Source organism: Enterobacter sp. FW301-JW81, from assembly GCF_058788735.1.
The window spans coordinates 1-115343 of sequence record NZ_JBYTBA010000001.1 but is presented as its reverse complement, the minus strand read 5'-3'; the positions used below and the strand labels follow the sequence as shown (position 1 = coordinate 115343).

Annotated in this window: 98 protein-coding genes, 3 pseudogenes and 1 riboswitch; of the genes and pseudogenes, 54 read left to right on the top strand and 47 right to left on the bottom strand. The window is 57.1% G+C overall.

What is annotated here, in order from left to right; translation table 11 throughout:
• Positions 1-10 precede the first annotated feature (10 nt).
• The 5 genes and pseudogenes from gsiD to iaaA all read right to left on the bottom strand — a co-directional run bounded on the left by gsiD (position 11) and on the right by iaaA (position 6233).
• Entirely contained in the window at positions 11-922 is a 912-nt protein-coding gene (gene gsiD, locus AC3WOK_RS00505; protein ID WP_492353743.1) for a glutathione ABC transporter permease GsiD, read from the bottom strand.
• 1 nt (position 923) lies between these two features.
• Complete coding sequence (gene gsiC / locus AC3WOK_RS00500) at positions 924-1844, bottom strand: glutathione ABC transporter permease GsiC (protein WP_047346983.1); 921 nt, start codon at positions 1842-1844, stop codon at positions 924-926.
• Between the two features lie 5 nt (positions 1845-1849).
• A complete protein-coding gene (gene gsiB, locus AC3WOK_RS00495) occupies positions 1850-3388 on the bottom strand; it encodes a glutathione ABC transporter substrate-binding protein GsiB (RefSeq protein ID WP_492353742.1) in 1539 nt (512 codons plus the stop codon).
• Between the two features lie 23 nt (positions 3389-3411).
• Positions 3412-5283, bottom strand: a complete 1872-nt coding sequence (gene gsiA / locus AC3WOK_RS00490) for a glutathione ABC transporter ATP-binding protein GsiA (protein WP_063955613.1) — start codon at positions 5281-5283, stop codon at positions 3412-3414.
• Positions 5270-6233, bottom strand: a pseudogene (gene iaaA, locus AC3WOK_RS00485) (beta-aspartyl-peptidase). The gene gsiA and the pseudogene iaaA overlap by 14 nt, the downstream one beginning before the upstream one ends.
• A gap of 187 nt (positions 6234-6420) precedes the next feature.
• Between iaaA and moeA the strand changes: the two are divergent.
• Complete coding sequence (moeA, locus tag AC3WOK_RS00480) at positions 6421-7653, top strand: molybdopterin molybdotransferase MoeA (protein ID WP_492353741.1); 1233 nt, start codon at positions 6421-6423, stop codon at positions 7651-7653.
• A gap of 1 nt (position 7654) precedes the next feature.
• On the top strand, positions 7655-8407 hold the full coding sequence (moeB, locus tag AC3WOK_RS00475; RefSeq protein WP_492353740.1) for a molybdopterin-synthase adenylyltransferase MoeB: 753 nt from the start codon (positions 7655-7657) through the stop codon (positions 8405-8407).
• A gap of 86 nt (positions 8408-8493) precedes the next feature.
• Here the strand turns inward: moeB and fsa are convergent, their stop codons facing one another.
• Positions 8494-9156, bottom strand: a complete 663-nt coding sequence (fsa, locus tag AC3WOK_RS00470) for a fructose-6-phosphate aldolase (RefSeq protein WP_492353739.1) — start codon at positions 9154-9156, stop codon at positions 8494-8496.
• 128 nt (positions 9157-9284) lie between these two features.
• On the opposite strand from fsa, the gene AC3WOK_RS00465 reads away from it, so the two are divergent.
• From AC3WOK_RS00465 to AC3WOK_RS00450, 4 genes are all read left to right on the top strand, one after another.
• Entirely contained in the window at positions 9285-10184 is a 900-nt protein-coding gene (locus AC3WOK_RS00465) for a glycyl-radical enzyme activating protein (protein WP_492353738.1), read from the top strand.
• Positions 10185-10188: 4 nt separating this feature from the next.
• On the top strand, positions 10189-12621 hold the full coding sequence (locus tag AC3WOK_RS00460; protein WP_492353737.1) for a formate C-acetyltransferase/glycerol dehydratase family glycyl radical enzyme: 2433 nt from the start codon (positions 10189-10191) through the stop codon (positions 12619-12621).
• 168 nt (positions 12622-12789) lie between these two features.
• Entirely contained in the window at positions 12790-13605 is an 816-nt protein-coding gene (locus AC3WOK_RS00455) for a Cof-type HAD-IIB family hydrolase (RefSeq protein WP_492353736.1), read from the top strand.
• 149 nt (positions 13606-13754) lie between these two features.
• Entirely contained in the window at positions 13755-15011 is a 1257-nt protein-coding gene (locus tag AC3WOK_RS00450; RefSeq protein ID WP_492353735.1) for a DUF1479 domain-containing protein, read from the top strand.
• Here AC3WOK_RS00450 and AC3WOK_RS00445 read toward each other — a convergent pair.
• Positions 15008-16081: a LacI family DNA-binding transcriptional regulator gene (locus AC3WOK_RS00445; protein WP_059310707.1), complete on the bottom strand. Its 1074-nt coding sequence runs from the start codon at positions 16079-16081 to the stop codon at positions 15008-15010. The genes AC3WOK_RS00450 and AC3WOK_RS00445 overlap by 4 nt on opposite strands.
• Before the next feature lie 288 nt (positions 16082-16369).
• On the opposite strand from AC3WOK_RS00445, the gene AC3WOK_RS00440 reads away from it, so the two are divergent.
• Both AC3WOK_RS00440 and AC3WOK_RS00435 read left to right on the top strand, forming a co-directional pair.
• The gene (locus tag AC3WOK_RS00440) at positions 16370-17671 is read left to right on the top strand and encodes an MFS transporter (RefSeq protein ID WP_063955597.1); all 1302 of its coding nucleotides are present in this window, start codon (positions 16370-16372) and stop codon (positions 17669-17671) included.
• A 17-nt stretch (positions 17672-17688) separates the two neighbouring features.
• A complete protein-coding gene (locus AC3WOK_RS00435; RefSeq protein ID WP_492353734.1) occupies positions 17689-20052 on the top strand; it encodes a glycoside hydrolase family 31 protein in 2364 nt (787 codons plus the stop codon).
• A gap of 91 nt (positions 20053-20143) precedes the next feature.
• On the opposite strand, the gene AC3WOK_RS00430 is transcribed toward AC3WOK_RS00435, so the two are convergent.
• Positions 20144-21739, bottom strand: coding sequence for an ABC-F family ATPase (locus AC3WOK_RS00430; RefSeq protein WP_059310710.1), 1596 nt, complete (start codon positions 21737-21739; stop codon positions 20144-20146).
• Between the two features lie 222 nt (positions 21740-21961).
• On the opposite strand from AC3WOK_RS00430, the gene ldtB reads away from it, so the two are divergent.
• Complete coding sequence (gene ldtB / locus AC3WOK_RS00425; RefSeq protein WP_059310711.1) at positions 21962-22882, top strand: L,D-transpeptidase; 921 nt, start codon at positions 21962-21964, stop codon at positions 22880-22882.
• 242 nt (positions 22883-23124) lie between these two features.
• A complete protein-coding gene (locus AC3WOK_RS00420; protein ID WP_492353733.1) occupies positions 23125-23934 on the top strand; it encodes a glycosyltransferase in 810 nt (269 codons plus the stop codon).
• An 8-nt stretch (positions 23935-23942) separates the two neighbouring features.
• On the opposite strand, the gene AC3WOK_RS00415 is transcribed toward AC3WOK_RS00420, so the two are convergent.
• The 3 genes from AC3WOK_RS00415 to AC3WOK_RS00405 are packed head-to-tail and all read right to left on the bottom strand — an operon-like array spanning position 23943 to position 27425.
• On the bottom strand, positions 23943-24659 hold the full coding sequence (locus AC3WOK_RS00415; RefSeq protein ID WP_492353732.1) for a GntR family transcriptional regulator: 717 nt from the start codon (positions 24657-24659) through the stop codon (positions 23943-23945).
• 15 nt (positions 24660-24674) lie between these two features.
• Positions 24675-25997, bottom strand: coding sequence for a PTS sugar transporter subunit IIC (locus AC3WOK_RS00410; RefSeq protein WP_492353731.1), 1323 nt, complete (start codon positions 25995-25997; stop codon positions 24675-24677).
• Positions 25998-26048: 51 nt separating this feature from the next.
• Positions 26049-27425, bottom strand: coding sequence for a glycoside hydrolase family 1 protein (locus AC3WOK_RS00405; protein ID WP_492353730.1), 1377 nt, complete (start codon positions 27423-27425; stop codon positions 26049-26051).
• 319 nt (positions 27426-27744) lie between these two features.
• Between AC3WOK_RS00405 and AC3WOK_RS00400 the strand changes: the two genes are divergently transcribed.
• The 5 genes and pseudogenes from AC3WOK_RS00400 to AC3WOK_RS00380 all read left to right on the top strand — a co-directional run bounded on the left by AC3WOK_RS00400 (position 27745) and on the right by AC3WOK_RS00380 (position 36926).
• Positions 27745-29829 (top strand): type VI secretion system Vgr family protein, encoded by a 2085-nt coding sequence (locus tag AC3WOK_RS00400; RefSeq protein ID WP_492353729.1) that lies wholly within the window; start codon positions 27745-27747, stop codon positions 29827-29829.
• 50 nt (positions 29830-29879) lie between these two features.
• A pseudogene (locus AC3WOK_RS00395) lies at positions 29880-33545 on the top strand (RHS element core protein); the annotation flags it as partial.
• A 446-nt stretch (positions 33546-33991) separates the two neighbouring features.
• Positions 33992-34702: an ankyrin repeat domain-containing protein gene (locus tag AC3WOK_RS00390; RefSeq protein WP_492353728.1), complete on the top strand. Its 711-nt coding sequence runs from the start codon at positions 33992-33994 to the stop codon at positions 34700-34702.
• 299 nt (positions 34703-35001) lie between these two features.
• Positions 35002-35304: pseudogene (locus AC3WOK_RS00385) on the top strand (type IV secretion protein Rhs); the annotation flags it as partial.
• A 680-nt stretch (positions 35305-35984) separates the two neighbouring features.
• Positions 35985-36926: a tetratricopeptide repeat protein gene (locus AC3WOK_RS00380; RefSeq protein ID WP_492353727.1), complete on the top strand. Its 942-nt coding sequence runs from the start codon at positions 35985-35987 to the stop codon at positions 36924-36926.
• 131 nt (positions 36927-37057) lie between these two features.
• On the opposite strand, the gene AC3WOK_RS00375 is transcribed toward AC3WOK_RS00380, so the two are convergent.
• From AC3WOK_RS00375 to mntR, 6 genes are all read right to left on the bottom strand, one after another.
• Positions 37058-38104, bottom strand: a complete 1047-nt coding sequence (locus tag AC3WOK_RS00375) for an aldo/keto reductase (RefSeq protein WP_492353726.1) — start codon at positions 38102-38104, stop codon at positions 37058-37060.
• A gap of 104 nt (positions 38105-38208) precedes the next feature.
• A complete protein-coding gene (locus AC3WOK_RS00370) occupies positions 38209-39732 on the bottom strand; it encodes an efflux transporter outer membrane subunit (RefSeq protein ID WP_492353725.1) in 1524 nt (507 codons plus the stop codon).
• The gene (locus AC3WOK_RS00365) at positions 39732-41303 is read right to left on the bottom strand and encodes a DHA2 family efflux MFS transporter permease subunit (RefSeq protein ID WP_059310717.1); all 1572 of its coding nucleotides are present in this window, start codon (positions 41301-41303) and stop codon (positions 39732-39734) included. The genes AC3WOK_RS00370 and AC3WOK_RS00365 overlap by 1 nt, the downstream gene beginning before the upstream one ends.
• Complete coding sequence (locus AC3WOK_RS00360; protein WP_032661279.1) at positions 41300-42394, bottom strand: HlyD family secretion protein; 1095 nt, start codon at positions 42392-42394, stop codon at positions 41300-41302. Before AC3WOK_RS00360 ends, AC3WOK_RS00365 begins: the two co-directional genes overlap by 4 nt.
• A 101-nt stretch (positions 42395-42495) precedes the next feature.
• Positions 42496-43605 carry an anion transporter gene (locus tag AC3WOK_RS00355; protein ID WP_063955584.1) on the bottom strand — a complete coding sequence of 370 codons (1110 nt, stop codon included), beginning with the start codon at positions 43603-43605 and terminating at the stop codon, positions 42496-42498.
• Entirely contained in the window at positions 43602-44075 is a 474-nt protein-coding gene (gene mntR, locus AC3WOK_RS00350; RefSeq protein ID WP_023335001.1) for a manganese-binding transcriptional regulator MntR, read from the bottom strand. The genes AC3WOK_RS00355 and mntR overlap by 4 nt, the downstream gene beginning before the upstream one ends.
• Positions 44076-44258: 183 nt before the next feature.
• Between mntR and mntS the strand changes: the two genes are divergently transcribed.
• A complete protein-coding gene (gene mntS, locus AC3WOK_RS00345; RefSeq protein WP_014831181.1) occupies positions 44259-44387 on the top strand; it encodes a manganase accumulation protein MntS in 129 nt (42 codons plus the stop codon).
• A 282-nt stretch (positions 44388-44669) separates the two neighbouring features.
• The gene (locus tag AC3WOK_RS00340) at positions 44670-46253 is read left to right on the top strand and encodes a phosphoethanolamine transferase (RefSeq protein WP_059310719.1); all 1584 of its coding nucleotides are present in this window, start codon (positions 44670-44672) and stop codon (positions 46251-46253) included.
• A gap of 162 nt (positions 46254-46415) precedes the next feature.
• On the opposite strand, the gene ompX is transcribed toward AC3WOK_RS00340, so the two are convergent.
• The gene (gene ompX / locus AC3WOK_RS00335; protein ID WP_008501173.1) at positions 46416-46934 is read right to left on the bottom strand and encodes an outer membrane protein OmpX; all 519 of its coding nucleotides are present in this window, start codon (positions 46932-46934) and stop codon (positions 46416-46418) included.
• Positions 46935-47288: 354 nt separating this feature from the next.
• On the opposite strand from ompX, the gene rhtA reads away from it, so the two are divergent.
• From rhtA to ybiO, 6 genes are all read left to right on the top strand, one after another.
• Positions 47289-48176, top strand: coding sequence for a threonine/homoserine exporter RhtA (rhtA, locus tag AC3WOK_RS00330; RefSeq protein WP_047347008.1), 888 nt, complete (start codon positions 47289-47291; stop codon positions 48174-48176).
• A 299-nt stretch (positions 48177-48475) separates the two neighbouring features.
• Positions 48476-48979, top strand: a complete 504-nt coding sequence (dps, locus tag AC3WOK_RS00325; RefSeq protein WP_010428924.1) for a DNA starvation/stationary phase protection protein Dps — start codon at positions 48476-48478, stop codon at positions 48977-48979.
• Positions 48980-49341: 362 nt separating this feature from the next.
• Positions 49342-50085: a glutamine ABC transporter substrate-binding protein GlnH gene (glnH, locus tag AC3WOK_RS00320; protein WP_023310880.1), complete on the top strand. Its 744-nt coding sequence runs from the start codon at positions 49342-49344 to the stop codon at positions 50083-50085.
• Between the two features lie 84 nt (positions 50086-50169).
• Positions 50170-50829 (top strand): glutamine ABC transporter permease GlnP, encoded by a 660-nt coding sequence (glnP, locus tag AC3WOK_RS00315; RefSeq protein WP_010428919.1) that lies wholly within the window; start codon positions 50170-50172, stop codon positions 50827-50829.
• Positions 50826-51548, top strand: a complete 723-nt coding sequence (gene glnQ, locus AC3WOK_RS00310) for a glutamine ABC transporter ATP-binding protein GlnQ (RefSeq protein ID WP_059310721.1) — start codon at positions 50826-50828, stop codon at positions 51546-51548. The genes glnP and glnQ overlap by 4 nt, the downstream gene beginning before the upstream one ends.
• Before the next feature lie 124 nt (positions 51549-51672).
• Positions 51673-53886, top strand: a complete 2214-nt coding sequence (gene ybiO, locus AC3WOK_RS00305) for a mechanosensitive channel protein (protein WP_492353724.1) — start codon at positions 51673-51675, stop codon at positions 53884-53886.
• Positions 53887-53931: 45 nt separating this feature from the next.
• Here ybiO and rlmF read toward each other — a convergent pair whose 3' ends face one another.
• On the bottom strand, positions 53932-54843 hold the full coding sequence (gene rlmF / locus AC3WOK_RS00300; protein WP_492353723.1) for a 23S rRNA (adenine(1618)-N(6))-methyltransferase RlmF: 912 nt from the start codon (positions 54841-54843) through the stop codon (positions 53932-53934).
• A gap of 243 nt (positions 54844-55086) precedes the next feature.
• Here rlmF and mcbA point away from each other — a divergent pair, with 243 nt between their 5' ends.
• The 3 genes from mcbA to ybiJ all read left to right on the top strand — a co-directional run bounded on the left by mcbA (position 55087) and on the right by ybiJ (position 56288).
• On the top strand, positions 55087-55353 hold the full coding sequence (gene mcbA / locus AC3WOK_RS00295) for a DUF1471 family periplasmic protein McbA (RefSeq protein WP_059310724.1): 267 nt from the start codon (positions 55087-55089) through the stop codon (positions 55351-55353).
• Positions 55354-55475: 122 nt separating this feature from the next.
• Positions 55476-55742 (top strand): DksA/TraR family C4-type zinc finger protein, encoded by a 267-nt coding sequence (locus AC3WOK_RS00290; RefSeq protein ID WP_063432215.1) that lies wholly within the window; start codon positions 55476-55478, stop codon positions 55740-55742.
• Positions 55743-56027: 285 nt separating this feature from the next.
• The gene (gene ybiJ, locus AC3WOK_RS00285; RefSeq protein ID WP_047347013.1) at positions 56028-56288 is read left to right on the top strand and encodes a DUF1471 family protein YbiJ; all 261 of its coding nucleotides are present in this window, start codon (positions 56028-56030) and stop codon (positions 56286-56288) included.
• A 118-nt stretch (positions 56289-56406) separates the two neighbouring features.
• Here the strand turns inward: ybiJ and ybiB are convergent, their stop codons facing one another.
• Positions 56407-57369, bottom strand: a complete 963-nt coding sequence (gene ybiB, locus AC3WOK_RS00280; protein ID WP_492353722.1) for a DNA-binding protein YbiB — start codon at positions 57367-57369, stop codon at positions 56407-56409.
• Between the two features lie 220 nt (positions 57370-57589).
• Between ybiB and AC3WOK_RS00275 the strand changes: the two genes are divergently transcribed.
• The 5 genes from AC3WOK_RS00275 to AC3WOK_RS00255 all read left to right on the top strand — a co-directional run bounded on the left by AC3WOK_RS00275 (position 57590) and on the right by AC3WOK_RS00255 (position 62947).
• The gene (locus AC3WOK_RS00275; RefSeq protein ID WP_059310728.1) at positions 57590-58123 is read left to right on the top strand and encodes a fimbrial protein; all 534 of its coding nucleotides are present in this window, start codon (positions 57590-57592) and stop codon (positions 58121-58123) included.
• 61 nt (positions 58124-58184) lie between these two features.
• On the top strand, positions 58185-58859 hold the full coding sequence (locus tag AC3WOK_RS00270) for a fimbrial biogenesis chaperone (protein ID WP_492353721.1): 675 nt from the start codon (positions 58185-58187) through the stop codon (positions 58857-58859).
• Positions 58860-58933: 74 nt separating this feature from the next.
• Positions 58934-61429, top strand: coding sequence for a fimbria/pilus outer membrane usher protein (locus AC3WOK_RS00265; protein ID WP_492353720.1), 2496 nt, complete (start codon positions 58934-58936; stop codon positions 61427-61429).
• Positions 61426-62436, top strand: a complete 1011-nt coding sequence (locus tag AC3WOK_RS00260) for a fimbrial protein (protein ID WP_492353719.1) — start codon at positions 61426-61428, stop codon at positions 62434-62436. The genes AC3WOK_RS00265 and AC3WOK_RS00260 overlap by 4 nt, the downstream gene beginning before the upstream one ends.
• Positions 62437-62446: 10 nt before the next feature.
• Positions 62447-62947, top strand: a complete 501-nt coding sequence (locus AC3WOK_RS00255) for a fimbrial protein (protein WP_492354218.1) — start codon at positions 62447-62449, stop codon at positions 62945-62947.
• Here the strand turns inward: AC3WOK_RS00255 and dinG are convergent.
• Positions 62934-65111 carry an ATP-dependent DNA helicase DinG gene (dinG, locus tag AC3WOK_RS00250; RefSeq protein ID WP_063430026.1) on the bottom strand — a complete coding sequence of 726 codons (2178 nt, stop codon included), beginning with the start codon at positions 65109-65111 and terminating at the stop codon, positions 62934-62936. The genes AC3WOK_RS00255 and dinG overlap by 14 nt on opposite strands.
• A 96-nt stretch (positions 65112-65207) precedes the next feature.
• On the bottom strand, positions 65208-66587 hold the full coding sequence (gene rhlE / locus AC3WOK_RS00245) for an ATP-dependent RNA helicase RhlE (protein WP_047347019.1): 1380 nt from the start codon (positions 66585-66587) through the stop codon (positions 65208-65210).
• A 205-nt stretch (positions 66588-66792) separates the two neighbouring features.
• On the opposite strand from rhlE, the gene cecR reads away from it, so the two are divergent.
• From cecR to AC3WOK_RS00220, 5 genes are read left to right on the top strand one after another with little or no spacing between them, the layout of a single operon-like run.
• Positions 66793-67470: a transcriptional regulator CecR gene (gene cecR / locus AC3WOK_RS00240; protein WP_492353718.1), complete on the top strand. Its 678-nt coding sequence runs from the start codon at positions 66793-66795 to the stop codon at positions 67468-67470.
• Positions 67467-68462 (top strand): secretion protein HlyD, encoded by a 996-nt coding sequence (gene hlyD, locus AC3WOK_RS00235; protein ID WP_059310734.1) that lies wholly within the window; start codon positions 67467-67469, stop codon positions 68460-68462. Before cecR ends, hlyD begins: the two co-directional genes overlap by 4 nt.
• On the top strand, positions 68455-70194 hold the full coding sequence (locus AC3WOK_RS00230; protein WP_047347022.1) for an ATP-binding cassette domain-containing protein: 1740 nt from the start codon (positions 68455-68457) through the stop codon (positions 70192-70194). The genes hlyD and AC3WOK_RS00230 overlap by 8 nt, the downstream gene beginning before the upstream one ends.
• Complete coding sequence (locus AC3WOK_RS00225; RefSeq protein ID WP_059310735.1) at positions 70184-71317, top strand: ABC transporter permease; 1134 nt, start codon at positions 70184-70186, stop codon at positions 71315-71317. Before AC3WOK_RS00230 ends, AC3WOK_RS00225 begins: the two co-directional genes overlap by 11 nt.
• A 9-nt stretch (positions 71318-71326) precedes the next feature.
• Positions 71327-72433: an ABC transporter permease gene (locus AC3WOK_RS00220; protein WP_492353717.1), complete on the top strand. Its 1107-nt coding sequence runs from the start codon at positions 71327-71329 to the stop codon at positions 72431-72433.
• On the opposite strand, the gene AC3WOK_RS00215 is transcribed toward AC3WOK_RS00220, so the two are convergent.
• The gene (locus tag AC3WOK_RS00215; protein WP_014883088.1) at positions 72395-72805 is read right to left on the bottom strand and encodes a YbhQ family protein; all 411 of its coding nucleotides are present in this window, start codon (positions 72803-72805) and stop codon (positions 72395-72397) included. The genes AC3WOK_RS00220 and AC3WOK_RS00215 overlap by 39 nt on opposite strands.
• A gap of 133 nt (positions 72806-72938) precedes the next feature.
• On the opposite strand from AC3WOK_RS00215, the gene AC3WOK_RS00210 reads away from it, so the two are divergent.
• Genes AC3WOK_RS00210 through AC3WOK_RS00200 form a run of 3 tightly spaced genes read left to right on the top strand, consistent with a single transcriptional unit; the run spans position 72939 to position 75897 of the window.
• Positions 72939-73700: an endonuclease/exonuclease/phosphatase family protein gene (locus tag AC3WOK_RS00210; RefSeq protein ID WP_047347024.1), complete on the top strand. Its 762-nt coding sequence runs from the start codon at positions 72939-72941 to the stop codon at positions 73698-73700.
• A complete protein-coding gene (clsB, locus tag AC3WOK_RS00205) occupies positions 73697-74935 on the top strand; it encodes a cardiolipin synthase ClsB (protein WP_063955568.1) in 1239 nt (412 codons plus the stop codon). Before AC3WOK_RS00210 ends, clsB begins: the two co-directional genes overlap by 4 nt.
• The gene (locus AC3WOK_RS00200; protein WP_063430019.1) at positions 74935-75897 is read left to right on the top strand and encodes a lysylphosphatidylglycerol synthase domain-containing protein; all 963 of its coding nucleotides are present in this window, start codon (positions 74935-74937) and stop codon (positions 75895-75897) included. Before clsB ends, AC3WOK_RS00200 begins: the two co-directional genes overlap by 1 nt.
• A gap of 89 nt (positions 75898-75986) precedes the next feature.
• On the opposite strand, the gene AC3WOK_RS00195 is transcribed toward AC3WOK_RS00200, so the two are convergent.
• From AC3WOK_RS00195 to moaA, 6 genes are all read right to left on the bottom strand, one after another.
• Positions 75987-76694, bottom strand: a complete 708-nt coding sequence (locus AC3WOK_RS00195; protein WP_047347027.1) for a Bax inhibitor-1/YccA family protein — start codon at positions 76692-76694, stop codon at positions 75987-75989.
• Between the two features lie 64 nt (positions 76695-76758).
• Positions 76759-77211, bottom strand: a complete 453-nt coding sequence (gene moaE, locus AC3WOK_RS00190) for a molybdopterin synthase catalytic subunit MoaE (protein ID WP_063955566.1) — start codon at positions 77209-77211, stop codon at positions 76759-76761.
• A 1-nt stretch (position 77212) separates the two neighbouring features.
• Entirely contained in the window at positions 77213-77458 is a 246-nt protein-coding gene (moaD, locus tag AC3WOK_RS00185; RefSeq protein WP_059310740.1) for a molybdopterin synthase sulfur carrier subunit, read from the bottom strand.
• Positions 77451-77936: a cyclic pyranopterin monophosphate synthase MoaC gene (gene moaC / locus AC3WOK_RS00180; protein WP_492353716.1), complete on the bottom strand. Its 486-nt coding sequence runs from the start codon at positions 77934-77936 to the stop codon at positions 77451-77453. The genes moaD and moaC overlap by 8 nt, the downstream gene beginning before the upstream one ends.
• A 3-nt stretch (positions 77937-77939) precedes the next feature.
• Entirely contained in the window at positions 77940-78452 is a 513-nt protein-coding gene (gene moaB, locus AC3WOK_RS00175; RefSeq protein WP_059310741.1) for a molybdenum cofactor biosynthesis protein B, read from the bottom strand.
• A gap of 24 nt (positions 78453-78476) precedes the next feature.
• Complete coding sequence (gene moaA, locus AC3WOK_RS00170) at positions 78477-79466, bottom strand: GTP 3',8-cyclase MoaA (protein WP_492353715.1); 990 nt, start codon at positions 79464-79466, stop codon at positions 78477-78479.
• A riboswitch (molybdenum cofactor riboswitch) is annotated at positions 79454-79588 on the bottom strand. (Overlaps the previous gene by 13 nt.)
• Positions 79589-79814: 226 nt before the next feature.
• On the opposite strand from moaA, the gene yvcK reads away from it, so the two are divergent.
• A complete protein-coding gene (yvcK, locus tag AC3WOK_RS00165; RefSeq protein ID WP_492353714.1) occupies positions 79815-80723 on the top strand; it encodes a uridine diphosphate-N-acetylglucosamine-binding protein YvcK in 909 nt (302 codons plus the stop codon).
• Between the two features lie 86 nt (positions 80724-80809).
• Here the strand turns inward: yvcK and uvrB are convergent, their stop codons facing one another.
• Complete coding sequence (gene uvrB / locus AC3WOK_RS00160; RefSeq protein ID WP_492353713.1) at positions 80810-82825, bottom strand: excinuclease ABC subunit UvrB; 2016 nt, start codon at positions 82823-82825, stop codon at positions 80810-80812.
• A gap of 752 nt (positions 82826-83577) precedes the next feature.
• On the opposite strand from uvrB, the gene AC3WOK_RS00155 reads away from it, so the two are divergent.
• On the top strand, positions 83578-84300 hold the full coding sequence (locus AC3WOK_RS00155; RefSeq protein ID WP_447855293.1) for an ABC transporter ATP-binding protein: 723 nt from the start codon (positions 83578-83580) through the stop codon (positions 84298-84300).
• On the opposite strand, the gene bioD is transcribed toward AC3WOK_RS00155, so the two are convergent.
• From bioD to bioB, 4 genes are read right to left on the bottom strand one after another with little or no spacing between them, the layout of a single operon-like run.
• Complete coding sequence (gene bioD / locus AC3WOK_RS00150) at positions 84263-84964, bottom strand: dethiobiotin synthase (protein ID WP_492353712.1); 702 nt, start codon at positions 84962-84964, stop codon at positions 84263-84265. The genes AC3WOK_RS00155 and bioD overlap by 38 nt on opposite strands.
• Positions 84957-85712: a malonyl-ACP O-methyltransferase BioC gene (bioC, locus tag AC3WOK_RS00145; protein WP_063955558.1), complete on the bottom strand. Its 756-nt coding sequence runs from the start codon at positions 85710-85712 to the stop codon at positions 84957-84959. Before bioC ends, bioD begins: the two co-directional genes overlap by 8 nt.
• Positions 85696-86853, bottom strand: a complete 1158-nt coding sequence (gene bioF / locus AC3WOK_RS00140; protein WP_447855290.1) for an 8-amino-7-oxononanoate synthase — start codon at positions 86851-86853, stop codon at positions 85696-85698. Before bioF ends, bioC begins: the two co-directional genes overlap by 17 nt.
• Positions 86850-87890 (bottom strand): biotin synthase BioB, encoded by a 1041-nt coding sequence (gene bioB / locus AC3WOK_RS00135; protein WP_047347038.1) that lies wholly within the window; start codon positions 87888-87890, stop codon positions 86850-86852. The genes bioF and bioB overlap by 4 nt, the downstream gene beginning before the upstream one ends.
• 86 nt (positions 87891-87976) lie before the next feature.
• Here bioB and bioA point away from each other — a divergent pair, with 86 nt between their 5' ends.
• Positions 87977-89266 (top strand): adenosylmethionine--8-amino-7-oxononanoate transaminase, encoded by a 1290-nt coding sequence (gene bioA / locus AC3WOK_RS00130; RefSeq protein WP_072250609.1) that lies wholly within the window; start codon positions 87977-87979, stop codon positions 89264-89266.
• Between the two features lie 48 nt (positions 89267-89314).
• Entirely contained in the window at positions 89315-89791 is a 477-nt protein-coding gene (locus AC3WOK_RS00125; protein ID WP_059310929.1) for a kinase inhibitor, read from the top strand.
• Positions 89792-89875: 84 nt separating this feature from the next.
• On the opposite strand, the gene hutH is transcribed toward AC3WOK_RS00125, so the two are convergent.
• From hutH to hutI, 5 genes are all read right to left on the bottom strand, one after another.
• A complete protein-coding gene (gene hutH, locus AC3WOK_RS00120) occupies positions 89876-91396 on the bottom strand; it encodes a histidine ammonia-lyase (protein ID WP_059310930.1) in 1521 nt (506 codons plus the stop codon).
• Positions 91396-93081, bottom strand: a complete 1686-nt coding sequence (hutU, locus tag AC3WOK_RS00115; RefSeq protein WP_047347042.1) for a urocanate hydratase — start codon at positions 93079-93081, stop codon at positions 91396-91398. Before hutU ends, hutH begins: the two co-directional genes overlap by 1 nt.
• A gap of 126 nt (positions 93082-93207) precedes the next feature.
• Positions 93208-93942, bottom strand: coding sequence for a histidine utilization repressor (locus AC3WOK_RS00110; protein WP_492354217.1), 735 nt, complete (start codon positions 93940-93942; stop codon positions 93208-93210).
• A 19-nt stretch (positions 93943-93961) separates the two neighbouring features.
• Complete coding sequence (hutG, locus tag AC3WOK_RS00105) at positions 93962-94900, bottom strand: formimidoylglutamase (RefSeq protein WP_492353711.1); 939 nt, start codon at positions 94898-94900, stop codon at positions 93962-93964.
• The gene (gene hutI, locus AC3WOK_RS00100; RefSeq protein WP_492353710.1) at positions 94897-96120 is read right to left on the bottom strand and encodes an imidazolonepropionase; all 1224 of its coding nucleotides are present in this window, start codon (positions 96118-96120) and stop codon (positions 94897-94899) included. Before hutI ends, hutG begins: the two co-directional genes overlap by 4 nt.
• A gap of 226 nt (positions 96121-96346) precedes the next feature.
• Between hutI and AC3WOK_RS00095 the strand changes: the two genes are divergently transcribed.
• On the top strand, positions 96347-97630 hold the full coding sequence (locus tag AC3WOK_RS00095; protein ID WP_492353709.1) for a putative acyl-CoA thioester hydrolase: 1284 nt from the start codon (positions 96347-96349) through the stop codon (positions 97628-97630).
• Positions 97631-97731: 101 nt separating this feature from the next.
• Here the strand turns inward: AC3WOK_RS00095 and pgl are convergent, their stop codons facing one another.
• Positions 97732-98727 (bottom strand): 6-phosphogluconolactonase, encoded by a 996-nt coding sequence (gene pgl / locus AC3WOK_RS00090; protein WP_023617191.1) that lies wholly within the window; start codon positions 98725-98727, stop codon positions 97732-97734.
• Between the two features lie 140 nt (positions 98728-98867).
• Here pgl and AC3WOK_RS00085 point away from each other — a divergent pair, with 140 nt between their 5' ends.
• The gene (locus AC3WOK_RS00085; protein ID WP_059310933.1) at positions 98868-99686 is read left to right on the top strand and encodes a pyridoxal phosphatase; all 819 of its coding nucleotides are present in this window, start codon (positions 98868-98870) and stop codon (positions 99684-99686) included.
• Here the strand turns inward: AC3WOK_RS00085 and modC are convergent, their stop codons facing one another.
• From modC to AC3WOK_RS00065, 4 genes are all read right to left on the bottom strand, one after another.
• Positions 99687-100745: a molybdenum ABC transporter ATP-binding protein ModC gene (gene modC / locus AC3WOK_RS00080; protein ID WP_059310934.1), complete on the bottom strand. Its 1059-nt coding sequence runs from the start codon at positions 100743-100745 to the stop codon at positions 99687-99689.
• Positions 100746-100747: 2 nt separating this feature from the next.
• Positions 100748-101437, bottom strand: coding sequence for a molybdate ABC transporter permease subunit (modB, locus tag AC3WOK_RS00075; RefSeq protein ID WP_059310935.1), 690 nt, complete (start codon positions 101435-101437; stop codon positions 100748-100750).
• Positions 101437-102210: a molybdate ABC transporter substrate-binding protein gene (gene modA, locus AC3WOK_RS00070; protein WP_059310936.1), complete on the bottom strand. Its 774-nt coding sequence runs from the start codon at positions 102208-102210 to the stop codon at positions 101437-101439. Before modA ends, modB begins: the two co-directional genes overlap by 1 nt.
• A 177-nt stretch (positions 102211-102387) precedes the next feature.
• On the bottom strand, positions 102388-102537 hold the full coding sequence (locus AC3WOK_RS00065; protein ID WP_008501118.1) for an AcrZ family multidrug efflux pump-associated protein: 150 nt from the start codon (positions 102535-102537) through the stop codon (positions 102388-102390).
• Between the two features lie 127 nt (positions 102538-102664).
• On the opposite strand from AC3WOK_RS00065, the gene modE reads away from it, so the two are divergent.
• The 7 genes from modE to gpmA all read left to right on the top strand — a co-directional run bounded on the left by modE (position 102665) and on the right by gpmA (position 110411).
• Positions 102665-103453, top strand: coding sequence for a molybdenum-dependent transcriptional regulator (modE, locus tag AC3WOK_RS00060; RefSeq protein ID WP_059310937.1), 789 nt, complete (start codon positions 102665-102667; stop codon positions 103451-103453).
• A gap of 67 nt (positions 103454-103520) precedes the next feature.
• The gene (modF, locus tag AC3WOK_RS00055; RefSeq protein WP_492353708.1) at positions 103521-104993 is read left to right on the top strand and encodes a molybdate ABC transporter ATP-binding protein ModF; all 1473 of its coding nucleotides are present in this window, start codon (positions 103521-103523) and stop codon (positions 104991-104993) included.
• Positions 104994-105194: 201 nt separating this feature from the next.
• Positions 105195-106211: a UDP-glucose 4-epimerase GalE gene (gene galE, locus AC3WOK_RS00050; protein ID WP_024908784.1), complete on the top strand. Its 1017-nt coding sequence runs from the start codon at positions 105195-105197 to the stop codon at positions 106209-106211.
• A 9-nt stretch (positions 106212-106220) separates the two neighbouring features.
• Positions 106221-107267, top strand: a complete 1047-nt coding sequence (gene galT, locus AC3WOK_RS00045) for a galactose-1-phosphate uridylyltransferase (protein WP_059310939.1) — start codon at positions 106221-106223, stop codon at positions 107265-107267.
• 2 nt (positions 107268-107269) lie between these two features.
• Complete coding sequence (galK, locus tag AC3WOK_RS00040) at positions 107270-108418, top strand: galactokinase (RefSeq protein WP_059310940.1); 1149 nt, start codon at positions 107270-107272, stop codon at positions 108416-108418.
• Positions 108412-109452, top strand: coding sequence for a galactose-1-epimerase (gene galM, locus AC3WOK_RS00035; protein ID WP_059310941.1), 1041 nt, complete (start codon positions 108412-108414; stop codon positions 109450-109452). The genes galK and galM overlap by 7 nt, the downstream gene beginning before the upstream one ends.
• Positions 109453-109658: 206 nt before the next feature.
• The gene (gene gpmA / locus AC3WOK_RS00030; RefSeq protein ID WP_023310804.1) at positions 109659-110411 is read left to right on the top strand and encodes a 2,3-diphosphoglycerate-dependent phosphoglycerate mutase; all 753 of its coding nucleotides are present in this window, start codon (positions 109659-109661) and stop codon (positions 110409-110411) included.
• Positions 110412-110471: 60 nt separating this feature from the next.
• Here gpmA and aroG read toward each other — a convergent pair whose 3' ends face one another.
• On the bottom strand, positions 110472-111524 hold the full coding sequence (aroG, locus tag AC3WOK_RS00025; protein WP_059310942.1) for a 3-deoxy-7-phosphoheptulonate synthase AroG: 1053 nt from the start codon (positions 111522-111524) through the stop codon (positions 110472-110474).
• Positions 111525-111827: 303 nt separating this feature from the next.
• On the opposite strand from aroG, the gene AC3WOK_RS00020 reads away from it, so the two are divergent.
• Both AC3WOK_RS00020 and zitB read left to right on the top strand, forming a co-directional pair.
• Positions 111828-112205: a YbgS-like family protein gene (locus tag AC3WOK_RS00020; RefSeq protein ID WP_047347058.1), complete on the top strand. Its 378-nt coding sequence runs from the start codon at positions 111828-111830 to the stop codon at positions 112203-112205.
• 105 nt (positions 112206-112310) lie between these two features.
• Positions 112311-113249 carry a CDF family zinc transporter ZitB gene (zitB, locus tag AC3WOK_RS00015; RefSeq protein WP_059310943.1) on the top strand — a complete coding sequence of 313 codons (939 nt, stop codon included), beginning with the start codon at positions 112311-112313 and terminating at the stop codon, positions 113247-113249.
• Here the strand turns inward: zitB and pnuC are convergent.
• The gene (pnuC, locus tag AC3WOK_RS00010; RefSeq protein ID WP_059310944.1) at positions 113246-113965 is read right to left on the bottom strand and encodes a nicotinamide riboside transporter PnuC; all 720 of its coding nucleotides are present in this window, start codon (positions 113963-113965) and stop codon (positions 113246-113248) included. The genes zitB and pnuC overlap by 4 nt on opposite strands.
• A gap of 22 nt (positions 113966-113987) precedes the next feature.
• Complete coding sequence (gene nadA / locus AC3WOK_RS00005; protein WP_059310945.1) at positions 113988-115031, bottom strand: quinolinate synthase NadA; 1044 nt, start codon at positions 115029-115031, stop codon at positions 113988-113990.
• Positions 115032-115343: the final 312 nt, after the last annotated feature.

Genomic DNA, 115343 nt, shown 5'->3' with positions numbered 1-115343 from the left:
TTCCACTGCCCTACCCCTTAATCCTCGGATCCAGCGCGTCACGCAGCCCGTCACCCAGCAGGTTAAACGCCAGCACGGTCAGGAAAATTGCCAGGCTCGGGAAGATCGCCACGTGCGGCGCAATCACCATATCTGCCCTCGCCTCGTTCAGCATCGCGCCCCACTCCGGCGTGGGAGGCTGTGCCCCCAACCCCAAAAACGACAGGCTGGCCGCAGAGATAATCGACACGCCGATACGCATGGTGAAATAGACCACAATGGACGACACCGTACCCGGCAGAATATGGCTGAACAGGATCGTGGCGTCGCTGGCGCCCATACTGCGGGCAGATTCGATAAAGGTCTGCTGCTTCAGCACCAGCGTATTGCCGCGCACCAGGCGCGCGAACGCCGGAATCGAAAAGACCGCCACCGCGATAATAACGTTCGCCATGCCGCTGCCCATTATCGCCACCACCGCAATCGCCAGCAGAATGCCGGGAAAAGCAAACAGCACGTCGCAGATGCGCATAATGATGCGATCCCACCAGCCTTCGTAATACCCGGCAACCAGACCCAGCACGGTACCGATGGCCGCGCCGATCAGCACCGCGAAAACCCCGGCGGCAAGAGAGATCTGCGCCCCGACCAGCACGCGGCTGAAGATATCGCGCCCGAGGGAGTCCACGCCGAACCAGTGCAGCATTGAGGGTCCGTCGTTCAGACGGTCGTAGTCAAAATAGTTTTCCGCATCAAACGGCGCTACCCACGGCGCAATGATCGCCACCGCAATCAGCAGCAGCACAAACAGCCCCGCCGCCATCGCGACCGGCTGACGGCGAAAACGCCGCCAGAATTCAGATCGCGGCGTGCGGATATGTTCCGGTTTGAGCCCCGGCATAGCGTTTAAAACGGCCTGACGTCGCCAGTTCAACAATCGCATCTTACTTGTACCTGATGGCCGGGTTAATGGCGGCGTAGAGCACGTCCACCACTAAGTTGATAAGGATAAACTCCAGCGAGAAAAGCAGGACCTCCGCCTGAATGACCGGGTAGTCGCGCATCTCAACGGAATCGACCAGCAGGCGTCCCAGCCCCGGCCAGTTGAAGACCTTCTCCACGACGATGGAGCCGCCCAGCAGGAAACCAAACTGCAGCCCCATCATCGTCACCACTGGGATCATCGCATTGCGAAACCCGTGCTTAAGAATGACCCACTTCTCGCTGACCCCTTTCGCCCGCGCGGTGCGGATATAATCCTCGCTCAGCACGTCAACGAACGAGGCGCGGGTGAAGCGGGCCATCACCGCCGACACGGCGGCCCCCAGCGTCATTGAGGGCAGAATGTAATGCTTCCAGGTATCGGCCCCGACGGTCGGCAGCCAGCCCAGCTCGACGGAGAAGATCTGCATCAGCAGCATCCCCAGCGCGAACGCCGGGAAGGAGATACCGGTCACCGCCAGCGCCATGCCGAGCTTGTCCGGCCAGCGGTTGCGCCAGACGGCCGCGACAATCCCGGCGCCAAGCCCAAACACCACCGCCCAGCTCATGCTGGCAATCGTCAACCAGAACGTCGGCATAAAGCGGCTGGCAATCTCTTCCGACACCGGACGCCGCGACACCATCGAGATACCAAAGTCGCCCTGCAGAACGTTGCAAATATAATGGAGGAACTGGATATACAGCGGCTGGTCGAGGCCAAGCTGTTTACGCACCAGGTCAATGACGGTAGCGTCCGCTTCAGGCCCCGCAACCAGACGCGCCGGATCGCCCGGCAGCATATGGACAAACAAAAACACCAGGACCGCCACAATCAGCAGCGTCGGGATAAGCCCCAGCAGGCGTTTACAAACATAGTTCAGCATGAGGTTTATTTTAAATCCGCATCGTCAAAGCTAAAACCGGTGTCCGGCATGATGTAGAACCCGGTCAACGCTTTGTTATGGGCTGATACCAGCTTCTCCACCACCAGCGGCACCCACGGTGACTCTTTCCAGATAATGTCCTGCGCGTCTTTGTAGAGGCGCGCCTTCTCTTCCGGTTTGGTGGTTTTCAGCGCATCGGCAAGGTCTTTGTCCACCTGCGGGTTACTGTAGAACGCGGTATTGAACAGGGTTGGCGGCCAGTTCTGCGAGGCAAACAGCGGCGACAGCGCCCAGTCGGCTTCACCGGTCGAGGCCGACCAGCCGGTGTAGAACATCCGCACCCCGCTCTCTTTCTGCCCTTTGCCCTCCACTTCAGCCGCACGCTGTCCGGCATCCATCGCGGTGACCTGCGCCTTAATGCCGACCTGAGCCAGCTGCTGCTGGGTGAACTGCAACACCTTCTGCGCGGTACTGTGGTTATGCGACGACCACAGCGTAGTGCTAAACCCGTTCGGGAAGCCCGCCTCTTTCAGCAGCTCGCGCGCTTTGGCCGGATCGTACGGCCACGGCTGATAGCTCTGGGCATACGCGATAGCAGGCGGCAGCACGCCGGTGGCCGGGGTGGCATAGCCGGCAAAGGCGACCTTCACCAGCGCCTGGCGGTTAATGGCGTAGTTGATGGCCTCGCGCACCTTCGGGTTATCAAACGGCTTTTGCGTAACGTTCATGCTGATGTAGCGCTGCATGATCGACGGGCTGGCGACCAGCTCCAGCTTGCTGTTTTTCTGCAAAATCGCGGCCTGCTCATACGGGATCGGGAAGGCGAACTGCGCCTCGCCGGTTTGCAGCATCGCCGCGCGGGTGTTGTTGTCCACCACCGGACGCCAGGTGATGGTGTCCAGCTTCGGCAGCCCCTGCTGCCAGTAGCCGCTGAACTTCTTCACCTTCACAAAGTCGGTCTGATTCCAGGTCACCAGTTCATACGGACCGGTCCCCACCGGGTGGAAACCGATCTCTTTACCGTATTTTTTCAGCGCGGCCGGGGAAATCATCGCCGTTGCCGGATGCGCCAGAATATTGATAAACGCCGAGAACGGCTCTTTCAGGGTGATTTTTACCGTCGCCGGGTCGACCACCTCGGTGCTGGCGATGTTTTTATACAGGTTATAGCGCTTGAGGCTGTTTTCCGGATTGCTGGCGCGGTCGAGGTTAATCTTCACCGCCTCCGCGTTGAAATCGGTACCGTCTTGGAACTTCACGCCGGTTCTGAGCCTGATGGTATACGCCAGCCCGTCGTCGGAGACGGTGTATCCCTCCGCCAGCACATTTTTCAGCTTCATCTCTTTATCCAGGCCAAAAAGCCCCTGGTAGAACGATTTCGCTACCGCCTGCGACAGCGTATCGTTGGCGTCGTACGGATCGAGCGTGGTGAAATTAGAGCCGACGGCGACCACCACGTCTTTGGCGGCGAACGCGGGGGCAGTGGCCAGGGCTGCCGTCACGCTCGCGGCTAACAACCATCTACGCGCTACAAATGTAACCATTGTGTTCTCCTGCCTGTTGTAAGTTATAACCGCGAAAAAGCGTTGTCCTGACGCGGAGGCGCCACGAAATGCCCCGGTCCGACCTCGCGCAGCGTGACGCGTTCAACGGCCTCGCCGCGTTTACGAATATTGCTCGGCATTTCATCCTGCAGCAGCACGCGCTGTCCGTGACGATGCGCCGGATCGGCGACCGGAACCGCCGCGATGAGCTTGCGGGTGTACGGATGCTGCGGGTTCTCAAAGACCGCGCGTCGCGGCCCGATCTCCACGATTTGCCCCATGAACATCACCGCCACGCGATGGCTGATGCGCTCGACAACCGCCATATCGTGCGAGATAAACAGAAAAGCGATGCCCATATCCCGCTGTAAATCGAGCAACAGGTTGATGATTTGCGCCCGGATAGAGACATCCAGCGCCGAAACGGACTCATCGGCAATCACCACTTTCGGGTTCAGCGCCAGCGCGCGGGCAATGCAGATTCGCTGCCGCTGTCCGCCGGAAAATTCGTGCGGATAACGCCAGGCGTGTTCCGGCTTCAGGCCAACGCGCTCCAGCAGCCAGGCCACGCGACGCTGCGCCGCCTCGCCGTCGAGCAGGTTATGCACCCGCAGCGGCTCCATGATCGAGTACCCCACCGTGTGGCGCGGGTCGAGGGAGGCATACGGATCCTGAAATATAAACTGAATATCCCGCCGCACCGCCTGCAGCCTGCTGTCCGGCAGGGTATCAATGCGCTCGCCGTTAAAGGTAATGCTGCCTTCCTGTGATTCCACCAGGCGGAGCAACGCGCGTCCGGTGGTGGACTTACCGCAGCCGGACTCCCCCACCAGCGCCAGAGTTTCGCCCGGCCATAAATCAAAACTGACGTTTTCCACCGCATGCACTTCGCGCTTCACGCGGTTCAACACGCCGCTGCGCAGCGGAAAACGGGTGACCAGATCGCGCACTTCCAGAATGGGCTTACCCGGCACCACCGTGTCCTGCTCGCGCTCGTCCTCCTCCTGCCCCGCCGCATCGAGAGAAATCAGCGGGAAGCGGCGCGGCAAATCGCTGCCGTTCATCGCCCCAAGACGCGGAACCGCCGCCAGCAGCGCTTTGGTATAGGGATGGACGGGCGCGTGAAAAATCTGCTCAACCGGGCCGGTTTCCACCGCGTTGCCCTTGTGCATGACCAGCACGCGATCGGCGATATCGGCGACCACGCCCATATCGTGGGTGATGAATATCACCCCCATCTCCATCTCCTGCTGCAGCACTTTGATGAGCTGCAGGATTTGCGCCTGAATCGTCACGTCCAGCGCCGTCGTCGGTTCATCGGCGATCAGCACCGCCGGACGGCAGGAGAGCGCCATGGCTATCATCACCCGCTGGCGCATGCCGCCGGAAAGCTGATGGGGATAGCGCCCAAGAATGGCCTGCGCCTCAGGAATGCGCACCAGCTCCAGCATCCGTCTGGCTTCACGAAGCGCTTCATCGCCGCTCAGCCCCTGATGCAGGCGGATGGACTCGGCAATTTGTTCCCCCACCGGGAAAACCGGATTGAGGGAGGTCATCGGCTCCTGGAAGATCATGGCAATATCCGCCCCGCGCACGCCCTGCATCTGCGAGCCGCTCAGCTCGTTTAGGTCAATGACCTGACGGTTGCGGCGGCGCAGGAGCATTTTTTCGCTGCTGATTTGCCCGCCCGTCTGCTCCAGCAGGCGCATCAGCGCCAGCGCGGTGACCGATTTACCGGAGCCGGACTCGCCAACAATCGCCAGCGTCTCGCCTCGCCTGAGCGAGAACGATAAATTCTGTACTGCGGGGATGAACTGCCGCTCTTCCTGAAACGCAATATTCAGCTGATGGACAGCCAGTACCTCGCGGTTGTCCAGCTCTTCACTGTGCGGCACGCGTTGCCCCCTTATTCACGATAGATCCCCGTGCTCGGCTCATCGCCGGCATATCCCCAGGCGCGATACATCCCTTCGCTGTTGAACGGCAGGGCCACGTTGCCCTCGCGATCCACCGCAATGAGCCCGCCGACGCCGCCCAGGGCAGGCAGTTTTTCCATCACCACCCGCTCGCAGGCCTCACTGAGGCTTAAACCGCCGTAATCCATCAGCGCGGTGATGTCGTAGGCCGCGAGAGTGCGAATAAACACTTCCCCGGTTCCGGTACACGACACCGCCGCCGTCGCGTTGTTGGCATAGCATCCGGCCCCCGGCAGCGGGCTGTCGCCGACGCGCCCGGGCAGCTTGTTGGTCATGCCGCCCGTTGACGTCGCCGCCGCGAGGTTTCCGGCCTTATCGAGCGCCACCGCGCCGACCGTGCCCATTTTGGTGGTTTCATCGAGCGGTGCGGAATGATCCAGCTGCGTCATGCCCGCCGAACGGGCCTCCAGCAGCTGCTGGTAGCGCGCTTCAGTGGAAAAAAGATCGGGCGATACCGACGCCATCCCGTGTTCGAAGGCAAACGCCTCGGCCCCGGCGCCGGTCAGCAGCACGTGCGGACTCTCTTCCATCACCAGACGGGCCGCCAGCACCGGATTACGCAGGCGACTGACGCCCGCCACGCCCCCCGCTTTCAGGGTGATACCGTCCATTACGCAGGCGTCCAGCTCGTGCGTTTCATCCCGGGTAAAGACCGACCCGATCCCCGCATTAAATAGCGGACACTCCTCCAGCAGACGCACCGCCTCGGTGACCACGTCCAGCGCGCTCTCGCCCGCTTCCAGCATTTTCTGGCCCGTTTCGACAATGGCGTACAGCGCGTCAATGTAGCGCTTTTCCTGTTCGGGACTGAGCTGTGCACGGGTGATTGCCCCGGCGCCGCCATGAATTGCGATTACCGCATTAACCATTCGCATCACCCGTTAGCCTGATTCGCGGCTTTTTCTATAAATATCATTATCGTCGATGAAACTTCAGATGATTTTTGAATATAGAAAGACGCAACTGTGATGTAAAGCGTACACCCTCCGGTCATACTGTTAGTGGCACTTTTCTGCCATAATGGACGCTTTCGTTGTTACTGTGCAGGAGCCCACCATGGATTTTACCGCCGGACTGATGCCGCTTGAGACGGCACTCACGCAGATGCTTGACCGCCTTTCCCCGCTGCATGACGTAGAAACGTTACCCCTCGTGCGCTGTTTTGGGCGTATTGCCGCACGCGATATCGTCTCTCCGCTTAACGTACCGGGATTCGATAACTCAGCGATGGACGGTTATGCGGTGCGCCTGGCGGATCTCCAGACGGGCCAGGCGCTGCCCGTGGCGGGTAAGGCCTTTGCCGGCCAGCCGTTTAACGGTGAATGGCCTGCGGGCACCTGCGTGCGCATCATGACCGGCGCGCCGATACCGGCAGGCTGCGACGCCGTGGTGATGCAGGAAGAGACCGAACAGACCGACGATGGCGTGCGTTTTACCGCGAACGTTAAAGCGGGCCAGAACATCCGTCGTACCGGCGAGGACATTACCCTCGGCGCGACGGTCTTTGCCGCCGGACAGAAGCTGACGGTGGGTGAACTGCCGGTGCTGGCGTCGCTCGGCATTGCTGAAATCGACGTTATCCGTAAGGTGCGCGTCGCCGTTTTCTCCACCGGCGACGAGCTGCAGCTTCCGGGCCAGCCGCTGCAGGACGGACAGATTTACGATACCAACCGTCTGGCGGTACACCTGATGCTGGAGCAGCTGGGCTGCGAGGTGATTAACCTCGGGATTATTCCTGACGATCCGGAAAAACTGCGCGCCGCGTTTATTGAAGCGGATCGGTCCGCCGACGTGGTCATTAGCTCGGGCGGCGTCTCGGTTGGCGAAGCGGATTACACCAAAACCATTCTTGAAGAGCTGGGCGAAATCGCCTTCTGGAAGCTGGCCATCAAGCCGGGCAAACCGTTCGCCTTTGGCAAGCTCACGCATAGCTGGTTCTGCGGCCTGCCGGGTAACCCGGTCTCTGCGGCACTCACCTTCTACCAGCTGGTGATACCGCTGCTGGCGAAGCTTTCCGGCAACCGCGCCAGCCCGCTGCCGGAACGCCAGCGCGTGCGTGCCGCCACCCGCCTGAAAAAATCCCCGGGCCGTCTCGATTTCCAGCGCGGCATTCTGGCGCGCAACGCGGACGGTGAGCCTGAAGTGAGCACCACCGGACACCAGGGCTCGCACATTTTCAGCTCCTTCAGCCAGGGCAACTGTTTTATCGTGCTGGAGCGCGAGCGCGGCAACGTGGAAGCGGGCGAATGGGTTGAAGTTGAAAGCTTTAACCACCTGTTCGGAGGCTGACATGACGGTGGAGCTGAGCGACCAGGAGATGATGCGCTACAACCGCCAGATTGTGCTGCGCGGGTTTGACTTCGAGGGTCAGGAAGCGCTCAAGGCGGCCAGCGTGCTGGTCGTCGGTCTGGGCGGTCTGGGCTGCGCCGCCGCGCAGTACCTTGCCGCGGCGGGCGTGGGCAGGATGACGCTGCTGGATTTTGATACCGTGTCGGTGTCAAACCTGCAGCGCCAGACGCTGCACAGCGACGCGACGCTTGGCCAGCCGAAGGTGGCATCGGCCCGCACGGCGCTGGCCCGCATCAACCCCAACGTTCAGTTTACCCTGATTGACGCGATGCTGGACGACGACGCGCTGTTCGCGCAAATTGCTCTGCACGATCTGGTGCTCGACTGCACCGACAACGTCGCTATCCGCAATCAGCTAAACGCGGGCTGTTTTGCGCATAAAACGCCGCTGGTTTCCGGGGCGGCGATTCGCATGGAGGGGCAAATCAGCGTCTTCACCTACGCGGAGGGTGAACCCTGCTACCGCTGCCTGAGCCGCCTGTTTGGCGAGAACGCGCTGACCTGCGTCGAGGCGGGCGTGATGGCGCCGTTAGTCGGCGTGATCGGGTCACTGCAGGCGATGGAAGCGATTAAAGTCCTGGCGCATTACGGTACGCCGGCGGCGGGGAAAATCGTGATGTACGACGCGATGACCTGCCAGTTCCGCGAGATGAAGCTAATGCGTAATCCGGGATGTGAGGTTTGTAGCCAGTAAAAAAGTCGGGTGGCGGCTTCGCCTTACCCGACCTACAACGGCTCGAACGTAGGCCGGGTAAGCGTCAGCGCCACCCGGCAACAGCGTCAAATAGACGTCCGTCCAAACGCCCCCTGCCAGTCCTGCTCAAACTTCATAATCGCCGCATCCACGGCCGGTGAAGTAATAAACTGCTGCGCCACGTCCAGCGGCAGCGTAATAGACTCGCAGCCTGCCAGCAGGCAGTCCAGTGCCTGACGCGGCGTTTTAAAGCTCGCGGCCAGCACTTTTGACTGCGGGGCATGCAGCGTCAGCAGCTGCTGCAGTTCAACCACGGTCTGGATCCCGTCCCCGCCCTGCGCGTCCACGCGGTTAACGTAAGGCGCGACATAGTCTGCTCCCGCCAGCGCGGACAACATTCCCTGCGCGGCGCCGTACACCGCCGTACCCAGCGTCGGTATCCCTTCCGCTTTCAGCATTTTGATTGCCGCCAGCCCTTCTGCGGTCACCGGCACTTTCACCACGAGGTCGTTAATGATGGCGCGCAGCTTACGCGCGTCTTCCACCATGCCTTCCGCGGTAGTCGCCATCACCTGAGCAAACAGTCGGCCTTTGCCGCCCAGCGCGTCGTGCAGGGCCGGCAGCAGCTCGTCGAGCGGCGTTTTACCGGCCGCAACGATGCTTGGGTTGGTGGTCACGCCCGCGAGCGGGAAGATACGCGCCAGCTTTTTGACTGCCGCAACGTCAGATGTGTCGAGATAAAGTTCCATGATGTCACCCTCAAAATTAGCCTGCACTTACCCTATCACGACAAAACCTGCTCAAGAGTTGACCTGCATCAAGATAACTTTCATTCGAAAGTAATTTAATCTTCATATGCAAGATGAGAGGCGAAAACATGATCTTCAATATTCAGCGTTACTCTACCCACGATGGCCCCGGTATTCGTACCGTGGTGTTCCTGAAAGGCTGCTCGCTGGGCTGTCGCTGGTGCCAGAACCCGGAAAGCCGCTCCCGCAGCCGGGACGTGCTGTTTGATGCCCGCCTGTGCCTGGACGGCTGCGACCTGTGCCAGCAGGCGGCGCCGGGCTGTATCGAACGTGCGCTGAACGGATTGCTCATCCATCGTGAGAAGCTTGACGACGAGACGCTCAACGCCCTCACCGACTGCTGCCCAACGCAGGCGCTCACCGTCTGCGGTGAAGAACAGCAGGTAGACGACATTATGGCAACCGTGCTGCGCGACAAGCCTTTCTACGAGCGCAGCGGCGGCGGCATCACCCTCTCCGGCGGCGAGCCGTTTATGAACCCCGATCTGGCACTTGCGCTGTTTAAAGCCAGCCACGAACAGGGTATTCACACCGCCGTCGAAACCTGCCTTCACGTACCGTGGCACTATATCGAGCCCTCTTTACCGTATGTCGATTTGTTCCTCGCCGACCTGAAGCACGTCGACGGTGACGTTTTCAAGCAGTGGACGGACGGTTCGGCTAAGCGAATCCTGGATAACCTGAAACGCCTGGCCGCTGCCGGGAAAAAAATCACCATCCGCGTGCCGCTGATCCAGGGCTTTAACGCCGATGAAGCGTCTGTTACCGCCATTACCAATTTCGCTGCCGACGAGCTCGGCGTCGACGATATTCATTTTCTGCCGTACCACACGCTGGGCATGAACAAATACACCCTGCTCGGCCAACCTTACTCTGCCCCTGACAAACCGCTGGATAGCCCTGCCCTGCTGGACTTTGCGCAGCAGTACGCCTGCCAGAAAGGGTTAACCGCGACCTTACGAGGATAAACTTATGACGACCCTGAATCTCAACACCCTCAGCGAGCGCATTAAAGCGCACAAAATGGCCCTCGTACATATCGTCAAGCCGCCGGTCTGTACCGAGCGCGCGCAGCATTACACCGAAATGTATCAGCAGCACATGGACAAGCCGATCCCGGTGCGTCGCGCCCTGGCGCTGGCGCATCACCTGGCCGAGCGTACCATCTGGATCAAACACGATGAGCTTATCATCGGGAACCAGGCAAGCGAAGTGCGCGCCGCGCCGATCTTCCCGGAATACACCGTCTCCTGGATTGAGAAAGAGATCGACGACCTGGCCGACCGTCCGGGCGCGGGCTTTGCGGTGAGCGAAGAGAACAAGCGCGTCCTGCATGCAATCTGCCCGTGGTGGCGCGGTCAGACGGTGCAGGATCGCTGCTACGGCATGTTCACCGACGAGCAGAAAGGCCTACTGGAAACCGGCATTATCAAAGCCGAAGGCAACATGACCTCCGGCGACGCGCACCTGGCGGTGAACTTCCCCCTGGTGCTGGAGAAAGGTCTCGACGGCCTGCGCGCCAAAGTGGCCGAGCGCCGCACGCGCATCAACCTGACGGTGCTGGAAGACCTGCACGGCGACCAGTTCCTGAAGGCGATTGATATCGTGCTGGAGGCGGTGAGCCTGCACATCAAACGCTTTGCCGACCTGGCGCGTGAAATGGCGTCCACCGAAACCCGCGAAAGCCGCCGCAACGAGCTGCTGGCCATGGCGGAAAACTGCGACGTGATTGCCCACGAGCCGCCAAAAACCTTCTGGCAGGCGCTGCAGCTGTGCTACTTCATCCAGCTGATCCTGCAGATTGAGTCCAACGGCCACTCCGTGTCGTTTGCCCGAATGGACCAGTATCTCTATCCGTTCTACCGCCGCGACGTGGAGCTGAACCAGAGCCTCGACCGCGAACACGCCATCGAGCTGCTGCACAGCTGCTGGCTGAAGCTGCTGGAAGTGAACAAGATCCGTTCCGGCTCGCACTCAAAAGCCTCTGCCGGCAGCCCGCTGTACCAGAACGTCACCATCGGCGGCCAGAAGCTGGTCAACGGTGAGCCAATGGACGCGGTCAACCCGCTCTCCTACGCGATTCTGGAATCCTGCGGTCGCCTGCGCTCCACCCAGCCGAACCTGAGCGTGCGTTACCACGCGGGCATGAGCAACGACTTCCTCGACGCCTGCGTACAGGTGATCCGCTGCGGCTTCGGCATGCCCGCGTTCAATAACGATGAAATCGTGATCCCGGAATTCATCAAGCTCGGCGTTGAACGAGACGACGCCTACGACTACGCGGCCATCGGCTGCATCGAAACCGCGGTCGGGGGTAAATGGGGCTACCGCTGCACCGGCATGAGCTTTATCAACTTTGCCCGCGTGATGCTGGCCGCGCTGGAAGGTGGGCGCGACGCCACCAGCGGCAAGGTGTTCCTGCCGCAGGAAAAAGCGCTCTCTGCCGGTAACTTTGATAACTTTGAGGAGGTGATGGCGGCGTGGGATACACAGATCCGCTACTACACCCGCAAATCCATCGAGATTGAGTACGTGGTGGACACCATGCTGGAAGAGAACGTCCACGATATTCTCTGCTCGGCGCTGGTGGACGACTGCATCGAGCGTGCGAAAAGCATCAAGCAGGGCGGCGCGAAGTATGACTGGGTCTCCGGCCTGCAGGTGGGCATCGCCAACCTCGGCAACAGCCTGGCGGCGGTGAAGAAGCTGGTGTTCGATCAGGGCGTAATCGGTCAGCAGCAGCTGGCGGCCGCGCTGGCGGATGACTTCGACGGCCTGACCCACGAGCAGCTGCGCCAGCGCCTGATTAACGGCGCGCCGAAGTACGGCAACGATGACGACAGCGTGGATATGCTGCTGACGCGCGCCTATCAGACCTACATTGAAGAGCTGAAGCAGTACCACAACCCGCGCTACGGCCGTGGCCCGATCGGTGGTAACTACTACGCAGGTACCTCTTCTATTTCCGCGAACGTGCCGTTTGGCGCGGCGACAATGGCCACCCCGGACGGACGCAAAGCGCACACCCCGCTGGCGGAAGGCGCAAGCCCGGCTTCCGGTACGGACCATCTCGGCCCGACGGCGGTCATCGGCTCGGTGGGCAAACTGCCTACGGAAGCAATTCTGGGCGGGGTGCTGTTAAACCAGAAGCTGAACCCGTCGACGCTGGAAAACGACAGCGACCGACAGAAGCTGATGGTGCTGCTGCGCACCTTCTTCGAGGTGCATAAGGGCTGGCATATTCAGTACAACATTGTTTCTCGCGAAACCCTGCTGGAAGCGAAAAAACACCCTGACCAGTATCGTGACCTGGTGGTGCGCGTGGCGGGCTACTCGGCGTTCTTCACCGCCCTGTCGCCGGATGCGCAGGACGACATTATCGCGCGTACTGAGCATACGCTGTAAAAAAACGCCCGGTGGCGCTTCGCTTACCGGGCCTACATTGTCTCCCCGTAGGCCGGGTAAGGCGAAGCCGCCACCCGGCTTTCTGACTTTCATTCGAAATTAAATTTGTGCTCCCCGTCACCTTGTTATTAGAATGTTTCAAAACGCAGTGACCCAGGAGCGCAATGTATGACCGTAAAAGTTATCGTCACCGATATGGACGGAACTTTCCTTGATGATGCCAAGCAGTACGATCGAGACCGCTTTCAGGCACAGTTTGAGCAGCTTAAAGCCCGCGACATTGAATTCGTTGTTGCCAGCGGCAACCAGTATTACCAGCTCATCTCCTTCTTCCCGGAGCTGAAAGAGCAGATCTCCTTCGTGGCGGAAAACGGCGCGTTGGTGTTCGATCGCGGCGAGCAAATTTTCCACGGTGAGCTGACCCGTCATGAATCGCAAATCGTCATTGGCGAACTGCTGAAAGACAAAGGGCTGAACTTTGTGGCCTGCGGACTGGAGAGCGCCTACGTCAGCGACAAAGCGCCGGACGCGTTCGTGGCGCTAATGTCAAAGCACTATCACCGCTTAAAGCGCATCAGCGATTATCACGACATCGACGACGTGCTGTTTAAGTTCTCCCTGAACCTGCCGGACAGCGATATCCCGACTCTGGTGGATAAACTGCACGTGTCGCTCGACGGTATTATGAAGCCGGTCACCAGCGGCTTTGGCTTTGTCGATTTGATTATTCCTGGCCTGCACAAAGCCAACGGCATCAGCCGGCTGCTGAAGCGCTGGGACGTATCCCCGCAGGCGTGCGTGGGTATCGGCGACAGCGGCAACGACGCGGAGATGCTGAACCTGGTGAAATACTCCTTTGCGATGGGCAACGCGGCAGAAAGCATCAAAGAGATTGCCCGCTACGCCACCGACGACAACAACCATCAGGGCGCGCTGAACGTCATTCAGGCCGTTCTCGACGCCCATTCCCCTTTCGACGCGTAATCCTCTCCTCGCCGGAGCCTTGCTCCGGCTCTTCCCTTCTTTTCCATCCTGTGGTGCACGTCAAGTTTTTAAACTTGCATTAACTTATTTTTAACTTAAAGTATCACTTGTAGACACTTTTACTTTCGAATGAAAGAAGCGAGGCAGTTATGACCTTTACCAGTGAAACCTTGCCGACGGATCACAAAGCGGCAATCCGTCAGTTAAAACGTGAGTTACGCGCGCAGATCGGTGACGTGCAGGCGGTGTTCAATAAGCTCAGCGATAAGATTGCCACCCGCGTGGCGGAAATTAACGCCCTCAAAAATAAAGGCGAACCTGTCTGGCCGGTGATTCCGTTTGCCGAGGTGAAAAACGGCACCATTACCGATGCGCAGCGCGAGGCGGTAAAACGCCGCGGCTGCGCGGTGATTAAAGGTCACTTCCCGCGCGAGCAGGCCCTGGCGTGGGATCAGTCGATGCTCGACTACCTCGATCTCAACAAGTTTGACGAGGCGTATAAAGGTCCGGGCGATAACTTCTTCGGCACCTTAACGGCCTCTCGCCCGGAGATTTACCCGATCTACTGGTCGCAGGCGCAAATGCAGGCGCGCCAGAGCGAAGAGATGGCGCAGGTGCAGTCGTTCCTGAACCGTTTATGGACATTCGAGAGCAACGGCAAACAATGGTTCGACCCGGACGTGAGCGTGATTTATCCGGATCGCATTCGCCGCCGTCCGCCGGGAACCACCTCGAAAGGGCTGGGCGCGCACACCGATTCCGGCGCGCTGGAGCGCTGGCTGCTGCCGGCCTACCAGCAGGTCTTTGCCCGCGTGTTTGACGGCAACGTCGATAAATACGACCCGTGGAACGCCGCGCACCGCACTGAAGTGGAAGAGTACACCGTGGATAACACCACCAAATGCTCGGTGTTCCGCACCTTCCAGGGCTGGACGGCGCTGTCGGATATGATCCCCGGACAGGGCTTGCTGCACGTCGTACCCATCCCGGAAGCGATGGCATACATTCTGCTGCGTCCGCTGCTGGACGACGTGCCGGAAGACGAGCTGTGCGGCGTCGCGCCGGGGCGCGTGCTGCCGGTTTCCGAGAAGTGGCACCCGCTGCTCATCGAAGCGTTAAGCAGCATTCCGGCGCTGGACGCGGGCGATTCGGTGTGGTGGCACTGCGATGTGATCCACTCCGTTGCGCCGGTTGAAAACCAGCAGGGCTGGGGCAACGTGATGTACATTCCTGCCGCGCCGATGTGCGAGAAAAACCTCGCCTATGCGAAGAAGGTCAAGGAAGCGCTGGAAACCGGCGCGTCGCCGGGGGATTTCCCGCGCGAAGATTATGAAAAGAGCTGGCAGGACCGCTTTACCGTGGCCGACCTGAACATCCACGGCAAGCGCGCGCTGGGCATGGCCTAACTGTCATACAGCCCCTCCCTCTCAACGGCGGTGCGTCGTTTCCCCTGACGTATCCGCCGGACCGACTCCCGCACGGTCAGCGTGCCGTTAAGCAGCAACGTCCCCACCGGCGCGTCCGGGCGCATCAGCCGCTGCTGGAGCATATGTACCGCTTCCGTTCCCAGCTCATCGCGCGGGACATGCACTGCCGTTAAGGGCACATCCTGAATCGCCGCCAGATTAAACCCGTCAATGCTCATCACCGAGACGTCCTGCGGCACGCGCAGACCGTGGTTTTGTAGGGCGCTGATGGTGCCCGCCGCCATAAAGTCGCCGCCGACCAGAAACGCGGTCGGCAAATCCTTGCCCTGCATTTCGCTGAGCCAGCCGCTGACCATATGTTCCGTTTCGCGCGCGCTGAAGCTCGGCACCACCAGCAGATCGCGTTTGTCGTTGAACGTCAGGTTGTGGGATTGCCACGCATCGCGGATCCCCGACAGGCGCTGCTCCATGGTGTAGCGCCGCAGGCAGAGCACCGTCATCACCTCGCGGTGACCCATCTCGAACAGGTATTCCGCCGCCCGCTCGCCAATGGCGCGATGATCCGGCGCGACGGCCGGCAGGCGCATATGGCGGTCGCGGCAGTTGATCAGCATGCAGGGTTTACCAACATCCACCGCCAGATCGTGGATATGCGGATCGTCGATACCGAGCAGAATGGCGGCCTGCGTATCCGGCTCGTTCATGCGCGCCAGAAAAAGCTGCGCGTCGCTGTCGTTCTCTTCCAGCGCGCAGTAGCGTAACCGCACTTCGTGGGAAGCCAGCCCTTTCCCCACGCTCTGGATCACGCGGTAGTAAAAGATGTCGGACCGCTCGTCAAAGGCGCGCTGGGGGGCAAAAACCACCAGGCTATTGAGCAGCAACCGCCCCGCCGCCATACCTTCCATCACGCCCAACTCCCGCGCGCACGCCAGCACCTTTGCGCGCGCTTTTTCGCTGGTGTTTGCTTTGCCCGCCAGCACCCGCGATACGGTGCTGATGGAGAGCTGCGTTCGGGCGGCAATTTCGGTGATTTTTAGTCTTTTGTCCATTTTGTGATCTGGCTCCATTTGCGAAATGAAAAAATTTTCATAGCGTATTCGTCAGGCAATAACTGGCATAAAAGCCATCATGCCAGAGGGTTGAGGCCAGTTATGAGAAATTTTGCACAAAATCCACTATTTCCCGCTCATTTTCTCCCTTAAGGTGAACTTGTCACACAACTTCCATACTAGTTGTATAGCAACTTAAGCATTCTAAACGGATAGAAATCAAAGGCATAAAAATCTGTGTGACACCTGAACCTCCGTTCCCTTAGCGTCCGTCTTGTGGAGAGTAAAATGAGTCAGGACATCAATAATACCGTTGCGACAAGCAAGACCCGTCGCGTCATCAAGAACCTGCGCTGGTACGTGCTGGTGCTGTTTTTACTTGGCGTCACCGTTAACTACATAACCCGAAACTCGCTTGGGATCCTCGCCCCGGAACTGAAAGAGAGCCTCGGGATCACCACCGAGCAGTACTCCTGGATCGTCGGCGCGTTCCAGATCGCCTACACCATTTTCCAGCCCCTGTGCGGCTGGCTGATCGACGTGATTGGCCTGAAGATTGGCTTCATGGTCTGCGCCGGGGTCTGGGCGCTGATGTGTATTTTCCACGCGGGTGCCGGAAGCTGGCTGCACCTCGCTATTCTGCGCTTCTTTATGGGCGCGTCCGAAGCCGCCGCTACCCCGGCGAATGCCAAAACGATTGGCGAATGGTTCCCGAAATCAGAACGACCCGTTGCCGCCGGCTGGGCGGGCGTGGGCTTCTCCATCGGCGCGATGCTGGCTCCGCCTATCATCTACTTTGCTCACGCCTCGTTCGGCTGGCAGGGCGCGTTTATGTTTACCGGCGTGCTGGCGCTGCTGTGGGTGATCCTGTGGTGGGCGTTCTACCACAACCCGGAGCAGCACCCGAACCTGAGCAAGGACGAGCTGGCGTTTATCAAGCAGGATAACGAACCGCCTGCGGTGAGACTACCCTTCCTGACCGCGCTGAAGACCGTCTCAAAAAACAAGCGTTTCTACGGTATCGCCATTCCGGCCTTTATGGCGGAACCGGCCTGGGCGGTGCTGAGCTTCTGGGTGCCGCTGTACCTCGCCAAAGAGCACGGTATGGACCTGAAGCAGATTGCGATGTTTGCCTGGCTGCCGTTCCTCGCCGCCGATCTCGGCAGCGTGGCGAGCGGTTACCTCACGCGTCTCTATACCCGCCTGTTCGGCTGCTCCCGCGTGAACTCGGTCGTTGCCAGTTCCGTGACCGGTGCGTTTCTGATGATTTCTTTGGGCATCGTGGCCATTACCCGCGACCCGTATATCACCATCGTGCTGATCTCCATCGGCGGCTTCGGGCACCAGATCATCTCCTGCATGCTGAGCGCCCTGGTCGTGGAGTCGTTCGACAAAGGCCAGATGGCGACGGTCAACGGCATGCGCGGCTCGGCGGCGTGGATCGCCAGCTTCCTGTTCTCGCTGTTAATCGGCGTGACCGCCGACAAAATCGGCTTTAACCCGCTCTTTATTGCCATGGGCTTCTTTGACCTGATTGGCGCTGTCTTCCTGGTAGCATTTATTGCTGAACGTCGCGCCAAGCGCGCTTGATAGTGGATGTATTGCATATGAAAACCCTGAAAAACTGGACCGTAGATAAGCAGTCGGCAAACCATCTGGAACTGCTGGTCGATAACCAGCACCGCCTGTGCCTGTATGTGCTGGAAGAGAACCTGTTCCGCGTGCTGATCAAACGCAAAGGCGAGCTGGCGCTGGACCGCACCTGGAGCATCGCCCCGGAAAAAGACGTGCCGTGGGAAGGTCGCCGCCGTGACGACTTAAGCGGTTTCACCTGCCCGGCCTGGACGCTGGCGCAGCAGGGTGAGACGCTTACCGTGGCAACCGAACGGCTGCGCGTGACCGTGCACCAGCCGCTGTGGCTGGAGTGGCACTACCGCAATGACGCGGGCGAGTGGCAGCCGCTGGTCAATGACCGTCCGACCAGTGCTTACCTGCTAAACGCCCACGGTGACGGCGTGGCGCACTACCTGAGCCGCCGCAAGGATGAGCGTTTTTACGGTCTGGGTGAGAAAGCGGGCGATCTGCAGCGCAACGGCAAACGCTATGAGATGCGCAACCTCGATGCAATGGGCTATAACGCTGCCAGCACCGACCCGCTGTACAAGCATATTCCGTTCACCCTCACCCGCCGCGACGACGTGAGCTACGGCCTGTTCTACGACAACCTGAGCAGTTGCTGGCTGGATCTGGGCAACGAGATAGACAACTACCACACCGCCTACCGCCGCTGGCAGGCGGAAGCGGGCGATATCGATTACTACATCTTTACCGGCAAGCGCGTGCTGGACGTCACAAAGGCCTTCGTGCGCCTGACCGGAAAAACGCTGTTCGGGCCAAAATGGAGCCTGGGCTACAGCGGCTCGACCATGCACTACACCGACGCGCCGGACGCGCAAAACCAGCTGATGAACTTCATCCGACTGTGCGAAGAGCACGCCATTCCGTGCGACTCGTTCCAGCTCTCTTCCGGCTATACCTCGATCAACGGCAAGCGCTACGTCTTTAACTGGAACCATGACAAGGTGCCGCAGCCGAAGGTGATGAGCCAGGCGTTCCACGACGCGGGGCTGAAGCTGGCGGCAAACATCAAGCCGTGCCTGCTGCAGGACCATCCGCGCTATAGCGAAGTGGCGGAGAGCGGCCTGTTCATTCGCGATTCAGAAACCGGTGCACCAGAACGTTCCAGCTTCTGGGATGACGAAGGCTCGCACCTCGACTTTACCAACCCGCAGACGGTGCAGTGGTGGCAGAACGGCGTCACCACGCAGCTGCTGGAGATGGGCATCGACTCTACCTGGAACGACAACAACGAATACGAAGTGTGGGACGGGGAAGCACGCTGCTTTGGCTTCGGCAAGGAGATCGCCATCAAGCATATTCGCCCGGTGATGCCGCTGCTGATGATGCGCGCCTCGCTGGAAGCGCAGCAGCGCTTTGCCCCGGAGAAGCGCCCGTATCTGATCTCCCGCTCCGGCTGCGCCGGGATGCAGCGCTACGTTCAGACCTGGAGCGGTGATAACCGCACCAGCTGGCAGACTCTGCGCTATAACATCCGCATGGGGCTGGGCATGAGCCTGTCCGGGCTGTTCAACGTCGGTCACGACGTGGGCGGTTTCTCCGGCGACAAGCCGGACGCCGAGCTGTTCGTGCGCTGGGTGCAGAACGGCGTGATGCATCCGCGCTTTACCATTCACTCGTGGAATGATGATTGCACGGTGAATGAGCCGTGGATGTATCCGGGCGTCACGCCAGCCATTCGCGGTGCGATTGAGCTGCGCTACCGCCTGCTGCCGTATCTCTACACCCTGCTCTGGCAGGCGCACGCCGACGACGAGCCGATGCTGCGCCCGACCTTCCTCGACCACGAGCACGATGCGCAGACGTTTGAGGAGTGCGATGACTTCCTGCTGGGCCGCGATCTGCTGGTCGCCAGCGTCGTCGAAGCCGGGCAGCGCGAGCGCCGCGTCTGGCTGCCGGATAACGAAACCGGCTGGTACGATTTTTACACCCACGCGTGGTATGCGGGCGGCCAGTCGATTGTTCTCGACGCGCCGCTGGAAAAACTGCCGCTGCTGGTGCGCGCCGGTGCCGGCCTGCCGCTCAGCGAGCGTATCACCCACGTATCCGCAGAAAAAGACGACACCCGCGAGCTGAAGCTGTTCCCGGTGAAGGGCGTCGGGACTACCTCTGGCATGCTGTTTGAAGATGACGGAGAAAGCTGGGGCTACCAGAACGGCAATGCGCTGTGGGTGGACTGGGAAATGGTGTGCGACGGCGCAACCATTAACCTGAAGGTCAACGCGCGCGGGGATTATCGTCCGGCGTGGAAAGTGCTGAAGGTGTCGTTACCGGCGGGGGAAAAACGTAAGCTGCTGGTGAATGGGATTGAAGGGAGCGAGTGGGTGCTGTAGTGCAGCCTGATGCCCTCACCCTAACCCTCTCCCACGGGGAGAGGGAAAAGAACGTAGGCCGGGTAAGGCGAAGCCGCCACCCGGCTTTTTTTTAGTTCTCGATACCTTTGCTGCGCAGGTAATCTTCGTAGTTACCGGTGAAGTCCACCACGCGCTCAGGCGTAATTTCGATCACGCGGGTTGCCAGCGAGCTAACGAACTCACGGTCGTGAGAGACGAAGATCAGGGTGCCCTGGTACATCTCCAGCGCCATGTTCAGCGATTCGATGGATTCCATATCCAGGTGGTTAGTCGGTTCGTCCATCACCAGGATGTTTGGTTTTTCCATCATCAGCTTGCCGAACAGCATGCGGCCTTTTTCACCACCGGAGAGTACTTTAGCTGGCTTTTTGATGTCGTCCTGGCTGAACAGCAGACGGCCCAGGATGCTGCGCACCGCCTGCTCGTCGTCGCCTTCCTGCTTCCACTGGCTCATCCAGTCGAACACCGTCAGATCGTTTTCGAACTCATACTCGTGATCCTGCGCGTAGTAACCGATCTGCGCGTTTTCAGACCACTTCACGGTGCCGTTGTCCGGCTGCAGTTCGCCCACCAGGGTTTTCAGCATGGTGGATTTACCCACGCCGTTGGCGCCCAGAATGGCAATCTTCTCGCCCACTTCCAGCAGCAGGTTGAATTTTTTAAACAGCGGGCCGTTCTCAAAACCTTTTGCCAGGGCTTCCACTTCCAGCGCGTTACGGAACAGTTTCTTGTCCTGCTCGAAGCGGATGAACGGGTTCTGACGGCTGGAGGCTTTAACTTCGTCGAGCTTGATCTTGTCAATCTGACGGGCGCGCGAGGTCGCCTGACGCGATTTAGAGGCGTTGGCGCTGAAGCGGCTGACGAAGGACTGCAGGTCAGCAATCTGTGCTTTCTTCTTGGCGTTGTCGGCCAGCAGACGCTCGCGCGCCTGGGTGGCCGCCGTCATGTATTCGTCGTAGTTGCCCGGGTAAACGCGCAGCTCGCCGTAGTCCAGATCCGCCATGTGCGTACAGACCATGTTCAGGAAGTGACGGTCGTGCGAAATGATGATCATGGTGCTGTCGCGATCGTTCAACGTCTGCTCCAGCCAGCGGATGGTGTCGATGTCCAGGTTGTTCGTCGGTTCATCGAGCAGCAGAATGTCCGGGTTAGAGAACAGCGCCTGCGCCAGCAGGACACGCAGCTTCCAGCCTGGCGCAACTTCGCTCATCGGGCCGTAATGCTGTTCAACGGGAATGCCTACGCCCAGCAGCAGCTCGCCCGCGCGCGCTTCCGCAGAGTAACCGTCCATCTCGCCGTACTGCGTTTCCAGATCGGCCACTTTATAGCCGTCTTCTTCGCTCATTTCAGCCAGGGCGTAAATGCGATCGCGCTCCTGCTTTACTTCCCACAGCTCCGCGTGCCCCATGATCACCGTATCAAGTACGGTGAATTCTTCGAAGGCGAACTGATCCTGACGCAGCTTACCGATGCGCTCGTTAGGATCGAGCGAAACGTTGCCGAGCGTCGGCTCCAGGTCACCGCCGAGGATCTTCATAAAGGTGGATTTACCGCTACCGTTGGCACCAATGAGGCCGTAACGGTTGCCGCCGCCAAATTTGACGGAAATGTTTTCGAACAGCGGCTTACTGCCAAACTGCATAGTGACGTTGCTGGTAACTAACACGGGGAGATTCCTGCGAAAAGTGTGATAAACACGGCATTATGCCACAATTCCGAATTGAGATCCCGTGTTGCGGCAATCCACTAAACTTTAACAAAATCGAAAAAAATGTGATTTCGTACACATCTGAATTCCCTGTTAGCGGGAATGCACATATAATGCGCTCCCATCACAGATTCAGACTTATCAACTCATCGCCTGAATGGCTTAGATACCTCGCACAACATGAACATGAAATTAACAACGCTTTTTGCGGCGGCGTTAGCCGTAGTAGGTTTTTGTAAGACCGCTTCTGCGGTGACGTATCCGCTGCCGACCGACGGTAGCCGTCTGGTGGGACAAAACCAGGTGGTCACCGTTCCGGAAGGTAACTCTCAGCCACTCGAGTATTTCGCTGCGCAGTACCAGCTGGGCCTGTCTAACATGCTGGAAGCGAACCCGGGCGTAGACCCGTATCTGCCGAAAGCGGGTACCGTGCTGAATATTCCTCAGCAGCTGATCCTGCCGGATACCGTTCACGAAGGTATCGTGATTAACAGCGCGGAAATGCGTCTGTATTACTATCCGAAAGGCACCAACACCGTTATCGTGCTGCCAATCGGTATCGGCCAGTTGGGTAAAGACACCCCAATGAACTGGACCACCAAAGTTGAGCGTAAGAAAGCGGGCCCAACCTGGACGCCGACGGCCAAAATGCACGCGGAATACATCGCTGCAGGCGAACCGCTGCCAGCCGTTGTGCCGGCAGGCCCGGATAACCCAATGGGTCTGTACGCGCTCTACATTGGCCGTCTGTACGCCATTCACGGTACCAACGCCAACTTCGGTATCGGCCTGCGCGTGAGCCACGGCTGCGTGCGTCTGCGTAACGAAGACATCAAGTTCCTGTTCGAAAACGTGCCGGTCGGTACGCGTGTGCAGTTCATCAACGAACCGGTGAAAGCGACGTCTGAGCCAGACGGCAGCCGCTACATCGAAGTGCACAACCCGCTGTCTACCAGCGAAGATCAGATCAACAACAACGAAGTCGTACCAGTTACGCTGAACAGCGCGGTGCAGGCTGTAACCTCTCAGCCAGACGTGGAAACGGCGATTGTCGATCAGGCTGTGCAGAACCGCTCCGGTATGCCGGTGCGTTTGAACTGATCATTCTGAAGCATTAAAGTATCTTAAAAGACCCCAAATCATCGGGGTCTTATTACTCGCAATCCCCACCACGCTCATCCTTTCGGAACAGCAATTATTGCCGTAAGTCCCATTCTTGCCATTTTCTGCTAAGTCAGCGGGGTTACATCTGATCCTCTAAGTGCTATGATGCGCCTACTTATAAAATCAGTTTTATCTGTATTTATAGGGTCTTTTTTATTTCCTGGAGCACACTTAGTTCGATGATCAGCATTAACTTAACAACAACAAAATCGCGCCTTTATCTCTGTTCGCAAACAGTATGGTCACTGGCGAACCAGAGTAAGAAGGTCGATCTAATTGTTGTGTGGGTCTCCAGCACACCTTATCTCAGTGACGAAGGCATCACTGAAGAACCTGAATGGGCGCAGAAAATTCGCCAGACGGGTACAACCCTGGTTTTTAAATGGGTTAAAAACACCGGGCCTTATCGTAAACTGTTCCCGGCGCTACAAGAGGCAACCAACGACGATATTCTGATTTATGCCGACGATGACGCTATCTATAACGAAATTTGGGCAGAAACCCTGCTGGATGATTTCTACCGCCACAATCAGGAATATGTGGTTGCTGCGCGCGTGCGTGAAACAGTAAAGAAGAAGAAAGAACTTCTTGATACCTATCGTAATTTTCCGCTTATCACCGTGCCAAAAGTTGTTGAGCAAAACTATATCATCACTGGTCTCGGTGGCGTTGTGCTCAAGAAAAATATGATTCCGGAGTATTTCCATTTTAACGAGGATTTTATTAAGGTCTGTCCTCGCGCGGATGATATTTGGATCAGCAAACTGATTCAGCTCACCAAAACACCAGTTTATGTTTCTGCACAGAGTATTCGTTTTGTTCATGAGATAATCCATGACTATGGATTATCTCGCGACAATACCAGCAAAATAAAACGCTCCTGGCTTCAAAAAATCCGCTTTACATTGAAGCCTGGTCAAATCCAGCATCTGTGTCAGAACGATCTTTACATAAAAGACACGGACAGCTATTTCGAGTCGTGCGCCTGAAAACCTGATTATCCGTTATTCACGATCACGATCCCGCCGTGGTCGTAACGATAGTGACAGTGGGCATACTCCAGCGGTGTGCCATCCTCCAGATAGATCACCTGCTCGACCTCCAGCACCGGGTCGCTCTCTGCACAGACCAGATGCTGCATGTCCAGCGCATTCGGCTTTAACGCCCGCACCACCCGGTACGACCCCATAATTTTCAGCCCCAGCTTCTCCTGGAGATACTGGAACACCGAACCTTCAAGATGGCTTTTCGTCAGGCCGGGCACCAGATTCATCGGCATCACCGTGGAATCCAGCGACATGGGTTCGCCGTTGAGCAGACGCAGACGGATAAAGTCATAGACGGGCGCATCGGCGTTAATCATCAGCGACGCCTGTTCTTTCTCGTTCGGGAAGCGCAGCTCAAAATGGACTACCTGGCTGGTTACCTTGCCCAGGTGTTCCCAGGTTTTAGTCGCGCCAAAGTAGTCGCTGCCGGAGAGATCCCACTGCGAGAGCTGGAGAAAATTTTTGCGGATGAACGTCCCCTGCCCCTGGCGGGTGTAGACCAGGCCTTCGACAATCAGCTGGCGCATGGCCTGCTGAATGGTCATCCGGCTGGCGTTGAACTCCGCCGCCAGCGCAAACTGGTCCGGCAACGGTTCGTTGGCGGCGTACTGCTGGCTGATGATGCGTTTCTTAATTTCCCGCGCTATGGTGATGTACTTCGCCGCCATCGTCCTTCCTTTCTGTTAGTTTTCTATCCCGCTGTTTTTTAACGCCACTCTCTCGGCAATCTTGAGGAAAGGCAGGTAGAAGAATACACCAAAAACAATGATTGCCAACTGCACCACCACCGCCCGCCAGTCCCCCGCCGTGGCCAGCCAGGCGCTCAGAATTGGCGGCGTGGTCCACGGGATCATCACCACGCAGCGCGACATTAACCCCAGCGTGGTGCAGAGCCAGGCGAAGTAAATGCCGATGGCGGGCAGCAGCACGAACGGGATCATCAGCGGCAGGTTAAACACAATCGGCAAACCGAAAATCACCGGCTCGTTGATGTTGAACAGACCCGGCGCCAGCGACAGACGCGCCACCTGCTTCGCCGACTTTTGTCGGGAGAAGATAAAGATGGCGATCAGCAGTGAGATAGTGCTGCCCGTGCCGCCCACCATGCCAAACGTCGGCACGAAGATGTTGTTGATGATGTGCGGGATCGGCTGTCCGTTGGCAAAAGCCAGCATGTTCTCGTTGGTGTTGATCAGCAGGAACGGCTCCAGCACCACGCTGTTCACCACCGACTGATGAATCCCTAGCGTGAACAGGAAGTTACCGAAGCTATAGATGAAGATCGTCCCCGGCAGGCTGGTGTTGATCAGCCGCAGGGGCTGCTGGATAAAGGTCGTAATGAGATGGATCAGATCCGTATGCAGCACGTTTGCCAGTACGGCCGCCAGCATCGCGAACAGGGATAACGTGAGGATGGTCGGGATCAGCGCGGTAAAGGATTTGCTCACCGCCGGCGGCACGTTTTCACCGAGCGAAATGTGCAACCGCTTCAGCCGCGAAATGGCAATAAACACTTCCGTGGAGAGCAGGCCAATCAGCACGCCGGCAAAAATCCCGGTGGAGCCGATATTGGCGAACGTCAGCACCTGGGTGACGTTCACCGCGGTATTGCCGCCGACGGGCGTAATCTGCAGGCGCATCGGCATCATAATAATAAAGCTGCTGACGGCGATAACCACTGCCGAGACCGGATTGTCGAAATCTTTGTTGCGCGCCAGCGACCAGGCAATCATCGGGGCCAGCAGCAGCGCGGCGATGTTCAGCGTGCCGTTGATAATCGCCTCGCCCCACACCTTGAAGTGCGCCAGCGTGTCACCGTGAAAAATCCACGGAAACACCACGTTGTTCACCAGCACCGCCAGACCGGCGAGGATGAAAATGGGCATCACCGTGGCGAAGGCGTCGCGCAGGGAGCGCAGGTGCACCTGGTTTGCCAGGCGCGCCGAGAACTCTACAAATTTGTCGACAAAGGACTGCATATGCGGTGTTATTTTTGCTTCAGACATAGCGGATAGTTCCCATCAATCAGTCACAAAAACGGCCCGGCAGCGTACGGCTTACATCTCGCGTCCGTTGGTATGGATAACCTGTTTTAACCACGCGTAGCTCTTCTTCGGCACGCGCTTCAGGTCTTTCAGGTCGTGGTTTTCACGGTTGACATAGACCACGCCGTAGCGCTTACGCATGTCGCCCTGGGAGCTGAGAATGTCGATCAGGCCCCAGCCGAGGTAGCCGATCACCTCTGCTCCATCTTCGAACATTGCCGCTTTCATCGCCTCGATATGCGCCCGGTGGTAGTCGATGCGGTAGGTATCCTCAATCGGATTTATACCGTCCCAGGATTCAATCACCCCAATGCCGTTTTCAATCGGGAATACCGGCAGGCGCCAGTCGTTGGCGTAGCGGGTAATGATGGTGCGAAAACCGAGCGGATCGATCTGCCAGTTCCACTCGGTGGCCTTCAGGTATGGGTTATTTTTCTCGCCGTGCAGCAGGTAATAGTTCACCGGCGTGCCCTCCGGGATCGCATCGCTGTCCAGCGTTTTACTGGCGTAATAGCTGAAGGCCATATAGTCGTTTTTTGTACGGGCGAACAGCGCCAGGTCCTCAGCGCGGTAGATATCGCCAAAGCCTTCCTGCTCCACCACCGCCATCACCGCCGGGCTGTAGCCCTGGCCTGCGAAGACGCGCAGCAGGTTCTGGTTGAGGAACTCGTCATACTGCTGGGCGCAGAAGATATCGCGCGGTTTGCAGGTGGCCGGGTAAATCAGCTGGTGCGCCAGCATGCCGCCCATCAGCTGGCCCGGCTTAGTCTGGTGCAGATACTCGGTCAGCGCCATGTGCGCCACCATCGTATGGTGCTGCAACTCGTACAGCTCGCGCAGGGTTTTCTCGCCTTTCATGTAGCCGGAAATGCGGAACGCTTCCGGCATATGGAAGATGTTCTGCTCGTTGAAGGTCAGCCAGTACTTCACGCGGTCGCCATAGCAGTCGATCATCTTTTTGCCGTAGCGGATAAAGGCGTCCATTACCCGGCGGTCATTGAAGCCGTTGTACTCCTGCGCCAGCGCCAGCGGCATATCGAAGTGGTAGAGGCAGATCATCGGCTCAATGCCGCGGGCAATCAGATCGTCGATAAAACGGTCATAAAACGCGATGCCCTCGTCGTTGAACGCGCCGTCACCCTGCGGGCAGACGCGGCTCCACGAGATCTGAAAGCGGTAGCAGTTCATGCCCAGATCCTGCATCAGATCGAAATCTTCCCGGTAGCGGTGGTAGGAGTCGGTGGCGACTTTCCAGTCGGAGATATTCTCCCCGGCCTCCCGTATGTCATACACCGACATCCCCTTCCCGCCCTCATTCCAGGCCCCTTCCGTTTGCATGCTGGATACCGAGTTGCCCCATAAAAAGTTGGCCGGCAGCTGATTGTTCATGTTCCCCCTCCATATGACTAGTCATTTAAAGTTTAATGACTAGTCATATAGGCAAAGATGAAAAGACGATCAAAGAGGAGGATCGTTTTTTGTGAGACAGACAGAAAATATTTATGTCATTGTCAACTCGTTAGCATATTGAGGCCTGCTAAGAAAGTGCTGATAGACATACATAACCTCTATGAGTTGATGTGATTAATATTTATTGGTTATTCATACCTTTATAAATTCCTGGTTTTCGCTTTTATCCGGATTATCCCTGTTTCCTGTATGTCATCAGCGCTAAAGTTAGCCCCGTTTAAATGACGGAGATGCCACTATGTCACTGAAGGGGCTGCGCTTTACGCTGGACGTGGAAGGTCAGGAGCCCGGCACGTTTGCCGTGGTCAGTTTCAGCCTGAAGGAGAGCTACTCCTCCCCGTTTGTCCTTGAGGTGGATGTCACCAGCGACTTTTTCCGCCTGGCCGCAGACGAGCTTCTCGAAAAAAAGGCCACCCTTACCGTCTGGCAGGGACAACAGGTACTGCGCTGTGTCAGTGGCGTCGTTGCCACCTTCGGGATGAAAGAAAATAATGGCTGGCAGATGCAGTACCGTTTTGTCATTCATCCTCCCCTCTGGCGCTGCGCCCTGCGCCAGAATTTTCGCATCTTCCAGCAGCAGGATATTAAAGCCATCTCCGACACCCTGCTCAGGGAAAACGGCGTCACCGGATGGAAGCCCTGGTTTTATGAAAACCATCCGGCCCGGGAGTTCTGCGTGCAGTACGGCGAGTCCGACCTCGCGTTCCTCTCCCGGCTGTGGGTTGAAGAGGGTATCTTCTTTTTTGACAAACCGTCCTCCGGGAGTGCGGAAGCAACCCTGACACTGTGTGATGATGTTGCCGGGTTGCACTCACTGCCTGACTCCCTCCCGTTTAATCCGAATACCACCACGGAAGTGACCACGGAATGCATCAGCACATTCCGCTATGCCGCCACCGTCAGCCCCTCTTCCGTACAGAGCCAGGACTACACCTTTAAGGTTCCCGACTGGCCGGGTATTTATGCTCATGAAGCTGACAACCTGAACGGTCAGCTGTCGCAGTACGAGATTTTTGACTATCCGGGACGTTTCAAGGACGAACAGCATGGCCGGGATTTCACCCGCTATAAAATGGAAGCCCTGCGCAGCAGTGCTGAAACCGCCTCCTGCGTCAGTAATTCTGCAAGACTGTGGCCGGGCACCCGCTTTACCCTGACAGGGCACCCGACGCCCGGCCTTAACCGGGAGTGGCAGGTGGTGAGCAGCACGCTGACGGGCCTCCAGCCGCAGGCGCAGCACGGCAGTCAGGGAGAGGGCACCACCCTCACCTGCGGTTTTCACGTCATACCGGCGGAACGCACCTGGCGCAAGCGTCTGATGCAGAAACCCAGAGTGGATGGCCCGCAGAGCGCGGTGGTCACCGGCCCGGCGGGCGAGGAAATCTTCTGTGACGAGCATGGCCGGATACGGGTGAAGTTTTTGTGGGACCGTTATCACGGCGGAACGGAGGACAGTTCCTGCTGGATACGGGTATCCCAGGCATGGGCCGGAACCGGATTCGGCAACCTCGCCATTCCCCGTGTGGGCCAGGAGGTGATTGTCGATTTTCTTAACGGCGATCCGGACCAGCCCATCGTGATGGGCCGTACCTACCACGAAGACAACCGCTCGCCGGGAAAACTGCCGGGAACGAAAACGCAGATGACCATCCGCTCGAAGACCTACAAAGGCGACGGGTTTAATGAGCTGCGGTTTGACGATGCGACGGGTAACGAGCAGGTCTATATCCATGCGCAGAAGAACATGGATACCGAAGTGCTGAACAACCGCACCACCGATGTGAAGGTGAACCACACCGAAACGGTCGGCGCTAACCAGGCGATCACCGTTAAACAGAATCAAATGCAGACGGTGATGCAGAACCAGCAGGAAATCGTCGGACAGAATCAGTCGGTCACCGTCGGGCTGAATCAGGCAGAAACGGTAGGCATTGTACGTGCGCTGTCGGTTGGTGTGGCCTGTCAGACCACCGTGGGCGGGGTGATGAATACCTCCGTGGCGCTGGTGCAGTCCTCACAGGTTGGCATTCAGAAATCCCTGCTGGTCGGTAAAGGGTATGACGTCAGCGTGGGCGAGAGCGTCACCTTCTCGGTGGGCAAAACGCGCAGGGAAAGCGCAGGGAAAGTGGCGGTTTACAGCGCCGGGGAACATCTTGAGCTGGTTTGCGGTCAGGCCAGACTGGTACTGACACGGGACGGCAGTATCTTCCTGAACGGTACGGCGATTAACTTTCAGGGGGCACTGGCCATCAGCGGCGACGGGCCGGTGGTTAACTGGAACTGCGGGGCGGCAAAAAATCCACCGGATACGCCGGAGCAGTGAAATTATTACCGAACCAGAGCATAAAAATCCATTAACAGAAGGAACTGAACATGAGCGGAAAACCGGCGGCCCGGATGGGGGATATGACAAAGTTCGGTGGCCCGATTGTGCAGGGCTCCATGGGGGTGATGATAGGTGCCCCCACCGGCGTGGCCTGCTCGGTGTGTCCCGGCGGCAGAACCTCAGGCAACCCGGTGAACCCGCTGCTGGGGGCCAAGGTCCTGCCCGGCGAGACCGATACCGCCCTGCCGGGACCGCTGCCGTTTATCCTTTCCCGCTCATACAGCAGTTACCGGACCAGAACTCCCGCACCGGTGGGCCTGTTCGGCCCCGGCTGGAAAGCCCCCTTCGACATCCGTTTACAGCTTCGCGATGATGAACTGGTTATTAATGACAGCGGCGGACGCAGCATTCACTTTGAGCCGCTGTTTCCCGGCGAGACGGCCTTCAGCCGCAGCGAGTCCCTCTGGCTGGCCCGGGGCGGCGTGGTCAGGCTGCACGAGAGTAATCCGCTGCACGTGCTGTGGCAGACCCTGCCGGAAGACCTGCGGTTAAGTCAGCACCTTTACCTGGCGACGAACAGCGCGCAGGGGCCGTGGTGGATACTCGGCTGGTCTGAACGTGTCCCTGACGCAGGGGAAGTCCTTCCCGCGCCGCTACCGCCATACCGGGTGCTGACCGGGCTGGCCGACCGCTTCGGGCGCAGGCTTACGCTTCACCGCGACGCGGTCGGGGAACTCGCCGGCAACATCACTGCCGTCACCGACGGCGCAGGCAGGCGTTTCCGGCTGGTGCTGACCACGCAGGCGCAGCGGGCAGAGGCAGCGCGTCAGCAGGCGACCGCTTCCGGCGTCAGGGTGCCGGAGTATCAACAGACGATGCCGGTCTCCGGCTACGGCGCAGACAGCGGCATTCGCCTGGAGGCGGTGTGGCTGACGCACGACCCGGAATACCCGGATAACCTTCCCGCGCTGCCGCTGGCCCGCTATACCTACACTCCGCGTGGCGAGCTGTCAGCGGTATACGACCGCGGTGATACCCGGGTGCGCAGTTTTACTTATGACGATAAGCATCCGGGGCGGATGACGGCGCACCGGCACGCAGGACGCCCGCAGACCACCTACAGCTATGACGCCTCCGGCCGGGTGGTGGCGCAGCATAACCCGGAGGGGCTGAGCTATCGCTACGAGTATGAGAAAAACGCCGTCATTATTACCGACAGCCTGAACCGCCGCGAGGTGCTCCACACCGAAGGCGAAGGTGGATTAAAGCGGGTTGTTCGGGAAGAAAAAGCCGACGGCAGTACGGTGACGCGGGAATTTGACCACGCAGGCCGCCTGGTGGCGATGACCGATGCCGCCGGGCGTAAAACCGAATACCGGCTGAATATCGGTTCCGGGAATGTGACGGAAATTGTCACGCCTGACGGCAGGTCGGTGCGGTTCAGCTACAACGACCAGCGCCAGCTCGTCTCCACCACCGACACTGATGGTCTGCGCAGTCGGCAGGAGTTTGACAGTCAGGGCAGACTAACGCAGGAAATGTCCCGCCGCGGCGATATGACCCGCTATTTTTATGACAGCCCGCTCAGCGAACTGCCTTCTGCCACTGAAGATGCCTCCGGCAGCAAAAAACACATGACCTGGAGCCGCTACGGGCAGCTGCTGGCCCTGACCGACTGCTCCGGCTACCAGACCCGCTATGAATACAACCGGTTCGGGCAGGTAACCGCCCTTCACCGGGAAGAAGGCCTCAGCCAGTACCGCACCTATGATGAACGGGGCAGGCTTATCCGCCTGCGCAATGCGCCGGGTCATGAGACCCGCTATGAATACAGCGTGGCGGGCGACCTCACCGCCGTCATTCATCCGGACGGCAGCAGGCAGACAACAGAGTACGACGTGGCCGGCCATCCGGTCAGTACCACCGAAGGCGGCCTGACCCGGAAGATGGAATACGATGCCGCCGGGCGCGTCACCCGGCTGGTCAATGAGAACGGGGCCTGCACCACCTTTACTTACGACCTGCTGGACAGACTGACGCGGGAGACGGGCTTCGACGGCAGAACACAATGTTACCACTACAGCATCACCGGGCAGCTTGTCCGCAGCGAGGATGAAAGCCTCGTCATCCTGTGGCACTACGATGAATCGGACCGCCTGACGCATCGCACCATAAACGATGAACCGGCAGAGCAGTGGCAGTACAACGAACGCGGATGGCTGACGGAAATCAGCCACCTCAGCGACAGGCACCGCGTCGCCGTGCAGTATGAGTACGATAAACAGGGACGGATGAACTGCGAACGTCAGACGGTACAGCATCCCGAAACGAGGGAACTGCTGTGGCAGCACGTCACCGGACACGATTATCCGAAGGGGCTGGCGACCCGGACCACCCCCGATAATCTGTCGCCGGTGGAGTGGCTCACTTACGGCTCCGGCTATATCGCCGGGGTGAAGCTCGGCGACGCGCCGCTGGTCGATTTCACCCGCGACCGGCTGCACCGGGAGATACTGCGAACCTTTGGCGTCAGTGAACAGAATACGGCCTACAGCCCGGCCGGGCAGCTGCTGAGCCAGACCGTCAGCAACCCGCAGCTGAACCGGGAGTACGGCTATGACGACAGCGGCCAGCTTATCCGCATCCGTGGTACACATCAGGAAATGTACCATTATGACGATGCAGGTCGTCTCATCAGCGCCCGGCATCACGACCAGCGCCGGCGATACGTCACCGACCCGGCAGGTAACCGGCTGGCAGACCGGGAGCAGTACCCGGCGCTTCCCGCGATATGGCGGGATAACCGTATCAGTGAAGACGGCCAGTTCTTTTACCATTATGACGAACACGGCAGGCTGACGGAAAAGGATGAACGCCGCATCCGCGACGGCGGCAGCCACAGTCACCACTATCACTACGATAATCAGCACCGGCTGGTGTACTACCGCCGTGAACAGCAGGGTGTCGCGCTGAAGGAAAGCCGCTACCTGTACGACCCGCTGGGGCGCCGCGTCGGTAAACGGGTATGGGCCGGAGAGAAAGGTCATTCGCCGGAAGTCACGTGGTACGGCTGGGACGGTGACAGGCTGGTCACCACGCAGACGGACACGCAGCGTATTCAGACGATATATATGCCGGGCAGCTTCACGCCGCTTGTCCGGGTGGAAACACCGTGTGCTGAACTGGCGAAAGCCGCACGCCGCACGCTGGCAGAAAAGTTCCAGCAGGAGGCGAACGTGTCCTTCCCGCCGGAACTGGTGGCGATGGTGGATAACCTGGAAGCGGAGCTTCAGCGCGGGAAACTCAGCGATGCAAACCGGGCATGGCTGGCACAGTGCGGGCTGACGCCGGAGCAGATACAAAACCAGATGGAGCCGGAATACACGCCGCGGAGGAAAATCCATCTTTACCACTGCGACCACCGGGGACTGCCGCTGGCGCTGGTCAGCCATGAGGGAGCCACTGAATGGGAAGCAGAATATGACGCGTGGGGTAATATGCTCCGTGAGACAAACCCGCATGATCTGGCGCAGCTCATCCGCCTGCCGGGGCAGCAGTACGATGAAGAAACGGGGCTGTATTATAACCGTCACCGGTATTACGACCCGCAGCAGGGACGGTATATTACGCAGGATCCGATTGGGCTGAAGGGAGGATGGAATCCTTACAGATATCCTTTAGACCCAATCAATAATATAGATCCTTTAGGGTTGGAAGGAATGCGCCCCGACGGGCATCCGTGGGGATATGGTTGTGGTGATGCGAGTACAGACAGTTTTGTTCCTGATTCTTTGGGGGCTGCTGATTTCTTACCTGCTTGTGGAAATCACGATACGTGTTACGGAACATTGGGAAGTAATAAGGCTATTTGTGACGCGAATCTTGGTGCTGATATGAAACTTGCATGCAAAAATGATTTGACAGGACTGCATAAATTGTATCGTCCTGTTTGTAACGGTATGGCAAGTGGATATGAGTTTGCAGTAAGTAGTTTTGGCGATTCAGCATTTACATCAGCACAAAAAGGGGCTTTATATAATTATAGAGAACTGGAAATGTTAGATTTCTTAAAGTTTGAACTGAGAGAGGATATTGATCCTGATTATCATAATAAAGCATATTATAGAGTCGCCAATCCCAGATAATGCAGGAGGGAACAATGTTATTAAAATCAATAGTATTGTTTTTTTTAATTCCGTTACTTTACGGATGTGGTGCGTTTAATGATATTTTTGAAAAAAACCACTCTTTAAGTACGGTGTCTAGTTTCCCAGAAGATATAGATGAGTTAAAAAATATATGGTTTCATTGTGAGAAGTGTTTGAATGAACCATCGTGTAAATATGATGATGTCAAACAATGCAGAAATATTACTCTACCGAGTAGAGATGAAGCTTTAAGCAAAGCTATAGGGCGAGCCAATGCCGAAGCAGTGCATTTTCTTGTTGATGTAGCGAAAACAGACGTTAATGGAGCTACTGGCAGATATCAGAATACACCATTAATAGTTGCAGCTTATTACGGCACTAAAGCACACCAAGATATTGCTGAATTTTTACTATCACGAGGAGCAAATATTAATAAAACATATCCAGCGGTGGGGGGGACTCCTCTGGGTGTTTCTATATGGAAACGAAATGTTAATTTTGCAAAATTTCTACTCGAAAATGGTGCTGACCCTTCTATAACTATTAACGGCAGAGAAGAAGGATTCGCCTGTGAGAAGGCAATGAGTAAAGAATTACCGGAATTATTTCCACTTATTCCTGGGTGCTGTTCTTTGGCTTTACACGATCTTAACTTTGACCCAAACATAGCACCAGAAAATATCCCTCAGTGCAAGGGCATTCAAAAAATATCCGAAAAATGATGTATACCCGTGATTGTTACTGACAAACAAAAAAGGAAACAGGGATTTTAAGGGGCAACTATGAGCGGAAAATCGGCGGCACCATTTATAACCGCATCGCGCACGACACCCGTTACCATTACCGTTATCACCACGATGAACACGGCAACTAATAAAGCAGGAGGTTTATCCCCGCCGGAGGCGACGTGCATGAGCGGTGAATTGATTCGACATTACCGCTATGATAGTCAGCGCCGGCCGAAGGAGGACTGTGGGTTGGCGCCATCAGCATGGAGAATAAGCGGTGGCTTACCGGTGCCAAGAAAGGTGAGATGTTGTCTGATATTTGCTTTTATGCAACAGCATGTGGACATGCAGGAATTGGCGGTGGGTTGAATGCAGCAATTACATATTCTGAAACCAGGTCTTTACCTACATCAGGAGTTAACAATTCAGTAGGTGTAACTGCTGGAGGTGGTGCTGTAGGATATCTTGCATATTCTTATGGAGTTGATGTCGATAATCCAGAATCATCAACTGAATCAGTCGGTATCGATGTCGGTGCTGACGCTTCGGTTATGACCCTGACATGTAAAACGTGGCAAGAACTCTTAGTAAATTGACAAGAGATAATATGAAAAAAATTATTTTTTTAGCTTTATTTTTAATGTGCGGTTGTTCTCCGGTAGACATAGAGCCGGCCAGGTTGCAGGTTGGAGTATTTCGTGATTTATACCAAGCAGAAAAATATAGTGATATATATAAAATTACATCACATAACTTTCAGAAATAAACTTCTGAAAAGAAATTCATCAGCATAATGTTCGAAGCAAGAGAAAGCATCTTGGGGATTATAAGAAATCCACATTAAAAATAGAGAAGGTCACGCATGGTTTATTTTCAAATAATGAAATCGCATTAATATACTTTTCAGAATATTCAAAAAGAATTGTACAGGAGATTTTTGTTTTTGAATTTGAAAGTGAAAAAATCAAGCTAAAAAGTTATAGATATGATTCGATCAATTAGGGGTCTTGTATACCAATATTTATTAGGCCATGGTCATGCCTCTAACCTTTTGATGAGTTTGGTGTAGAAGACCTTATTTGCCAAGATTTCTGATGGGCACGAGCATAGTCCCCTGTCGATTTTGTGGACAAGCACATTGCGTTCGTAAACATCGTACAGATTATCCGCGCTTTCGCTGTCTGGAATGTCGTAAAAGCCTCCTTGTCGATGTTCTTTCTTCCTATAAGCAAAAGCAGTAGCACTAATTATTAACAACCAAGAGAGTGTATATAAAATGAGAAAGAATATACCTGCAATAATCTTTATAGTAACTGTAGTAATTGGTTTTGCATCTTATTATGTAAGTGGGTATTTAAAAGCAAAAAATAAGAATAATGAAATTACAAACCTAACAAAGCTAGCAGAGCTGGGTGATGCGAAAGCGCAAACTGATCTAGGGCTTATTTATGGTAATGGCTCGACTCAGGATTACAAAAAGGCGATCTATTGGTATAATAAGGCAGCACAACAAAACTATGCACCAGCACAATTTAATCTTGGACTTTTCTATGAAAATGGTTGGGCCGGAATTAAAGACCTCAAACTGGCAAGAAATTATTATTCTAAAGCAGCCAAACAAGGCTTTACAAACGCACAGATAAATTTAGGCATTCTATTAATAGAGGCCAAAGGTGGAGAGCTCGATTATGATCAGGCGAGAAAACTATTTATGATTGCGGCAAAATCTAATAATCCAGTTGCTATGTATAATCTAGGATATCTTTATAATTATGGATTGGGTGTTCCGAGAGATGATGTACAGGCTGCAACATGGTACAATAAAGCAGCAACCCTTGGATCAATGAGTGCCAGGAATTCACTTGCTCTATTTTATGCAAAAGGATTGGGTAATCTCCCTGTTGATAAAGAAAAGGCTTTTAAGTTATTGAATATTTCCGTTTGCCAAGGATATTCGGTAGCACAAAATAACTTAGGGATATTATATTCTGATGGGACGGATGAACTATCCAAAAATTATGTCAAAGCCTATGCTTGGTTCTCAGTGGCATTTCACAATGGTTTTAAAGAGGCTGATATTTCACGGGAAAAAATCATGGATAAATTAAAAGGATTGGAAATTGAAAAAGCTAAGAAACTTTCCATTCAATATATAAAAAAACATCCTGCAATTCTTAATGCGGATGGTACAGATAAAGAGTGTGACTCAGGGAAATGATGCCAGTATTATTCAGGTATGCGACAAAACAAAGAATTTTTATCTATTACAAATAAGATAAAAACAATGGTAAAACTAAATCTAAAGATGATAAACCGGAACCACAAAGCAGTTCCGGATATCAAAGCGAATTAAATACTCTGTTGTGTTATTTGATTGCGGCGATATTCCCCTTGCCGCTCCAGCATCCAGCCCGGATATTCGCGCGGCAGCGCGCTGACCGCATCAAGCTGTTTAAGCTCGTCTTCGCTCAAGCGGATCCCGGTCGCGGCGATATTGTCGTCCAGCTGATCGATACGTTTGGCACCGATAATGACGCTGGTCACCGCTTTCTGGTGCAGCAGCCACGCCAGCGCGATTTGCGCCACGGAGACGCCTTTCTGCTCGGCAATGGTGCGCATCACGTCCACGCAGTCGAAGGCGCGCGCTTTATCCACCGGCGGGAAGTCAAACTCCAGACGGCGACTACCGGCTTCACCCTGCCCGTCGCGGCTATATTTTCCGCTCAGCAGACCGCCCGCCAGCGGGCTCCAGACCATCAGCCCGACGCCTTCGCTCTGCATCATCGGCACCAGCTCGCGCTCAAGATCGCGTCCGGCGATGGTGTAATACGCCTGGAGCGATGCGAAACGCGCCAGCCCGAGGCGTTCAGAAATACCAAGCGCTTTGGCAATCTGCCACGCCGCCCAGTTCGAAACGCCGATGTAGCGCACGTGGCCGTGCTGCACCAGGTTATCCAGGGCATAAAGCGTCTCTTCGATCGGCGTGGCGGGGTCAAAACCGTGAAGCTGGTAGAGATCGATATGATCGAGCTGCAGGCGGCGCAGGCTCTCCTTTACGCTGCTGATAATGTGATAGCGCGAGCTGCCGCGCGAGTTCACCCCTGCGGTACCCGTTTCGCCGAACACCTTAGTGGCGACCACCACGTTTTCGCGCGGAACGTTCAGGTTTTTCAGCGCCTGCCCGAGGATCGCCTCCGAACGGCCTTCCGAGTAGACGTCGGCAGTGTCGATAAAGTTGATGCCCGCGTCCAGCGCGCGGCCCACCAGCTGCTCGGCTTCATTTTGCTGGAGCTGGCCAATCTTGCCCCACATGCCGCCTTCACCGCCGAACGTCATGGTGCCGAGGCACAGTTCAGAAACAAACAGTCCGGTATTGCCCAGTTTTTGATAACGCATAACGCTTTCCTCGCATGTCGATTGGGTGTCTGTTAGTTATACCCGCCGCTCAGCCATCGCGAATGTGGCGTTCCTGTCCGTTTCTTGCCCAATCCTCTGAAAATTTATCCGCGCGGGGCCTCGCCAAAGACGCTGTAGTCCGGTAACTGCACCTGCTGATACGGCTCCCAGCCGCCGCCGAGCGCTTTATAGAGCGCGACCAGGTCGAGCGCGCTTTGCACCTGAGCCTGCGCGCGCTGCTGCTCGGCCTGCGCGAGCTGCCGCTGGGCGTCCAGCACGTCGATAAAGCTGGCGATGCCCTGTCGGTAGCTGTCGCTCGCCAGGTCAAAGGCGTTTTGCAGCGCGTCGATGGTCTTCGCGAGGCCCGCTTCACGCTGCTGGTCGGTGCGATAGCTCACCAGCGCGTTTTCGACATCGCCGAGCGCTGTCAGCACCGTCTGGCGATAGTCCAGCACCGCCGCCCCCTGCTGCGCCCGCGCGACCTTCACGCTGGAGACCAGTCGTCCGCCCTGGAAGATGGGAATAGAGACCTGCGGGCCAAAGCTGTAGAAGTGGCTGCTCCAGTCGGTGAGCCAGTTGGTTTCGCTGTTTCGCAGGCCAAACTGCCCGGAAAGGGTAAAACTCGGGAACAGCTCCGCCACCGAAACGCCGATTTGCGCCGTGGCGGCATGCAGATTCGCCTCCGCTTCGCGCACGTCAGGTCGGCGGCGCGCCAGCGTCGACGGAATGCCCGTTTGCACGATATCCGGCAGGGCTGGCATCGGCTGCACGCTTTGCAATTCCGCATCCAGCGCGCCCGGCGGTTTGCCGAGCAGGATCGCCAGGCCGTTCATCGCCTGCCGCTCCTGTGCCTGGTACTGCGGCAGCTGTGCTTCGAGATTGCCCAGCTGCGCCCGGGCATTTTCCACGTCCATCTGCGGAGACAGCCCGCCGCGCTGACGGCTTTCGGTCAGATCCAGCGTCTGCTGGGCGCTTTTTATCTGGGTATTCAGCGTGGCGATAATGCTCTGTGCCCCGCGCAGCTGCAGCCACGCGCGCGCCACTTCCGCTTCCAGCGACACCAGGGCGTCGTTACGCTGCTCTATCGCCGCCTTCTGCTGCGCTTCTGCCGCCTCCACCTGCCGGCGCACCTTGCCCCACAGGTCGATTTCCCACTGGGCGTCGAAGCTGCCCTGGTAAAGGTTAATCGGCTGCGTCAGCGGCCCCAGCGCGCCTTTCAAATTAGGATCGATACTATCCACCTGGTCGTATACGCCGTGGGATTTCAGCTCCCCTTCCAGGCCGAGCTGCTGGCGCGTCGCCTGCAGATTGCCGTTCACCGACGGGTAAAACGCCCCGCCTGCCTGGTTAATCTGTTCACGCGCTCCCGCGATGCGCAGCACCGTTTGCTGCAGCGTCAGGTTTCCGGCAATGGCGCGCTCAACCAGGCTGTCGAGCTGCGGCGAGCCGAAGGTTTTCCACCAGCGCGGGTTGGTCGCGGCGGTGGTGGTTTGTGATTTCACCGCGCTGTCGCCCTTATCGTTCCAGTGCGTAACGGCGGGCGGCGCGGGCTGCTGGTAGTCCGGCCCGACGGCGCATCCCGCCAGCAGCATCATTATCATCAGAGGGTGTAAACGTCTGTGTATCATCAGTGTGCTCCTGCACTCCCCTCGCTCTTAACCGGCGAGAGCAACAAACAAAACGGAATCAATAGCAAGGCCACCGCGCTCAGAATGGTGAAGACGTCGATGTAGGCCAGGAAGCGCGACTGCTCAATCATGGTCTGGTACATACGTCCGGTGGCAATCCCGGTGGGGTCCCCTACCTGGGTGGTGAAGTTCTGGATTGCCTGGGCGCTTTCGCGTATCGCCTGCTGAAACTGCTCGTTAAACGGCGAGGCGTGGTACGCAAGGTGCGCGCTGTGCGCCTGCGAGCGCTCGGTAATCGCCGCCGTCGACAGCGAAATCCCAACCGAACCCGCAACGTTACGGAACATGGTGAACAGCGCTGCGGCATCGGCGTTCAGCCGCCTTGGAATCGAAATAAAGGCAATGGTGGTCAGCGGCACAAACAGGAACCCCAGCCCTATCGACTGGGCGCTGCGGAACAGCACCAGGGTTTCGAAGTCAATATCCGGGGTCAGCGTGCGCGACCAGAAGAACGACACCGCCAGACAGGTAAAGCCAAAGGCAATAATCCAGCGCGTCTGCACCACCGGCATCAGCTTCAATACCAGCGGGATAGTTAAGACGATCAGCACCGCCCCGGGCGACAGCACCAGCCCGGACCAGGTGGCGGTGTAGCCCAAATCCTGCTGCGCCAGCTGCGGGATCACCACCGAGCTGCCGTACAAAATCATCGCCATCCCGGCCATCAGCAGGCTGGAGACGGCGAAGTTGCGGTCCTTCATGCAGTGCAAATCCACCACCGGCTTTTTGGCATACACCAGCCAGTAGATGGCGCCGATAATGCCGACAAGCGTCAACACGGCGAAAGTACGAATAAAGTTCGAGTAGAACCAGTCTTCATCTTCCCCGCGGTCAAGCATCACCTGCAGGCAGCCCAGCCCCAGCGCGATCAGGCCGATCCCCGTCCAGTCGATGGTCAGCTTCTCTTTTGATTTGCTCTCCCACGGCGGATCTTCCAGCAGCTGGTAGATCGCCAGCACCGTCACAATCCCCACCGGGATATTGATAAAGAACACCCAGCGCCAGGAGTAGTTATCCGTAATCCAGCCGCCCAGCGTCGGGCCAAGCACTGGCGCAACGATGATGGCGATGGACGACAGCCCAAAGGCTTTGCCCCTGTCTTCCGGCTTAAAGTAATCGAGTAAGACCGACTGCTGCGTGGGCTGAAGTCCGCCGCCAAAAAAACCCTGCATCACGCGGAACAGAATGATCTGCCACAGCTCGGTGGCGATCCCGCACAGGAACGAGCAGACGGTGAACATGACGATGCAGATCAGGAAGAACTGCTTGCGGCCGAACACCCGGCTCAGAAACGCCGAGATGGGCAGCACGATGCCGTTCGCGACCAGATAGCTGGTTAACACCCAGGTGGATTCGTCATAGCTGGACGAGAGCGAACCCGCCACGTGGGGCAGCGCCACGTTGACGATGGTGGTGTCGAGGATCTCCATAAACACCGCCAGGGTGACGACAATCGCCACCGCCCACGGATTGCTGGCGGGCTTCCAGCTGTCGTGGCTGTGATCCGTCATTCCACCGTCACCTTCGGTGCCACCGACAACCCCAGCGGCAGCGGTTTGTTGGGATCCAGGCCTTTATCAATGACGATTTTGACCGGCACGCGCTGCACAATTTTAACGAAGTTGCCGGTGGCATTTTCTGCCGGGAAGGCGGAGAAGCGCGAACCGCTGCCCTGCTGGATACTGTCTACGTGGCCCTCAAGCTCCATATCCGGCCATGCGTCAACGGACACGGTGACCTTATCACCCGGCTTCATGCGCTCAAGCTGCGACTCTTTAAAGTTCGCCACCACCCACACGTTTGGAGAAACCAGCGAGAACAGCGCCGTTCCCGCCTGCACCAGCGTGCCGGGCTGCACGTTGCGTTTGGTGACGACGCCGTCGAACGGGGCGCGGACTTCGGTATAGGAGAGGTTAAGATTGGCGGTTTCCAGCTGGGCTTTAGCCTGATCGACCTGACGCTCGCGCGCTTCAACGTTGGTTTCCTGCTGGCGGATTTGCAGCTGTACCTGCTCTGCCACTTCCAGCTGCGCCTGGGCGCTGGCCAGCCCCGCCTGTGCGCTACGCAGCTGTGCGTTCGCGGAATCAATACTTTGCTGGGTGGTTGCGCGCGGGTCCACGCCGCGCTGGCGACGGTACTCTGCCTGGGCGTTCGCCAGATCGGCCTGCGCTTTCAGCACCTGCGCTTTGGCTTCGTCACGCTGTGCGGGATACTGGACTTTTGAGAGCGCCAGCTGCGCCTGGGCCTGGTGCAGCTGCGCGATGGCCAGCCCAAGCTGGGCCTGCGCCTGATCGCGCTGTGCGGTAGTATCTCGCGGATCGATGACCACCAGCAGATCGCCCTTTTTCACGCGCTGGTTATCGCGCACGCGCAGCTCGGTGACGTAGCCTGCCGTTTTGGGGGCGATGGTCACCACGTCGCCGTCGGTAAAGGCGTCGTCAGTCGTCTCTTCGTTACGGGTTAAAAACCACCAGACCAGCGCCACGACGACCATTACCACCACGACAATGCCGAGGATAATTAATGGTTTTTTGCCCGGGCGCTTACGCTCATTATTGTTTTTGTCCTGCTCGTCAGCAGGCGGATTTTGATCTTCAGCCATAGGTCAGCAACGGTCCTGTCAGTGAGCGGCATCACACTATGCCGTTCACTAAAGCTAGGACGTTGCTATACGTTTGCCAGGAAAAACTGACAAATTGCGCACTATATGAGAAGGAATATTCCGAAACCGATCGCCGCGGCCCATAACAGCATCGGGATCGACCAGAGATGGAAGCGCCACCAGATGCGACGGTCGTTAGCCATGCGCAGGGCAATGAGGTTTGCCAGCGAACCGGGCAGCAGCCCAAACCCGCCGATGTTAACGGCCCAGGCCAGCAGCGTGTCCGGCGGAACATAGTTGAGCAGCAGAATGGTGGAAGGCACGTTGCTGATAATCTGGGACAGGCCAATCGCCGTCAGCCACAGCCCCGGCTGAGACAGCGTGCTGACGCTGTGCAGCACGTTTTGCAGCACCGGAAGCTGGATAAGAAGATGCACATCAATAAACATCGCCATAAAGACCAGCAGAAGCGTCCAGTCCACGCTCACCAGCACGCGGCGCGCCAGCACGACAAACCCCGCCGCAACGAGCAGGACGCCCGCCAGCTCATACTTCAGCTCCAGCGCGAACAGAAAGACGATGTATAACCCAAGGCAGCTCCAGACCAGGCGAGGTTGCCACTGCGGGCCGGTTGTTCCGCTGTGGTACTGCAGTTTTTTATCCGGAAACGCAAACCAGCAGACCGCCAGCAGCGACAGCATCATCACCAGCGCCAGAGGGGCCATCTGCCAGGTAAAGGCGGCGAACGACAGCCCGGAACGTCCCCAGAGAAGGATATTTTGCGGGTTGCCGATAGGCGTTAACAGCGAGCCGGCGTTGACGGCCAGCGCTTCAAAGATGATCAAGCGGCTGACCGGGATCTCGCAAAGCTTACGCAGTGTGAGCGTGAGGGGCACGATGATAAACAGCGCCACATCGTTGGTCAGAAACGTCGACAGCACCGCGGCGGAGAACACCATAAACAGCGACAGCCTGCGCTCGGTGGCAAAGCGGCGCACCATTTTACGTCCCAGCACGTCAAAATAGCCGCTCAGCTCGACCCCTTTGGTGAGCATCATTAAGCCGCTCAGGGTAATGATGGTGCGCCAGTCAATGGCGGCAGGCCAGGCGCGCGGTGCAAACGGCACAAAGAGGCTTAATGCTGCGCCAATGAGTAATAAGAGATGGAAGAAACGATCGCGGGCCAGAGCCTGCAGTCCAGGGATTTTCATTCAGCGGAGGGACCATACTTAAGCGTAAATTCACGAAACTTCACCAGCGTCTCTTCACTGACGTGGTGCTCCATTCCTTCCGCATCCCGGCGGGCGATCTCCGGGCTGACGCCCAGCACCAGTAAAAAATTCTCGACAAGCTGATGGCGCTCGCGGCTCTCCTGCGCGAGCTTCTCCCCTTCTGGCGTCAGAAAGACACCGCGCCAGGGGATCATTTCAATTAAGCCCACCGAGGCCAGACGTTTTAACATTTTAGCGACAGTCGGTTGCGAAACCCCCAGCCTGGCGGCCATATCGACCTGACGCGCTTCCCCGACCTCACGGATCAGATCGGAAATGAGCTCAACATAATCATCAATCAGTTCACGCCGGTGCGCTTCACGGACCTGGCGAAAACCTTCGACATGTTCTTCAACATTCACCAGTTGCGTCGTTTTCCTCATTGTTGGCTTACCTGCGCGACGGTTCATTGTACTTCCTCAGTGGGGTGACGCTTCCAGCGCCCGGTATCGAGAGCGCACATTGTAAACCATAGCTCTGCAAGCACAAAAAATTAACGAAATAGCCATAGCTATACAATATAGCCTGTGCTATATCTGTATGTAATGCAGTCACCCTTCACGGATCGAAGGGATCAAAAATCAGGAGGTCTTATGAACGAATTCAAGAGGTGTATGACCGTGTTTACCCACTCTCCCTTTAAAGTGCGCTTGATGCTGTTGAACATGCTGTGCGATATGTTTAACAACAAACCGCATCAGGACGACAAACCTTCCCACTAAGCGGCGTTGCGGTACGCCGCGTCATTTTCCCGTCACAATCTCGCTGTAAACTGGCTTCCAGCCGCCTTATTCCCGATCTTTTTTACGGATTTGCAGTCCCCTTCGCAAAACATCTGCTTAGCAACTGTTGATATTATTTACCGCTCGCACTATCTTCTTGCAGCCCTGCACAATTTGCGGCTCGCTGAAGCGGACCCTATTCCCTCTCCACGCACTGTCAGGCAGGTTATGACCCTTGACGCCAGGGTGAGCACATGGCGTTTTCATCCATGATAGTGACCTATGAATTTAACCCTGATAGATACCGTTGTAACCCGCAGTCGGGCCTTAAGCCCGTGGACGGGTTTTTACTTTTTGCAGTCATTGCTGATTAACTTTTCGCTGGGTTACCCCTTTAGTCTGCTCTACGCGGTGGCTTTCACCTGCGTGCTTCATGTGCTCTGGCGAGCCGCACCGCGCGTGCAAAAAGCAGTAATCGGGATCTGTTCGCTGGTTGCTGCGCTCTATTTCCCGTTTGGTCAGGCATACGGCTCGCCAAACTTTAATACCCTGCTGGCGCTGCACTCGACCAATATGGAAGAGTCGACGGAGATCCTGACTATTTTCCCGTGGTACAGCTACGTGGTCGGGCTCTTTATCTTCGCGTTGGGCGTTATCGCCATCCGCCGTCAGTCGGGCGAGAAAAAACCCTGGGGCAAGATCGAAATACTCTGTCTGGTGTTCAGCATTGCCGTGGCGTTTGTCGCCCCCATCCAGAATATTCCCTGGGACGGTAAGTTAAGGCTCATCAATATCGGCTATCCGGTTTTCCGCTTCGTGAAAGACGTCGTTGTAAATAATAAAGAGGTGCTCGACGAACAGGCGCGTATGGCTGAGCTTTCCAATATGAAAGACACCTGGAACGTGCTGGCCGTGAAGCCGAAATACCACACCTATGTGGTGGTGATTGGCGAAAGCGCACGTCGCGATGCGATGGGGGCGTTTGGCGGACACTGGGATAACACCCCGTTTGCCAACACGGTTAAAGGCACCCTGTTTACCGATTATGTCGCGGCCAGCGGCTCGACGCAGAAATCGCTCGGCCTGACGCTTAACCGCGTGGTGGATGGCAAACCGCAGTATCAGGATAATTTTGTGACCCTGGCAAACCGCGCGGGTTATCAGACATGGTGGTTCTCCAATCAGGGGCAGATTGGCGAATACGATACGGCCATCGCCAGCATCGCTAAGCGTGCTGACGAAGTGCAGTTCCTGAAGAGCGGCGACTTTGAAGCGGACAAAAATACCAAAGACGAAGCGCTGCTGAAAATGACGGCACAGGTGTTCGCCACCCCGCGCACCCAGCCTCAGCTGATTGTCCTGCACCTGATGGGGTCACACCCGCAGGCCTGCGACCGAACTGGCGGGAAGTATGCGGAGTTCGTTCAGTCTAAAGAGACCTCGTGCTATCTCTACACCATGACGCAAACAGACGACCTGCTCAGCAAGCTGTACGAACAGTTACGCAACACGGGCGAAAGCTTCTCCATGGTCTATTTCTCGGATCACGGGCTGGCGTTCAAAGAGCGCGGTAAAGAGGTGCAGTATCTGGCGCACGATGACAAGTTCCAGCAGAACTTCCAGGTGCCGTTTATGGTGCTGTCGAGTGACGATAAAACGCATCGCGTTATTAAAGCGCGTCGTTCAGCTAATGATTTCCTGCAGTTCTTCTCGCAGTGGACGGGGATTAAGGCCGAGCAGATAAAAAGTGCTTACCCGTTTGTCTCAAACAAGAAAGCGCCCCCAGTGTACGTTACCAACTTCAAGTTACAGAAAGTTGACTACAACCATCTGGGTACGGATATGTTTGATATTAAGAGTAAGTAAACTCTGCCGACTCGTGCGGCCTGATGCCCTCACCCTGGCCCTCTCCCACGGGGAGAGGGAACAAACACTAAAAACGGCAACCTTGGGTTGCCGTTTTGCTTTTGTCTTCCACAAAAAAAATCCGCCACATTGGGCGGATTTTTTATAGGCTCACCGAAGTGATTAGAAACGGTAACCTACGCCCGCGATCCAGGTGCCAACGTCAACGTTGCGGATACGGCTCTGCTCATAAGAGAAGTCCAGAGCAACGTCCTGGATTGGGTTGAACTGCAGGCCTGCGCCATAGGAGAAGCCATAGTCGCTGTTGCTTGCAGTGCGGTTCAGACCTTCGTTTTCGGTCTGCTGGAATTTACCGTAGCCAACACCTACAACACCGTAGATGCTTGCCCAGTCATTCAGACGGTAAGCTGGACCAGCAGTGATACCGTAGTACTGGCCTTTGTTGTATGCGCCGTTTTCAGAACGATCTTTCTCGGTGTAGGTGAAAGAACCGATCACGCCCAGTGGGTTGTTATCCTGCTCGTAGCGATACTTCAGGTTGAAACCGTTAGCTTTGTTCATCACGCCCTGATAGTCGCTCTGAGCGTAACCACCAGTAACAGTAGAAGTAGCAGCTACAGCGGTACCTGCGGAAACAGCCAGTACAGCGGCCAGTGCTGAAAGACATGCAATTTTTTTCATAACCACCTCAAATGTGCTTCAAGTAAGTCCGTAAGCTTTAAATATATCAAAAAAATTTGCGAAACTCTTTGTGATTCGTGATGTCTAATGAAACCTTTCCTGTAACAGAACGTTTCCAGCGTCAGCTATCTCTTTCAAATCACATGCAATTTTCACTACTAAATGCGCATAGTGCGCGCACGCGCCGTTACATTCATCCAGATTATTCCTAATCTATCAGGCGATAAATCCACCAGCGCTTAACCATTTTACGGATTTCACGAGGCTTTTTTTCAACAGCGCCTCAACCGTTGCCGCTTATTTCCTTTACACTGCAACCTTTACTTCATTTGACATAAGCTGACAGGAGAAAGGATGCCTGGGTTATCCCGCACGTCGTCGGTCTGGTTGCCGGTAGCCGTCATACTCATTGCCATGTTGTCCATTCAAAGCGGTGCTTCGCTGGCAAAATCGCTTTTCCCGCTGGTTGGCGCGCCTGGGGTCACCGCCCTGCGTATCGTGCTGGGCACGGCAATACTGGTGGTCATTTTCAAACCCTGGCGTCTGCGCTTTAAAAAGGAGCAGCGTCTGCCTCTGCTGTTTTATGGGCTCTCCCTTGGGGCGATGAACTATCTGTTCTACCTCTCCATTCAGACAATACCGCTGGGGATTGCCGTCGCGCTGGAGTTTACCGGCCCACTGGCCGTGGCGCTTTTCTCCTCACGACGTCCGGTTGATTTTATCTGGGTCATATTAGCCGTGCTGGGCTTATGGTTCTTACTCCCGCTGGGCCAGAACGTCTCTGAGATCGATCTCACAGGCGCAGCGCTGGCGCTGGGTGCAGGTGCGTGCTGGGCTATCTATATATTAACAGGCCAGCGCGCAGGGGAAGAGCATGGACCGGCGACGGTCGCGTTAGGTTCACTCATCGCCGCTATCGTCTTTGTGCCCATCGGCATGGCGCAGGCGACGGAATCAATCTGGCAGTGGTCCGTTATGCCCGTCGGGCTGGCGGTCGCGATTCTCTCCACCGCACTCCCCTACTCTCTGGAAATGATTGCCCTGACGCGCCTGCCGACCCGCATTTTTGGCACGCTGATGAGCATGGAGCCTGCCCTTGCCGCAATTTCGGGGATGGTGTTTCTCGGCGAAACCCTGACGCTGACCCAGACGCTGGCGCTCTGCTCAATTATCGCCGCATCAATGGGCTCGACGCTCACCATGCGCCCTGAACCTAAAGTTGAGAAGGTAGATATCAGCTAAGGCCATATATTCTGCATGGCTTCCAGGCCATGCAGAATAAAGGCCAGAATGAAAGGCATTATAATTTCTTACACACATTGTCATATTCACGAAATATCCCTCCGCGGTGACTTGCCCATCCAGCAATTAAGATTGATCTGTATCAATTTATAAAATCACCATTAGTTTCAATAGATTATATCCTCAACCTCCTTTTCGCTATTAAACCGATAGGCACAGCCAGACCGCAGAGAAAAAATCCGGTGCTATACTTAGTTCCGTAATTACCTGGGACATAAACATCAAGAGGATATGAGATTATGAGTACCGCTAAACTGGTGAAAACGAAAGCGTCTAATCTGCTTTATACCCGTAACGATGTATCGGATAGCGACAAAAAGGCGACCATTGAGTTGCTGAATCGCCAGGTGATCCAGTTCATCGATCTTTCGCTGATCACCAAACAGGCCCACTGGAATATGCGCGGTGCAAACTTTATTGCCGTTCATGAAATGCTGGATGGCTTCCGCACAGCACTGGTTACCCACCTTGATACGATGGCTGAACGTGCCGTTCAGCTAGGCGGCGTCGCGCTGGGTACCACGCAGGTAATCAACAGCAAAACGCCTCTGAAGAGTTATCCGCTGGATATCCATACCGTTCAGGATCACCTGAAAGAGCTGGCGGACCGCTACGCGATTGTGGCCAATGACGTGCGCAAAGCGATCGGCGAAGCCAAAGACGAAGATACCGCAGACATTTTCACCGCCGCGTCTCGCGACCTGGATCAGTTCCTGTGGTTTATCGAATCTAACATCGAATAATTCATACGAATTTTCTATTAAACCCTCGCCCTCCGGTGAGGGTTTTGCACATCTATAGTGCACGCTTTTTGCCTGAGACAGTGCAAAAGTGAAGAAATTGTAATAATCACCTCACACAACCGTTAACGAAAGATTGTTTTTTCGTCAGAATTTCCGCTAAATGTCTCTCCGTCAGTTGCCCCAAACGAAGCGCACCAAAACAGTGCTCCACTTTGGTGCAATAAAACCTCATTGCCCCATTTATTGTGCAATGCATGACATCATCCCCTTTGCAAAACAATAGCTTGTAAAGTTGGCACGATTTTTTCATTGTGCCACCTGTTCTCGCAGGGGATCGCCCCGTGGATATAAAAGGAAATGCTATGAAGTCTGTATTAAAAGTTTCACTGGCTGCACTTACCCTGGCTTTTGCGGTGTCCTCTCAGGCTGCCGACAAACTGGTTGTGGCGACCGACACGGCGTTCGTTCCGTTTGAATTCAAACAGGGTGATAAATACGTTGGTTTTGATGTGGATCTGTGGGCCGCTGTCGCAAAAGAACTCAAACTGGATTACACCCTGAAGCCAATGGACTTCAGCGGCATCATCCCGGCACTGCAAACCAAAAACGTGGATCTGGCGCTGGCGGGTATCACCATCACTGATGAACGTAAAAAAGCGATCGACTTCTCTGACGGCTACTATAAAAGCGGCCTGCTGGTCATGGTCAAAGCCGATAATAACGACGTAAAAAGCGTGAAAGATCTCGACGGCAAAGTGGTTGCGGTGAAGAGCGGCACCGGTTCCGTTGATTACGCAAAAGCAAATATCAAAACTAAAGACCTGCGCCAGTTCCCGAACATCGACAACGCGTACATGGAACTCGGCACCAACCGTGCTGACGCTGTTCTGCACGACACGCCTAACATCCTGTACTTCATCAAAACGGCGGGCAATGGCAAGTTCAAGGCCGTGGGCGAGTCTCTGGAAGCACAGCAGTACGGTATCGCGTTCCCGAAAGGCAGCGACGATCTGCGCACAAAAGTTAACGGCGCGCTGAAAACGCTGAAAGAGAACGGCACCTATAACGAAATCTACAAAAAATGGTTCGGCACCGAGCCTAAATAATAAGACGTAAAAATGACGTTCACTCGGGGGCGACCTTTCGCCCCTGCTATTTTTGAAACACGGTAACAGTAACAGGAAATTATCATGCAGTTTGACTGGAGCGCCATCTGGCCTGCCATTCCACTCTTGCTTGAAGGCGCTAAAATGACCCTGTGGATTTCGGTCCTGGGTCTGGTTGGTGGGTTGATTATCGGTCTTGTCGCCGGTTTCGCCCGCACCTACGGCGGCTGGATCGCAAACCACATCGCACTGGTTTTCATCGAAGTGATCCGCGGCACTCCTATTGTCGTGCAGGTCATGTTCATCTACTTCGCCCTGCCAATGGCCTTCAATGACCTGCGCATCGACCCGTTCAGCGCAGCCGTCGTCACCATTATGATCAACTCAGGGGCCTACATTGCGGAAATCACCCGTGGTGCGGTCCTGTCGATTCATAAAGGTTTCAGTGAAGCCGGTCTGGCATTGGGTCTTTCTCGTCGCGAAACGATCCGCCACGTTATTCTGCCGCTGGCGCTGCGCCGCATGCTGCCGCCGCTCGGTAACCAGTGGATCATCAGCATTAAAGATACGTCGCTGTTCATCGTTATCGGCGTAGCGGAGCTGACCCGTCAGGGACAGGAGATCATCGCTGGCAACTTCCGCGCGCTGGAAATCTGGAGTGCGGTAGCCGTTGTCTACCTGATCATTACTCTGGTTCTGAGCTTCGTTCTGCGTCGTCTTGAAAGAAGGATGAAAATCCTGTGATTGAATTTAAAAACGTTTCCAAGCACTTTGGCCCAACCCAGGTGCTGCACAATATTGATTTGAACATTAAGCAGGGTGAAGTGGTGGTCATTATCGGGCCGTCCGGCTCCGGTAAGTCGACGCTGCTGCGCTGCATCAACAAGCTGGAAGAAATCACCAGCGGCGATCTGATCGTCGACGGTCTGAAAGTGAACGATCCGAAAGTGGATGAGCGTCTGATTCGTCAGGAAGCGGGCATGGTGTTCCAGCAGTTCTACCTGTTCCCGCACCTGACGGCGCTGGAAAACGTGATGTTTGGCCCGCTGCGCGTGCGCGGTGCCAGCAAAGCGGCGGCGGAAGCGCTGGCAAAAGATCTGCTGGCGAAAGTGGGCCTGGCGGAACGTGCGCACCACTACCCTTCCGAGCTGTCCGGCGGCCAACAGCAGCGTGTGGCTATCGCCCGCGCGCTGGCGGTGAAACCGAAAATGATGCTGTTCGATGAGCCAACCTCAGCCCTTGACCCGGAGCTGCGTCACGAGGTGCTGAAAGTCATGCAGGATCTGGCAGAAGAAGGGATGACGATGGTTATCGTGACCCACGAAATCGGCTTTGCTGAGAAAGTGGCTTCCCGCCTGATCTTTATTGATAAAGGCCGTATCGCCGAAGACGGTAACCCGCAGGAATTGATTGCGAACCCGCCGAGCCAGCGCCTGCAGGAGTTCCTGCAGCACGTCTCCTGATCCATCGCTTCACGCTAAGCCGGGCATGCCCGGCTTTTTTACGCCAGATTGTTCCCAAAAATCCCCCGCCGCGCCCCGACTTCTATACTTATCATTTTGTTCGACATTTTCACCGGAGGACGCCGTGCCGTGGATCCTGTTGCTGTTGATTAGCCTGTTTAGTGCGCCATCGTTCGCCGTCGCGATCCCCGGCGTCACCACCGGAACGGCCGCGACGACGAACAGCACGCCGCCACCCGAGCCCGATGCCGAACAGAAAAAAGCTGCCTACGGCGCCCTTGCCGACGTCCTTGAGAACGACACCTCCCGGCAGGAGCTCATCGGCCAGCTGCGAAAAGTTGCCGCCACGCCGCCGCAGGAGCAGGCGCCCACCCTCACCCCAGTGCAGGCGGAGGAGCAAAAAACGGTGCTGGAAAACGTCACCGACGTGAGCCGCCACTATGGTGAAGCGCTCTCCTCGCGCTTTGCCCAGCTCTATCGCAACCTGATTGGCTCACCGCATAAGCCCTTTAACCCACACACGTTTACCGCCGCTGCCACGCAGTTCCTGATGCTGGCGGGCGCGGTATTTCTTTTTTACTGGCTGGTACGCCTGTGCGCGTGGCCGCTGTACCGTAAAATGGGGCAATGGGGGCGCAGGAAGAATCAGGAGAAAAGCAGCTGGCTCCATCTGCCGTTGATGATCGCCTCAGCGTTTATCATCGATTTACTGCTGCTGGCGTTGACGCTGTTTTTAGGCCAAATGCTGGCCGACAGGCTGAATGCAGGCAATAAAACCATCGCCTTCCAGCAATCGCTTTTCCTGAATGCCTTTGCGCTGATTGAGTTCTTCAAGGCGCTGCTGCGGTTACTCTTTTGTCCGCACGTCCCGGCGCTGCGTCCTTTCTCCATTCGCGATGAGAGCGCGAAATACTGGGCGCTGCGTCTGAGCGTCCTCAGCGGGCTGATTGGCTACGGCCTGCTGGTTGCCGTGCCGATCATCTCCAACCAGGTAAACGTCCAGTTTGGCGCCCTGGCAAACGTGATTATCATGCTCTGCATTACCGTCTGGTCGCTGTACCTTATCTTCCACAATAAAAAGACCATCACTGAGAGCCTCCTGCATCTGGCCGATCGCTCCCTCTCGTTCTTTAGCCTCTTTATTCGCGCGTTCGCCCTGGTGTGGCACTGGCTGGCAAGCGCCTATTTCATCGTGCTGTGCTTCTTCTCTCTGTTCGATCCGGGAAACAGCCTGAAATTTATGATGGGGGCCACTTTCAAAAGCCTGGCGATTATCGGCATCGCGGCGTTTGTATCCGGCCTGCTGTCGCGCTGGATATCGAAGACCATTACCTTGTCACCGCAGGTTCAGCGCAATTACCCTGAGCTGCAAAAACGGGTGAACGGCTGGATGTCGGTATCGCTCAAGGTGGCGCGCATTCTGACCGTCTGCGTGGCGATTATGCTGCTCCTGAATGCGTGGAGCCTGTTTGATTTCTGGAACTGGCTGCATAACGGCGCAGGCGAAAAGACCGTCGATATTTTAATTCGTATCGCCCTGATCCTGTTCTTCTCCGCCGTCGGCTGGACGCTGCTGGCGAGCCTTATCGAGAACCGCCTGGTATCGGATATTCACGGCAGGCCGCTGCCCAGCGCGCGGGCAAGAACGCTGTTAACCTTATTCCGCAACGCGCTGGCGGTGATTATCAGCACCATCACCATCATGATTGTGCTGTCGGAAATCGGGGTGAACATCGCCCCGCTGCTGGCGGGGGCAGGTGCGCTGGGGCTGGCGATCTCCTTCGGCTCGCAAACGCTGGTGAAGGATATTATTACCGGCATCTTTATCCAGTTTGAGAACGGGATGAACACGGGGGATCTGGTCACGATTGGGCCGTTAACCGGCACGGTAGAGCGGATGTCCATACGCTCCGTCGGCGTGCGCCAGGACACCGGCGCGTACCACATCATTCCCTGGTCTTCGATCACCACCTTCGCCAACTTCGTGCGCGGTATTGGTTCCGTGGTGGCGAACTACGATGTGGATCGTCATGAGGATGCAGACAAAGCGAAGCAGGCGCTGCGGGATGCGGTAGAGGAGCTGATGCAGATGGACGATATTCGCGGGCTGGTGATTGGAGAGCCGTCGTTCGCCGGCATTGTCGGGCTGACGAACACGGCATTTACCCTGCGCGTGTCGTTCACCACGCAGCCGCTGAAGCAGTGGACGGTGCGCTTTGCCCTCGACAGCATGGTGAAAAAACACTTCGATCTGGCGAACGTGCGGATGCCGGTGCAGACGTATCAGGTGTTGCCGCCGCCCGCCTCGCAGCTCCCTCCGCAGAAGCCGACGCTGTAACCGAGCCGGGTGGCGCCTTCGCCTTACCCGGCCTACGACGGAGTGCTATTTGCGACGTTTGTTATCGTCCATAAACGACCAGGCGATAAAGCGGCTCTGTTTCTGGCCTTGCGCCATCTCTTTTTTCACCACTTTTACGGCGCCCGCTTCGGTCAGTGCGCGATAGAGCGGCGGCAGGTTATCCCCCCGGGAGACCAGCGTCGTGAACCACTTCACCTGGCGGCCAAACTGCTTGCTTTCCGCTATCATGCGCAGGATAAACGCCACTTCGCCACCTTCACACCATAGCTCCTGCTGCTGTCCGCCGAAGTTCAGCGCGGCGTCCTCGGCCTGGCCCAGGTTGCGGCGCTTGCGCTCGCTTCCCGCGCGGGCCGCTGCTGCCGAATCATGGAACGGCGGATTGCACATCGTCGCGTCATAGCTTTCGTTTTTGTGAATAATGCCGTTGAAAATCGAGGCCGCATCTTTCTGACGGCGCAGGCGAATGACGCGGCTTAAACCGGGGTTCGCGCTGATAATCGCCTGGGCGCTGGCAAAGGCCTCGGCACCGATTTCGCTCCCGGTAAAGCGCCAGTGATATTCATGCGCGCCGATCAGCGGGTAAATCAGGTTCGCCCCGGTACCGATATCCAGAACGGAGGCCTGCTCGGGAACCGCTCCGTCACGATCGTCTGCGAGGAGATCGGCAAGATGATGGACGTAATCAGCGCGGCCCGGCACGGGCGGGCAGAGAAAACCTTCCGGAATATCCCAGTGAGCCACACCGTAAAAATGCGCCAGCAGGGCTTTGTTCAGCATTTTAACCGCCAGCGGATCAGCAAAGTTGACCGACGGTTCACCCGCAGGGGTCTGAACAATGTAGTCCCGCAGCGGAGGGCAGCTCAGGCATAACGCATTCATGTCGTAGCGGCTGCGGTGGCGATTTCGCGGGTGCAATCCCGGCTTTTGGGAAGTCATGGCATTCTCCTTTAAACAGCGGCGTAAGATACCCTTTGCTGGCCCAACGGTAAATCTTTCTCTGTGACGCTTAAAAAACCGACATAAATCAAACACCTTTATGTGTATGATCTGTCAACGAATTGTCAATTAACATCGTTCAAAAAATAAGCAGATCATCATCAAATATTTGCGCTAAGTCACACTCGTCCGGCTTCTAAACTTATAGGGAATCACCTGTTGTTTCCTCATGAGGATGTGATTATGAAAAAGTATCTGACCCTTGCTGTTATCGCCGGCGTCCTGGCTACCGCATCATTCTCCGCCATGGCCGTTCAGTCACTGACCCAGAGTACCGACACCAGCCAGCTGCGACCCGCGGGCACCGTCTCGGTAAGCCGTGCAAGCAATCTTGACGATCTGCAGGATAAACTGGCTGAAAAAGCCCGCCAGGAGGGTGCAAAAGGATTCGTGGTGAACTCCGCTGGCGGAGATAACCATATGTACGGTACAGCGACCATCTATAAATAACCTGCCTTTTCTACCAGACTGCATCTGCCCAACGGATGCAGTTCTCTTCCCCTCTCGCCTTGACTGTTCGTTTTTTGACCCCATAGTGAAATGTATAACTTAAACAGGTGATGGAGGACATCATGGCTTCCGGTTGGGCAAATGACGACGCCGTTAATGAACAGATCAACAGTACGATTGAAGATGCGGTTGCGCGCGCTCGCGGTGAAATTCCGCGCGGAGAAAGCTTATTCGAATGCGAGGAATGTGGGGAACCTATTCCGGAGGCACGCCGTAAAGCCATACCTGGCGTACGGCTTTGCATCGGCTGCCAGCAGGATAAAGATTCAAAAAATTCATCACACTCAGGATATAATCGCAGAGGTTCGAAAGACAGCCAGTTACGTTGACTTTCCTTTACGTAAGCTCACCGCGTAACCGCGTTGCTTTACGCTCACGAATTTTAGCCAGACGCGTGGCAAAACGTGCCGTTCATGTCGCTTCTGTAAAGCGCATCAACAAGAAGTGTAAAGCGCTGCTCTGAATTTATTAATATTCAATAAGTTATTTGTCATTCAATTTTTTTGAGCAACCACGTCAATTCTCTTCGATTTTATCTTCCGCGGAAAACCGTGATACTTATCACATCGACGGAACATCGTCCCCCTAACAGAATAACCTGCGAGAGATTAACTATGAAAACCATCAAATATGCTGTTGCTGCTGTTGCCCTGTCCGCTCTGTCTTTCGGCGCTTTCGCTGCGGAGCCTGTTTCATCTGCTCAGGCGCAAAATATGAATAAAATCGGTGTGGTAAGTGCAGAAGGCGCGACCACGCTGGACGGTCTGGAAGCCAAACTGGCTGAGAAAGCCGCTGCTGCCGGTGCAAGCGGATACAGCATCACCTCCGCGAACACCAATAACAAGCTGAGCGGTACTGCGGTTATCTACAAATAATCGACTGAATGAATGCTGTACCCTCGCCATACCCTCTGGTGAGCTGCTCCAACCCTCATTGACCCTGTTGTTGTTACCCTTGCTTGCCCGTCCGCCACTGGACGGGCTTTTTTTTTATTTAAAAAGCATCATTAACGCGCTTCAGCCCGGCTTCGACCGAGTCAGCTTCGCCTGTGGCGAGCAAACAACAGGCCATCTGGAGCTTGATCGAATGCGGAACAGGCACATTCCCGGCAAGGCACTGCTCAATCCAGTGTGCCGTGGTATGCGGATCTTTTGCCTCAGGCAATATCACACCGCTATTCTCTTCCCCACGCTCAAGAATGGCGCGCGTGCCCGCAGAATCAATCAGCATCACCTGGGGGCAGCGCTGCGGGTTGGCATAAACCTCGCCTTCGGTGCCGTGCATCAACAATGCTCTGCCGCCAATGTCGTCAAAAAATTGCCCCACGCGCGCCACGTATTCCGGGTGCGAAACGCTGGAAAGGCGCAGGGCGTTATCTTCGCCAAACGGCGTTGCCAGCTTCGCCAGGGTATGCGCGCTGTTACGCACGCCCATGCGCCAGCGCATATCGAGCTGCTTTTCCAGCGGCGGGCAAAGTGTTCCCACCGGGATGTAAACCGGTTGATGACCATCCAGCTTCGCCTGCGCCTGGCCGGCATGACGCGTTGGCTCAATGCCTACCATGCCGAAAATCGTTTCGGTCAGCACGCGCGTGGGATCTTCGCTTACGCCGTGCACCACCACCAGAAACCCCAGCTTGTGCAATAAGATAGCCAGCAGCGGGGTCAAATTCGCCTGCTTACGCGCGCCGTTATAGCTGGGAATGACGATCGGCATCGGTTTTGCCACCGGCGGCGTTAAGCGCAGCGTTTGCGCCTGCATGGCTTCATAGAAGCCGCGCATCTCCGCTTCACCTTCACCTTTAATACGTAGCGCAATAAGGATCCCACCCATCTCCAGATCGGGCACATCGCCGTTCAGCATATGGGTGTACAGGGCACGGGCCGTTTCCTGATCCAGGTCACGGGCGTGGTTCTTTCCTCGCCCCACCTCTTTGATAATTTTACGATAATCCACGACATCTCTCCTTGCGGCTCTTTGCAGTTACTATAGCCCTGATAAATGCCTGCCGGGTAATCATTTTCCTCTCCCGGAAGCCTGCGAAGACGCTTTGAGGATAAAAGTGGTCTGAAGATAAATTGAGCGAAAAATAATTCTCAGCGATAGTTCACACCGAATTAATCAGCCACGTGATGATTAATGTCAGAAGTGTCACACTTTCATTCAGAGGATTAAAATGAAAAAATTTATTATTGCGGGCATCGCTGCCGGGATGGCGTGTGCTTCGGTTTCTGCATTTGCATCCAGCGGTGAAGGGCAAATTAATTTCACAGGTGAAATTATTGACTCTGCATGCACGGTCGTAAATAGCTTGAGTAATCCACTTAATGTCTCATTAGGTAAGGTTGCTAAATCTGCATTTACCGGAAGTGGTTCGACGACGTCAACAACCCGCTTTAGTATTCAGCTAAAAGATTGTCCTGATACGGTCACCAGCGCCTCGGTGACCTTCGGTGGAACACCGGATAGCAGCAATAACGATGTCCTTGCTGTGACATCCGGTACGGGTACAGCAACGGGCGTAGGTGTTCAGCTGCTGGATAAAACGGAAAACCCACTGAGTTTATATACGGCTTCCGCAGCGTATACCCTCACCTCAGGGACAACAACGAACGATCTGGAGTTCGGTGCACGCTATATCCAGACCGGAGGCACAATTACTGCCGGGCTGGCGAATGCCGCATCCACCTTCACCATCGTTTACAACTAATAAAACAGATATTAGCTACCCCAGTGGCTAATATCTGTTACTTCTTAATTACGGTATCTCAATGCGTAAATATCTTCTGCTCTCCTCATTTTTATTAATCACCTCTGCCGCTCACGCCGGAATTACCATCGGCGGCACGCGCGTGGTATACCCGGAAAATAAAAAAGAGTCGTCTATTGGGATCGCCAACCCGGACAACCTCGACTACCTGGTGCAGTCGTGGGTAGAAACAGAAGACAACGCGCGTGAGAAAGCGCCGTTCCTGATTACGCCACCTCTGTTCCGCCTTGATGCGAAGCAGGACAACGTTCTGCGCATCATCAGAACCGGGGGGAATTTACCTGCCGATCGTGAATCGCTGTTCTGGTTGAATATTAAATCTATTCCCTCTTCCGCGCGCAATGAAAACACAAACACGCTGCAGATCGCGATTAAAACCCGAATTAAACTCCTCTATCGCCCGGCGAGCATTAACGGGAAACCAGAGGATGTCACTACGCAATTATCATGGCACACGCAGGGTAACCAGCTCATTGTCGAAAACCCCACGCCGTTTTATATGAATTTCCAGGAGATAAAGCTCGACGGTAAAAAAGTCGACAAAGTCACCTATGCCAAACCCAAAGCCGAAACGCACTTTTCCATACCGGGAAATATTACCGCACGCTCTGTGAGCTGGAAAATTATTAATGACTACGGCGGCATCAGCCAGTCACATACCGCGCAAATTAAATAATCATCCAGGGGTTACTGGAAATCATTATGAGCTGGGAATATACGACCAAACCACCTAAACAACACGGACGCTCAATGCTTATTGCATTGGGCTGTACCCTGCTGGGTGTTTGCGTCCAAAAAGTTCTGGCCGAAGATTATTTCAACCCGGCGCTGCTGGATATCGACAACCCCGGTCAGGGGAAAACGGATCTCAGTATTTATGAGATAGGCCCCGGTCAGGCGCCGGGGAAATATCACGTCGACGTCTTCGTTAACAATAATAAAGTGGCAAGCAAAGAGATTGAATTTACGCTGAAAAAAGATGCCAGCGGAAAATCAACCCTGCAGCCGTGCCTGAGCGCGGCCCAGCTAAAAAGCTTTGGTATTAAAATCGATAAATTCGTGCAGGATGACAAGGCCCAGTGCATTGATCTGAGCGTTATCCCTTCCGCCAGCGCCACGTTTCACGTTAATCCGCAGCAGCTGCTGTTAAGCATTCCTCAGACCGCCATCACCCAGGTGCCGCGCGATTACGTCGACCCGCAGGAGTATGACGAAGGGATAAATGCCCTGCTGCTGAATTACAGCTTCACCGCCGGGGACAACCACGGCAAAGGCGAAAACGGTACCGACCAGCGCAGCGAGTTTCTTAACCTGCGTCCGGGGCTAAACCTCGGGGCGTGGCGCTTGCGTAACTACTCCACCTGGAGCAAAACCAGCGGTGACGGTGACGCCGAAAGTGAGTTTTCGTCGGTCTATACCTATGCCCAGCGCGACATTATCGCCCTCGGCAGCAACGTCAAATTCGGGCAAAGCTCTTCACCTTCGGACGTGTTTGACAGCATCTCTTACACCGGAGCGCAGATCGCTTCGGATGACGACATGCTCCCTGACAGCATGAAGGGTTTTGCACCGGTGATCCGCGGAACGGCGCACAGCAACGCCCAGGTCATCGTCCGCCAGAACGGTTACGTCATTTATCAGAACTATGTCGCCCCCGGCGCGTTTGAGATTAACGATCTCTACCCCACCGGCGGCAGCGGCGATTTGAACGTCACCGTTAAAGAGACGGACGGTAGCGAACAGCATTTCGTGGTGCCCTATGCGTCGGTGCCGGTACTGCAGCGTGAAGGCCGCTTTAAATACAGCCTCACCGCAGGTCGCTATCGCAGCTATAACAGCGACGTCGAAAAAACGCCTTTCATGCAGGGTACGGCAATCTACGGGTTGCCTTATGGCTTTACGGCCTACGGCGGCGTGCAGGCCAGCCAGTACTACGATGCGCTGGCGCTGGGGTTCGGTAAGAACATCGGCGATTTTGGGGCGTTTTCGGTGGACCTTACCGACGCGAAATCGGAGATGCAGGACCAGGATCCGACTCACGGCCGCTCCTGGCGCATCCGCTACAGCAAAGATTTTGCCACCACCGGCACCCATTTTTCCATGGCAGGCTATCGCTATAACAGCAAGGGATTTTACACCCTGCAGGACACCCTGGATTCCCATACCCGCAACGACGACTGGCAAACGCCGGACACCCGACGCAGCCGCGAAGAGGCCACCGTTGATCAGTCTCTGGGCGGTTCGTTCGGTTCGCTAACCTTAAGCCTGGTCAAAGAGAACTACTGGAACTCAAGCCAGGGAATGACCTCAATGAACCTGGGTTACAACAACTCGTGGCACGGCATCAGCTACGGCCTGAGCTACGGGCTGGATAAAAACACCCGTGACGGCAGCGACGACGACAACGAAAAAACCAGCGAGCAGACCATCGCCTTCAACGTCTCCGTTCCTCTTGACCACTGGCTCAGCAACACATGGGTGAACTACAACCTGAACAGCACGCAACACGATACCACCCAAAGCGTGGGCCTTAACGGCACCGCGCTGGCTGGCAATAACCTCAGCTGGGGCGTTCAGCAGGGCCACAGCCAGAGCAGCGGCGACAGCACCAGCCTGAATGCCGATTACAAAGGTACCTACGGTGAAGTGAACGCGGGCTATTCACAGGATAACCAGCAGCAGCAGCTTAACGTCGGCCTTCAGGGGAGCATGATCGCCCATGCGCACGGCGTCACGCTGGGTCAGCCGATGGGCGAGACGGCCGCGCTGGTCGAAGCGCCGGGTGCGGACGGCACGAACATCAGCAATCAGACCGGCGTGAATACCGACTTCCGCGGCTATGCCATTGTGCCGTACGTGTCGCCGTACCGTCATAACACCCTTGCGCTCAACACGGAAACGCTGCCGGGAAATGCAGACGTCGATCGGGCAGCCAAAACCGTGACGCCAACGCGCGGCGCCATCGTGCGCGCCCACTATGAAACGCATGTCGGTAGCCGGGTATTAATGACGCTGAAACGCGCTGACGGACGCGCGATCCCGTTCGGCGCGACGGCATCTCAGGCCCATCAGGACGGCGAGTTTATCGTGGGTGACGGTGGGCAGGTTTATCTGACCGGCATGCATGAAAAAGGGACGGTTGACGTCAACTGGGGGAAAACCGCCGACAGCCACTGCACCGCAGCCTACCACCTGCCGGCAAAAGACGATGGTGCAGTGCTTAACATCACGGCGCAGTGCGTATGACCCTTTCCGAGGAAAAAATGAACATGTTTAAATATGCCTTTGCGCTGGTTGTCTTTCTCACAAGCGCGTGCCTGATACCGCATGCTCAGGCCGCGACAACCTGTGATAGCACCAATGTGCCCTATACCCTTAATGCCGGTACGCTTTCCGTACCCACGACCCTCGATATCGGCAGCGTCATCCCAGGCTCGGCAAAGACACATACCATCAACGGCAGCTGTTCCGGAACGATTTCTAGTCATACCATAATTTCCTGCTACTACGGAACGGGAACGGAAGTTTCAGGCATGCCGGGCGTTTACTCCACTGATGTGGACGGCGTAGGGATTCAACTCCTGAACAGTAGTGGGCAGATCGTTCGCGGAAAAGGTTATTCATGCGACACCACCGCGACGCCCATGGGGACAGTCAGCAGCGACGGCGGACAGACGTTTTCTTTCAGCTATACCGAACGGTTAATCAAAACGGCAACACACATCGGGAGCGGAACGATTTCAAGTGCGCAAGATCCCTTTGGATTTGGTGTTTTTCAGTCTGTCGGTATTTCTGGCGCACGCAATACCAGCCACTATTCCGCCACGGTTGCGGAAAGAACAGCCACCTGCTCCATTGATCCGCTGAATCTGACGGTCTCACTCGGCGATTTCCCGGTTTCGCAATTTACCCACGTGGGCAGCTACACGGCATGGAAGTACTTCCAGATCACCGCCACCTGTACTGAAGAGGTCAATCTCACGGCCTCAGTAACCAGCGCTAACGGCGTTAACAGCCAGTATGATGATGTCCTGAACCTAACACCGGGCAGCGACAGCGCCACGGGCGTCGGCGTAGGCATGCTGCTTGACGGCGTCGATCTAAAATACAACTACCCTATCCCAATCGGCGGAACAACCAAACCTGGCGTTCCTGACGCGGTTAATTTTGCCGTACGGTATTACCAGACGGATGCCACCGTCACTGCCGGAAAAGCCAACACGATTGCCACCATCGATATGGAATATCAGTAACGGAGCGATGATGAACAGATTACCTTTTTTACTCGCTCTGATGAGCCTCTCTGCGGGCGCGACCGACGTTACGCTCAATATCGAAGGGAATATTTACGACACCACCTGCCAGGTAGACAGCGCCAGCCAGAATATGGTGGTGGATCTGGGACAGGCCACGTCCAGTGATTTCAAGACCATCGGCGATACCGGCCCGTGGAAAAATTTCGATTTAAAGCTCACGAACTGCCCGCCCACGCTGACGGTAGCCACCATCTCCGTTGATGGCCCGCGTGATACGGACCACCCCTTTAAATTTGCCAATAGCGGCACCGCTAAAGGGGTGGCACTGGAGATGGCCGATCGTCTGGATTACATCGTGCTTGCCCCTGAAGCCCGATTCAGCGTGGTGATTGACGCCGGTACCCACACCGCTGATTTTCCGATGGCTGCACGCTATTACGCTACCACCATGCCCGTGACTGCCGGCACGTTCGAGAGCGTTGTTCAGGCCACCTTTACTTACCAGTAGGACCGCGCCCCTTAGCACGGATGCTTTTTTTACGCCCGGCGGCCGGTTTTGCCGGGCGTTTTTTCACTTCAGGCACTTCGGGCTGTTCAATCGGGAACACCGGTAACGCGTTCAGCAGCCGCTGGCCGTAGTTTTTCGTCAGCAGACGCTTGTCGTAAATCACAATCTCGCCCCAGCAGCCGTGGCTACGAATCAGACGCCCGACCTGCTGGATCAGGTTAAACGACGCCGCAGGCAGGCTTTGCACCTCAAACGGATAGCGGTTGAGGCTTTTCAGCCACTCCCCTTCGGTGATCACCACCGGGCTGTCGATAGGCGGGAAGGCGATTTTATGAATATGCACCTGCGTCAGATAATCACCTTTCAGATCCAGACCTTCGGCAAACGACTGCAACCCCACCAGCACGCTGCGCTCGCCGTTATCAATGCGCTTGCGGTGCGTTTCCACCAGCCGGTAGCGCGGCTGATCGCCCTGCACCAGCAGAAGCAGACGCAGATCGGTGACGTGCTCCAGGAAGCGCTGCATGGCGCGTCCGCTGGCAAACAGCACCAGCATGCCGGGGTATTTTTTGCTCTCGACCTGTTCGCGGAAGTAGGCCGCCATCTCCGCAATGTGCTGCTCTTCGTTGTCGATCAGCGGCTCAAACGTCATGCGGGGAATCACCAGCTTGCCCTGCTCGCAGTGGTTAAACGGCGAGTCCAGCGCCACAAAGCGGTCGCCCGCTTTCTCTCTCAGGCCGCTCATCTCCTGCAGCCGCGAGAAGCTGTTAAGGGAACGCAGGGTCGCAGAGGTGACCACCACGTGCGGCACGCTGCGCCAGATCAGCTTTTCCAGCTGGTCGGCCACGCGGATGCCCACGCAGTGGAAAAACAGATGGACCTGCCCGTCGCGCACGTCGCGGGTGACCCATTTGGTGACCGGCGCGCCGGAGGCCTGCGCCATCGAGGCCAGCCGCCAGAGCTTGCTCTGCGCTTCAAACATGCCCAGCGCGCGGTTCATCTGCAGCAAAATGCGGTGCAGGCGCACGATATCGTGAGAGCCCGTTTTCTCGCTGAGATCGTTTAAGAACATCTCCGCCAGGCCGCGGAGCTTTTCCAGATGCTTTGCCAGCTGCTGGCAGATCTCCATCACCTCTTCCGGCAGTTCGCCCATCGCGAAGCGGTGTTCCGCCTCCTGGGCCGCCGGAAGATAGAGATTCAGGATGTTGTTTAGCGACGAGATAAGGCCGTAGACCTCTTCGCAATGGTCGCTCAGCCGCTCGGGCACCGCCAGCGGCGGGGTCGTTTTTGGCCGGAACTGCTCCATGCAGGTCGCCACCAGCTTGCAGAAGAGATCGAGCTGCAGGCGGAACCACGGGGCGGTAATTTCGGCGCTCATCTCCAGCGCGTCGCGCGCCACGTCCGGCAAATGGTGGCCTTCGTCGAGCACCAGCAGCAGGTTTTTGGGCTCCGGCAATACGGCTTCGCTCTCCAGGGCGGCCATCACCAGCGCATGGTTGGCGACCACCACTTCCGCCTCCTGAATCTCGCGCCGGGCGACAAAGAACGGGCACTCCCGGTAGTAGTGGCAATTGCGGTTCAGACAGCTCGCCTTATCGGTGCTAAGCCTGCGCCAAAGGTCGTCGCTAATGGCCTGACTGGTGTGATCGCGCAGGCCGTCCCACTTATAGCCGTCGAGCTCGGCTTTAAGCTTTGCACACTGCTCCTGCTCGACCTTGTTGTTCGGCGTCAGTTCGTCGTCGAGAAACGCCAGCAAATCTTGCTGATTGGGCTCACTGCTGGCGAGCGCCGCCAGGTTACGCGGGCACACGTAGCGCCCACGCCCAAACGCGGCGGTGAAACGCAGGTCGGGGATGATTTTGCGCAGCAGCGGCAGATCCTTGCTGAAGATCTGATCCTGTAGCGCCACGTTGGCGGTGCTGACCACCAGCGTTTTTTGCTCTTCCCGCGCGATGGCAATGCCCGGGATAAGATACGAGAGGGTTTTCCCGACGCCCGTCGGGGCTTCAATCGCCAGATGTCGCCCGTCGTCCCCGGCGAGCGTTTTTGCCACGTCAGCAATCATCTGCCGCTGTGGCGCTCGGGGGATAAAATCGGGGATCTGTTGCTGTAGCGCCTTGTACCATGCGCCAATTTGCGCTTTGAGCGCCGCGGTTAACGCCATCTTAAACCTGGAATACTGTATAAACAGCCACTATTGTGGCACTTTCTGTTGGCTGCCGCAAAAAGAAAAGCCCGGCTTTACGACCGGGCTTCCAGATTACTGCGGGTTAGCAGGTTTACGCGGGCGGCGTCGGCGCTGCCCTTCCCCTGCCGGTTTCCCTTCGCCGCTGCGCCACGGGTTTTCGCCGGCGGGTTTGGCATCGCTGTTGCGACGCGGAGGTTTGCCCGATGACTTCGGCGCACCGCCTTCGGCACGACGCGGCTGCTGACCGCGACCGCCGCCGCCCTGACCGCGGCCACCCTGACGGCCATTCTGAATCGGCTCCGCCTTAATGGACGGATCCACTTCATAGCCCGGGGTTTCGATGCGTGGGATCTCTTTCTTCAGCAGGCGTTCGATATCGCGCAGCAGCTTGTGCTCATCCACGCACACCAGAGAAAGCGCCTCGCCGGTTGCCGCCGCGCGGCCGGTACGGCCAATACGGTGCACGTAGTCTTCCGGGACGTTTGGCAGCTCGTAGTTCACCACGTGCGGCAGCTCTTCAATATCGAGGCCACGGGCGGCGATGTCGGTCGCCACCAGCACGCGGATGTCGCCAGACTTGAAGTCCGCCAGCGCACGGGTACGCGCGCCCTGGCTCTTGTTACCGTGAATCGCCGCGCTGCGGATGCCGTCTTTGTTCAGCTGCTCCGCCAGGTGGTTAGCGCCGTGCTTGGTGCGGGTAAAGACCAGCACCTGCTGCCAGTTGCCCTGACCGATCATCTGGGAGAGCAGTTCCCGCTTGCGCTTTTTATCCACAAAGTGAACGTGCTGCGTCACCTGCTCGGAGGCGGTGTTGCGACGCGCGACTTCCACTTCCAGCGGGTTATGCAGCAGCTTTTCCGCCAGTGCCTTGATCTCGTCGGAGAAGGTCGCGGAGAAGAGCAGGTTCTGACGACGCGACGGCAGTTTAGCCAGCACGCGGCGAATGTCGTGAATAAAGCCCATGTCGAGCATGCGGTCGGCTTCGTCCAGCACCAGAATTTCAACCTGGTCCAGCTTAACCGCGTTCTGATGCTCCAGATCCAGCAGGCGACCTGGGGTAGCAACCAAAACGTCGACGCCGCTGCGCAGCTTCATCATCTGCGGGTTAATGCTGACCCCGCCGAAGACCACCAGCGAGCGAATGTTGAGATAGCGGCTATACTCACGCACGTTCTCACCAATCTGGGCTGCCAGCTCGCGGGTTGGGGTAAGGATAAGGGCACGAACCGGGCGACGGCCTTTGGCGTGGGGCTGGTTTTTTACCAGCAGTTCCAGCAGCGGCAGGGTAAAACCGGCGGTTTTGCCGGTACCGGTCTGGGCGCTCGCCATCAGGTCACGGCCCTGCAGAACGGCAGGAATAGCCTGCTGCTGGATTGGGGTTGGCTCAACGTAGCCCTGCTCTGCGATCGCGCGCAGAATTTCCGGGTTCAGGCCAAGGGAATCAAAAGACATAAAAACTCCGAACCGCCCCGACCATCACAGGTGTAGTTTTCAGGGAGATATAACGAATAGGGGAGGACAAAAACCACAATGTCGCGAAGGGGCGGAGTGTAGCAGCTTTTGTGACGTGGCGCATAAAATATCCCTCAGTTCCCTCGACGAGGGCGTGAATCAGGCATAGTCTTAATCAATCGATTGATTAATTTTTAATGCCGCTATGAATACGACCCCGACGACATCAAAAGGTGAACAGGCCAAAAGCCAGCTTATTGCCGCCGCGCTGGCGCAGTTTGGCGAGTACGGACTGCATGCGACCACGCGGGATATCGCGGCGCAGGCCGGGCAGAACATTGCGGCCATCACCTACTATTTTGGCTCAAAAGAGGATTTATATCTCGCCTGCGCCGAGTGGATCGCCGATTTTATCGGCACGCAGTTTCGCCCGCACGTTGAAGAAGCCACCGAGTTGCTCAGCCAGCCGTCGCCCGATCGCGAGGCCATTCGGCAGCTTATTCTTAAGGCCTGCCACAATATGATACGCCTGCTGACGCATGACGATACGCTCAACCTGAGCAAGTTTATCTCCCGCGAGCAGCTCTCCCCCACTGCCGCCTACCAGCTGGTACACGATCGGGTGATTGACCCGATGCATACCCACCTGACCCGGCTGATCGCCGCCTGTACCGGGCTGGATGCCAACAATACCGAAACAGTTTTGCATACCCACGCCCTGCTGGGTGAAATCCTGGCCTTCCGCCTGGGCCGGGAAACCATCTTGTTACGCACCGGCTGGACACAATTTGATGAGGATAAAGCCGCGCAGATTAGCCAGATCATCACCTGTCATCTCGATCTGATCCTGCAAGGCTTAACGCAAAGGAGCCTGAAGTCATGAAAAAACCTGTCGCCATCATTCTGGTGGTTGTTGTTTTACTTGCTGCGGGAGTCGGTGGCTGGCTGTGGTATCAAAGCCATCAGGACCGGGGCCTGACCCTGTACGGTAACGTTGATATTCGCACGGTGAACATGAGCTTCCGCGTCGGCGGGCGTCTCGCCTCGCTGAACGTTGACGAAGGCGATGCCATTAAAACGGGGCAGACGCTGGGAATGCTGGACAAAGCCCCCTTTGAAAATGCGCTGCAGCAGGCCAAAGCTGGCGTCTCCGTTGCCCAGGCACAGTATGATCTGATGCTGGCTGGCTATCGCGACGAAGAGGTTGCCCAGGCCGCCGCCGCGGTCAAACAGGCGCAGGCGGCCTATGACTACGCCCAGAACTTCTATGCCCGCCAGCAGGGGCTGTGGAAAAGCCGCACCATTTCCGCTAACGATCTGGAGAATGCCCGTTCATCGCGCGATCAGGCCCAGGCGACGCTGAAATCCGCCCAAGACAAGCTGAGCCAGTACCGTACCGGTAACCGCCCGCAGGATATTGCCCAGGCCAAAGCCAGCCTTGAACAGGCGCAGGCGCAGCTGGCCCAGGCGGAACTGGACCTGCACGACACCACCTTAATCGCCCCGTCTGACGGCACGCTGATGACCCGCGCCGTTGAGCCGGGCAGCATGCTCAGCGCGGGCAGCACCGTCTTAACGCTCTCCCTGACCCGCCCGGTGTGGGTACGCGCTTACATCGACGAGCCGAATCTCGGCCAGATGCAGCCCGGCCGCGAGCTGTTGCTCTATACCGACGGCCGCCCGGACAGGCCGTATCACGGCAAAGTGGGTTTTGTCTCTCCAACTGCCGAATTCACGCCGAAAACCGTTGAAACACCGGACCTGCGTACCGATCTGGTGTATCGCCTGCGCATCATCGTGACCGATGCGGACGACGCGCTGCGTCAGGGCATGCCTGTCACCGTAACAATCAACGACGGGGAACGACATGAATGACGCGGTTATTCAGCTCAACAATCTGGTTAAACGCTTTAAGGGGATGGATAAGCCCGCGGTAGCCCCGCTGAACTGCACCATTCAGAAAGGCTACGTGACCGGGCTGGTCGGCCCGGACGGCGCGGGTAAAACCACGCTGATGCGCATGCTGGCCGGTCTGCTGAAGCCGGATGAAGGATCGGCCCGCGTGCTCGGGCTTGACCCGATCGCGGATGACGGTGCGCTCCACGCCATGCTCGGCTATATGCCGCAGAAGTTTGGCCTGTATGAAGATCTGACGGTAATGGAAAACCTGAATCTGTATGCCGATCTGCGCAGCGTCACCGGCGAAACCCGACAGAAGACCTTCGCCCGCCTGCTGGAGTTTACCTCGCTCGGCCCGTTTACTGACCGGCTGGCGGGCAAGCTCTCCGGCGGGATGAAGCAGAAGCTGGGTCTGGCCTGCACGCTGGTGGGCGAGCCGAAGGTCCTGCTGCTGGATGAGCCCGGCGTGGGCGTTGATCCGATTTCGCGCCGCGAGCTGTGGCAGATGGTGCACGAACTGGCTGGAGACGGGATGCTGATCCTCTGGAGCACCTCCTACCTCGACGAAGCCGAGCAGTGCCGGGACGTGCTGCTGATGAACGAAGGCGAACTGCTCTATCAGGGCGAGCCGACAACGCTGACGCAAAGCATGGCCGGGCGCAGTTTCCTGCTGCATAGCCCGCAGGAATCCAACCGCAGGCTGCTGCAGCGGGTGCTGAAACTGCCGCAGGTCAGCGACGGGATGATTCAGGGCCGCTCGGTGCGGGTGATCCTCAAAAAAGAGGCCACCGTCGACGATATTCGCCGTGCGCCGGGCATGCCTGAGATCGAAATGGAAGAGACGGCGCCGCGTTTTGAAGATGCGTTTATCGACCTGCTGGGCGGCGCGGGCACATCGGAATCCCCCCTCGGCGCCATCCTGCACACGGTGGAAGGTACGCCCGGGGAAACGGTGATCGAAGCCAAATCCCTGACCAAGAAGTTCGGGGATTTCGCCGCCACCGACAACGTCAATTTTGCGGTGAAGCGCGGCGAGATTTTCGGCCTGCTCGGGCCGAACGGCGCGGGAAAATCCACCACCTTTAAGATGATGTGTGGCCTGCTGGTTCCCACCTCCGGCAAGGCGCTGGTGCTGGATATGGATCTCAAGGTCAGCTCCGGCAAGGCGCGCCAGCATCTGGGCTATATGGCGCAGAAGTTCTCCCTCTACGGCAACCTGACCGTCGAGCAGAATCTGCGCTTTTTCTCCGGCGTGTACGGCCTGCGCGGGCGGGCGCAGAGCGAAAAAATCCGCCGCATGAGCGACGCCTTTGGGTTAACCAGCATTGCCTCCCACGCCACCGACGAACTGCCGCTCGGCTTTAAGCAGCGGCTGGCGCTGGCCTGCTCGCTGATGCACGAGCCCGATATTCTTTTTCTGGATGAACCCACCTCTGGCGTGGATCCCCTCACCCGCCGCGAGTTCTGGCTGCATATCAACAGCATGGTGGAAAAAGGCGTGACCGTGATGGTCACCACGCACTTTATGGACGAGGCGGAGTACTGCGACCGCATCGGGCTGGTGTACCGCGGCAAGCTGATTGCCCACGGAACCCCGGACGACCTGAAAGAGCAGGCCGCCGACGATGAGGTTCCGGACCCGACCATGGAGCAGGCCTTTATCACCCTCATCCACGACTGGGATAAGGAGAACGCCCATGCGCAATAACGCGATTTCGTGGCGCAGGGTACGCGCGCTGTGTATCAAAGAGACGCGTCAGATCGTGCGCGACCCCAGCAGCTGGCTGATTGCGGTGGTAATCCCCCTGCTGCTGCTGTTTATCTTCGGGTACGGGATCAACCTCGACTCAAGCAAGCTGCGGGTCGGGATATTGCTGGAGCAGCAGAGCGAAGAGGCGCTGGACTTCACCCACGCCATGACCGGCTCGCCCTACATCGACGCCACCATCAGCGATAACCGCCAGGAGTTAATCCAGAAAATGCAGGCCGGGAAAATTCGCGGGCTGGTGGTGATCCCGGTGGATTTCGCCGCCAATATGGCGCGTGCCGGAGCCGATGCCCCGATCCAGGTCATTACCGACGGCAGCGAGCCGAACACCGCGAACTTCGTGCAGGGCTACGCGGAGGGGATCTGGCAGCTGTGGCAGATGCAGCGGGCGGAAGATCGGGGTGAAGAATTTAAACCGCTGATCGACGTGCAGACGCGCTACTGGTTTAACCCTGCCGCCATCAGCCAGCACTTTATCATTCCGGGCGCGGTGACCATCATCATGACGGTCATTGGCGCGATACTGACCTCGCTGGTGATCGCCCGCGAGTGGGAGCGCGGCACCATGGAGGCGCTGCTTTCAACCGAAGTGACGCGCGTCGAGCTGCTGCTGTGCAAGCTTATTCCCTACTACTTCCTCGGCATGCTGGCGATGCTGCTCTGTATGCTGGTGTCAGTTTTTATCCTCGGCGTGCCGTACCGCGGCTCGCTGGTCGTGCTGTTCTTTATCACCAGCCTGTTTTTACTCAGCACGCTGGGGATGGGGCTGCTCATCTCCACCATCACCCGCAACCAGTTTAACGCCGCGCAGGTGGCCCTCAACGCCGCCTTTTTACCGTCGATTATGCTGTCCGGGTTTATCTTCCAGATAGACAGCATGCCTGCCGCGATCCGCGCCGTGACCTATGTTATTCCGGCCCGCTACTTTGTGAGCACGCTGCAAAGCCTGTTCCTCGCGGGAAATATTCCGGTGGTGCTGATTATCAACACCCTCTTTTTGATGGCGTCGGCGGTGATGTTTATCGGGTTGACGTGGATGAAGACCAAACGGCGGTTAGATTAAGGAGCGAACATGTTTCACCGTTTATGGACGTTAATACGCAAAGAGCTGCAGTCCCTGCTGCGCGAGCCGCAGACGCGCGCCATTCTGGTCTTGCCGGTGCTGATCCAGGTTTTACTGTTCCCGTTTGCCGCCACCCTTGAGGTGACCAACGCCACCATCGCCATTTACAACGAAGACAACGGCAAACATTCCGTCGAGCTGACGCAGCGCTTTGCCCGTGCGAAGGCCTTTACCCACATCCTGCTGCTGAAAAGCCCGCAGGCGATCCAGCCCACTATCGACACGCAAAAAGCGCTGCTGCTGGTGCGTTTCCCGGCGGATTTTTCCCGCAATCTGGACACCTTCCAGACCGCGCCGATGCAGCTTATCCTCGACGGGCGTAACTCCAACAGCGCCCAGATAGCGGCCAACTATCTGCAGCAGGTGGTGAAGGATTACCAGCAGGAGCTGATGGAGGGCAAACCGAAGCCCAACAACACCGAGCTGGTGGTGCGTAACTGGTATAACCCGAATCTGGACTACAAATGGTTTGTGGTGCCATCGCTGATCGCCATGATCACCACCATTGGGGTGATGATCGTCACCTCCCTGTCCGTTGCCCGCGAGCGCGAACAAGGCACGCTGGATCAGCTGCTGGTTTCCCCGCTCGCCACCTGGCAAATCTTCGTCGGCAAAGCGGTGCCGGCGCTGATTGTCGCCACCTTCCAGGCCACCATCGTGCTGGGCGTGGGAATCTGGGCCTATCAGATCCCGTTCGCCGGTTCGCTGGCGCTGTTTTACTTCACGATGGTGATTTACGGGCTGTCGCTGGTGGGGTTTGGGCTGCTGATCTCGGCGCTTTGCTCAACCCAGCAGCAGGCGTTTATTGGGGTGTTCGTCTTTATGATGCCCGCGATCCTGCTCTCGGGGTATGTCTCGCCGGTTGAGAATATGCCGGTGTGGCTACAGGATCTGACGTGGGTAAATCCTATTCGTCACTTTACGGACATCACCAAGCAAATCTATCTGAAGGATGCGAGTCTGGATATTGTCTGGGGAAGTTTGTGGCCGCTACTGGTCATTGCGGCCACGACGGGCTCAGTGGCGTACGCGATGTTTAGACGCAACATTGCGTAGCTTTTTCTCTTTGGTCAGCAATGAGACCACCGCTGGCCCTGCAAGGATAGCCAGACCGGCCAGGGCCAGCAGCAGGTTGTTTTGCAGCACCCGCGACAGCAGCCAAAGCACAATCATCGCGGCACCAAAGTACCAGGTGGTGGTGAGCTCTTCGAGCACGTCACCCACCTCGCGCCAGCGCGCTTCATGGTGACGCTGTAAGAACAGCATCGACAGCACGGTGACGCCATAAAGGACGCATAGCCCCAGGCCAACACGCACCAGCGTGCCGCTCATCCAGCCCATCACCAGTACGGCCACGACCAGTAAATGCAACATTATCTGCCAGCAACTCAGGCCAGTTGCGACACGAACGCGTTGTTGCCACTTCATGGCTTCTCTCCTGAAGGATTTTTCTCTGCTTAGTCAGACTACCGCACTTTACGGAAAATTCCGTAACGCCGCATCTTTTTGTGACGCCGACTACACTTTATTTTCATTGGGATAGTCACTCAGGAAGGAGCTTATGACGAAAAAAATGCAGCATTTCTCGCTTAAGGTGCTGACGATAAACATTCATAAAGGCTTCACAGCATTTAACCGCCGCTTCATTTTACCGGAGCTGCGCGACGCGGTGCGCACCGTCAGCGCGGATATTGTCTGCCTGCAGGAAGTGATGGGCGCGCACGAAGTGCATCCGCTCCACTTTGAGAACTGGCCCGACACGCCGCACTATGAATTTCTGGCCGACACCATGTGGAGTGATTACGCCTACGGCCGCAACGCGGTCTATCCGGAAGGGCATCACGGCAACGCGGTGCTGTCCCGTTACCCGATTGAATACTACGAAAACCGCGACGTTTCCGTCGGGGAGAGTGAAAAACGCGGGCTGCTTTACTGCCGCATTACGCCGCCCGATCTTGCCCTTCCCATCCATGTCGGCTGCGTTCATCTGGGCCTTCGCGAAGCCCATCGTCAGGCGCAGCTGAACATGCTGGCCGAATGGGCCAATGCGCTTCCCGAGGGTGAACCGGTGGTGGTGGCCGGCGATTTCAACGACTGGCGACAGCGGGCAAACCATCCGCTGAAGGTGGATGCCGGACTGGAGGAAATTTTCACCCGGGCGAACGGCAGGCCTGCGCGCACCTTCCCGGTCCGTTTCCCGCTGCTTCGGCTTGACCGGATCTACGTGAAAAACGCCCACGCCAGCAGCCCGACCGCCCTGGCGCTCCTCAACTGGCGGCATCTTTCCGACCATGCCCCGCTCAGCGCGGAGATCCACTTATGAAATGTTCCTGGCAGGAAGGCAACCGGATCACGCTGCTGGTCAACGGGGATGAGTATTATCCGGCCGTGTTCAAAGCCATTGATAACGCTCAGCAGAAGGTGATCCTCGAAACCTTTATCTGGTTCGAAGACAACGTTGGCAAGCAGCTGCACAGCGTGCTGCTGCGCGCCGCCCGGCGCGGCGTCAAAATTGAAGTGCTGCTTGATGGCTATGGCTCGCCGGATCTCAGCGACGCGTTTGTCAATGAACTGACCGCCGCGGGCGTGGTGTTCCGCTACTACGATCCCGGCCCTCGCCTGTTCGGCATGCGTACCAACCTTTTCCGCCGGATGCACCGCAAAATTGTGGTGGTGGATGAGACGGTGGCGTTCGTCGGCGGCATTAACTACTCCGCTGAACATATGTCCGACTACGGCCCGGAAGCGAAGCAGGATTACGCCATTCGCATTGAAGGCCCGGTGGTGCAGGACATCTTGCTGTTTGAGCTGGAGAACCTGCCGGGTAAAGAGGCCGTTCGCCGCTGGTGGAAACGCCGCCATCGCCCGGAAGAGAACCGGAAGCCCGGCGAAGCGCAGGCGCTTTTCGTCTGGCGGGATAACGGCGAGCACCGGGACGACATTGAACGTCATTATCTTAAGATGCTCGCCAACGCGAAGCGCGAGGTCATCATCGCCAACGCCTACTTTTTCCCGGGCTATCGCCTGCTGCATGCCATGCGCAATGCGGCCCGGCGCGGCGTGCGCGTGAAGCTGATTGTGCAGGGCGAGCCGGATATGCCCATCGTCAAAGTCGGGGCGCGGCTGCTGTATAACTACCTGGTGAAGGGCGGCGTACAGATTTACGAATATCGCCGTCGGCCGCTGCACGGCAAGGTCGCGCTGATGGACGATCACTGGGCCACCGTGGGCTCCAGCAACCTCGATCCGCTGAGCCTATCGCTCAACCTTGAAGCCAATCTGATCATTCACGATCGCCAGTTTAATCAGACCCTGCGGGATAACCTGCAGGCCTTGATCGTCAATGACTGCGTGCGCGTGGATGAATCGATGGTTCCCAAACGCACCTGGTGGAACCTCGGCATCAGCGTGGTGGTGTTCCACTTCCTGCGTCACTTCCCGGCGATGGTCGGCTGGCTGCCGGCGCACACGCCGAAGCTGGCGCAGGTGGACCCGCCGGTACAGCCCGAAATGGAAACCCAGGACCGTGTTGAAGCGGAAGAGGGAGGCAAACCCTGATGTCGAAATCACATCCGCGCTGGCGGCTGGCAAAAAAGATCCTGACCTGGCTGTTTTTCATCGCCGTCGCGGTTCTGCTGGTGGTCTACGCGCAGAAGGTTGACTGGGAAGAAGTGTGGAAAGTTATCCGCAACTATAACCGGATGGTGCTGCTGGGCGCGACAGGGCTGGTTATCGTGAGCTATCTGATGTACGGCTGCTATGACCTGCTTGGCCGCGCCTACTGCGGCCACAAGCTGGCCAAGCGTCAGGTGATGCTGGTGTCGTTTATTTGTTATGCCTTCAACCTGACCCTGAGCACCTGGGTCGGGGGGATTGGCATGCGCTATCGCCTTTACTCGCGCCTCGGGCTGCCTGGCGGGACGATTACGCGCATTTTTTCCCTGAGCATCACCACCAACTGGCTGGGCTATATTCTGCTCGGCGGGGTGATCTTCACCATCGGCGTGGTACAGCTGCCCGCGCACTGGTATATCGATGAAACCACCCTGCGCATACTGGGCATCGTACTGCTGCTGATTATTGCCGTGTATCTCTGGGCCTGCGCGTTTGCAAAGCGCCGCCATATGACCATTAAGGGGCAAAAGCTGGTATTACCCTCGTGGAAGTTCGCGGTGCTGCAGATGGCCGTGTCCAGCGCCAACTGGATGGCGATGGGGGCGATTATCTGGCTGCTCATTGGTGAAGACGTGAATTACTTCTTCGTGCTGGGCGTGCTGCTGGTGAGCAGTATTGCCGGGGTGATCGTGCATATTCCGGCGGGGATCGGCGTGCTCGAGGCGGTCTTTATTGCGTTGCTTGCGGGGGAGCATGTCTCTCAGGGAACGATTATCGCCGCCCTGCTGGCGTACCGCATGCTGTATTACTTCCTGCCGCTGGCGCTGGCAACGGTCTGTTATCTGGTGCTGGAGAGCCGGGCGAAGAAGCTGCGGGCGAAGAACGAGAAGGCGATGGCGAAGTAAATAAGTCGGGTGGCGGCTTCGCCTTACCCGACCTACGGTTCGCATTTCGTAGGCCGGGTAAGGCGAAGCCGCCACCCGGCAAAACAACTTTAACGTCGGTTGCCTAAAATCCGCAGCAACATCAGGAACAGGTTGATGAAGTCCAGATACAGCGTCAGCGCGCCCAGGATCGCGTATTTGCGCAGGTTTGAACTGTCGCGCACGTCAATCTGCTCGCCGATGTTTTTCAGCTTCTGGGTGTCATACGCCGTCAACCCAACGAAGATCACCACCCCGATGTAGGTCACGGCCCACATCAGCGCTTCGCTCTTCAGCCACAGGTTCACCAGCGACGCCAGCACAATCCCGATCAGCCCCATAAACAGCATGCTGCCAAAGCCGCTCAGATCGCGCTTCGTGGTGTAGCCGTAGAGGCTCATCGCACCGAACATCCCGCCGGCCACCACGAAGGTGCTGGCGATGGAAGAGTAGGTGTAAACGATGAAAATGCTGGAAAGCGTCAGCCCCGTCAGCGCCGAATAGAGCATAAACAGGGTTGTTGCCATTCCGGCGCTCAGCTTTTGCACCAGACCCGAAAGCACAAACACCAGCGCCAGCTGTGCGATAATCAGCCCAAAGAAGGTGATTTTGCTGGAGAAGATAAACATCATCAGTTCAGGCGTATTCGCCGCATACCACGCGATAAACGCGGTAAGCAGCAGGCCAACCGTCATCCAGCCATAGACCTGAGCCATATACGTCTGCAGCCCGCTACGGGTCTGCTGTACTATTGAATCGGAACGCGGAAATCGGTCCATGATTCACTCCTGATTAAGATTAAGTAGACACACACGTTAAGATTAACACATCCACGTAAACCGACTACCAACGGCTGGCGGCCTGTTTATCGCTGTCGCGAGATTCAACCCACCGATCGCCTTCCGGCGTGGCCTCACGCTTCCAGAACGGCGCTTTGGTTTTGAGGTAATCCATAATGAACTCACCTGCCGCAAACGCGCTGCTGCGGTGTGCGCTGGTCACCCCGACAAAAACAATCTCCTCGCCGGGCCACATCTCGCCGATGCGGTGAATCACCGTGACGCGTCCGAGCGGCCAGCGGCCTCGCGCCTCGACCACAATCTCCGCCAGCGATTTCTCGGTCATGCCTGGATAGTGCTCCAGCGTCAGCGCCTTCACGCTGTCGCCGAGGTTGTGGTTGCGCACTTTACCGGTGAAGGTCACGACCGCACCATCTTCGTCACGCTCTGCCAGCCAGCTGTATTCTGTACCGACGCTGAAGCGCTCGGGACCTACCAGAATTCGGGTCTCAGCCATCTCAGCCCCCCGTTACCGGTGGGAAGAAGGCCACTTCATCCCCTGCCTTCAGAGGATGGGTGAACTCCACCAGCGTCTGGTTAACGGCGGCCAGCAGCTTGCCTTCGTCCAGCGCCAGCGCCCAGCGGTCGCCTTGTGCCGCCAGATGCGCGCGCAGGGCGGCAACGTTTTCAAATGGCGCGTCCAGCGTCAGGCTGTCGGTGTTGACCAGCTCGCGCACCTGCGCAAAAAAGAGCACCTTAATCATGACTGTCCACCTTAAAATCACCGGATTTGCCGCCGCTTTTTGCCAGCAGGCGAACCGGGCCAATCACCATATCTTTCTGCACCGCTTTGCACATGTCGTAGATGGTCAGCGCGGCGACAGAGGCCGCCGTCAGCGCTTCCATCTCCACGCCGGTTTTCCCGGTTAAGCGGCAGAGCGATTCAATGCGCACGCGGCTGTGCTCCGGCTGCGCCTGAAGATTTACTTCCACTTTACTCAGCATCAGCGGGTGGCACAGCGGGATGAGATCCCAGGTGCGCTTGGCGGCCTGAATACCCGCGATGCGCGCGGTAGCAAACACGTCACCCTTGTGGTGACTGCCGTCGATAATCATCGCCAGGGTTTCCGGCAGCATGGTGACGAACGCTTCGGCGCGCGCCTCGCGCACCGTTTCCGCTTTGGCGGAGACATCCACCATATGCGCTTCGCCAGCGGCGTTAATGTGGGTCAGTGGTGACATAGCTTATTTCTTTAAATGGGGATGGAAATTACACGGACGGGTTCGGGCATCCAGCTGCGGGGCAATAATATTGTCCCATGCGGTGCGGCAGGCCTTCGTCGAGCCGGGCATGGCGAAAATCAGGGTGTTGTTTGCCACACCGGCCACCGCGCGCGACTGCAGCGTGGAGGTACCAATCTCTTCAAAGGAGAGCATACGGAACACTTCGCCGAAGCCTTCCACTTCGCGATCGAACAGCGGGAGCAGCGCTTCGGGCGCCTGGTCGCCTGCGGTAAAGCCGGTGCCGCCGGTAATCAACACGACCTGCACCTCATCACCGGCGATCCACTGCGAAACCTGCGCGCGAATGGCATAGCGGTTTTCTTTGACGATCGCTTTATCGACAACCTGATGCCCCGCGTCATGGGCCGCCTCGCGCAGCCAGTGGCCGGAGGTGTCATCCTCTTCGCCACGGCGGTCGGAAACGGTAAGAATGGCAATACGTGTCGGGATAAATTCCGCGCTGACCTGACTCATCTTATGATTCCCTCTTAAGCCTGATTACCCGCCAATGTAAGACAGGTTTTGAGTAATGCCGGTGTTGCCCTGATGCAGGAAGTGGGTCTGTTTTTTGTGCGTCAGAGCCTCTGAGATACGCGCTTCAAGGGCGCTCTGCTGGGCATCATCTTCCAGCAGATCGCGCAGCTCGACGCCGCCGTCGCCAAACAGGCATAAATGCAGCTTGCCCACGGAGGAGACGCGAAGACGGTTACAGCTGGCGCAGAAGTCTTTCTCATAGGGCATGATCAGCCCAATTTCCCCGTCATAGTCCGGGTGGCAGAAGACCTGCGCTGGGCCGTCGCTGCGCTGGCGGATCTGATGGATCCAGCCGCGCTTCAGCAGCTCGTCGCGCAGCACCATGCCGGAGATATGATGGCGGCGGAACAGCTCGCTCCCCTCGCCCGTCTCCATCAGCTCAATAAAGCGCAGTTGAATGGGGCGAGATTTGATCCACGCCAGGAAGGTGTCCAGCTGATGGTGGTTGACGTCGCGCATCAGCACCGTGTTGACTTTGACCTTCTCGAATCCGGCGCTAAACGCCGCGTCGATGCCGTCCATCACCTGGCGGAATTTATCCTGACCGGTAATGGCGTGAAACTGGCGGGCATCCAGGCTGTCCACGCTGACGTTGATGGCGGTCAGGCCGGCATCACGCCAGGCGACCACGTCGCGGGCCATACGGTATCCGTTGGTGGTTACCGCAATCTGACGAATGCGTTCGTTTTCACGCACGGCGGCAATGATGTCGGGAAAATCGCGACGCAGCGAAGGTTTTCCGCCGGTCAGACGCACTTTTTCGGTGCCGAGCTCAGAGAAGGCGCGCGTGACGCGGCGCACTTCATCCACGGAGAGAAAGCCGTTATTGGTGACGCTGCCCGGTTTGTAGCCGTCGGGCAGGCAGTAGGTGCAACGGAAGTTGCACACGTCGGTAATCGACAGACGTAAGTAATAAAACTTACGCGCGAAAGCATCAGTAAGTTGTGAAGCCATGTACACCTTTCCAGATATGGGAGGCACAGTCATTTCTTTCTGTACCCTGGTGGCATATTCGCCACGGCCAGAGCGCCATATCTTTCGACACAGGCACAAAGGCTAGAGTGTATGTTTTCAAATTTGAAAACGTGGTTATGGCGATAGTAGCGCGTAAATCAACTCTTCGCTATTCTCGCTTAACGCTATATAAACAACTACATAACGACATAATTGTGTATTTTCACTACAGAATACGCAAAAACAGCATCTTCGCATTGATATGCGTCATTTTGCGTCCGGTGAGGCATCGTCTTTTAGGGGTAGTTAGGGTAGTGTTACGCACATTGAACGTGATAAGGAATGTGTATGCGCAATCGCACTTTTGCGGATCTTGACCGTGTGGTCGCACTCGGCGGAGGCCACGGTCTGGGCCGGGTGATGTCCTCTTTGTCTTCACTCGGCTCAAGGCTGACAGGGATCGTGACCACAACGGATAACGGCGGCTCTACGGGGCGCATCCGACGTGCAGAAGGGGGGATCGCCTGGGGCGATATGCGCAACTGTCTGAACCAGCTGATTACCGAACCTAGCGTTGCATCTGCAATGTTTGAGTACCGTTTCGGCGGTAACGGCGAACTTTCCGGGCATAACCTCGGAAATTTAATGCTTAAAGCTCTGGATCACCTGAGCGTGCGCCCGCTGGAAGCCATCAATTTGATACGAAATCTGCTGAAAGTGGATGCGTTCCTTATCCCGATGTCTGAGCAGCCGGTCGATCTGATGGCCATCGACGCGGAAGGTCATGAAGTTTACGGCGAGGTGAATATCGATCAGCTCATTCTGCCGCCGAAAGAGCTGATGACCTACCCAAGCGTTCCCGCCACGCGCGAAGCGGTTGAGGCCATTGCTGAAGCGGATGTGATCCTGATCGGTCCGGGCAGTTTTTACACCAGCCTGATGCCTATTTTGCTGGTGAAAGAGCTGGCCCAGGCGCTGCGCCGCACCCCTGCCCCGATGGTCTACATCGGTAACCTGGGGCGCGAACTGAGCCCGGCCGCCGCAAGCCTGTCGCTGGCGGACAAGCTGAGCCTGATGGAGCAGTACGTCGGGAAGAAAATTATCGACGGCGTGGTGGTGGGGCCGAAAGTCGGCGTGTCCGGGATTGGGGATCGTCTGGTGGTGCAGGAGCCGCTGGAGGCCAGCGATATTAAATATCGCCATGACCGCCATCTGCTGCGCGAAGCGCTGGAGAAGGCGATTCAGGCGCTGGGTTAACAACCCCCGGTGGCGCTGCGCTTACCGGGGCTACAGGGGGCACTTAACCCTTAGGCCCGGTAAGCGCAGCGCCACCGGGCAAGAAGCTACGATGCTGCAATAAACAGATCCCGCAGCTGATGAAGCTGGTCGCGGATCTGCGCCGCCTCTTCGAACTCCAGGTTCTGCGCGTGCTGCATCATCTGCCCTTCCAGCTCGTGGATCTTCTGCTGCAGCGCTTTCGGCGTCAGCACGACGGTATCTTCTTCCACCACTGAACGCGCCTTGCCGCGGCCTTTCGCTTTGGTTTTGGCAATGTTCTGACCCAGCGCCAGAATATCGACCACCTTCTTGTTCAGCCCCTGCGGAGTAATGCCGTGCTCTTCATTGTAGCGCTGCTGCTTCTCGCGACGGCGCTCCGTTTCGCCAATCGCTTTCGCCATCGACGGGGTGATTTTGTCACCGTACAGAATCGCTTTGCCGTTGACGTTACGCGCGGCGCGGCCAATAGTCTGGATCAGAGAGCGCTCAGAACGCAGGAAGCCCTCTTTATCCGCATCCAGGATCGCCACCAGCGAGACTTCCGGCATATCCAGACCTTCTCGCAGCAGGTTGATCCCCACCAGCACGTCAAACTCGCCCAGACGCAGGTCGCGGATAATCTCCATTCGCTCCACGGTATCGATATCCGAGTGCAGATAACGCACCTTCTCGCCGTGCTCTTCGAGGTACTCGGTCAGGTCTTCCGCCATGCGCTTGGTGAGCGTGGTTACCAGCACGCGCTCGTTGATGGCGGAACGGGCACGGATCTCGGAGAGCAGATCGTCCACCTGCGTCGCCACGGGACGCACCTCGATAATCGGGTCCAGCAGCCCGGTCGGACGCACCACCTGGTCAACCACGTCCTCGCCGGATTTCTCCAGCTCGTAGTTCCCCGGCGTTGCCGACACGTAGATGGTCTGCGGGGCCAGCGCCTCGAATTCTTCAAACTTCATCGGGCGGTTATCCAGCGCCGACGGCAGGCGGAAGCCGTACTCCACCAGCGTCTCTTTACGCGCGCGGTCACCGCGATACATCCCGCCAATCTGCGGGATAGTGACGTGGGATTCATCGATCACCAGCAAACCGTCTGCCGGAAGATAGTCAAACAGCGTCGGCGGTGGCTCGCCCGGCCCGCGGCCGGAGAGGAAACGGGAGTAGTTTTCGATGCCGGAGCAGTAGCCCAGCTCGTTCATCATCTCCAGATCAAACTGGGTACGCTGGCTCAGGCGCTGCTCTTCCAGCAGCTTGTTGTTGGCCAGCAGCACCTTACGGCGCTCGGCCAGCTCCACTTTGATCTCTTCCATCGCCTGCACGATACGCTCGCGCGGCGTCACGTAGTGCGTTTTCGGGTAGATGGTGAAGCGCTGGATCACCGACTCAATGTGTCCCGTCAGCGGGTCGAACAGCGAGAGGCGCTCGACCTCTTCGTCAAACAGCTCAACGCGCAGCGCCATATCGTCCGATTCCGCCGGGAAGATGTCGATCACTTCACCGCGCACGCGGAACGTCCCGCGCTGGAACGCCTGGTCGTTACGGGTGTACTGCAGCTCCGCCAGACGGCGCAAAATCGCCCGCTGGTCGATGATCATCCCCTGCGTCAGGTGCAGCATCATCTTCAGATACAGATCCGGGTCGCCCAGACCGTAGATAGCGGAAACCGACGCCACAACGACCACATCGCGACGCTCAAGCAGCGCCTTCGTGGCTGAAAGACGCATCTGCTCAATGTGCTCGTTTACCGAAGCATCTTTCTCAATGAAGGTGTCAGAGCTCGGCACATAGGCTTCGGGCTGGTAGTAATCGTAGTAGGAGACGAAATACTCCACCGCGTTGTCCGGGAAGAACTCTTTCATCTCGCCGTAAAGCTGCGCGGCCAGGGTTTTGTTGGGTGCCAGCACCATCGTGGGGCGCTGCAGGTCAGCGATGACGTTGGCGATGGTAAACGTTTTGCCGGAACCGGTTACCCCCAGCAGCGTCTGGTGTGCCAGCCCATCTTCCAGCCCCTCTTCCAGACGGCGGATGGCCTCGGGCTGATCCCCCGAAGGACGGAAAGCAGAATTCAATTTGAACGGTTTACTCATGGGCGACAACCTGATGACGTTATAAGCGGCAGGTGAGTAATTTTACTCGTTGTGGCCAGGAATGCCAGTAAAAAACACTGGATGAAAAACCAGTAGCATGTCACGATATTTAGAGTAGCGCCTGAATGATTAGCGCGATAGCGGCCAAAATTTGGACTGTGACAACATAAAACACCAGTCAGATCAGGTTATCCCCAGAACTTTTTCTTTTTTAACATTTGTCAAGCCAGGTAATGATAGTTTTATGGCAACGGGTGACACTTTCATGACGGGAATTGCTTTTATCTAACCAGTTAAATTATAAACGATATTTTCTAAAGCCGCGTTTCGCGCCAATTTGGGCGAAAGCCGCGTCGCCTCTCGCTTATCGCGTGTTTTCTAACTCTAATGCACATGGTTATCCACAGGAATAGTGGATAACTGCTTCCAGCCCATGCAGACAGGCGCTCGGCAAATTCCCGGATTTTCCCACGAAGCGGCAGGAAAAAATTTTTATAGCTATTTTTTGATGATTAACAGTTGAGTCATTCATAACCAACCGATGAGATATTGCTCACATTTTCATCATTTCTGACCCTGCACCACAACTCACCACCGCCGGCACCGTCGATGTGCAATCCCTCTGGTTTTACACTGCTCTCCTGTTACTTATTCCTAAAAAAGACGCTTTTTTAGTCACTTTGCGCTTTCTGGCAGGGGTTTTGCACAATCCAGAACGTGCCTCACCTACACACATTTTTAAGGAGAGAAAGATGTTGAGTCTGCGTGCAGTGAACCAATTTTACGGAAGCCAACATACGCTATGGAACGTGGATTTAGATTTTCCGCAAGGGATGTGTACAGGCGTCGTTGGCCTGCCGGGAATGGGGAAAACCACCCTCATGAATTGCATTGCCGGGAAAGTGCCCGTCGAAAGCGGCACCATCATCTGGCATGAGGCGGGCGCGCCGCCGCGTGATTTGCTAAGCCAGGTGCCAGAACAGCGTTCAGGGCCGGGGATAGGCTATGTCCCGCAGGACAGGCGGATCTTCTCCCAGCTGACGATTGAGGAGAATTTGCATATCGCCATGCGGGCGATGGGCAAGCCCGACCCGGAAGCGAAAAGTGAGGTGTATGACCTGTTCCCGGAACTCTACGCGCTGCGTCAGACCCGGGGCAACGCCCTTTCGCCAGACGACCAGTACCAGCTGGCCCTGGCCAACGCGCTGGTAAACCGTCCGCGGATGCTGATTCTGGACGAGCCCCTGCACGGCGCAGGCCACGGTTTCGCGCATAAGCTGGGACAGCTGCTGGTGCGCTTAAACCGAGAGCTGGGGATGACGGTGCTGCTGGCTGAACAGCAACTGTCGTTTATTCGCCGGGTGGCGGATCGTTTTTGCATGCTTTATCGCGGGCGTAACGTGGCCCAGGGCCACGTTAACGAACTGGACGATGAGCTTATTGCCCACTGGATGTCGCTGGAAGCAAGGCGCTGAGGTCAAGATAGCGCCCGGTTTCGGCACGTTCGGCATCCTCCGCAAGCCACGGGATCTCCCCGAGGAATGGGGCGGGAAGCACCCGCTTGAGCGTTGCCAGGTACTCCTGATGCCGCTTGCCGGGGGCAACCACGTCGTTGGCTATCCAGCCCGCCAGGCGCAGTCCTGCCTGCGAAACGGCCTGGGCGGTCAACATAGCATGGTTGATACAGCCGAGCTTCACCCCTACGACCAGAATGACCGGGAGCTGCTCGCGTTGCACCCAGTCAGCAAACGTCTGCTCCTGCGAGAGCGGCGTAAACCAGCCGCCTGCGCCCTCCACCAGCACCCAGTCCGCCTGGCGTTCCAGCGCGCGTAATCCGGCCGAGAGCACGGTGAAATCAATCGGACGACCTTCGTCGGCGCTGATGATATGCGGCGACGTCGGCTCGGCAAAGGTGTACGGATTCACCGCTGAATAGGCGAGCTCAAGCGTGCTGTTCCGCTGGAGCGCCAGCGCGTCGGTGTTGCGCAACCCTTCCGCCGTCATCTCGCTGCCGGAAGCAACCGGCTTATACCCGGCGGTGTTTTTCCCAAGCTTTCGCGCCGCCTGAAGCAGCGCGGCGCTGGCAACCGTTTTACCCACTTCCGTATCCGTTCCGGTGACAAAATAGCGTTCAGCCACGTTCGATAACCCCATGAAAAAGTTGATAAGAGAGCGGGAAATGTCCCCGCGCCTGCGGCCAGGCCTGCTCCAGACGCTGCAGTTGACCCCGGGTGAGCGGTTTTTTCTCGCGTCCGGTATGCAGATGCGTGGCGCCAATCCCCTTCAGCGAGCGCATGGCGCTGAGCGCGTCGCTGAAATTGAGGGTGATGGTCTGCATCGCGCTGCGATAGCGCCGGCCTGCCAGCGCCTGCGTGACCCGCTCGTGTGATAAAAACCGGTTGGCGTGCGGCTGGCGATCTACCGCCCTCCAGGCCTGATTCAGCTCCGGTAACGAGCTTTCCAGCAGAGTGGTAAACGCCACGCTCCCGCCCGGACGCGCCACGCGGTAAAGCTCGCTTAAGGCCTGCGGCAGGCTGCTGCACCACTGCACGGCGAGATGGCTCCAGACCAAATCAAATTGCGCATCCGCCAGCGGAATCGCTTCGATATCACCGACCAGATAACGGTGCGCAGCCTGCTGCTGACGTGCCTCCGCAAGCATGTCGGATGACAGGTCGAGAGCCGTAACCTGGCCTCCCGCTTCGCGCCAGTAGCGGCTATTCCCGCCGGGACCGCACCCGGCGTCAAGCACCTGGGTAAAACGCGTCTCGCCAAGCAGCGCCAGCAGCCCCTCTGCGCTCTGGCGCTGAAGCTCATCGTGTTGTGAATAGCTGCGCGCGGCACGGCCAAACGCCGCCGCAATGGCCTGCTTATTGACGGGCGACATTCAGCGCCTCCAGAAGGGCATCAATATCCTCTGCTTCGTGCGCCGCCGTGAGCGTCAGGCGCAGGCGGGCGGTACCCGGCGGCACGGTGGGCGGACGAATGGCCGTCACCCACATCCCCCGCTCGCGCAGCGCGTGCGCCAGCGTGAGCGCCAGGCTGTTTTCACCGACGATCGCCGGCTGGATCGCGCTCTGCGAATCGGTGCTCAGGAAGGGAAGCTGTGCCAGGCCCTGACGAAAACGCTGGATATGTTCCGCCAGACGCGCCCGGCGTTCATCGCCTTCTGCGCTGCGGATCACCGCCAGGGACGCTGACAGCGCCACGGCCTGCGCGGGCGGCATGCTGGTGCTGTAGATCAAATGCCGGGCAAACTGCAGCAGATAATCGGCGACGGGTTCGCTGCACAGCACGGCGGCCCCGCTCACGCCAAAGCCTTTGCCGAAGGTGACAACCAGCAGCTCCGGCTTCACGTTTTGCAGATGCGCGCTGCCGCGCCCTTCGTCGCCCATCACGCCAGTGCCGTGGGCATCATCAACCAGCAGCCAGGCGTTTTGCCGCTTTGCGGCGTCGTGCAGCGCGGCAAGCGGCGCGCTGTCGCCATCCATACTGAACACCCCTTCCGTGACCACCAGCTGCTGCCCGTTACAGGGTTTATCCAGCAGCGCAGCGAGTTGCCCCGCATCGTTATGGGCGAAGCGGCGCAGCTGAGCCGGGCTTAAATTTGCCGCCTCCAGCAGGGAAGCGTGGCTTAAGCGGTCGGCGACAATGCGGTCGTCCTTGCCCATCAGGGCTGCAATGACCGCCTGATTGGCCGCAAAACCCGAGATAAACAGCAGCGCGCGCGGGTAGCCCAGCCAGTCGGCAAGCTCCTCCTCCAGCGCCCGGTGCGCCGTGGTGTATCCGCTGACGTGCCCGGAGCCGCCGCTGCCCACGCCGTACCGCTCCGCGCCCTGCTGCCAGGCGCGGATAATGGCCGGATGCTGGCTCAGCCCGAGATAATCGTTGCTGGAGAAGTTACAAAACCGCCGGTTCTCACGGGTAAGAAAACGGCCTGCGCCGTTTTCGACTACCCTGCGTACGCGAAACGCCTCTGCCGCCCGCCGCTCGTCGAGCGCGGAATGGATACGTGCCTCCCAGGTCATACGGCTGCCGCGTTGTAGAACTGGTCGGTGTCGGCGTTAAAAATCTGCTGCTCCAGCTGCTGCTGTTGCTCGTTATCGCCGGTCAACACCCCGGTCTGATGTGGGTTCAGCCCCAGCTTGCGGAACAGCTGAACGTCTTTGTCCTCTTCCGGGTTCGGCGTGGTCAGCAGCTTGCAGCCGTAGAAGATGGAGTTGGCCCCGGCCATAAAGCACATCGCCTGGGTCTGCTCGCTCATCTGTTCACGGCCCGCAGAGAGGCGAACGTACGAGGTCGGCATCATGATGCGCGCCACCGCGATGGTGCGGATAAAGTCAAACGCGTCCACGTCGTCGTTATCCGCCAGCGGCGTGCCTTTGACCTTCACCAGCATGTTGATCGGCACGCTTTCCGGCGGGGTCGGCAGGTTCGCCAGCTGCAGCAGCAGACCGGCGCGATCTTTCACCGTTTCACCTAAGCCCACGATGCCGCCCGAGCACACCTTGATCCCCGCGTCACGCACTTTATCAAGCGTGTCCAGACGCTCCTGATAGGTACGGGTGGTGATGATGTTGCCGTAAAACTCCGGCGAGGTGTCGAGGTTGTGGTTGTAGTAGTCCAGCCCGGCCGCCGAGAGGCGCTGCGCCTGCTCATCGTTCAGCGTGCCCAGCGTCATACAGGCTTCAAGGCCCATCTCCTTCACGCCCTTCACCATCTGCTCCAGATACGGCATGTCGCGATCGTGCGGATTCTTCCACGCCGCCCCCATGCAAAAGCGGGTCGAGCCAGCGTTTTTCGCCTTACGCGCGGAGTCGAGCACCTGCTCAACTTCCATCAGCCGTTCGGATTCCAGGCCAGTTTTATAGCGCGCGCTCTGCGGGCAATATTTGCAGTCTTCCGGGCAGGCGCCGGTCTTGATCGACAACAGCGTGCTGACCTGAACGTGGCGAGGATCGAAGTGCTGACGGTGCACCTGTTGGGCTTCGAACATCAGCTCAAGGAAAGGTTTATTGAATAATTCAGTAACTTGCGACATCGTCCAGCGTGCGTGGTGAGCCATTGGGCTTCTCCAAAGGGTTTTGTTAATTTTCGGTTCGGTTTATACTTGTAAACCTAAAACTTTTCAAAATGGTTTACAAGTCGATTATGACCCAGGACGATCTCGCCTTCGACAAGCAGCATATCTGGCACCCTTACACCTCCACCACCCGCCCCCTGCCCGTCTATCCGGTAGCTTCGGCCCACGGCTGCGAGCTGCACCTCGCCAGCGGCGAGCAGCTGGTTGACGGGATGTCCTCCTGGTGGGCGGCCATTCACGGGTACAACCACCCACGCCTGAATGCGGCGATGAAAGCGCAGATTGACCAGATGTCGCACGTGATGTTTGGCGGAATCACCCATCAGCCCGCCGTGGATTTGTGCCGCCGGCTGGTGGCGATGACGCCTGACTCGCTGGAGTGCGTGTTCCTGGCCGATTCCGGCTCCGTGGCGGTGGAAGTGGCGATGAAAATGGCGCTGCAGTACTGGCATGCAAAAGGCGAAACGCGCCAGCGGTTCCTCACCTTCCGCAACGGCTATCACGGAGATACCTTCGGGGCGATGTCGGTGTGCGATCCGGACAACTCCATGCACAGCCTGTGGAAAGGCTACCTGCCGGAAAACCTGTTTGCTCCGGCCCCGCAGAGCCGCTTCGACGGCGAGTGGAACGAGATGGACATGGTCGGCTTCGCGCGGCTGATGGCGGCGCATCGTCACGAGATTGCTGCCGTCATTCTTGAACCTATCGTGCAGGGCGCAGGCGGAATGCGGATGTACCACCCGGAATGGCTGAAGCGTATTCGCAAGATGTGCGACCGCGAGGGCATTCTGCTGATTGCCGATGAGATCGCGACCGGTTTTGGCCGCACCGGCAAGCTGTTTGCCTGCGAACATGCGGGTATCGCCCCGGATATTCTTTGCCTGGGCAAAGCGCTCACCGGCGGCACCATGACGCTCTCCGCCACGCTAACCACCCGTCACGTCGCCGATACCATCAGCGACGGCGAAGCGGGCTGCTTCATGCATGGCCCAACGTTTATGGGCAACCCGCTGGCCTGCGCGGTCGCGAGCGAAAGCCTTGCGATTCTGGAGAGCGGCGAGTGGCGAACGCAGGTTGCAGCGATTGAAGCGCAACTGAAGGATGAGCTGAGCGCCGCCTCGGGGGCGAGTTTCGTGGCGGACGTCCGCGTGTTGGGCGCCATCGGGGTGATTGAAACCACCCATCCGGTGAATATGGCGGCGCTGCAGCGCTTCTTCGTGGACCAGGGCGTGTGGGTACGGCCCTTCGGCAAGCTTATCTACCTGATGCCGCCGTATATCATTACGCCCGTTCAGCTGCGCAAGCTCACCGCCGCCGTCGTCGAAGCCGTTAACAACCCCGCGCATTTCACGATTTAACCCTATGCGTTACACTTCCTGTACGAGTGATTAGCGAGGGTAAACCGTATGAAAATCATCAGTAAAGATCTGCGCGACGGCGAAAAACTCCCGGAACGCCACGTGTTCAACGGCATGGGGTACCAGGGAGACAATATCTCCCCGCACCTGGCGTGGGATGAGGTTCCGGCCGGCACCAAAAGCTTTGTCGTCACCTGTTACGACCCGGATGCGCCTACCGGCTCCGGCTGGTGGCACTGGATAGTGGCGAACCTGCCCGCCGATACGCGCGTCCTGCCGCAGGGGTCCGGCTCTGACCTGGTTGCCCTGCCTGAAGGCGCCATTCAGACGCGCACCGATTTTGGTAAAGCGGGCTACGGCGGCGCGGCGCCGCCAAAAGGGGAAACCCACCGCTATATCTTCACGGTGCACGCGCTGGATGTGGACAAGATTGAGGTGGATGAAGGCGCGAGCGGCGCAATGGTAGGGTTTAACGTGCATTTCCATACGCTCGGGAGCGCGTCGATTACGGCGATGTACTCGTAAAAAAAGCCGGGTGGCGGCTACGCCTTACCCGGCCTACATTTCGGATTCGTAGGCCCGGTAAGCGCAGCGCCACCGGGCAAAAAATCACAGCACCTGCGGCAACAACCCCACCAGACGCCCTTCTTCCAGAAGCTGCATCGCCTTATCAATATCCGGCGCAAAGAAGCGGTCATCATCGTAATGCGATACGTGCTCGCGCAACGTCTGACGCGCCTGCTCGAGCAGCGGGCTGGATTTCAGTCCTTCACGCAGGTCGATACCCTGACACGCCGCCAGCCATTCTACCGCCAGCACGCCACGGGTGTTGGAGGCCATCTCCCAAAGGCGACGTCCGGCGGCAGGCGCCATAGAGACATGATCTTCCTGGTTGGCAGAGGTCGGCAGGCTGTCCACGCTGTGCGGGTGCGACAGGGCTTTGTTCTCGCTTGCCAGCGCCGCCGCGGTCACCTGGGCAATCATAAAGCCCGAGTTGACCCCGCCGTTACGCACCAGGAACGGTGGCAGCTGGGACATATGTTTATCCATCATCAGCGCAATGCGGCGCTCGGACAACGCGCCGACTTCGGCAATCGCCAGCGCGATATTATCCGCCGCCATTGCCACCGGCTCGGCGTGGAAGTTACCGCCGGAGACCACCTCGTTTTCCTGCGCGAACACCAGCGGGTTATCGGACACCGCGTTGGCTTCCACCAGCAGCACCTCCGCCGCCTGGCGCAGCTGGGTCAGACACGCGCCCATCACCTGCGGCTGGCAGCGCAGGGAATACGGATCCTGCACCTTGTCACAGTTGTGGTGTGAGTCCGCGATTTCACTGCTGTCGGTAAGTACGTGACGGTACATGCTGGCCGCATCAATCTGCCCGCGCTGGCCGCGCACGTCGTGGATGCGGGCATCGAACGGTCGACGTGAGCCCAGCACGGCTTCGGTGGTCAGCGCACCGCACACCACCGCCGAGGCAAACAGGTCTTCAGCTTCAAACAGGCCGCGCAGCGCGAAGGCGGTCGACGCCTGCGTGCCGTTAAGCAAAGCCAGCCCCTCTTTCGCCGCCAGCGTGATCGGGGTTAATCCCGCTTTTTTCAGCGCCTCTTTCGCGGGGAGCCACTCGCCCTGCCAGCGCGCTTTGCCTTCACCCAGCAGCAGCAGCGACATGTGCGCCAGCGGTGCAAGATCGCCGGAAGCGCCAACGGAACCTTTCGCCGGGATCCACGGATAGACTTCCGCATTCACCAGCGCCATCAGCGCCTGGATCACGCTCAGGCGAATGCCGGAGAAGCCGCGCGCCAGGCTGTTGATTTTGAGCACCATCATCAGACGGACAATTTCATCGTCCAGCGGCTGGCCGACGCCCGCCGCATGCGACAGCACCAGCGAGCGCTGTAAGTTTTCCAGATCGTGTGTCGCGATGCGGGTCTGCGCCAGCAGCCCAAAGCCGGTGTTAATGCCGTAGGCGGTGCGCCCTTCGGCAACAATCGCCTCCACGCAGGCCACGCTGTCGTTAATGGCGGCGTGGGCGCTTTCATCCAGCGAAAGGGTAACCGGTTTGCGCCAGACGCTACGCAGCTGTTTGAGCGTCAGCGAGCCGGGAGTGAGTGTTAATGCGTTCATTATTGCTTTCCTTGTGTGGCAGGGATCATCGGCAGGTTCAGTCCCTGCTCTTTGGCACAGTCAATCGCAATGTCATAACCCGCATCCGCGTGACGCATCACGCCGGTTGCCGGGTCGTTGTGCAATACGCGGGCGATACGCGCGGCGGCTTCATCGGTTCCGTCACAAACAATGACCATCCCGGAATGCTGGGAGAAGCCCATTCCTACGCCGCCACCGTGGTGCAGCGATACCCAGGTCGCGCCGCTGGCGGTATTCAACAGGGCGTTCAGCAGCGGCCAGTCGGAGACCGCATCGGAGCCGTCGCGCATGGCTTCCGTTTCGCGGTTCGGGCTGGCGACGGAGCCGGAGTCCAGATGGTCGCGGCCGATAACAATCGGCGCGGAGACTTCGCCGCTGCGTACCATTTCGTTAAAGGCCAGGCCCAGCTTTTGCCGCCACTCCAGCCCTACCCAGCAGATACGCGCCGGTAAGCCCTGGAAGTTAATGCGCTCGCGGGCCATGTCCAGCCAGTGGTGAAGGTGCTCGTCATCCGCGACGATCTCCTTCACTTTGGCATCGGTTTTGTAGATATCTTCCGGATCGCCGGACAGGGCAACCCAGCGGAAAGGACCGATGCCGCGGCAGAACAGCGGGCGGATATAGGCCGGGACGAATCCCGGGAAATCGAACGCGTTATTCACGCCCATCTCTTTTGCCATCTGGCGGATGTTGTTGCCGTAATCAAAGGTCGGAATGCCCATCTGGCTAAAGGCCAGCATGGCGGAGACGTGTTCTGCCATGGAACGTTTAGCGGCAAGCACCGTGCCTTCCGGATCGGTTTCCGCTTTCTGCTGATAGGCTTCCCACGTCCAGCCTTTTGGCAGATAGCCGTGCAGCGGGTCGTGCGCGCTGGTCTGGTCGGTCACGAGATCCGGGCGCACGCCGCGGGCGACGAGTTCAGGAAGAATGTCCGCCGCGTTGCCGCACAGAGCAATCGAGACCGCTTTGCCTTCGGCGGTGTATTTTTTGATGCGCGCCAGCGCATCGTCCAGGCTGGTTGCCTGTTCATCGACGTAACGGGTACGCAGACGGAAATCAATACGGCTCTGCTGGCACTCAATGTTCAATGAACATGCACCGGCAAGCGTGGCGGCCAGCGGCTGCGCGCCGCCCATGCCGCCGAGACCCGCGGTCAGCACCCAGCGGCCTTTCAGCGAGCCGTTATAGTGCTGGCGGCCGGCTTCCACGAAGGTTTCGTAGGTGCCCTGCACAATCCCCTGGCTGCCGATGTAGATCCAGCTGCCCGCGGTCATCTGGCCATACATCGCCAGCCCTTTGGCGTCGAGTTCGTTGAAATGTTCCCAGGTGGCCCAGTGCGGCACGAGGTTAGAGTTGGCGATCAGCACGCGCGGCGCGTTCTTGTGCGTTTTAAACACGCCCACCGGCTTGCCGGACTGCACCAGCAGGGTTTCGTCGTGTTCGAGTTCGGTCAGGGATTTTACAATTGCGTCATAGCATTCCCAGTTGCGCGCAGCGCGGCCTATGCCGCCGTAGACCACCAGCTCGTGGGGATTTTCCGCCACCTCAGGATCAAGGTTGTTCATCAACATGCGCAGCGGTGCTTCGGTGAGCCAGCTTTTGGCGGTAAGAGTGGTGCCGCGCGCGGCGCGGACATCCTGCTGGCGGTATTTACCTGACGACATTGTGTGCTCCTCATACGGGACAGTGATGCATTTAGATATACTTGTATAGACAAGCACACACAAGGTCAGATTTAACAAAAAAGATACAATTTTGTTATATTGCGTTAGCTATCACGCTTTTAAAACTTATGACATAAAGTGGCCCTGCAGCCGGTACCGGTTACCGGGGAAAAGCAGCCGGGCATGCGACACGATGTGCGACGAGGACCAGGTGCGACGGCGGATCAGCAGGCACGGATCGTCTTCTTTAATGCGCAGCCGTTCACACTCCTGCGGCGTGGCGCGCACGGCTTCCACAATGTGCTCCCCTTCCGTCAGCGGTGCGACAAGCGAGAGATACGCGTGCGGCGTGGTTTGGGTGTAATCCTGGTCCAGATAGTCCGGTATCCGTTCAGCGTTAACGCAGCGATCTTCAATCTGTACCGGAATGTCGTTTTCGAAATGCACCATCACGGAGTGGAAGATACGGCTTCCCTCCTTGACGTTAAGCTCTGTGGCCTGCTCTGCGCTGGCCTGGGTTTCCTCAAGCACCAGCACCTCACAGCGGTGCTGATGATTACGCGCGGCAATCTCGTCCGCAATGCTGCGGATTTCAAACAGGGCGGATTGCCCTTTCGGCTCCGCCACAAACGTCCCGACGCCCTGCAGGCGCACCAGAAGGCCTTCGTCGGTCAGTTCGCGCAGCGCCCGGTTGACGGTCATCCGGCTAAAACCAAACTGCGCCACCAGGTCGGCCTCCGACGGAATGCGGTCGTGCGGCCGCCAGACGCCGGTGGCGATTTTTTCGCTTATCGCCTGCTTCACCTTTTCGTAGAAAGGCGCGGGAGGACTCGACTGCGGCAGCGGTGAGCGTGAAAACATCATGACTCCTTAAACGGTGTTATGCCCACCAGTGAGCAATTTGCCAGGCCAGACGGGCGGCGAGCTTTGCGCCCTGTCCGTCCCGATCGTACTGCGGGTTAAACTCTACCAGATCGGCGGCCTGTAGCTTACCGCTTCGACAGATATGTTCGATAATGGGCAGAAGATCCAGGGCCGGTATGCCTAACGCTGCCGGTGCGGAAACGGCGGGCATTTCGCTGGCGGGCAGAACGTCCAGATCGATTGTCAGGTAGATGCGATCGGCCTGTGCCAGCACCATTTCCAGGGAAGATAGCGCATCGCGTCTGAAATGGAGATCTTCCACCAGCGTGACGTTCAGGCGTTCAGCCTCATCCCACAGTGCCTGCGTGTTCGCCGCCCGGCTCACGCCAAGGCAGGCGTAGCGAAATTCCCGGCCGCGTGCTTCACAGTAGTTTGCCAGCTGGCGAAACGGCGTGCCGGATGTCGCGCGGTCGGCCCTGCGCAGGTCAAGATGTGCATCGAGATTTATCACCGCCACGCGCTCGTTCGGGAAGGCATCCAGAATGCCCCGTCCGTGCGCCCAGGCGGTTTCGTGCCCGCCGCCAAAGACCAGCGTGCGCATGCCGGACCGCTGGCAGGCCGTGACGGCATCGGTTAACGCCTGCTGCGCCGCTTCCAGCTCGGCACCTTCAACGAACACCGAGCCCATATCCGCCAGCCGCTCGTGTCCCTGATGGCTGGCCATATTTGCCAGCGCTTTTCGCAGCATATCCGGTGCATGCACGGCACCGGGCCTGCCCTGATTGCGCTTGACCCCTTCATCACACTCAAAGCCTATCAGCGCAATGCCGGATGGCAGAGGAGCAAACTGCGCCTGCTGTCGTATCGTCTGAAAAATACGCTTTGCGCTGCTGGCCTCGGCGCTGTCGTCTCGCCCCTGCCAGACCGTTTCGGCTACGGGCCGCCATAGCTTCATACTGCCTCCCCACGGAAAATACGTTGATACAGCGGATTGCGTCCCGGCTCGTAGACCATCTCCACCGGATGGTGTGCATCCCAGACGATGAAATCAGCGACAAACCCTGCCCGCAGCTGCCCGTGGGTTGCGCCACGGCCCAGCGCCTGCGCGGCATGGCGCGTGACGCCAGCCCAGGCCTCTTCAGGCGTCAGGCCAAACTGGACACAGGCCATATTCATCGCCAGGTGCAGGCTCGCAAACGGGCTGGTGCCCGGGTTATAGTCGGTGGCAACGGCCATCGGCACGCCCTGTTTTCTGAGCAGTTCCACCGGCGGACGCTGGCGCTCCTGAAGAAAATAGAACGCGCCGGGTAGCAGTACCGCCACCGTACCGCTTTGCGCCATCGCCTGAATGCCTGCGTCATCAAGATATTCGATATGATCGGCCGACAGCCCGTGATATCGGCTGACCAGCGCCGCTCCGCCCAGATTTGAAAGCTGCTCCACATGACCTTTCACCGGAATCCCGAGCGCAGTCGCCGCCTGGAAGAGGCGCTCGGTTTGCGACGGCGTAAAGCCGACGTTTTCACAAAATACGTCGACCGCTTCAAACAGCTCTTTTTGCCACAGCGCGGGCATGATCTGCTCGCAGACCAGCGCGAGGTACGCATCCGGATCCTGTCGGTATTCCGCCGGCACCGCGTGCGCGGCTAGCAGCGTTGGGCTGATATCGATCGGGTTATTGAGGCTCAGCTGGCGTGCAACCTGCAGCATCTTCTCTTCGGCGTCGGCGTTTAGCCCGTATCCGGACTTGATCTCAACCGTAGTGACGCCTTCATTCATCAGCCGCTGCAGCCGCTGCTGCGCCAGTTGAAGCAGGGTTTCGGGGGTGCTGCAGCGCGTCGCCGTCACGGTAGCGTTAATCCCGCCCCCCTGCGCGCTGATGGTTTGGTAAGAGACGCCGTTCAGACGCTGCTCCCACTCCGCCGCGCGATCGCCGCCAAATACCAGGTGGGTATGGCAGTCAATCAGGCCCGGCGTCACCAGACGCCCCTGAAGATCAACGCAGTGACGGTGCCCGCCAGGAATATCAGATTCAGGGATCGCGGCAACAATGGTGTGTCCGCGCACGACCAGGGCGTGTTGCTCTTTTAGTCCATAAGGCGCGCAGACATCCGGAGCCATTGTCGCCAGTCGCGCGTTTCGCCATATTACATCGTCGGGATGAAGCTGCTGCATGGGGCATTCCACTTGTCATGGGTTGTATAGACATTTATTTTCATCTGCTGTCTGCTGTCAACCGACTTTGTGGAAATTGTTATTTATTTGTGATCACTTACCTGCCGATCCAGGGCTAAAAATGCAACTTTTACCCTTTTTATCTTCCCGTTTCGCTCAACTTAGTATAAAAAAGCAGGCTATTTCGTCTATCCCGTTTAAGACTTGCATACCCAGGAGCTTCACCTTGAATATTTCCAGGATTTCCCGTCTGGCGTTAGCACTCGCCTTTGGCGTGACCTTATCCGCATGCAGTTCAACCCCACCGGATCAGCGACCTTCTGAGCAGGTCGCACCGGGTACTGCCTCCCGCCCGGTGTTGTCCGCTGATGAAGCGAAGAACTTCGACCGTGCCCACTACTTCTCGGCGATGGATCCAAACGCTGCGCCGTGGACGCCGTCTTCTATTAACCTGCCTAAACAGCCAGACTTCGTGGTTGGCCCGGCGGGTGCGCAGGGCGTAACGCATACCTCTATTCAGGCCGCGGTTGACGCTGCCATCACTAAACACAGCGCGTCTCGTCAGTACATCGCGATCCTGCCTGGCGAATATGAAGGCACCGTGTATGTTCCGGCGGCACCGGGCAGCATTACGGTGTACGGTCTGGGCGAAAAAGCGATCGACGTAAAAATTGGCCTGGCGATTGACTCTGAAATCGACAGCAACACCTGGCGTCGCCTGGTGAACCCGGCCGGTAAATATATGCCGGGCAAACCGGCGTGGTATATGTTTGATAACTGCCAAAGCAAGCGTTCCGCCACCATTGGCGTGATGTGCTCCGCGGTATTCTGGTCTCAGAATAATGGCCTGCAGCTGCAGAACCTGACCATTCAGAATACCCTGGGTGACAGCGTTGATGCCGGTAACCACCAGGCCGTTGCGCTGCGCAGCGATGGCGACCAGGTTCAGATCAACAACGTGAACATTCTGGGCCGTCAGAACACCTTCTTCGTGACCAACAGCGGCGTGCAGAACACCCTGCAGAATAACCGTCTGACCCGTACGCTGGTGACCAACAGCTACGTTGAAGGTGACGTGGATCTCGTGTCCGGCCGCGGCGCGGTGGTGTTTGATAATACCGATTTCCGCGTGGTGAACTCACGTACCCAGCAGGAAGGCTATGTGTTTGCACCAGCAACCCAGTCTAACCTCTTCTACGGTTTCCTGGCCGTAAACAGCCGCTTTAACGCTGCCGGTGACGGCGTGGCGCAGCTGGGCCGCTCCCTGGATGTGGACTCTGCAACCAACGGTCAGGTCGTGATCCGCGACAGCGTGATTAACGAAGGCTTCAACATGGCGAAGCCGTGGGCTGATGCCGCGATCTCTAAACGTCCGTTCTCCGGCAACACCGGCGCGGTGGATGATAAAGGGAACGTGCAGCGTAACCTGAACGACGCTAACTTCAACCGTATGTGGGAATACAACAACCGCGGTCTGGGTAGCAAAGTGGTTGCTGAGCCTAAGCAGTAGGATGTCCTTTTGCCGGCCTACACAACCCGTAGGCCCGGTAAACGCAGTGCCACCGGGCATAAAAAAACCTCGCATGTGCGAGGTTTTTTGTTTTAAGCCGCTTAGTGAGCGTTAACGACGACCCACATCGGCCCCTGGCCGACGGCGTAGCGCCCTTTCTCTTCCAGCAGGCCCTGCTCGCCTTTGATTTCGTACAGCGCGATGTGGTGGGATTTCTGCCCTGCCGCAATCAGGTATTTACCGCTGTGATCGATATTAAAGCCGCGCGGCTGGGTTTCCGTTGGCTGGAAGCCCTCAATGGCCAGCACGCTGCCGTCCTCGGAGACGCTGAAGACGGTAATCAGGCTGGAGGTACGGTCACAGGCGTACAGATGACGGCCATCCGGCGTAATGTGAATATCAGCCGCCCAGCGCGTGTCGGAGAAGTCAGACGGCATCATATCCAGCGTCTGCACGCATTCAATCTGGCCGTTAGGGTCTTTCAGTTCCCATACGTCCACCGAGCTGTTCAGTTCATTGACCACGTAAGCGTACTGCTGGTTCGGATGGAAGACCATATGACGCGGGCCCGCGCCTTCAACGGTAGTGACTTCAGCAGGAGTCTGCGCCACCAGGTGACCATCGTCGCTCAGGGTGAACAGGCAGATACGATCCTGCTTCAGCGCAGGCACCCACAGGGTGCGGTTGTCCGGAGAGATATTCGCCGAGTGGCAGCCTTCCAGCCCTTCCACCACATCCACGGTTTCGACCGGAATGCCGTCTTCCAGACGCGTTACGCTGACGCAGCCCGCGTTATACGAGCCGCTGAAGACAAAGTTGCCTTTACGATCAGTAGAAATGTGGGTTGGGCTGCCCGGCAATGGCGCTTCGGCAGTGTACGTCAGCGCGCCGTCGTCCGGAGAAATGCGATAGGCCAGCACGCGAAACTCCGGGCGCACACCCACGTACAAGAAACGTTTATCCGGGCTGATAACCATCGGCTGCACCTGGCCTGGCACATCAACAACCTGAACCAGCGTGAGTGTCCCTTCGGTATTTAAACGCCAGACATGAATTTGCTGGCTTTCAGGACTGGCGGTATAAACGGTTTGTTTCATGAATATTCACTCCTCACTGCGCATGAAAGTAATTAACTTTTGACGGTGAATGCTGAATTGTCGACAGGAATTTTGAAGCATTCGCCTCTCGGTGTACCATCCCATCAAAACGTAAATTCAATATTAACCCGGGAAAACAGATGACCTCGCGTGTGATTGCTCTGGATTTAGACGGTACCTTACTGACGCCGCAAAAAACCCTTCTCCCCTCTTCCCTGGACGCGCTTAAGCGCGCGCAGGAAGCGGGATATCAACTCCTTATCGTAACGGGTCGACATCACGTTGCCATTCACCCTTTTTATCAGGCACTGGCGCTAGATACACCTGCAATTTGCTGTAATGGCACTTATTTGTATGATTATCAGGCAAAAAAGGTTTTAGAATCCGACCCGCTGCCGGTTCCTCAGGCGCTGCAATTGATTGATCTGCTTGATGAGCATGACGTTCACGGTCTGATGTACGTGGACAACGCGATGGTCTACGAGCGCCCTACCGGCCACGTGGTGCGCACCAGCAACTGGGCGCTGTCCCTGCCCGAAGCGCAGCGTCCGGTCTTTACGCAAGTTTCCTCTCTGCGTCAGGCGGCACAGGACGTTGAGGCTATCTGGAAATTCGCCCTGACGGATGAAGACACCACCAAACTGAATGCGTTCGCGAAGCACGTCGAGGAGACGCTGGGTCTGGAGTGCGAATGGTCCTGGCACGATCAGGTCGATATTGCCCGCAAGGGCAACAGCAAAGGCAAGCGTCTGACGCAGTACGTGGCGTCACAGGGCGGGTCGATGCAGGATGTGATTGCCTTTGGCGATAACTACAACGACATCAGCATGCTGGAGGCCGCCGGTACGGGCGTGGCGATGGGCAATGCCGATGATGCGGTAAAGGCGCGCGCCAACGTGGTGATTGGGGATAACACCACCGACAGCATCGCGCAGTACATTTATACCCATCTGCTGTAATCAGGTGGTGATAGAGACGCTCTTGATTTGCGCGTAAAGCCACAGGCCGGGTTTGATCCCTAACTCATCCCTGGCCCACGGGCTGATGCGCGCCCAGAGCGTTCTGCTACCCACTTCAAGCTTCACTTCCACCTGACCGTTATCATCAAAACACTCCGCCACTTTGGCGCGCAGAATATTTCGGATACTGGTCTGCAGCGGGGGTTGTAACACCAGCGAGACATCCGACGCCTGAATGCGGATCCGCAGGGCTGACTGCAGCGGTTTATCGATCCGGTTAACCCATAAATGCTGATCGCCCAGCGCCAGCGCAGTCATAGCGTAGTGCGGATGGTGTTCCAGAACGCTCACTTTCAGAATGCTGCTCTGCTGCTCTTTTGGCAGCCAGGGGTGCATTACGCTGCTGCCCCATACCTCTTCCAGCTTGCCGAAGGCCTTAACGCTGCCCTCTTCCAGCACCAGAACGTTATCGGCCAGATGCAGGATCTCATCCAACGAATGGCTGACGTAGAGCATCGGAATATTAATTTCACGCGTCAGGCGCTGCAGGTAGGGCAGGAGCTCACGTTTACGCGGAATATCCAGCGAGGCCAGCGGTTCGTCGAGCAACAGCAGCTCCGGCGCGGTCAGCAGCGCGCGGCCGATCGCCACCCGCTGTTTTTCTCCGCCGGAAAGCGAGGAAGGCAGCCTGTCGAGCAGAGGTTCGATACCTAAAAGCGTTACCAGCTTCTCAAACTGCGAAGCCATGCTTTTCGCCATGCCGTAGCGCAGGTTGCCGCGCACGCTGTAGTGCGGGAATAAGCGCGCATCCTGGAAAACATAGCCAATACGGCGTTTATCAGGCGACAGATATACCTTGTTTTCCACGTCGTTTAAGACGCGGTTGTTCAATACAATTCGCCCTGCCTGCGGGCGGGTCAGGCCGCTTATCGCGTTGATCAACGACGTTTTCCCCGCCCCGGACACGCCAAAGATGGCGGTGATGCCGCTTGCAGGCAGCGTCTCGCTAAGCGTCAGGGTATGGTTTCCCAGCGTCTGGGTAAAATGAAGCTCAAGCATGTCTATTTCCCCATCCGCTCACGGCTGAGTCTCGCCAGCCATTCCGACACCAGCAGCGATACCAGGGCTAACACGATTGAGATGATGCACAGGCGCGCCGCGGCACTCTCTCCCCCTGGCGTCTGAATCAGGGTATACATGGCAGACGGGATGGTTCGCGTCTCGCCGGGAATATTCGACACAAAGGTGATCGTGGCGCCAAACTCGCCGAGCGAGCGGGCGAAGGCCAGCACCGTGCCGACAATAATGCCCGGCAGCGTCAGCGGAAGCGTGATGGTGAAAAAGACGCGCCAGCGACCGGCGCCCAGCGTGCGGGCCGCCTGCTCGAGCTTCATATCCACGCCTTCCAGCGCGAGGCGGATCGCCCTCACCATCAGCGGGAATGACATTACCGCCGCCGCCAGTACCGCACCGCGCCAGCTAAACGCAAACGTCAGCCCAAACCAGTCGTACAGCTTCTCGCCGATAAAACCGCGTCGCCCCATCGAAATCAGCAACAGATAGCCGACCACCACGGGCGGCAACACGAGCGGAAGATGAAGCACGCTGTCGAGCAACGCTTTGCCGGGAAACCGACAGCGCACCAGCAGCCAGGCAAAGAAGATCCCAAAGGGCAGGCTCAGCGCAACCGCCAGGGAGGAGACTTTCAGGCTCAGCAGAACAGCCTGCCATTCAGGATCGGTCAATATCATCAGTGAGTCGTAAATCCATAACGTTTAAAGATTGCGGACGCTTGTGGCCCCTTCAGGTAATCGCAGAAGGCCGTCACGGTCACATTATTATGTCCATCAACAATCGCAACAGGGTATTCCACTTTCTTGTGGGAGTCTTCCGGGAAGGTTGCGACTACTTTCACACCCTTGCTGGCAACGGCATCAGAGCCATACACAATGCCCAGCGGGGCTTCATTGCGCTCCACCAGCGCCAGCGCGCCACGAACGTCTTCCGCCGGCGCCAGCTTCGGCGACAGGGTCTCCCACGCGCCCAGCTTTTGCAGCGCTTCTTTGGCGTAAATCCCGGCCGGAACGTGCTCCGGGTCTCCCACCGCCAGACGGCCGCCGTTCAGCAGGCGGGTCCAGTTTGTCTCTTTGTTGATGGTGAAGTCGGCCTGCGCGCTGGCTTTTGGCGCCACGACGACCAGGCTATTGCCCAGCAGCGTTTCGCGGGTTGCCGCATCCATCGATTTCTTCTCCACCGCGTAATCCATCCACTTCTGGTCAGCCGAAATGAACAGATCCGCCGGTGCGCCCGCTTCTATCTGACGCGCCAGCGTAGAGGAAGAGGCAAACGAGGAGACCACCTCGACGTTTTTCTCTTTTTTATACGCTGCCGCGATATCCTGCATTGCGTTGGTCAGCGACGCCGCCGCAAAGACCGTAATTTTACCGTCGTCCGCCAGCGCGTGGCCGGTAAGTGAAAGCGTCAGCGTTGCCCCTGCGAAAAGGCGTACCCATGTACGTGCCATTTGTAACTCCTGTGAGTAGCGTTATATACATATTAATATAACGGTAACGACAGGGAGATCCCAGCGTTTAATCGTACCGCTCAAGGGGTAAACCGGGTGTTGCGTTAAATGATATCGGCGAAAGTGAGAAAATCTTGAGAGCAAAACGCCCGGACAAGCCGGGCGTTTTGTGGGGAATCAATGCTGCTTTTTAGCCTGGTCTCTGTGACCAATGTTCGAAAAGACGTTGAACACTTCACCCAGGCCGTAGATGGCACCGAGGATGATGGCCATCACTACTGGTACCATGATCACGGCGAATACCAGACTTTTCAACAACTCTAACATGGTTTTCTCCAGATATTGTGAACAGCTTATTCTACCCTTTCAGGTGAGAAAAACATCCCCTTTTGTGCGGTACCCTTTGCGCCCTGCACCATTTGGGTCACAATACTCTTTTTGCCAGGATACTGTTATGCAGGCCGAAATTCTCCTCACACTCAGACTTCAGCAAAAGCTTTTCGCCGATCCGCGACGTATCGCCCTGCTTAAACAAATAGAACAAACGGGCTCGATTAGCCAGGGGGCGAAAAATGCCGGGATTAGCTATAAAAGCGCCTGGGATGCCATCAACGACATGAATATCCTGAGCGAGCAACCGCTGGTAGACAGAGCCACAGGCGGCAAAGGCGGCGGTGGCGCAATCGTGACGCGCTATGGCCAGCGCCTGATTCAGCTTTACGATCTCCTGGGCCAGATCCAGCAAAAAGCGTTCGATGCGTTAAGCGATGACGACAACGTGCCGCTGGACAGCTTGCTGGCCGCTATTTCCCGCTTTTCGTTGCAAACCAGCGCCCGCAACCAGTGGTTTGGTACGGTGACGGCGCGCGATAATCTCCAGGTACAGCAGCATATTGAGATCCTGCTTGCCGATGGCACCACTCGTCTGAAAGCCGCGATAACGGCACAAAGCGCAGAACGGCTTGAGCTGGATGAAGGTAAAGAGGTGCTGGTGCTGCTGAAAGCGCCGTGGGTCAATATCACGCGCCATCCCAACGAGGTAAAGACAGCAGATAACCAGCTGCAGGGCGCAATCAGCCATATCGAACGCGGCAAGGAGCAGTGCGAAGTGCTGATGACTCTGGCAGACGGCCAAAGGCTCTGCGCGACGGTCCCACTCAGCGAGGCTGAGGATTTAGAAGAAGGTGCTGTCGTCACCGCCTGGTTCAACGCAGACCGGGTGATTATCGCCACATTGTGCTGAGCGCATTGACAATCGCACCAACAGTGCGTATCCCTGATATCTATTGCTGCAAAAACAGGGATAAATCATGTCATCATTGCATATTTCGCAAGGCACGTTTCGCCTTAGCGATACCCGAACGCTGACGATTGCTGATTTGACGCTACGCGCGGGTGAAAGCTGGGCGTTTGTCGGCACTAACGGCAGCGGTAAATCTGCGCTGGCCCGCGCGCTGGCCGGTGAGCTCACTCTCCTTAAGGGTGAATATCAAAATCACTTTACGCGCCTGACGCGTCTGTCATTTGAACAGCTGCAAAAGCTGGTCAGCGACGAGTGGCAGCGCAACAACACCGATTTGCTCAGCCCTGGTGAAGAAGATACTGGCCGCACGACGGCGGAAATTATTCAGGATGAAGTGAAGGATCCCGCCCGCTGTCAGCGCCTGGCGGAACGGTTCGGCATTACCGCCCTGCTGGACCGGCGCTTTAAATACCTTTCTACCGGCGAGACGCGAAAAACGCTGCTTTGTCAGGCGCTGATGAGCGAGCCGGAGCTGCTGATCCTTGACGAACCGTTCGACGGTCTAGACGTGCAGTCCCGTGCGCAGCTGGCGTCCCTGCTGGAGTCGCTTAACCAGCAGGGCTTTACCCTCGTGCTGGTGCTTAACCGTTTTGATGAAATTCCGGATTTTATCCAGCACGCAGGCGTACTTGCCGACTGTAATCTGACCGAGACCGGCGAAAAATCGGCGCTGCTGAGTCAGGCGCTCATTGCCCAGCTCGCCCATAGCGAACGTCTTGACGGTATTACCCTTCCGGAACCCGACGCTCCTTCGGCCCGCCATGCGCTTGACCCCAACCAGCCGCGCATCGTGCTGCGCGATGGGGTGGTCTCTTATGACGATCGCCCGATCCTTAACCACCTCAGCTGGACGGTCAATCCTGGCGAGCACTGGCAGATTGTCGGCCCCAACGGCGCGGGAAAATCAACGCTGCTGAGCCTGATAACCGGCGATCACCCGCAGGGCTACAGCAACGATCTCACGCTGTTTGGCCGACGTCGCGGCAGCGGCGAGACCATCTGGGATATCAAAAAGCACATTGGCTACGTCAGCAGCAGCCTGCATCTGGACTACCGGGTCAGTACCACGGTACGCAACGCGATCCTTTCCGGCTATTTTGATTCCATCGGTATTTATCAGGCGGTGTCGGACAAACAGCACAAGCTGGTCCAGCAGTGGCTGGATATTCTCGGCATGGACAATCGGGCCGCTGACGCGCCGTTTCATAGCCTGTCGTGGGGGCAGCAGCGCCTGGCGCTTATCGTGCGCGCGCTGGTGAAACATCCTACGCTGCTTATTCTGGATGAACCGCTGCAGGGGCTGGATCCGCTAAACCGCCAGCTGATCCGCCGCTTTGTGGATGTACTGATTGGCGAAGGCGAAACGCAGCTGCTGTTTGTTTCTCACCACCCCGAAGATGCCCCCTCCTGCATCACCCATCGCCTGGAGTTTGTTCCGGACGGTGAACACTATCATTATCTGCAAAGCAAAATCGATTAATCCCAGGAGGGCACTGCCCTCCGTTTTTCAGATAACCTGCACTAAGACATCTCTATCCCGTTGATCTACAATGCCCCATTGCGGTTGAAAATCGGATTTTAAAAACAGTGTAAACGATTCCACTATTTTATCCCATGTCACACTTTTCGCGTCTCTGTTATGCTATGGTTATTACATACCATAAGCCCAATGGAGCTAAATATGCGAGTTCTGGTAACAGGTGGTAGCGGTTACATAGGTAGTCATACCTGCGTGCAGCTGCTGCAAAACGGCCATGATGTGATCATCCTTGATAACCTGTGCAACAGTAAGCGCAGCGTGCTGCCTGTGATTGAGCGTCTTGGCGGTAAACAGCCTACTTTCGTGGAAGGCGACATCCGCAACGAAGCGCTGATGACCGAGATCCTTCACGACCACGCCATTGAAGCGGTGATCCACTTCGCCGGCCTGAAAGCCGTCGGTGAATCCGTTGCAAAACCGCTCGAGTATTACGACAACAACGTCAACGGTACGCTGCGTCTCATCTCCGCCATGCGTGCGGCCAACGTCAAAAACTTCATCTTTAGCTCGTCCGCCACCGTCTACGGCGATCAGCCCAAAATTCCTTACGTTGAGAGCTTCCCTACCGGTACGCCGCAAAGCCCGTATGGCAAGAGCAAACTGATGGTGGAGCAGATCCTGACCGACCTGCAAAAAGCCCAGCCTGAGTGGAGCATCGCCCTGCTGCGCTACTTCAATCCGGTCGGCGCCCATCCGTCTGGCGATATGGGTGAAGACCCGCAGGGCATTCCAAATAACCTGATGCCGTATATCGCCCAGGTTGCCGTGGGCCGCCGCGACTCGCTGGCTATTTTTGGTAACGACTACCCAACCGAAGACGGTACCGGCGTGCGTGACTATATCCACGTGATGGATCTGGCCGACGGCCACGTTGCGGCGATGCAGCAACTGGCCAATAAGCCGGGCGTGCATATTTACAACCTCGGTGCCGGGGTCGGCAGCAGCGTGCTGGATGTGGTTAATGCCTTCAGCAAAGCCTGCGGTAAGCCGGTGAGCTACCACTTCGCCCCGCGTCGTGATGGCGACCTGCCTGCTTACTGGGCCGATGCCACCAAAGCCGATAAAGAGCTTAACTGGCGTGTTACCCGCACGCTTGATGAAATGGCACAGGATACCTGGCACTGGCAGTCGCGCCATCCGCAGGGTTATCCGGACTAAGGATCCGTCATGACTTCGTTTAATCCCGTCGATCATCCGCATCGTCGTTTTAACCCGTTAAGCGGGCAATGGATTTTGGTTTCTCCGCATCGCGCCAAGCGCCCCTGGCAGGGGGCGCAGGAAACGCCTGCGAAACAAACGCTGCCGCAGCACGACCCGGACTGCTTCCTCTGTCCGGGCAATACGCGCGTGACGGGAGATAAGAACCCGGATTACAAAGGCACCTTCGTTTTCACCAACGATTTCGCTGCCCTGATGACCGACACGCCGGACGCGCCGGAAAGCCACGACCCGCTGATGCGCTGCGAAAGCGCGCGCGGTACCAGCCGCGTAATCTGCTTCTCGCCCGACCACAGCAAAACGCTGCCGGAGCTGAGCGTTGAGGCGCTGAAAGAAGTAGTGAGCACCTGGCAGACGCAAACCGCAGAGTTGGGTCAGACTTACCCGTGGGTGCAGGTCTTTGAAAACAAAGGCGCGGCCATGGGTTGCTCCAACCCGCATCCGCACGGCCAGATCTGGGCGAACAGCTTCCTGCCTAACGAAGCCGAGCGTGAAGACCGTCTGCAAAAAGCGTATTACGCCGAAAATGGCTCGCCAATGCTGGTGGATTACACCCGCCGCGAGCTGGCAGACGGCAGCCGCACCGTGGTGGAAACCGAACACTGGCTGGCCGTCGTGCCTTACTGGGCAGCCTGGCCGTTTGAAACGCTGCTGCTGCCGAAAGTGCACGTACAGCGCATTACCGAACTCAGCGACGCGCAGCGCGACGACCTTGCTCTGGCGCTGAAAAAACTGACCAGCCGTTATGACAACCTGTTCCAGTGCTCCTTCCCGTACTCAATGGGCTGGCACGGCGCACCGTTTAACGGGGAAGAGAATCAGCACTGGCAGCTGCACGCCCATTTCTATCCGCCGCTGCTGCGCTCTGCGACGGTGCGTAAATTTATGGTGGGCTATGAAATGCTGGCGGAAACCCAGCGTGACCTGACGGCGGAACAGGCGGCAAAACGTCTGCGCGCCGTTAGCGACGTCCACTATCGCGAATCAGGAGTCTAAAAATGAGTCTGAAAGATAAAACACAATCCCTGTTTGCTGAAAAATTCGGCTACCCTGCCACCCACGTTATCCAGGCGCCTGGCCGCGTCAACCTGATTGGTGAACACACCGACTACAACGACGGCTTTGTTCTGCCGTGCGCCATTGATTACCAGACGGTCATCAGCTGCGCGAAGCGCGACGACCGTAAAGTCCGCGTGATTGCCGCGGATTATGGTGATGAGACGGACGAGTTTTCCCTCGATGCGCCGATCGTTACGCACGACAGCCAGCAGTGGTCTAATTACGTGCGCGGCGTGGTGAAGCATCTGCAGAAGCGTAACAAGAACTTTGGCGGCGCGGATTTAGTGATCAGCGGCAACGTGCCGCAGGGTGCGGGCTTAAGCTCCTCTGCGTCTCTGGAAGTCGCCGTGGGCACCGTCTTCCAGCAGCTTTATCACCTGCCGCTGGACGGCGCGCAAATTGCCCTGAACGGCCAGGAAGCAGAAAACCAGTTCGTGGGCTGTAACTGCGGCATCATGGACCAGCTGATCTCCGCGCTGGGCAAAAAAGAACACGCTCTGCTGATCGACTGCCGTTCACTTGGCACCAAAGCCGTTCCTCTGCCGAAGGGCGCGGCTGTGGTGATTATCAACAGCAACTTTAAACGCACGCTGGTAGGCAGCGAATACAACACGCGTCGCGAACAATGCGAAACGGGTGCTCGCTTCTTCCAGCAGCCTGCCCTGCGCGACGTGACGCTCAATGAATTTAATAAGGTGGCACACGAGCTGGATCCGGTCGTTGCCAAACGCGTTCGTCACGTACTGACAGAGAACGCCCGTACCGTTGAAGCCGCCTCCGCGCTGGCGAAAGGCGACCTGAAGCGTATGGGTGAACTGATGGCGGAATCTCATGCCTCCATGCGCGACGATTTCGAAATTACCGTGCCGCAAATCGACACGCTGGTTGAGATCGTAAAAGCAGCGATTGGCGATAAAGGCGGCGTGCGCATGACCGGCGGCGGCTTCGGGGGCTGCATCGTTGCCCTGGTGCCGGAAGAACTTGTACCTGCCGTCCAGCAGGCGGTAGAAAAACAGTACGAAGCGAAAACGGGAATTAAAGAAACCTTCTACGTGTGTAAAGCATCACAAGGAGCCGGACAGTGCTAAATGAAACACCTACCCTCGCACCGGATGGTCTGCCGTATCGCCTGTTAACCCTGCGCAACAGCGCGGGGATGGTGGTTACGCTGATGGACTGGGGAGCCACTCTGCTTTCCGCCCGCGTTCCCATGCCGGATGGCAGCGTACGCGAAACCCTTCTCGGCTGCGCCTCGCCGGAGCAATATATCAATCAGTCCGCCTATCTGGGCGCGTCCGTAGGCCGCTATGCTAACCGCATCGCGAAAAGCCGCTTTGAGCTCGACGGCGTGCATTACGCCCTGCTCCCTAGCCAGGGTGAGAACCAGCTGCACGGCGGACCGGAAGGCTTTGATAAACGACGCTGGAAAATTGTTCGCCAAAACGACGGCGAAGTGCAGTTCTCACTGGATTCGCTTGATGGCGATCAGGGCTTCCCGGGAAACCTGAGCGCCTCCGCACGCTTTACGCTGACCGACGACAACCGTATCGCCATTGAATACCGTGCGACGGTTGACAAGCCGTGTCCGGTTAATATGACCAATCACGCCTACTTCAATCTGGACGGTAACCAGTGCGACGTACGTAACCACACGCTGCAAATCCTTGCGGATGACTATTTGCCGGTTGACGAGATGGGCATTCCGTATCAGGCCCTGAAATCCGTGAGCGGCACCAGCTTTGACTTCCGCAGCGCGAAAACCATCGCCCAGGATTTCCTGAGTGATGACGATCAGCGCAAGGTTAAAGGTTACGACCACGCTTTCCTGCTGCAGGCCAAAGGCGATGTGAAACAGCCTGCCGCACAGGTCTGGTCTGCGGATGAGAAGCTGCAGATGACGGTGTATACCACCGCCCCTGCCCTGCAGTTCTACTCGGGCAACTACCTTGGCGGCACGACGGCGCGCGAACACGATGAGTACAGCGACTGGCAAGGCCTGGCGCTGGAGAGCGAGTTCCTGCCGGACAGCCCGAATCATCCGGAATGGCCGCAGCCAGACTGCGTGCTGCGCCCGGGTGAAGAGTACGTTAGCGTGACGGAATACCATTTTATTCCGCATTAATTTTCAGCCCTCCCATCGGAGGGCTTTTTTCTGCCCGCTTTGCTGAAAATAGCGCCGATTGCAGACAAAATCATAACCCTGGATTCACAAGCATCTTACACTCAGAGACTATTTTCGCTATGGTTAGGGTTAAGCGTTGCTGGTGGCACAGCCATGGCAATATAATGAGAATTGTTATCATTCTAAAAATGCTTGAGGAGTAAGAGATGGCTATTACTAAGCTGGTTCTGGTGCGTCACGGCGAAAGCCAGTGGAACAACGAAAACCGCTTTACCGGTTGGTACGACGTTGATCTGTCCGAGAAAGGCGTAAGCGAAGCAAAAGCAGCAGGTAAACTGCTGAAGGAAGAAGGCTTCAGCTTTGATTTTGCTTACACCTCTGTGCTGAAACGTGCCATCCACACCCTGTGGAACGTTCTTGACGAACTGGATCAGGCCTGGCTGCCGGTTGAGAAATCCTGGAAACTGAACGAGCGTCACTACGGTGCGCTGCAGGGTCTGAACAAAGCAGAAACCGCCGAGAAATACGGTGACGAGCAGGTTAAACAGTGGCGCCGCGGTTTCGCAATTACGCCACCGGAGCTGACCAAAGATGACGAGCGTTACCCGGGCCACGACCCACGCTACGCGAAACTGACCGACGCTGAGCTGCCAACCACCGAGAGCCTGGCGCTGACCATCGACCGCGTTGTGCCTTACTGGAACGAAACCATTCTGCCACGCCTGAAAAGCGGCGAGCGCGTGATCATCGCCGCTCACGGTAACTCCCTGCGTGCGCTGGTGAAATACCTGGACAACATGGGTGAAGACGAAATCCTCGAACTGAACATCCCAACTGGCGTACCGCTGGTGTATGAGTTCGACGAAAACTTCAAGCCAATCAAACATTACTATCTGGGTAACGCGGAAGAAATCGCGGCGAAAGCAGCGGCTGTTGCGAACCAGGGTAAAGCGAAGTAATTTTCGCAGGACATAAAAAAAGCGCGGAGCCTTCCGCGCTTTTTTATTTCTGCATTCGCATTAACCACGACGCGCTTTTACCGCGTTCGCCAGCTGACGCAGGATCGTGTCGGTATCTTCCCAGCCGATACAGGCATCGGTGACGCTCTTACCGTAAACCAGCGGTTCGCTGCCTTCCAGGTTCTGGTTACCTTCAACCAGATGGCTTTCGATCATCACGCCAATCACCGCCTTCTCACCGCCGGCAATCTGCTGGCAGACGTCTGCACCCACTTCCATCTGCTTTTTGAACTGCTTGCTGGAGTTGGCATGGCTGAAATCGATCATGACCTGCGGCGGTAGCCCGGCTTTTTCCAGCCCGACCTTCACTTCTGCGACATGTTTTGCACTGTAGTTTGGCTCTTTGCCGCCGCGCAAAATGATATGGCAGTCGCCGTTGCCGCTGGTGTTAACGATGGCGGAATGACCCCATTTGGTTACGGACAGGAAGCAGTGCGGTGCGCCAGCGGCATTGATGGCATCAATAGCCACCTTCATCGTGCCATCCGTGCCGTTTTTAAAACCAACCGGGCAAGAGAGGCCGGAAGCCAGCTCGCGGTGAACCTGAGATTCAGTGGTACGGGCACCAATTGCGCCCCAGCTCATCAGGTCCGCCAGGTATTGTGGCGTGATCATATCCAGAAACTCACCGGCCGCGGGCAGGCCGCTGTCGTTGATCTCCAGCAGCAGCTTGCGCGCGATGCGCAGACCGTCGTTGATCTGGAAGCTGTTATCCATATGCGGATCGTTAATCAGCCCTTTCCAGCCCACGGTGGTACGCGGCTTTTCAAAGTACACGCGCATCACGATTTCCAGCTCGCCTTTCAGCTCTTCACGCAGGGTGAGCAGACGGGCGGCGTACTCTTTCGCGGCTGCCGGGTCGTGGATAGAGCACGGCCCAATCACCACCAGAAGACGATCGTCATTACCTTTCAGGATCTTATGGATCGCTTTACGAGCATGAGAAACCGTGTTTGCGGCATTTTCAGTGGCGGGGAATTTCTCAAGGAGTGCTACAGGAGGTAATAACTCATTGATCTCTTTAATGCGTAAATCGTCGTTCTGATAATTCATTTTCTTTCCAGCTCTGCCATATCTTTAGTAATGAAAGCAATCCTTTCAATCTATCTTGTCGACCAGGAAGTGTAAACACGGTTTTACACTTCACGCAGATAATTCCTGGAATTCGCCTAAAAATCGCCACAAAATAGCGAAAAACGAGATCTAACCTAAGCTTTTTAACTGTAACAACCATTTTTAAACGCTTAAACGCGATTCCCTACTGACGTAAGTCGGTAAGGCGGGATCTTTCGCCTCTGAAAAGATGCACTGTTGGAGAATGTTATCCAGCGTAACGACCAGAACAGGAGCACCATGATGAAAATGACAAAACTGGCAACCCTCTTCCTGACTGCCACACTCACCCTGGCAAGCGGCAGCGTCCTTGCGGCGGAAACGAGCTCATCGGGTAACGGCGATGCTAACGCGGCTGCGTCAGCAGGCCAGGTGGCCCCTGATGCCAAACAGAATGTCGCCCCGAACAATGTCGATAATAGCCAAATTAATACCGGGAACACGAACACCGGCGGCACGATGCTGCACCCTAATGGTACCGACTCCGGCACCATGAATCATGACAATATGAGCAAGGATGAGGTTCACAAAAACACGATGTGTAAAGACGGTCGTTGCCCGGACGCGAATGACAAAGTGGGCGATGATGCCAATACCAAAACCGATGGCACGACCCAATAATCCGTTGCGATCGGAAGAAAAAGGAGAGCTCAGGCTCTCCTTTCTTTTTGGAGCAACCCATTAAAAACGCTACACTAAAAACAATAATAAATCAGGAAAGCAGACATGGCGCACACCCATTCACACTCACATACCCCGGGCAACGACAACGCTAAACGACTGATGCTGGCCTTTGGCGTCACGGCAACGTTTATGGTTATCGAAGTCATTGGCGGGCTGGTTTCCGGCTCTCTGGCACTTCTGGCTGATGCCGGACATATGCTGACCGATGCAGCCGCGCTGCTCTTCGCTCTGCTGGCCGTGCAGTTTGCTCGTCGTCCTCCAAATGCGCGCCATACCTTCGGCTGGCTGAGGTTGACCACCCTTGCCGCGTTTGTTAACGCCATTGCGCTGGTGGTCATTACCGTTCTTATCGTCTGGGAGGCCGTACAGCGCTTCAGGCACCCTCAGCCGATCGCCGGGACGACAATGATGGTGATTGCCGTGGCAGGGCTAGTGGCGAATATTCTGGCATTCTGGATTTTGCACCGCGGCAGCGGGGAGAAGAACCTCAACGTGCGGGCAGCAGCCCTGCACGTGCTGGGCGATTTGCTCGGTTCAGTCGGGGCGATCGTGGCCGCGCTGGTGATCCTTTATACCGGCTGGACGCCTGTCGATCCGATTCTGTCCGTGCTGGTATCGTGTCTGGTCTTGCGCAGCGCCTGGCGGCTACTGAAGGAGAGCGTCAATGAACTGCTTGAAGGGGCACCGGCCTCCATGGATATCGACGAGTTTAAGCGCGACCTGCGCCGCTCTGTCCCGGAAGTCCGCAACGTTCATCATGTTCACGTCTGGCTGGTGGGGGAGAAACCGGTCATGACGCTGCACGTCCAGGTCATCCCGCCGCACGACCACGATGCGCTGCTTGAACGCATCCAGCACTTCCTTGAACATCACTACGAAATTGGCCACGCCACCATCCAGATGGAGTATCAGCCCTGTAACGGGCCGGACTGCCACCTTAACGAGGCGCAGTCCGGCCATTCACATCATCATCACCACTAGCTGGAAAGCGCGTGAGAGCCACGCTCACGCGCGCTGTTAATCCACATCCGGCTACCGTTCAGCGCGATGAAGGTCAGAAGCAGATATTCCAGCGACATGGCATAGACGCCCTGCAGAGCAAAAATCACCACGCTGATAACGTTAATGATGACCCACAGCAGCCAGTTCTCAACGTATTTGCGGGTCATCAGGATCATTGCCGCAATCGACAGTACCATCATGCAGGAATCCCAGAACGGGAAGGCATCCGGCTGGAGCTCCGGCATCGTCACATTCAGGCCGATACCGGACATGACCGTAACGGCAACGCGGGTCAGGAACGCAAACACCGGGTTGATATAGACGGTCATTAAACCAATGGCCACCACGCAGGCGGCAAGCCAGGCGATGGCTTTTGGCAACGGCAGCCAGCGGATTTGAAGCTCGGCCTCCTGCTGGCTGTTCTGACGCGACCACGCGTACCAGCCGTAAATATTGGCGGCAAAGAAGAACAGCTGCAAAAGCAGGCTGGCATAGAGCTGGATCTGGAAGAAGATAATCGCAAACAGCGTGACGTTAATGAGCCCGAACGCGTAGTTGCTAATCTTCTCCAGGCTGGCGAGCCAGATACACAGTAATCCCGCCAGCGTGCCAACGGCCTCAATCCATGACAGGTCATAGCCACCTGCACCAATCGGTATATGAACCAGAATGTTCTGCGTGCTAAAAAAATCCATCTTTTCCCCTGGGCGTATTGAATTAAGTACGTAGTGTAGCCGCAAAATCCAGCATGCGGTTAAGCGGAATTAACGCACCTTCACGCAGAGCAGCATCCACATGAATTTCATGCGCTGCACCGCCGGTCTCAAGCCCTTCGGCAATGGCCTTCAGGCCGTTCATCGCCATCCACGGGCAGTGCGCACAGCTGCGGCACGTTGCCCCCTCGCCTGCCGTTGGCGCTTCAAGAAGCTCTTTCTCCGGCACGGCCTGCTGCATCTTGTAGAAAATACCGCGATCGGTCGCGACGATAAGCTGCCTGTTAGGCAACGTTCTGGCAGCGCTAATAAGCTGGCTGGTTGAACCCACAGCATCCGCCATGTCGACAATCGACTGCGGTGATTCAGGGTGAACAAGAATGGCGGCCTCAGGATAAAGCGCCTTCATGCGGGCCAGCGCCTGAGTTTTGAATTCGTCGTGCACGATGCAGGCGCCCTGCCAGCAGAGAACGTCAGCACCCGTCTGCTTCTGGACATAATTTCCGAGATGGCGGTCAGGCGCCCAGATAATTTTCTCACCCATACTGTCCAGGTGTTCAATCAATTCAACGGCGATGCTTGACGTGACCACCCAGTCTGCGCGCGCTTTTACCGCCGCGGAGGTATTGGCGTAAACCACCACGGTCCGGTCAGGATGGGCATCGCAGAAGGCCGCGAATTCGTCAATCGGGCAGCCGAGATCCAGTGAACACTCCGCGTTAAGCGTTGGCATCAGAATGGTTTTTTCTGGGCTGAGGATCTTTGCCGTTTCGCCCATAAAACGCACGCCTGCGACAAGTAGCGTGGAAGCCGGATGTCTTGCACCGAAGCGCGCCATCTCCAGTGAGTCAGAAATACAGCCGCCGGTCTCTTCCGCCAGCTGCTGAATTTCTGGATCGGTATAGTAATGGGCCACCATCACCGCATCTCGCTCTTTAAGAAGACGCTTGATCTTCTCGCGGTAGAATTGCTTTTCATCCTGGCTCAGCGGGACAGGTTTTGGCGGAAACGGATAGATTGCGGCTTCAGGATCAAACATCACGCTCATTATGGCTTCTCGTTTTACTGGCTTAACAATATTGCCTTTCTTTTGCCTGACATAGCAAAATGCACGGCAATTGTGTTTTTTATACTAAACAAGATAGCGAATCTGGAGTGAAAAGTCACCGGAAATAGGTGCGGGGAGCATTTGTCGGGTGGCGGCTTCGCCTTACCCGACCTACTTTTTTCGTAGGCCTGATAAGCGCAGCGCCATCAGGCAGTGTGTTTTAGGCTCAGGATCTGCAGATAGCAAAAAAGCGCCTTTAGGGCGCTTTTTTACATTGGTGGGTCGTGCAGGATTCGAACCTGCGACCAATTG

Bases quoted from the DNA above. Each gene is read 5' to 3' on its own strand.
- gsiD (WP_492353743.1), bottom strand. From the start codon at position 922: ATGCGATTGTTGAACTGGCGACGTCAGGCCGTTTTAAACGCTATGCCG.
- gsiC (WP_047346983.1), bottom strand. From the start codon at position 1,844: ATGCTGAACTATGTTTGTAAACGCCTGCTGGGGCTTATCCCGACGCTG.
- gsiB (WP_492353742.1), bottom strand. From the start codon at position 3,388: ATGGTTACATTTGTAGCGCGTAGATGGTTGTTAGCCGCGAGCGTGACG.
- moeA (WP_492353741.1), top strand. From the start codon at position 6,421: ATGGATTTTACCGCCGGACTGATGCCGCTTGAGACGGCACTCACGCAG.
- moeB (WP_492353740.1), top strand. From the start codon at position 7,655: ATGACGGTGGAGCTGAGCGACCAGGAGATGATGCGCTACAACCGCCAG.
- fsa (WP_492353739.1), bottom strand. From the start codon at position 9,156: ATGGAACTTTATCTCGACACATCTGACGTTGCGGCAGTCAAAAAGCTG.
- AC3WOK_RS00465 (WP_492353738.1), top strand. From the start codon at position 9,285: ATGATCTTCAATATTCAGCGTTACTCTACCCACGATGGCCCCGGTATT.
- AC3WOK_RS00460 (WP_492353737.1), top strand. From the start codon at position 10,189: ATGACGACCCTGAATCTCAACACCCTCAGCGAGCGCATTAAAGCGCAC.
- AC3WOK_RS00455 (WP_492353736.1), top strand. From the start codon at position 12,790: ATGACCGTAAAAGTTATCGTCACCGATATGGACGGAACTTTCCTTGAT.
- AC3WOK_RS00450 (WP_492353735.1), top strand. From the start codon at position 13,755: ATGACCTTTACCAGTGAAACCTTGCCGACGGATCACAAAGCGGCAATC.
- AC3WOK_RS00445 (WP_059310707.1), bottom strand. From the start codon at position 16,081: ATGGACAAAAGACTAAAAATCACCGAAATTGCCGCCCGAACGCAGCTC.
- AC3WOK_RS00440 (WP_063955597.1), top strand. From the start codon at position 16,370: ATGAGTCAGGACATCAATAATACCGTTGCGACAAGCAAGACCCGTCGC.
- AC3WOK_RS00435 (WP_492353734.1), top strand. From the start codon at position 17,689: ATGAAAACCCTGAAAAACTGGACCGTAGATAAGCAGTCGGCAAACCAT.
- ldtB (WP_059310711.1), top strand. From the start codon at position 21,962: ATGAACATGAAATTAACAACGCTTTTTGCGGCGGCGTTAGCCGTAGTA.
- AC3WOK_RS00420 (WP_492353733.1), top strand. From the start codon at position 23,125: ATGATCAGCATTAACTTAACAACAACAAAATCGCGCCTTTATCTCTGT.
- AC3WOK_RS00415 (WP_492353732.1), bottom strand. From the start codon at position 24,659: ATGGCGGCGAAGTACATCACCATAGCGCGGGAAATTAAGAAACGCATC.
- AC3WOK_RS00410 (WP_492353731.1), bottom strand. From the start codon at position 25,997: ATGTCTGAAGCAAAAATAACACCGCATATGCAGTCCTTTGTCGACAAA.
- AC3WOK_RS00405 (WP_492353730.1), bottom strand. From the start codon at position 27,425: ATGAACAATCAGCTGCCGGCCAACTTTTTATGGGGCAACTCGGTATCC.
- AC3WOK_RS00400 (WP_492353729.1), top strand. From the start codon at position 27,745: ATGTCACTGAAGGGGCTGCGCTTTACGCTGGACGTGGAAGGTCAGGAG.
- AC3WOK_RS00390 (WP_492353728.1), top strand. From the start codon at position 33,992: ATGTTATTAAAATCAATAGTATTGTTTTTTTTAATTCCGTTACTTTAC.
- AC3WOK_RS00380 (WP_492353727.1), top strand. From the start codon at position 35,985: ATGAGAAAGAATATACCTGCAATAATCTTTATAGTAACTGTAGTAATT.
- AC3WOK_RS00375 (WP_492353726.1), bottom strand. From the start codon at position 38,104: ATGCGTTATCAAAAACTGGGCAATACCGGACTGTTTGTTTCTGAACTG.
- AC3WOK_RS00370 (WP_492353725.1), bottom strand. From the start codon at position 39,732: ATGATACACAGACGTTTACACCCTCTGATGATAATGATGCTGCTGGCG.
- AC3WOK_RS00365 (WP_059310717.1), bottom strand. From the start codon at position 41,303: ATGACGGATCACAGCCACGACAGCTGGAAGCCCGCCAGCAATCCGTGG.
- AC3WOK_RS00360 (WP_032661279.1), bottom strand. From the start codon at position 42,394: ATGGCTGAAGATCAAAATCCGCCTGCTGACGAGCAGGACAAAAACAAT.
- AC3WOK_RS00355 (WP_063955584.1), bottom strand. From the start codon at position 43,605: ATGAAAATCCCTGGACTGCAGGCTCTGGCCCGCGATCGTTTCTTCCAT.
- mntR (WP_023335001.1), bottom strand. From the start codon at position 44,075: ATGAACCGTCGCGCAGGTAAGCCAACAATGAGGAAAACGACGCAACTG.
- mntS (WP_014831181.1), top strand. From the start codon at position 44,259: ATGAACGAATTCAAGAGGTGTATGACCGTGTTTACCCACTCTCCCTTT.
- AC3WOK_RS00340 (WP_059310719.1), top strand. From the start codon at position 44,670: ATGAATTTAACCCTGATAGATACCGTTGTAACCCGCAGTCGGGCCTTA.
- ompX (WP_008501173.1), bottom strand. From the start codon at position 46,934: ATGAAAAAAATTGCATGTCTTTCAGCACTGGCCGCTGTACTGGCTGTT.
- rhtA (WP_047347008.1), top strand. From the start codon at position 47,289: ATGCCTGGGTTATCCCGCACGTCGTCGGTCTGGTTGCCGGTAGCCGTC.
- dps (WP_010428924.1), top strand. From the start codon at position 48,476: ATGAGTACCGCTAAACTGGTGAAAACGAAAGCGTCTAATCTGCTTTAT.
- glnH (WP_023310880.1), top strand. From the start codon at position 49,342: ATGAAGTCTGTATTAAAAGTTTCACTGGCTGCACTTACCCTGGCTTTT.
- glnP (WP_010428919.1), top strand. From the start codon at position 50,170: ATGCAGTTTGACTGGAGCGCCATCTGGCCTGCCATTCCACTCTTGCTT.
- rlmF (WP_492353723.1), bottom strand. From the start codon at position 54,843: ATGACTTCCCAAAAGCCGGGATTGCACCCGCGAAATCGCCACCGCAGC.
- mcbA (WP_059310724.1), top strand. From the start codon at position 55,087: ATGAAAAAGTATCTGACCCTTGCTGTTATCGCCGGCGTCCTGGCTACC.
- AC3WOK_RS00290 (WP_063432215.1), top strand. From the start codon at position 55,476: ATGGCTTCCGGTTGGGCAAATGACGACGCCGTTAATGAACAGATCAAC.
- ybiJ (WP_047347013.1), top strand. From the start codon at position 56,028: ATGAAAACCATCAAATATGCTGTTGCTGCTGTTGCCCTGTCCGCTCTG.
- AC3WOK_RS00275 (WP_059310728.1), top strand. From the start codon at position 57,590: ATGAAAAAATTTATTATTGCGGGCATCGCTGCCGGGATGGCGTGTGCT.
- AC3WOK_RS00270 (WP_492353721.1), top strand. From the start codon at position 58,185: ATGCGTAAATATCTTCTGCTCTCCTCATTTTTATTAATCACCTCTGCC.
- AC3WOK_RS00265 (WP_492353720.1), top strand. From the start codon at position 58,934: ATGCTTATTGCATTGGGCTGTACCCTGCTGGGTGTTTGCGTCCAAAAA.
- AC3WOK_RS00260 (WP_492353719.1), top strand. From the start codon at position 61,426: ATGACCCTTTCCGAGGAAAAAATGAACATGTTTAAATATGCCTTTGCG.
- AC3WOK_RS00255 (WP_492354218.1), top strand. From the start codon at position 62,447: ATGAACAGATTACCTTTTTTACTCGCTCTGATGAGCCTCTCTGCGGGC.
- dinG (WP_063430026.1), bottom strand. From the start codon at position 65,111: ATGGCGTTAACCGCGGCGCTCAAAGCGCAAATTGGCGCATGGTACAAG.
- rhlE (WP_047347019.1), bottom strand. From the start codon at position 66,587: ATGTCTTTTGATTCCCTTGGCCTGAACCCGGAAATTCTGCGCGCGATC.
- cecR (WP_492353718.1), top strand. From the start codon at position 66,793: ATGAATACGACCCCGACGACATCAAAAGGTGAACAGGCCAAAAGCCAG.
- hlyD (WP_059310734.1), top strand. From the start codon at position 67,467: ATGAAAAAACCTGTCGCCATCATTCTGGTGGTTGTTGTTTTACTTGCT.
- AC3WOK_RS00230 (WP_047347022.1), top strand. From the start codon at position 68,455: ATGAATGACGCGGTTATTCAGCTCAACAATCTGGTTAAACGCTTTAAG.
- AC3WOK_RS00225 (WP_059310735.1), top strand. From the start codon at position 70,184: ATGCGCAATAACGCGATTTCGTGGCGCAGGGTACGCGCGCTGTGTATC.
- AC3WOK_RS00220 (WP_492353717.1), top strand. From the start codon at position 71,327: ATGTTTCACCGTTTATGGACGTTAATACGCAAAGAGCTGCAGTCCCTG.
- AC3WOK_RS00215 (WP_014883088.1), bottom strand. From the start codon at position 72,805: ATGAAGTGGCAACAACGCGTTCGTGTCGCAACTGGCCTGAGTTGCTGG.
- AC3WOK_RS00210 (WP_047347024.1), top strand. From the start codon at position 72,939: ATGACGAAAAAAATGCAGCATTTCTCGCTTAAGGTGCTGACGATAAAC.
- clsB (WP_063955568.1), top strand. From the start codon at position 73,697: ATGAAATGTTCCTGGCAGGAAGGCAACCGGATCACGCTGCTGGTCAAC.
- AC3WOK_RS00200 (WP_063430019.1), top strand. From the start codon at position 74,935: ATGTCGAAATCACATCCGCGCTGGCGGCTGGCAAAAAAGATCCTGACC.
- AC3WOK_RS00195 (WP_047347027.1), bottom strand. From the start codon at position 76,694: ATGGACCGATTTCCGCGTTCCGATTCAATAGTACAGCAGACCCGTAGC.
- moaE (WP_063955566.1), bottom strand. From the start codon at position 77,211: ATGGCTGAGACCCGAATTCTGGTAGGTCCCGAGCGCTTCAGCGTCGGT.
- moaD (WP_059310740.1), bottom strand. From the start codon at position 77,458: ATGATTAAGGTGCTCTTTTTTGCGCAGGTGCGCGAGCTGGTCAACACC.
- moaC (WP_492353716.1), bottom strand. From the start codon at position 77,936: ATGTCACCACTGACCCACATTAACGCCGCTGGCGAAGCGCATATGGTG.
- moaB (WP_059310741.1), bottom strand. From the start codon at position 78,452: ATGAGTCAGGTCAGCGCGGAATTTATCCCGACACGTATTGCCATTCTT.
- moaA (WP_492353715.1), bottom strand. From the start codon at position 79,466: ATGGCTTCACAACTTACTGATGCTTTCGCGCGTAAGTTTTATTACTTA.
- yvcK (WP_492353714.1), top strand. From the start codon at position 79,815: ATGCGCAATCGCACTTTTGCGGATCTTGACCGTGTGGTCGCACTCGGC.
- uvrB (WP_492353713.1), bottom strand. From the start codon at position 82,825: ATGAGTAAACCGTTCAAATTGAATTCTGCTTTCCGTCCTTCGGGGGAT.
- AC3WOK_RS00155 (WP_447855293.1), top strand. From the start codon at position 83,578: ATGTTGAGTCTGCGTGCAGTGAACCAATTTTACGGAAGCCAACATACG.
- bioC (WP_063955558.1), bottom strand. From the start codon at position 85,712: ATGTCGCCCGTCAATAAGCAGGCCATTGCGGCGGCGTTTGGCCGTGCC.
- bioF (WP_447855290.1), bottom strand. From the start codon at position 86,853: ATGACCTGGGAGGCACGTATCCATTCCGCGCTCGACGAGCGGCGGGCG.
- bioB (WP_047347038.1), bottom strand. From the start codon at position 87,890: ATGGCTCACCACGCACGCTGGACGATGTCGCAAGTTACTGAATTATTC.
- bioA (WP_072250609.1), top strand. From the start codon at position 87,977: ATGACCCAGGACGATCTCGCCTTCGACAAGCAGCATATCTGGCACCCT.
- AC3WOK_RS00125 (WP_059310929.1), top strand. From the start codon at position 89,315: ATGAAAATCATCAGTAAAGATCTGCGCGACGGCGAAAAACTCCCGGAA.
- hutH (WP_059310930.1), bottom strand. From the start codon at position 91,396: ATGAACGCATTAACACTCACTCCCGGCTCGCTGACGCTCAAACAGCTG.
- hutU (WP_047347042.1), bottom strand. From the start codon at position 93,081: ATGTCGTCAGGTAAATACCGCCAGCAGGATGTCCGCGCCGCGCGCGGC.
- AC3WOK_RS00110 (WP_492354217.1), bottom strand. From the start codon at position 93,942: ATGTTTTCACGCTCACCGCTGCCGCAGTCGAGTCCTCCCGCGCCTTTC.
- hutG (WP_492353711.1), bottom strand. From the start codon at position 94,900: ATGAAGCTATGGCGGCCCGTAGCCGAAACGGTCTGGCAGGGGCGAGAC.
- hutI (WP_492353710.1), bottom strand. From the start codon at position 96,120: ATGCAGCAGCTTCATCCCGACGATGTAATATGGCGAAACGCGCGACTG.
- pgl (WP_023617191.1), bottom strand. From the start codon at position 98,727: ATGAAACAAACCGTTTATACCGCCAGTCCTGAAAGCCAGCAAATTCAT.
- AC3WOK_RS00085 (WP_059310933.1), top strand. From the start codon at position 98,868: ATGACCTCGCGTGTGATTGCTCTGGATTTAGACGGTACCTTACTGACG.
- modC (WP_059310934.1), bottom strand. From the start codon at position 100,745: ATGCTTGAGCTTCATTTTACCCAGACGCTGGGAAACCATACCCTGACG.
- modB (WP_059310935.1), bottom strand. From the start codon at position 101,437: ATGATATTGACCGATCCTGAATGGCAGGCTGTTCTGCTGAGCCTGAAA.
- modA (WP_059310936.1), bottom strand. From the start codon at position 102,210: ATGGCACGTACATGGGTACGCCTTTTCGCAGGGGCAACGCTGACGCTT.
- AC3WOK_RS00065 (WP_008501118.1), bottom strand. From the start codon at position 102,537: ATGTTAGAGTTGTTGAAAAGTCTGGTATTCGCCGTGATCATGGTACCA.
- modE (WP_059310937.1), top strand. From the start codon at position 102,665: ATGCAGGCCGAAATTCTCCTCACACTCAGACTTCAGCAAAAGCTTTTC.
- modF (WP_492353708.1), top strand. From the start codon at position 103,521: ATGTCATCATTGCATATTTCGCAAGGCACGTTTCGCCTTAGCGATACC.
- galE (WP_024908784.1), top strand. From the start codon at position 105,195: ATGCGAGTTCTGGTAACAGGTGGTAGCGGTTACATAGGTAGTCATACC.
- galT (WP_059310939.1), top strand. From the start codon at position 106,221: ATGACTTCGTTTAATCCCGTCGATCATCCGCATCGTCGTTTTAACCCG.
- galK (WP_059310940.1), top strand. From the start codon at position 107,270: ATGAGTCTGAAAGATAAAACACAATCCCTGTTTGCTGAAAAATTCGGC.
- gpmA (WP_023310804.1), top strand. From the start codon at position 109,659: ATGGCTATTACTAAGCTGGTTCTGGTGCGTCACGGCGAAAGCCAGTGG.
- aroG (WP_059310942.1), bottom strand. From the start codon at position 111,524: ATGAATTATCAGAACGACGATTTACGCATTAAAGAGATCAATGAGTTA.
- AC3WOK_RS00020 (WP_047347058.1), top strand. From the start codon at position 111,828: ATGAAAATGACAAAACTGGCAACCCTCTTCCTGACTGCCACACTCACC.
- zitB (WP_059310943.1), top strand. From the start codon at position 112,311: ATGGCGCACACCCATTCACACTCACATACCCCGGGCAACGACAACGCT.
- pnuC (WP_059310944.1), bottom strand. From the start codon at position 113,965: ATGGATTTTTTTAGCACGCAGAACATTCTGGTTCATATACCGATTGGT.
- nadA (WP_059310945.1), bottom strand. From the start codon at position 115,031: ATGAGCGTGATGTTTGATCCTGAAGCCGCAATCTATCCGTTTCCGCCA.